The 111118-nt window shown below is 62.9% G+C and carries 121 protein-coding genes, 1 tRNA gene and 3 pseudogenes (1 of these 125 cut by a window edge); 47 read left to right on the top strand and 78 right to left on the bottom strand.

Going from position 1 to position 111118, the window contains the following annotated elements; all coding sequences use genetic code 11:
• Positions 1-608 carry the 5' end (the start) of an autotransporter assembly complex protein TamA gene (locus tag ACWUKX_RS21710; protein WP_065006756.1) on the bottom strand. It extends 1321 nt beyond the left edge of the window, so the window shows 608 of its 1929 coding nt (coding positions 1-608); its start codon is at positions 606-608; the stop codon falls past the left edge of the window.
• A 278-nt stretch (positions 609-886) separates the two neighbouring features.
• On the opposite strand from ACWUKX_RS21710, the gene ACWUKX_RS21705 reads away from it, so the two are divergent.
• The 10 genes from ACWUKX_RS21705 to ACWUKX_RS21660 all read left to right on the top strand — a co-directional run bounded on the left by ACWUKX_RS21705 (position 887) and on the right by ACWUKX_RS21660 (position 15429).
• Complete coding sequence (locus tag ACWUKX_RS21705; protein ID WP_456008877.1) at positions 887-6367, top strand: alpha-2-macroglobulin family protein; 5481 nt, start codon at positions 887-889, stop codon at positions 6365-6367.
• Between the two features lie 195 nt (positions 6368-6562).
• Complete coding sequence (pbpC, locus tag ACWUKX_RS21700) at positions 6563-8668, top strand: penicillin-binding protein 1C (RefSeq protein WP_456008875.1); 2106 nt, start codon at positions 6563-6565, stop codon at positions 8666-8668.
• Between the two features lies 1 nt (position 8669).
• Entirely contained in the window at positions 8670-9392 is a 723-nt protein-coding gene (locus ACWUKX_RS21695; RefSeq protein ID WP_456008873.1) for a M15 family metallopeptidase, read from the top strand.
• Positions 9393-9629: 237 nt separating this feature from the next.
• Complete coding sequence (locus tag ACWUKX_RS21690; RefSeq protein WP_456008872.1) at positions 9630-10658, top strand: sulfate ABC transporter substrate-binding protein; 1029 nt, start codon at positions 9630-9632, stop codon at positions 10656-10658.
• 32 nt (positions 10659-10690) lie between these two features.
• Positions 10691-11542, top strand: coding sequence for a sulfate ABC transporter permease subunit CysT (gene cysT / locus ACWUKX_RS21685; RefSeq protein WP_456008870.1), 852 nt, complete (start codon positions 10691-10693; stop codon positions 11540-11542).
• Complete coding sequence (cysW, locus tag ACWUKX_RS21680) at positions 11535-12419, top strand: sulfate ABC transporter permease subunit CysW (RefSeq protein WP_029351598.1); 885 nt, start codon at positions 11535-11537, stop codon at positions 12417-12419. Before cysT ends, cysW begins: the two co-directional genes overlap by 8 nt.
• A gap of 81 nt (positions 12420-12500) precedes the next feature.
• Positions 12501-13541 carry a sulfate/molybdate ABC transporter ATP-binding protein gene (locus ACWUKX_RS21675; RefSeq protein WP_455847252.1) on the top strand — a complete coding sequence of 347 codons (1041 nt, stop codon included), beginning with the start codon at positions 12501-12503 and terminating at the stop codon, positions 13539-13541.
• Positions 13542-13741: 200 nt separating this feature from the next.
• Positions 13742-14728, top strand: coding sequence for a sulfate ABC transporter substrate-binding protein (locus ACWUKX_RS21670; RefSeq protein ID WP_456008869.1), 987 nt, complete (start codon positions 13742-13744; stop codon positions 14726-14728).
• Complete coding sequence (locus tag ACWUKX_RS21665) at positions 14715-14972, top strand: hypothetical protein (RefSeq protein WP_287335843.1); 258 nt, start codon at positions 14715-14717, stop codon at positions 14970-14972. The genes ACWUKX_RS21670 and ACWUKX_RS21665 overlap by 14 nt, the downstream gene beginning before the upstream one ends.
• A 7-nt stretch (positions 14973-14979) precedes the next feature.
• Positions 14980-15429: an RrF2 family transcriptional regulator gene (locus ACWUKX_RS21660; protein WP_456008867.1), complete on the top strand. Its 450-nt coding sequence runs from the start codon at positions 14980-14982 to the stop codon at positions 15427-15429.
• Between the two features lie 39 nt (positions 15430-15468).
• Here ACWUKX_RS21660 and ACWUKX_RS21655 read toward each other — a convergent pair whose 3' ends face one another.
• The 10 genes from ACWUKX_RS21655 to ACWUKX_RS21610 form a co-directional block, all read right to left on the bottom strand.
• Positions 15469-16017, bottom strand: coding sequence for a gluconokinase (locus ACWUKX_RS21655; RefSeq protein ID WP_456008864.1), 549 nt, complete (start codon positions 16015-16017; stop codon positions 15469-15471).
• Positions 16018-16025: 8 nt separating this feature from the next.
• Complete coding sequence (locus ACWUKX_RS21650) at positions 16026-17012, bottom strand: ABC transporter permease (protein WP_456008862.1); 987 nt, start codon at positions 17010-17012, stop codon at positions 16026-16028.
• A complete protein-coding gene (locus tag ACWUKX_RS21645; RefSeq protein WP_456008861.1) occupies positions 17009-17989 on the bottom strand; it encodes an ABC transporter permease in 981 nt (326 codons plus the stop codon). The genes ACWUKX_RS21650 and ACWUKX_RS21645 overlap by 4 nt, the downstream gene beginning before the upstream one ends.
• Positions 17986-19533, bottom strand: a complete 1548-nt coding sequence (locus ACWUKX_RS21640; RefSeq protein ID WP_455847248.1) for a sugar ABC transporter ATP-binding protein — start codon at positions 19531-19533, stop codon at positions 17986-17988. The genes ACWUKX_RS21645 and ACWUKX_RS21640 overlap by 4 nt, the downstream gene beginning before the upstream one ends.
• 66 nt (positions 19534-19599) lie before the next feature.
• On the bottom strand, positions 19600-20724 hold the full coding sequence (locus ACWUKX_RS21635) for a sugar ABC transporter substrate-binding protein (protein ID WP_065006774.1): 1125 nt from the start codon (positions 20722-20724) through the stop codon (positions 19600-19602).
• Positions 20725-21021: 297 nt separating this feature from the next.
• Positions 21022-22050, bottom strand: coding sequence for an HTH-type transcriptional regulator GntR (gntR, locus tag ACWUKX_RS21630; RefSeq protein WP_456008860.1), 1029 nt, complete (start codon positions 22048-22050; stop codon positions 21022-21024).
• 234 nt (positions 22051-22284) lie between these two features.
• Entirely contained in the window at positions 22285-22506 is a 222-nt protein-coding gene (locus ACWUKX_RS21625) for a hypothetical protein (RefSeq protein ID WP_456008884.1), read from the bottom strand.
• A gap of 121 nt (positions 22507-22627) precedes the next feature.
• Positions 22628-23038 carry an SRPBCC family protein gene (locus tag ACWUKX_RS21620; RefSeq protein ID WP_065006745.1) on the bottom strand — a complete coding sequence of 137 codons (411 nt, stop codon included), beginning with the start codon at positions 23036-23038 and terminating at the stop codon, positions 22628-22630.
• Entirely contained in the window at positions 23035-23358 is a 324-nt protein-coding gene (locus ACWUKX_RS21615) for an ArsR/SmtB family transcription factor (protein WP_029351622.1), read from the bottom strand. The genes ACWUKX_RS21620 and ACWUKX_RS21615 overlap by 4 nt, the downstream gene beginning before the upstream one ends.
• Positions 23359-23511: 153 nt before the next feature.
• Positions 23512-24744, bottom strand: coding sequence for an MFS transporter (locus ACWUKX_RS21610; RefSeq protein WP_456008858.1), 1233 nt, complete (start codon positions 24742-24744; stop codon positions 23512-23514).
• Positions 24745-24921: 177 nt separating this feature from the next.
• Here ACWUKX_RS21610 and ACWUKX_RS21605 point away from each other — a divergent pair, with 177 nt between their 5' ends.
• A complete protein-coding gene (locus ACWUKX_RS21605; protein WP_456008857.1) occupies positions 24922-25209 on the top strand; it encodes a DUF3175 domain-containing protein in 288 nt (95 codons plus the stop codon).
• A gap of 9 nt (positions 25210-25218) precedes the next feature.
• Here ACWUKX_RS21605 and ACWUKX_RS21600 read toward each other — a convergent pair whose 3' ends face one another.
• Positions 25219-25995 carry a FadR/GntR family transcriptional regulator gene (locus ACWUKX_RS21600; RefSeq protein WP_095518718.1) on the bottom strand — a complete coding sequence of 259 codons (777 nt, stop codon included), beginning with the start codon at positions 25993-25995 and terminating at the stop codon, positions 25219-25221.
• A 101-nt stretch (positions 25996-26096) separates the two neighbouring features.
• A complete protein-coding gene (locus ACWUKX_RS21595) occupies positions 26097-26993 on the bottom strand; it encodes an NAD-dependent epimerase/dehydratase family protein (RefSeq protein WP_065006740.1) in 897 nt (298 codons plus the stop codon).
• A 155-nt stretch (positions 26994-27148) separates the two neighbouring features.
• On the opposite strand from ACWUKX_RS21595, the gene ACWUKX_RS21590 reads away from it, so the two are divergent.
• Positions 27149-28087 carry an NAD(P)-dependent oxidoreductase gene (locus tag ACWUKX_RS21590; RefSeq protein ID WP_456008856.1) on the top strand — a complete coding sequence of 313 codons (939 nt, stop codon included), beginning with the start codon at positions 27149-27151 and terminating at the stop codon, positions 28085-28087.
• A gap of 169 nt (positions 28088-28256) precedes the next feature.
• On the opposite strand, the gene ACWUKX_RS21585 is transcribed toward ACWUKX_RS21590, so the two are convergent.
• Together ACWUKX_RS21585 and ACWUKX_RS21580 are read right to left on the bottom strand one after the other, a co-directional pair.
• Entirely contained in the window at positions 28257-29054 is a 798-nt protein-coding gene (locus ACWUKX_RS21585) for a FadR/GntR family transcriptional regulator (protein ID WP_065006738.1), read from the bottom strand.
• A gap of 134 nt (positions 29055-29188) precedes the next feature.
• Positions 29189-30178, bottom strand: a complete 990-nt coding sequence (locus tag ACWUKX_RS21580) for a sugar-binding protein (RefSeq protein ID WP_065006737.1) — start codon at positions 30176-30178, stop codon at positions 29189-29191.
• 426 nt (positions 30179-30604) lie between these two features.
• Between ACWUKX_RS21580 and ACWUKX_RS21575 the strand changes: the two genes are divergently transcribed.
• The 11 genes from ACWUKX_RS21575 (at position 30605) to ACWUKX_RS21525 (ending at position 40677) form a co-directional block, all read left to right on the top strand.
• The gene (locus ACWUKX_RS21575) at positions 30605-31345 is read left to right on the top strand and encodes an ATP-binding cassette domain-containing protein (protein WP_029351636.1); all 741 of its coding nucleotides are present in this window, start codon (positions 30605-30607) and stop codon (positions 31343-31345) included.
• Positions 31346-31385: 40 nt separating this feature from the next.
• Positions 31386-32384 carry an ABC transporter permease gene (locus ACWUKX_RS21570; RefSeq protein WP_029351638.1) on the top strand — a complete coding sequence of 333 codons (999 nt, stop codon included), beginning with the start codon at positions 31386-31388 and terminating at the stop codon, positions 32382-32384.
• A gap of 175 nt (positions 32385-32559) precedes the next feature.
• A complete protein-coding gene (locus ACWUKX_RS21565; RefSeq protein WP_029351641.1) occupies positions 32560-33387 on the top strand; it encodes an AraC family transcriptional regulator in 828 nt (275 codons plus the stop codon).
• A 115-nt stretch (positions 33388-33502) separates the two neighbouring features.
• Positions 33503-33946, top strand: coding sequence for an SRPBCC family protein (locus tag ACWUKX_RS21560; RefSeq protein WP_029351643.1), 444 nt, complete (start codon positions 33503-33505; stop codon positions 33944-33946).
• A 16-nt stretch (positions 33947-33962) separates the two neighbouring features.
• On the top strand, positions 33963-34754 hold the full coding sequence (locus ACWUKX_RS21555; protein WP_456008855.1) for an FAD binding domain-containing protein: 792 nt from the start codon (positions 33963-33965) through the stop codon (positions 34752-34754).
• 48 nt (positions 34755-34802) lie between these two features.
• Positions 34803-35285, top strand: coding sequence for a (2Fe-2S)-binding protein (locus ACWUKX_RS21550; protein ID WP_287100104.1), 483 nt, complete (start codon positions 34803-34805; stop codon positions 35283-35285).
• Positions 35286-35299: 14 nt separating this feature from the next.
• Positions 35300-36667 (top strand): xanthine dehydrogenase family protein molybdopterin-binding subunit, encoded by a 1368-nt coding sequence (locus tag ACWUKX_RS21545; protein WP_456008854.1) that lies wholly within the window; start codon positions 35300-35302, stop codon positions 36665-36667.
• A gap of 1 nt (position 36668) precedes the next feature.
• On the top strand, positions 36669-37673 hold the full coding sequence (locus ACWUKX_RS21540) for a xanthine dehydrogenase family protein molybdopterin-binding subunit (RefSeq protein WP_456008853.1): 1005 nt from the start codon (positions 36669-36671) through the stop codon (positions 37671-37673).
• Between the two features lie 9 nt (positions 37674-37682).
• Positions 37683-38564 carry an AAA family ATPase gene (locus tag ACWUKX_RS21535; RefSeq protein WP_456008852.1) on the top strand — a complete coding sequence of 294 codons (882 nt, stop codon included), beginning with the start codon at positions 37683-37685 and terminating at the stop codon, positions 38562-38564.
• 89 nt (positions 38565-38653) lie between these two features.
• Positions 38654-39790 carry a vWA domain-containing protein gene (locus tag ACWUKX_RS21530; RefSeq protein ID WP_456008882.1) on the top strand — a complete coding sequence of 379 codons (1137 nt, stop codon included), beginning with the start codon at positions 38654-38656 and terminating at the stop codon, positions 39788-39790.
• Positions 39790-40677 carry an amidohydrolase family protein gene (locus ACWUKX_RS21525; RefSeq protein WP_456008881.1) on the top strand — a complete coding sequence of 296 codons (888 nt, stop codon included), beginning with the start codon at positions 39790-39792 and terminating at the stop codon, positions 40675-40677. The genes ACWUKX_RS21530 and ACWUKX_RS21525 overlap by 1 nt, the downstream gene beginning before the upstream one ends.
• A gap of 295 nt (positions 40678-40972) precedes the next feature.
• On the opposite strand, the pseudogene ACWUKX_RS21520 reads toward ACWUKX_RS21525, so the two are convergent.
• Positions 40973-41779, bottom strand: a pseudogene (locus ACWUKX_RS21520) (MFS transporter); the annotation flags it as partial.
• A 246-nt stretch (positions 41780-42025) separates the two neighbouring features.
• Here ACWUKX_RS21520 and ACWUKX_RS21515 point away from each other — a divergent pair.
• Both ACWUKX_RS21515 and ACWUKX_RS21510 read left to right on the top strand, forming a co-directional pair.
• Positions 42026-43027 carry an ornithine cyclodeaminase family protein gene (locus tag ACWUKX_RS21515; RefSeq protein ID WP_456008850.1) on the top strand — a complete coding sequence of 334 codons (1002 nt, stop codon included), beginning with the start codon at positions 42026-42028 and terminating at the stop codon, positions 43025-43027.
• A complete protein-coding gene (locus ACWUKX_RS21510) occupies positions 43024-44505 on the top strand; it encodes an HAL/PAL/TAL family ammonia-lyase (protein WP_456008848.1) in 1482 nt (493 codons plus the stop codon). Before ACWUKX_RS21515 ends, ACWUKX_RS21510 begins: the two co-directional genes overlap by 4 nt.
• Positions 44506-44564: 59 nt before the next feature.
• Here the strand turns inward: ACWUKX_RS21510 and ACWUKX_RS21505 are convergent, their stop codons facing one another.
• From ACWUKX_RS21505 to ACWUKX_RS21440, 14 genes are all read right to left on the bottom strand, one after another.
• Positions 44565-45365 carry a 3-methyl-2-oxobutanoate hydroxymethyltransferase gene (locus tag ACWUKX_RS21505; protein WP_456008847.1) on the bottom strand — a complete coding sequence of 267 codons (801 nt, stop codon included), beginning with the start codon at positions 45363-45365 and terminating at the stop codon, positions 44565-44567.
• 137 nt (positions 45366-45502) lie between these two features.
• Complete coding sequence (locus ACWUKX_RS21500; protein ID WP_287335829.1) at positions 45503-45814, bottom strand: MocE family 2Fe-2S type ferredoxin; 312 nt, start codon at positions 45812-45814, stop codon at positions 45503-45505.
• Positions 45815-45858: 44 nt separating this feature from the next.
• The gene (locus tag ACWUKX_RS21495) at positions 45859-46947 is read right to left on the bottom strand and encodes a fatty acid desaturase family protein (protein ID WP_456008846.1); all 1089 of its coding nucleotides are present in this window, start codon (positions 46945-46947) and stop codon (positions 45859-45861) included.
• A gap of 88 nt (positions 46948-47035) precedes the next feature.
• Positions 47036-48220, bottom strand: coding sequence for an aldose 1-epimerase family protein (locus tag ACWUKX_RS21490; RefSeq protein ID WP_456008844.1), 1185 nt, complete (start codon positions 48218-48220; stop codon positions 47036-47038).
• A gap of 16 nt (positions 48221-48236) precedes the next feature.
• Positions 48237-49013 (bottom strand): ATP-binding cassette domain-containing protein, encoded by a 777-nt coding sequence (locus ACWUKX_RS21485; protein ID WP_029351672.1) that lies wholly within the window; start codon positions 49011-49013, stop codon positions 48237-48239.
• 1 nt (position 49014) lies between these two features.
• Positions 49015-50019: an ABC transporter permease gene (locus ACWUKX_RS21480; protein WP_240992770.1), complete on the bottom strand. Its 1005-nt coding sequence runs from the start codon at positions 50017-50019 to the stop codon at positions 49015-49017.
• A 61-nt stretch (positions 50020-50080) separates the two neighbouring features.
• Positions 50081-51019 carry a sugar ABC transporter substrate-binding protein gene (locus ACWUKX_RS21475; protein ID WP_456008843.1) on the bottom strand — a complete coding sequence of 313 codons (939 nt, stop codon included), beginning with the start codon at positions 51017-51019 and terminating at the stop codon, positions 50081-50083.
• 37 nt (positions 51020-51056) lie between these two features.
• Entirely contained in the window at positions 51057-51971 is a 915-nt protein-coding gene (locus ACWUKX_RS21470) for a sugar phosphate isomerase/epimerase family protein (RefSeq protein WP_456008842.1), read from the bottom strand.
• 26 nt (positions 51972-51997) lie between these two features.
• Complete coding sequence (locus tag ACWUKX_RS21465; protein ID WP_456008841.1) at positions 51998-53095, bottom strand: Gfo/Idh/MocA family protein; 1098 nt, start codon at positions 53093-53095, stop codon at positions 51998-52000.
• Positions 53096-53130: 35 nt separating this feature from the next.
• On the bottom strand, positions 53131-54222 hold the full coding sequence (locus tag ACWUKX_RS21460; protein ID WP_456008840.1) for an ABC transporter ATP-binding protein: 1092 nt from the start codon (positions 54220-54222) through the stop codon (positions 53131-53133).
• Between the two features lie 4 nt (positions 54223-54226).
• Entirely contained in the window at positions 54227-55318 is a 1092-nt protein-coding gene (locus ACWUKX_RS21455) for an ABC transporter ATP-binding protein (protein ID WP_456008839.1), read from the bottom strand.
• Positions 55315-56268 carry a carbohydrate ABC transporter permease gene (locus ACWUKX_RS21450; protein WP_456008838.1) on the bottom strand — a complete coding sequence of 318 codons (954 nt, stop codon included), beginning with the start codon at positions 56266-56268 and terminating at the stop codon, positions 55315-55317. Before ACWUKX_RS21450 ends, ACWUKX_RS21455 begins: the two co-directional genes overlap by 4 nt.
• Positions 56265-57125, bottom strand: a complete 861-nt coding sequence (locus tag ACWUKX_RS21445) for a carbohydrate ABC transporter permease (RefSeq protein ID WP_456008837.1) — start codon at positions 57123-57125, stop codon at positions 56265-56267. Before ACWUKX_RS21445 ends, ACWUKX_RS21450 begins: the two co-directional genes overlap by 4 nt.
• 80 nt (positions 57126-57205) lie before the next feature.
• Positions 57206-58819: an extracellular solute-binding protein gene (locus tag ACWUKX_RS21440; RefSeq protein WP_456008836.1), complete on the bottom strand. Its 1614-nt coding sequence runs from the start codon at positions 58817-58819 to the stop codon at positions 57206-57208.
• A 370-nt stretch (positions 58820-59189) separates the two neighbouring features.
• Here ACWUKX_RS21440 and ACWUKX_RS21435 point away from each other — a divergent pair, with 370 nt between their 5' ends.
• Positions 59190-60221: a LacI family DNA-binding transcriptional regulator gene (locus tag ACWUKX_RS21435; RefSeq protein ID WP_029351687.1), complete on the top strand. Its 1032-nt coding sequence runs from the start codon at positions 59190-59192 to the stop codon at positions 60219-60221.
• A 241-nt stretch (positions 60222-60462) separates the two neighbouring features.
• On the opposite strand, the gene ACWUKX_RS21430 is transcribed toward ACWUKX_RS21435, so the two are convergent.
• The 9 genes from ACWUKX_RS21430 to ACWUKX_RS21390 all read right to left on the bottom strand — a co-directional run bounded on the left by ACWUKX_RS21430 (position 60463) and on the right by ACWUKX_RS21390 (position 68842).
• Positions 60463-60951 carry an aconitase X swivel domain-containing protein gene (locus ACWUKX_RS21430; protein ID WP_456008835.1) on the bottom strand — a complete coding sequence of 163 codons (489 nt, stop codon included), beginning with the start codon at positions 60949-60951 and terminating at the stop codon, positions 60463-60465.
• Positions 60948-62195 carry an aconitase X gene (locus ACWUKX_RS21425; protein ID WP_456008834.1) on the bottom strand — a complete coding sequence of 416 codons (1248 nt, stop codon included), beginning with the start codon at positions 62193-62195 and terminating at the stop codon, positions 60948-60950. Before ACWUKX_RS21425 ends, ACWUKX_RS21430 begins: the two co-directional genes overlap by 4 nt.
• Before the next feature lie 65 nt (positions 62196-62260).
• On the bottom strand, positions 62261-63328 hold the full coding sequence (locus tag ACWUKX_RS21420; protein WP_029351692.1) for an ABC transporter ATP-binding protein: 1068 nt from the start codon (positions 63326-63328) through the stop codon (positions 62261-62263).
• On the bottom strand, positions 63328-64116 hold the full coding sequence (locus ACWUKX_RS21415) for an ABC transporter permease (protein WP_095518747.1): 789 nt from the start codon (positions 64114-64116) through the stop codon (positions 63328-63330). Before ACWUKX_RS21415 ends, ACWUKX_RS21420 begins: the two co-directional genes overlap by 1 nt.
• Positions 64116-64985, bottom strand: coding sequence for an ABC transporter permease (locus ACWUKX_RS21410; RefSeq protein ID WP_456008833.1), 870 nt, complete (start codon positions 64983-64985; stop codon positions 64116-64118). The genes ACWUKX_RS21415 and ACWUKX_RS21410 overlap by 1 nt, the downstream gene beginning before the upstream one ends.
• 25 nt (positions 64986-65010) lie before the next feature.
• Positions 65011-66072 carry an ABC transporter substrate-binding protein gene (locus tag ACWUKX_RS21405; RefSeq protein ID WP_456008832.1) on the bottom strand — a complete coding sequence of 354 codons (1062 nt, stop codon included), beginning with the start codon at positions 66070-66072 and terminating at the stop codon, positions 65011-65013.
• Between the two features lie 48 nt (positions 66073-66120).
• A complete protein-coding gene (locus ACWUKX_RS21400) occupies positions 66121-67083 on the bottom strand; it encodes a PfkB family carbohydrate kinase (protein ID WP_456008830.1) in 963 nt (320 codons plus the stop codon).
• Entirely contained in the window at positions 67080-68114 is a 1035-nt protein-coding gene (locus ACWUKX_RS21395) for an ADP-ribosylglycohydrolase family protein (protein ID WP_456008829.1), read from the bottom strand. The genes ACWUKX_RS21400 and ACWUKX_RS21395 overlap by 4 nt, the downstream gene beginning before the upstream one ends.
• Before the next feature lie 2 nt (positions 68115-68116).
• Complete coding sequence (locus ACWUKX_RS21390; protein ID WP_029351701.1) at positions 68117-68842, bottom strand: GntR family transcriptional regulator; 726 nt, start codon at positions 68840-68842, stop codon at positions 68117-68119.
• Positions 68843-69084: 242 nt separating this feature from the next.
• On the opposite strand from ACWUKX_RS21390, the gene ACWUKX_RS21385 reads away from it, so the two are divergent.
• Positions 69085-69432 (top strand): hypothetical protein, encoded by a 348-nt coding sequence (locus ACWUKX_RS21385; protein WP_456008828.1) that lies wholly within the window; start codon positions 69085-69087, stop codon positions 69430-69432.
• A 92-nt stretch (positions 69433-69524) separates the two neighbouring features.
• Here ACWUKX_RS21385 and ACWUKX_RS21380 read toward each other — a convergent pair whose 3' ends face one another.
• The 4 genes from ACWUKX_RS21380 to ACWUKX_RS21365 all read right to left on the bottom strand — a co-directional run bounded on the left by ACWUKX_RS21380 (position 69525) and on the right by ACWUKX_RS21365 (position 71093).
• On the bottom strand, positions 69525-69746 hold the full coding sequence (locus ACWUKX_RS21380; protein ID WP_456008827.1) for a DUF2934 domain-containing protein: 222 nt from the start codon (positions 69744-69746) through the stop codon (positions 69525-69527).
• Positions 69747-69824: 78 nt separating this feature from the next.
• Positions 69825-70025: a hypothetical protein gene (locus tag ACWUKX_RS21375; protein ID WP_456008826.1), complete on the bottom strand. Its 201-nt coding sequence runs from the start codon at positions 70023-70025 to the stop codon at positions 69825-69827.
• A 100-nt stretch (positions 70026-70125) separates the two neighbouring features.
• The gene (locus ACWUKX_RS21370) at positions 70126-70428 is read right to left on the bottom strand and encodes a DUF1236 domain-containing protein (RefSeq protein WP_456008825.1); all 303 of its coding nucleotides are present in this window, start codon (positions 70426-70428) and stop codon (positions 70126-70128) included.
• A 323-nt stretch (positions 70429-70751) separates the two neighbouring features.
• Positions 70752-71093, bottom strand: a complete 342-nt coding sequence (locus ACWUKX_RS21365; protein WP_456008824.1) for a hypothetical protein — start codon at positions 71091-71093, stop codon at positions 70752-70754.
• 136 nt (positions 71094-71229) lie between these two features.
• On the opposite strand from ACWUKX_RS21365, the gene ACWUKX_RS21360 reads away from it, so the two are divergent.
• Positions 71230-71460, top strand: coding sequence for a hypothetical protein (locus tag ACWUKX_RS21360; RefSeq protein ID WP_456008823.1), 231 nt, complete (start codon positions 71230-71232; stop codon positions 71458-71460).
• Positions 71461-71531: 71 nt separating this feature from the next.
• Here ACWUKX_RS21360 and ACWUKX_RS21355 read toward each other — a convergent pair whose 3' ends face one another.
• The 6 genes from ACWUKX_RS21355 to ACWUKX_RS21330 all read right to left on the bottom strand — a co-directional run bounded on the left by ACWUKX_RS21355 (position 71532) and on the right by ACWUKX_RS21330 (position 73739).
• Positions 71532-71825 carry a hypothetical protein gene (locus ACWUKX_RS21355; RefSeq protein ID WP_456008822.1) on the bottom strand — a complete coding sequence of 98 codons (294 nt, stop codon included), beginning with the start codon at positions 71823-71825 and terminating at the stop codon, positions 71532-71534.
• Between the two features lie 113 nt (positions 71826-71938).
• Complete coding sequence (locus ACWUKX_RS21350; RefSeq protein ID WP_287335813.1) at positions 71939-72283, bottom strand: hypothetical protein; 345 nt, start codon at positions 72281-72283, stop codon at positions 71939-71941.
• The gene (locus tag ACWUKX_RS21345; protein WP_456008821.1) at positions 72262-72474 is read right to left on the bottom strand and encodes a hypothetical protein; all 213 of its coding nucleotides are present in this window, start codon (positions 72472-72474) and stop codon (positions 72262-72264) included. Before ACWUKX_RS21345 ends, ACWUKX_RS21350 begins: the two co-directional genes overlap by 22 nt.
• Complete coding sequence (locus tag ACWUKX_RS21340; RefSeq protein WP_456008820.1) at positions 72459-72725, bottom strand: hypothetical protein; 267 nt, start codon at positions 72723-72725, stop codon at positions 72459-72461. The genes ACWUKX_RS21345 and ACWUKX_RS21340 overlap by 16 nt, the downstream gene beginning before the upstream one ends.
• Position 72726: 1 nt before the next feature.
• Complete coding sequence (locus ACWUKX_RS21335; RefSeq protein ID WP_029351719.1) at positions 72727-72945, bottom strand: hypothetical protein; 219 nt, start codon at positions 72943-72945, stop codon at positions 72727-72729.
• Entirely contained in the window at positions 72942-73739 is a 798-nt protein-coding gene (locus tag ACWUKX_RS21330; RefSeq protein ID WP_456008819.1) for an N-acetylmuramidase family protein, read from the bottom strand. The genes ACWUKX_RS21335 and ACWUKX_RS21330 overlap by 4 nt, the downstream gene beginning before the upstream one ends.
• A gap of 99 nt (positions 73740-73838) precedes the next feature.
• On the opposite strand from ACWUKX_RS21330, the gene ACWUKX_RS21325 reads away from it, so the two are divergent.
• The 5 genes from ACWUKX_RS21325 to ACWUKX_RS21305 all read left to right on the top strand — a co-directional run bounded on the left by ACWUKX_RS21325 (position 73839) and on the right by ACWUKX_RS21305 (position 75988).
• Positions 73839-74018: a hypothetical protein gene (locus ACWUKX_RS21325; RefSeq protein WP_029351723.1), complete on the top strand. Its 180-nt coding sequence runs from the start codon at positions 73839-73841 to the stop codon at positions 74016-74018.
• A gap of 421 nt (positions 74019-74439) precedes the next feature.
• Positions 74440-74634, top strand: coding sequence for a hypothetical protein (locus ACWUKX_RS21320; protein WP_456008818.1), 195 nt, complete (start codon positions 74440-74442; stop codon positions 74632-74634).
• A gap of 142 nt (positions 74635-74776) precedes the next feature.
• Positions 74777-74947 carry a hypothetical protein gene (locus ACWUKX_RS21315; protein WP_456008816.1) on the top strand — a complete coding sequence of 57 codons (171 nt, stop codon included), beginning with the start codon at positions 74777-74779 and terminating at the stop codon, positions 74945-74947.
• Positions 74948-75198: 251 nt separating this feature from the next.
• Complete coding sequence (locus tag ACWUKX_RS21310) at positions 75199-75438, top strand: hypothetical protein (RefSeq protein WP_456008815.1); 240 nt, start codon at positions 75199-75201, stop codon at positions 75436-75438.
• Position 75439: 1 nt separating this feature from the next.
• On the top strand, positions 75440-75988 hold the full coding sequence (locus tag ACWUKX_RS21305; RefSeq protein WP_456008814.1) for an acyltransferase: 549 nt from the start codon (positions 75440-75442) through the stop codon (positions 75986-75988).
• Here ACWUKX_RS21305 and ACWUKX_RS21300 read toward each other — a convergent pair.
• Both ACWUKX_RS21300 and ACWUKX_RS21295 read right to left on the bottom strand, forming a co-directional pair.
• Complete coding sequence (locus ACWUKX_RS21300) at positions 75981-76349, bottom strand: hypothetical protein (protein WP_456008813.1); 369 nt, start codon at positions 76347-76349, stop codon at positions 75981-75983. The genes ACWUKX_RS21305 and ACWUKX_RS21300 overlap by 8 nt on opposite strands.
• A 584-nt stretch (positions 76350-76933) precedes the next feature.
• Entirely contained in the window at positions 76934-80116 is a 3183-nt protein-coding gene (locus ACWUKX_RS21295) for a hypothetical protein (RefSeq protein ID WP_456008812.1), read from the bottom strand.
• A 250-nt stretch (positions 80117-80366) separates the two neighbouring features.
• Here ACWUKX_RS21295 and ACWUKX_RS21290 point away from each other — a divergent pair, with 250 nt between their 5' ends.
• Positions 80367-82307 (top strand): acyltransferase family protein, encoded by a 1941-nt coding sequence (locus ACWUKX_RS21290; protein ID WP_456008811.1) that lies wholly within the window; start codon positions 80367-80369, stop codon positions 82305-82307.
• Positions 82308-82324: 17 nt separating this feature from the next.
• Here the strand turns inward: ACWUKX_RS21290 and ACWUKX_RS21285 are convergent, their stop codons facing one another.
• The 11 genes from ACWUKX_RS21285 to ACWUKX_RS21235 form a co-directional block, all read right to left on the bottom strand.
• Positions 82325-82681 (bottom strand): hypothetical protein, encoded by a 357-nt coding sequence (locus ACWUKX_RS21285; RefSeq protein WP_456008810.1) that lies wholly within the window; start codon positions 82679-82681, stop codon positions 82325-82327.
• 306 nt (positions 82682-82987) lie between these two features.
• A complete protein-coding gene (locus ACWUKX_RS21280) occupies positions 82988-83359 on the bottom strand; it encodes a hypothetical protein (RefSeq protein WP_456008808.1) in 372 nt (123 codons plus the stop codon).
• A 222-nt stretch (positions 83360-83581) separates the two neighbouring features.
• Entirely contained in the window at positions 83582-83896 is a 315-nt protein-coding gene (locus tag ACWUKX_RS21275; RefSeq protein ID WP_456008807.1) for a hypothetical protein, read from the bottom strand.
• A gap of 55 nt (positions 83897-83951) precedes the next feature.
• Positions 83952-84092 carry a hypothetical protein gene (locus ACWUKX_RS21270; RefSeq protein WP_456008880.1) on the bottom strand — a complete coding sequence of 47 codons (141 nt, stop codon included), beginning with the start codon at positions 84090-84092 and terminating at the stop codon, positions 83952-83954.
• A 166-nt stretch (positions 84093-84258) separates the two neighbouring features.
• On the bottom strand, positions 84259-84558 hold the full coding sequence (locus tag ACWUKX_RS21265) for a hypothetical protein (RefSeq protein ID WP_456008806.1): 300 nt from the start codon (positions 84556-84558) through the stop codon (positions 84259-84261).
• Between the two features lie 44 nt (positions 84559-84602).
• The gene (locus ACWUKX_RS21260) at positions 84603-84857 is read right to left on the bottom strand and encodes a hypothetical protein (RefSeq protein WP_456008805.1); all 255 of its coding nucleotides are present in this window, start codon (positions 84855-84857) and stop codon (positions 84603-84605) included.
• Between the two features lie 157 nt (positions 84858-85014).
• Entirely contained in the window at positions 85015-87513 is a 2499-nt protein-coding gene (locus ACWUKX_RS21255) for a hypothetical protein (RefSeq protein ID WP_456008804.1), read from the bottom strand.
• Positions 87513-88004, bottom strand: coding sequence for a hypothetical protein (locus ACWUKX_RS21250; RefSeq protein WP_456008803.1), 492 nt, complete (start codon positions 88002-88004; stop codon positions 87513-87515). Before ACWUKX_RS21250 ends, ACWUKX_RS21255 begins: the two co-directional genes overlap by 1 nt.
• A 2-nt stretch (positions 88005-88006) precedes the next feature.
• A complete protein-coding gene (locus ACWUKX_RS21245; RefSeq protein WP_456008802.1) occupies positions 88007-88666 on the bottom strand; it encodes a hypothetical protein in 660 nt (219 codons plus the stop codon).
• A gap of 220 nt (positions 88667-88886) precedes the next feature.
• A complete protein-coding gene (locus ACWUKX_RS21240; RefSeq protein WP_456008801.1) occupies positions 88887-91340 on the bottom strand; it encodes a hypothetical protein in 2454 nt (817 codons plus the stop codon).
• Complete coding sequence (locus ACWUKX_RS21235; protein ID WP_029351743.1) at positions 91340-91933, bottom strand: hypothetical protein; 594 nt, start codon at positions 91931-91933, stop codon at positions 91340-91342. The genes ACWUKX_RS21240 and ACWUKX_RS21235 overlap by 1 nt, the downstream gene beginning before the upstream one ends.
• 117 nt (positions 91934-92050) lie before the next feature.
• Here ACWUKX_RS21235 and ACWUKX_RS21230 point away from each other — a divergent pair, with 117 nt between their 5' ends.
• Entirely contained in the window at positions 92051-92527 is a 477-nt protein-coding gene (locus tag ACWUKX_RS21230) for a hypothetical protein (protein ID WP_456008800.1), read from the top strand.
• A gap of 211 nt (positions 92528-92738) precedes the next feature.
• On the opposite strand, the gene ACWUKX_RS21225 is transcribed toward ACWUKX_RS21230, so the two are convergent.
• The 4 genes from ACWUKX_RS21225 to ACWUKX_RS21210 all read right to left on the bottom strand — a co-directional run bounded on the left by ACWUKX_RS21225 (position 92739) and on the right by ACWUKX_RS21210 (position 96079).
• A complete protein-coding gene (locus ACWUKX_RS21225) occupies positions 92739-93014 on the bottom strand; it encodes a hypothetical protein (protein ID WP_456008799.1) in 276 nt (91 codons plus the stop codon).
• 87 nt (positions 93015-93101) lie between these two features.
• Positions 93102-94091 carry a Coat protein gene (locus tag ACWUKX_RS21220; RefSeq protein WP_456008798.1) on the bottom strand — a complete coding sequence of 330 codons (990 nt, stop codon included), beginning with the start codon at positions 94089-94091 and terminating at the stop codon, positions 93102-93104.
• Between the two features lie 303 nt (positions 94092-94394).
• A complete protein-coding gene (locus ACWUKX_RS21215; RefSeq protein ID WP_456008796.1) occupies positions 94395-95303 on the bottom strand; it encodes a hypothetical protein in 909 nt (302 codons plus the stop codon).
• Between the two features lie 203 nt (positions 95304-95506).
• Positions 95507-96079, bottom strand: coding sequence for a hypothetical protein (locus ACWUKX_RS21210; RefSeq protein WP_456008794.1), 573 nt, complete (start codon positions 96077-96079; stop codon positions 95507-95509).
• Between the two features lie 307 nt (positions 96080-96386).
• Between ACWUKX_RS21210 and ACWUKX_RS21205 the strand changes: the two genes are divergently transcribed.
• Both ACWUKX_RS21205 and ACWUKX_RS21200 read left to right on the top strand, forming a co-directional pair.
• The gene (locus tag ACWUKX_RS21205) at positions 96387-96701 is read left to right on the top strand and encodes a YMGG-like glycine zipper-containing protein (RefSeq protein ID WP_456008792.1); all 315 of its coding nucleotides are present in this window, start codon (positions 96387-96389) and stop codon (positions 96699-96701) included.
• A 242-nt stretch (positions 96702-96943) separates the two neighbouring features.
• Positions 96944-97252 (top strand): hypothetical protein, encoded by a 309-nt coding sequence (locus ACWUKX_RS21200; protein ID WP_456008789.1) that lies wholly within the window; start codon positions 96944-96946, stop codon positions 97250-97252.
• 17 nt (positions 97253-97269) lie between these two features.
• Here the strand turns inward: ACWUKX_RS21200 and ACWUKX_RS21195 are convergent, their stop codons facing one another.
• Both ACWUKX_RS21195 and ACWUKX_RS21190 read right to left on the bottom strand, forming a co-directional pair.
• A complete protein-coding gene (locus ACWUKX_RS21195) occupies positions 97270-97593 on the bottom strand; it encodes a Bbp19 family protein (protein ID WP_456008787.1) in 324 nt (107 codons plus the stop codon).
• Entirely contained in the window at positions 97590-99323 is a 1734-nt protein-coding gene (locus ACWUKX_RS21190; protein WP_456008785.1) for a portal protein, read from the bottom strand. The genes ACWUKX_RS21195 and ACWUKX_RS21190 overlap by 4 nt, the downstream gene beginning before the upstream one ends.
• Before the next feature lie 92 nt (positions 99324-99415).
• Between ACWUKX_RS21190 and ACWUKX_RS21185 the strand changes: the two are divergent.
• A pseudogene (locus ACWUKX_RS21185) lies at positions 99416-99550 on the top strand (SAM-dependent methyltransferase); the annotation flags it as partial.
• A gap of 301 nt (positions 99551-99851) precedes the next feature.
• Here ACWUKX_RS21185 and ACWUKX_RS21180 read toward each other — a convergent pair.
• The 7 genes from ACWUKX_RS21180 to ACWUKX_RS21150 all read right to left on the bottom strand — a co-directional run bounded on the left by ACWUKX_RS21180 (position 99852) and on the right by ACWUKX_RS21150 (position 103976).
• Positions 99852-99977, bottom strand: coding sequence for a hypothetical protein (locus ACWUKX_RS21180; protein WP_280950361.1), 126 nt, complete (start codon positions 99975-99977; stop codon positions 99852-99854).
• On the bottom strand, positions 99946-100515 hold the full coding sequence (locus ACWUKX_RS21175) for a hypothetical protein (protein WP_456008783.1): 570 nt from the start codon (positions 100513-100515) through the stop codon (positions 99946-99948). Before ACWUKX_RS21175 ends, ACWUKX_RS21180 begins: the two co-directional genes overlap by 32 nt.
• A 31-nt stretch (positions 100516-100546) precedes the next feature.
• Positions 100547-101302, bottom strand: a complete 756-nt coding sequence (locus tag ACWUKX_RS21170) for a phage terminase large subunit family protein (RefSeq protein ID WP_456008781.1) — start codon at positions 101300-101302, stop codon at positions 100547-100549.
• A 120-nt stretch (positions 101303-101422) separates the two neighbouring features.
• Positions 101423-101962: a hypothetical protein gene (locus ACWUKX_RS21165; RefSeq protein WP_456008777.1), complete on the bottom strand. Its 540-nt coding sequence runs from the start codon at positions 101960-101962 to the stop codon at positions 101423-101425.
• Positions 101963-102468: 506 nt separating this feature from the next.
• Positions 102469-103167 carry a terminase large subunit domain-containing protein gene (locus tag ACWUKX_RS21160; protein WP_456008776.1) on the bottom strand — a complete coding sequence of 233 codons (699 nt, stop codon included), beginning with the start codon at positions 103165-103167 and terminating at the stop codon, positions 102469-102471.
• A complete protein-coding gene (locus ACWUKX_RS21155) occupies positions 103109-103540 on the bottom strand; it encodes a hypothetical protein (RefSeq protein ID WP_456008775.1) in 432 nt (143 codons plus the stop codon). The genes ACWUKX_RS21160 and ACWUKX_RS21155 overlap by 59 nt, the downstream gene beginning before the upstream one ends.
• Positions 103533-103976 carry a hypothetical protein gene (locus ACWUKX_RS21150; protein WP_456008774.1) on the bottom strand — a complete coding sequence of 148 codons (444 nt, stop codon included), beginning with the start codon at positions 103974-103976 and terminating at the stop codon, positions 103533-103535. The genes ACWUKX_RS21155 and ACWUKX_RS21150 overlap by 8 nt, the downstream gene beginning before the upstream one ends.
• 344 nt (positions 103977-104320) lie before the next feature.
• On the opposite strand from ACWUKX_RS21150, the gene ACWUKX_RS21145 reads away from it, so the two are divergent.
• A complete protein-coding gene (locus tag ACWUKX_RS21145) occupies positions 104321-104626 on the top strand; it encodes a hypothetical protein (protein ID WP_023803842.1) in 306 nt (101 codons plus the stop codon).
• Positions 104627-104679: 53 nt separating this feature from the next.
• Here ACWUKX_RS21145 and ACWUKX_RS21140 read toward each other — a convergent pair whose 3' ends face one another.
• Positions 104680-105102: a DoxX family protein gene (locus ACWUKX_RS21140; protein ID WP_456008773.1), complete on the bottom strand. Its 423-nt coding sequence runs from the start codon at positions 105100-105102 to the stop codon at positions 104680-104682.
• Between the two features lie 237 nt (positions 105103-105339).
• Here ACWUKX_RS21140 and ACWUKX_RS21135 point away from each other — a divergent pair, with 237 nt between their 5' ends.
• Complete coding sequence (locus tag ACWUKX_RS21135; protein WP_456008772.1) at positions 105340-105933, top strand: TetR/AcrR family transcriptional regulator; 594 nt, start codon at positions 105340-105342, stop codon at positions 105931-105933.
• Entirely contained in the window at positions 105930-106766 is an 837-nt protein-coding gene (locus ACWUKX_RS21130) for an EamA family transporter (RefSeq protein WP_456008771.1), read from the top strand. Before ACWUKX_RS21135 ends, ACWUKX_RS21130 begins: the two co-directional genes overlap by 4 nt.
• Before the next feature lie 24 nt (positions 106767-106790).
• Here ACWUKX_RS21130 and ACWUKX_RS21125 read toward each other — a convergent pair whose 3' ends face one another.
• Positions 106791-107543, bottom strand: a complete 753-nt coding sequence (locus tag ACWUKX_RS21125) for a tryptophan 2,3-dioxygenase family protein (RefSeq protein ID WP_456008770.1) — start codon at positions 107541-107543, stop codon at positions 106791-106793.
• A 151-nt stretch (positions 107544-107694) separates the two neighbouring features.
• Here ACWUKX_RS21125 and ACWUKX_RS21120 point away from each other — a divergent pair, with 151 nt between their 5' ends.
• Both ACWUKX_RS21120 and ACWUKX_RS21115 read left to right on the top strand, forming a co-directional pair.
• A complete protein-coding gene (locus ACWUKX_RS21120; protein ID WP_456008769.1) occupies positions 107695-108168 on the top strand; it encodes an Lrp/AsnC family transcriptional regulator in 474 nt (157 codons plus the stop codon).
• 558 nt (positions 108169-108726) lie between these two features.
• Complete coding sequence (locus tag ACWUKX_RS21115; protein ID WP_095520879.1) at positions 108727-109242, top strand: hypothetical protein; 516 nt, start codon at positions 108727-108729, stop codon at positions 109240-109242.
• Positions 109243-109308: 66 nt separating this feature from the next.
• Here ACWUKX_RS21115 and ACWUKX_RS21110 read toward each other — a convergent pair whose 3' ends face one another.
• Positions 109309-109695, bottom strand: a complete 387-nt coding sequence (locus ACWUKX_RS21110; RefSeq protein WP_456008767.1) for an ester cyclase — start codon at positions 109693-109695, stop codon at positions 109309-109311.
• A gap of 125 nt (positions 109696-109820) precedes the next feature.
• Between ACWUKX_RS21110 and ACWUKX_RS21105 the strand changes: the two genes are divergently transcribed.
• From ACWUKX_RS21105 to ACWUKX_RS21090, 4 genes and pseudogenes are all read left to right on the top strand, one after another.
• Positions 109821-109894 (top strand) — tRNA-Gln (locus ACWUKX_RS21105).
• 157 nt (positions 109895-110051) lie between these two features.
• Complete coding sequence (locus tag ACWUKX_RS21100; RefSeq protein ID WP_065009113.1) at positions 110052-110234, top strand: DUF3606 domain-containing protein; 183 nt, start codon at positions 110052-110054, stop codon at positions 110232-110234.
• Between the two features lie 199 nt (positions 110235-110433).
• On the top strand, positions 110434-110643 hold the full coding sequence (locus ACWUKX_RS21095; RefSeq protein WP_456008766.1) for a hypothetical protein: 210 nt from the start codon (positions 110434-110436) through the stop codon (positions 110641-110643).
• Between the two features lie 402 nt (positions 110644-111045).
• A pseudogene (locus tag ACWUKX_RS21090) lies at positions 111046-111118 on the top strand (GYD domain-containing protein); the annotation flags it as partial.

Below are 111118 nucleotides of genomic sequence, written 5' to 3'. Positions count from 1 at the left end.
ATCGACGCCTCGGCCTTGAGCACGGCACCGGAACCGGCATCGCCGCCGGCGATCAGGCCGAAATCGGCCCCCGCCAGCCCCGCCGCATCGCCCGCCAGCCTGATGTCGCCAAGCGTGAATTTCGGCCCGGTCGCAATGTTGATCACCACCGGAATCGGCTGCGGACCCGAAAATTCGGCGTCGGGCGGCAAATCGTCGAGCGGCTTGCCTTCGATGGTGATGGTGACGACGCCCTCGTAACGGGCGTCCGCATAAAGTGCGGCGACAAGCTGATCGCGGTCGCCACGCGCCTTGGCCAGCAGGCCGAGCGAACCAGAGACTGGACGTTCTTCGTCGTCCTTCAGCGCCGAGGCGTTTTCGAGCTTCTCGGCGAGATCCTCGTCGGCGTCGGGCGCCTCGATGGTCACCGCATAGCGCAACGGATCGACGATGTCGGCATCTTCATCCTCCGACGATCCCCACAGCTTGATGCCGAAGATCTCGAAAGCGGCCGCATTTCCGCTCGCGGCAACCAGTGCAGTCGAACATAGCAAGGAGAAAAGCAAAGCGAGCGAAAACACGCGCCGTGGCGCGGTTCCTCCCGACATCTGCTTTTCATACGCCGACATTACAACTCTACCCTAGCGTCCAAAGCTAAAATTGGAATGAAGTTCTGAATTGCTCGTAAAGGGGCCACAATCCAATTGTCTGAAATGGACAGGGCTTGGAATTCACACCTTCTGCGTCGCCGCAAGAATGCGTGATCCCTGTCCTATGGAGGTACTACCGGTCATCGGCCGGAAAGGAAACCGTTGGCAGGCGGAACCTGCCGCGTCCTCGTGTTGACAAGGCTGACTGAAGCTTGAACATGTCCGGACGTAACGTAAAGCAGTGTCTGGAGGGGTTTATGGCAATGCGCGCGGCTCGTGGTCTGTCGATTCTTTTCTTTCTCTTTTTCACCTGGAGCGGTGTCGCGCAAGCGGCCGAAGCGCGCCGGGTGGTGACGTCAGACAATTCCGATTATTTCGGCTTCGATCTCAGATCCGACCAGAATGTCAGCCTAGACCAGTGCAAGACGACATGCCTCGGCGATCCGGCCTGCCGCGCCTTCACCTACAACCCCAAAGCCAAATGGTGTTTTCTCAAATCCGACTACAACACGCTGAAACCCTTCAAGGGCGCCGTCGCCGGCAAGGTCGTTAACATCGATGGCGACCTCGATATCGGCGCCCCGCCGGATCTCGCCTTCTTCCCCACCTGGATGGCCGACCAGGCCCAGCAATACCGCAACAGGCTCACAGGCCCTGCCTACACCAAGCCCACCGAAGGGCTGACGGCACTGAGGGAGGCGGCCGAACAGGCGTCGCTGACCGGCGACCACCGCTCGGCCATGCAGAAATACGAGGCTTTGGTTTCCGTATTGCCCGATGATGGCCAGCTCTGGTTCGAACTGGCGCAGGAAACGCTCGCCGTGCAGCCGACCGCCAACAGCGCGGAGGCGTCTACCCTGCCTGCGAACGCCACCTCCGCCGGCTTCAACGCCTACAAATTGCTGCGTACCACCAAGACGCGCGCCGACGTTCTGGCGCTGCTCGGCGCCGCGCTCGATCGCCGCGACCTCGCCCGGCCCGCCCTGCAGGCTTACGAAGCGAGCCTCGCGCTGGTCAATTCTCCGGCGGTCAAGGCCGATTATGAAGACTTGAAAGCGCGCAAGGGCTTTCGCGTAATCGATCACACGGTCGAAGCCGACACCAGTGCGCCGCGCATCTGCGCGGAGTTTTCCGAGGATCTGGTCAAGACCGGCGTCGACTATTCGCAATTCGTCACCGTCGACAACGCCGCTCCCAGGGGCGTCGAGGCCAAGGACAAGCAGATCTGCGTCGAAGGGCTCGAGCACGGCCAGCATTACGACGTGACCTTCCGCCCCGGCCTGCCGGCCGCCATCGGCGAGGTGATCACCGCACCGGTGGTGCTGTCCATCTATGTGCAGGACCGCGCGCCGTCCGCCCGTTTCACCGGCGACAGCTTCGTGCTGCCTGCCGGCGCGCGCCGCGGTATTCCGGTCGTCACCGTCAACATGAACGCCGCCGAAATGAAGCTCTATCGCATCGGCGACCGCTCGCTGACCCAGCTTCTGTCCGGCTACCAGTTCCTGCGCCAGCTTGACGGCTATGACATCTCCAACATTTCCGATCAGATGGGCGAGCCGGTCTGGCAAGGCCAGCTCGACATCGCCAACGACCTGAACAAGGAAGTCACCACCTCCTTCCCGGTCGACGAAGCACTGCCGCAGCGCAAGCCCGGCGTCTATGTGCTGACCGCGCAACCGGTCGACGAGAATGACAACGACTATGATTCGCGCGCTACGCAATGGTTCGTCGTCTCCGATATCGGCCTGTCGACCTATACCGGACAGGATGGGCTGAACGTCTTTGCCCGTTCGCTCGGAACCGCCAAGCCGATATCAGGTGCTGAACTGACGCTGCTCGCCAGGAACAACGAAATCCTCGGCACCGCAACCACGGACGCGGAAGGCCGCGCCGTCTTCAACCCCGGACTGACGCGCGGCGACGGCGGCATGGTCCCGGCCGTGCTGACAGCCAAGCAAGGTGACAGCGACTTCGTCTTCCTCGACATGGGCCGCGCCGGCTTCGATCTTTCCGATCGTGGCGTCACCGGGCGTCCGGCGCCGGGCGCACTCGACGTCTATGCCTGGACCGAACGCGGCATCTACCGCGCCGGCGAGGACGTCCACGTCGCGGCGCTTGCCCGCGACGGCGCCGCCAAGGCCGTCGAGAACCTGCCGCTGACCTTCATCTTCACCCGTCCCGACGGCGTCGAGAACCGCCGCATCGTCAGCGACGGCGCATCGGCCGGCGGCCATGCCGTCGACCTGCCGCTCGAACCCAACGCCATGCGCGGCACCTGGACGGTGGCGATCCACACAGACCCCAAGCAGGCGGCGGTCGCCAGCCAGATGTTCCTGGTCGAGGATTTCGTGCCGGATCGCATCGAGTTGGACCTGTCCTCCGACAAGCAGGAGATCGCGCAGGGCGAAACTGCCAACGTCACCGTCGACGGCCGCTTCCTTTATGGCGCGCCGGCCGCCGGGCTGGCGCTCGAAGGCGAACTGACGCTGTCGACCACCCGTGACTGGGACCGTTTCAAGGGCTATTCCTTCGGCCTCGCCGACGAGCAGTCGGCGGAACCGTCAGTCACGCCGTTCACCGATCTGCCGGTGGTCGGTGAGGACGGCAAGGCGACCTTCCCGGTTTCCGTCGACCAGTTGCCCTCGACCACCAAGCTCGTCGATGCCAAGGTTACGGTCAGGATGCGCGAGACCGGCGGCCGCGCCGTCGAGCGCTCGCTCAACATCGGCATCCGGCCGCAGGGCCACATGATCGGCATCCGCCCGGATTTCGACGGTGACGAGGTGCCGCAAGGCGGCACGGCGAAGTTCAGCCTGATTGCGGTCGACCCCGACGGCAGGCGCGAGGCGCTGCAGGGCGCGCAATGGTCGCTGGTCAAGGTCGAACGCAATTACCAATGGTACCGCTCAAGCAATTCCTGGAACTATGAGCCGGTCACCTTCACCAAGTCGGTGGCCAACGGCCAGGTCGACCTGACCGCCGACGGCGAGGCCACCGTCTCGCTGCCGGTCGACTGGGGCCGCTATCGGCTCGAGATCGAGACATCGGACCCGGAAGGCCCGGCGACCAGCTACGAATTCGACGCCGGCTGGTATGTCAGCTCCACCACCACCGAAACGCCTGACGGCCTCGAAATCGCCCTCGACAAGGACAACTACGCGGCGGGCGAAGTGGCCAAACTCAAAGTGTCGCCGCATTTTGCCGGCGAGCTGCTCGTCACCATCGGCGCCGACAAACTCTTGAAAACCGTCACCGCCAGCGTGCCGGCAGATGGCAGCACCATCGACATCCCGGTCGGCGACGACTGGGGCGCCGGCGCCTATGTCACGGCAACGCTGTTCAGGCCGGGCGATGCGCAGGAAACGCGCATGCCGGCGCGCGCCATCGGCGTCAAATGGCTGAAGGTCGATCCGGGCTCCAAGAAGCTCGCCGTCACCCTGACGCCGCCGGACAAGACCATGCCGCGCCAGCAGCTGTCGATCCCGGTCTCCGTGGCCGGCGTGCAGCCGGGTGCCAACGCCTATGTCATGGTCGCGGCCGTCGATGTCGGCATCCTCAACCTGACCAATTACAAGGTGCCGGATCCTGAGACCTGGTTCTTCGGCCAGCGCATGCTCGGCCTTGAGGTACGCGACCTCTACGGCCGTCTGATCGACGGCTCGCTGGGCACATCAGGCAAGCTTCGCACCGGCGGCGACGGCGCCAACATACAATCGCAAGGCAGCCCGCCGACCGAAAAGCTGGTCGCCTTCTTCTCCGGTCCGGTCCCGCTCGACGCCGACGGCAAGGCGCGGATCGACTTCGACATCCCGCAATTCAACGGCACCGTGCGCGTCATGGCCGTCGCCTGGACTAAGGACGGGGTCGGCCATGCCCAGTCCGACGTGATCGTGCGCGATCCGGTGGTGATCACCGCCGGCCTGCCGCGCTTCCTGGCGCCTGAAGACTCGGCCGTCATGCGGCTCGACGTCACCGACGCCGACGGCCCGGAGGGCGACTATGCACTGTCGATAAACACCACCGCCAATCTTTCGACCGGCAGTGCCGCCCTGCCCGAAAAGCTGACGCTCGCCAAGGGTAAGCGGCAGACGCTAACCGTGCCGCTGATCGCTGAAACGCCGGGCAACGCCTCGATCACCATCAAGCTCGCCCATGCCGACGGCACCGCTGTCGAGCAGACGCTGTATGTTCCGGTGCGCCCGGCGCAATTGCCGGTGACCACCCGCATGGTGGTCGACCTCAAGGGCAATGGCGGGTCGCTGCGCGTCGACAAGGAGCTCCTGGCGGCAAGCGTGCTCGACGGCGCTTCGGTTAGCGTCGGCGTTTCGCAGGCGGCGGCCTTCGACGTGCCGTCGCTCCTGATGACGCTCGACCGCTACCCCTATGGCTGCGCCGAGCAGACCACCAGCCGCGCCATGCCGCTTCTCTATGTCAACGAAATGGCCTCGGGCGTCGGCATGGCCAGCGACGCCGACCTGCACGGCCGCATCCAGGACGCCATCTACAAGGTGCTGAGCTACCAAGCCTCGGCCGGCAGCTTCGGCCTGTGGGGCCCGGCCTCCGGCGACCTGTGGCTCGACGCCTATGTCACCGACTTCCTGACCCGGGCGCGCGAGCAGAAATACGACGTGCCGACCCAGGCGATGAACCAGGCGCTGAGCAATCTGCAAAACGCGATCGGCTACGACCAGGACGTCAAGGATCGGGGCAGCCAGATCGCCTATGCGCTCTATGTACTGGCCCGCAACAAGAAGGCCTCGATCGGCGATCTGCGCTACTATGCCGACACCCAGATCGAAGCCTTTACCAGCCCGATGGCCGTTGCCCAATTGGCGGCGGGCCTGGCGCTCTATGGCGACACGCAGCGCTCGGAAGCCACCTTCCAGGCCGCCCTGCAACTGGCCAATTCAAGCTCGGCATACGACTACTATAGGTCCGATTATGGCTCGCCGCTGCGCGACGGCGCGGCGATGCTGGCGCTTGCCGCCGAATCGAAGCCGGTGCCGACGATCGTGCCGGCGCTGATCAAGCGGGTGACGCAGGAACGCGCCGCCGTCAGATGGACCAGCACGCAGGACGAGTCCTGGATGCTGCTGGCGGCCCGTGCACTGAAGGCCGGCAACGATTCGATCGCGCTGACCATCAACGGCGCGCCGCATGCCGGCGCCTATTCGGACCAGATCGCCGGCAGCGACATTGCCAACAGCCCGCTGACCGTCGCCAACACCGGCAGCAACCCGCTGCAGGCGGTCGTCACCACGGTGGCCTCGCCGAGCCAGCCGCTGGCGGCCGGCGGCAACGGCTTCACCATCGGCCGCACCTACTACAAGCTCGACGGCACCGAAGCCAATGTCACGGAGGCGACCCAGAACGAACGCTATGTCGTCGTGCTCAATATCTACGAGCAGAACAAGTGGCCGTCGCGGCTCGTGATCACCGATCTGCTGCCGGCCGGCTTCGAAATCGACAATCCGGGCCTGGTTTCCAGCGCCCAGTTGTCGAACTTCTCGTGGCTGGCTCAGACCGACGCCGCCCATCTCGAATTCCGCGACGACCGTTTCGTCGCGGCCTTCAATCCGAACGATGGCGACGGCGACCGCAACATTACGCTCGCCTATGTCGTGCGCGCGGTGACACCGGGCACCTATGCCCATCCGGCTGCAACGGTCGAGGACATGTACCGGCCGCAATATTCGGCCCGCACCGCGACCGGGATGATGGAGGTCAAGGCGCCGTAAGGCGCCGATGGTGGCGAATATGGCGATGGCGCTGCCCCTCATTGCCCTGCCGGGCATTTCTCCCCGTACAGAGACGGGGAGAAAGAAGTTTGCGCCGAAGTTTTCGCCAACCTCGAACGTCGCAGAAAAGGCGCCAAGGGTCGTGACAGCCCCCTTCTCCCCGTCCCTATACGGGGAGAAGGTGCCGGCAGGCGGATGAGGGGCAGCGCCGTGCTTTACCGAAAAATCCTGCGCCGTTCGGCCATCGCCGCCGCCTCCCTCGCCGGCTTTGCAGCAATCGCCGCGGGCGGGCTTTGGCAGCTCGACCGCGCCTTTCCGCCGCCGCTGCCGGCCGAACTCACCGTGTCGACCGAAGTGCAGGACCGCGACGGCCAGCTGTTGCGCGCCTTCGCCACGCCGGACGGCTATTGGCGGCTCGCCACCCGCCTCGACCAGGTCGACAAGCAGCTCGTCGACATGCTGGTGATTTACGAGGACAAGCGCTTCTGGGACCATGGAGGCGTCGACGTGCTGGCGCTGGCCCGCGCCGTCGGCCAGTTCGTGGCCAATGACCGTATCGTCTCCGGCGGCTCGACACTGTCGATGCAGCTCGCCAGGCTGACCGAACCCCGCGACAGCCGCAGCCTCAGCTCGAAGATCAAGCAGCTGCTGCGCGCCCTACAGATCGAGCGGCGGCTTACCAAGCGTGAGATCCTCGAACGCTATTTGACGCTGGCGCCCTATGGCGGCAACCTCGAAGGCGTGCGCGCCGCCTCGCTGGCTTATTTCGGCAAGGAGCCGAAGCGGCTGACGGTCTCGGAGGCGGCCCTGCTTGTTGCCCTGCCGCAGTTGCCGGAAAAGCGCCGGCCCGACCGCAATCTCGCAGTCGCTCATGCCGCCCGCGACCGGGTGCTGGCGCGCATGGTTTCATCGGGCCTGCTCGGCGAGCGCGAGGCCGCACGTGCCGCGCTCGACGACGTTTCAGGCGTCCGCCGCACGCTGCCGGCGCTCGCCGCTCACGCCGCCTACGCGGCGCTTTCCAAGGCCGGCCCCGGCCAGAAGCTCCAACTGACGATCCGCAAAAGCGTCCAGGAAGGGCTGGAAGAGGTGGCCAGGGATGCCGCAACCAGGCTCGGCCCCCGCCTGTCCGTCGCCATGGTGCTGGCCGACGCCCGCACCGGCGAGATCCTCGGCGAAGTCGGGGCTGCCAACTATTTCGACGCGAGCCGCTCCGGCTGGATCGACATGACCAGAATCGTCCGCTCGCCCGGTTCGACGTTGAAACCGTTCATCTACGGGCTCGCCTTCGAACAGGGATTGGTCGCGCAGGAAACGCTGATCGAGGACAGTCCGACGGATTTTTCTGGCTACCGGCCGAAGAATTTCGACATGGGCTACCAAGGCGACGTCAGCATCCGGCAGGCGCTGCAACTGTCTCTCAACGTGCCGGCGATCAGTGTGCTCGACGCGGTCGGGCCGGCGCGGCTGCTCGCGCGCTTCCGGCAGGCCGGCGTCACGCCGATCCTGCCCGTCAACAAGGCGCCGGGTCTCGCCATCGGCCTTGGCGGCGTCGGCGTGACGCTGCGCGACCTCGTCCAGCTCTATGCCGGGCTTGCCAATGGCGGCAAGGCCCACACGCTGCATGACGGCACCGAGCCGGCTAATGCCGAACGCTCCACAGCTACCATCCTTGACGATCAGGCGAACTGGCAGATCACCGACATATTGTCGGGCGTCAAGCCGCCCGAGGGTGCCGCCCGGCGCGGCATCGCCTACAAGACCGGCACCTCCTACGGCTACCGCGATGCCTGGTCGGTCGGCTTCGATGGGCGCTACGTGCTGGGCGTCTGGGTCGGCCGTCCCGATGCCGGCGCGGTGCCTGGCCTGTCCGGCTATGTCTCGGCCGCACCGATCCTGTTCGAGGGCTTTGTCCGCTCCGGCCTGGCTCCCGTGCCGCTGCCAGGCCAGCCGGCCGGCGTCACCAAACCCAGGCGCGACGATCTGCCGGTGACATTGGAGCGTTTCGGTTCTGGCGCCGACGGGCTGGTCCAGGCGACGCCGACCGAGCCTGCGCCGACGATCATCTTTCCGCCCGACGGCGCCCGCGTCGATCTCGGCACTACCGCCGCCAGGGCCTCGCCGCTGGTGCTGAAGCTGCAAGGCGGCCGCGCCCCGTTCCGCTGGCTGGCCAATGGCAAGCCGCTGGTCGGCATCGACCGGCGGCGCAGTGCGACCTGGCAGCCGGACGGCGCCGGCTATTCGACCCTGACCGTGATCGACGCGGTCGGGCGCGCGGCCAGCGTGAAAGTGTTCGTTGAATAGAATGCGCCAAGCGATTCAGCGCATTGCGTTTTGCGCCCTGCTGTCGGCTGCCGATACCGCCCCTGTCCTTTCCGCGGACCTCCCCGCCGGCTTCGTTCGGCTGGCCGACATAGATCCCACCATCCGGCAGGACGTCCGCTATGCCCGCACAGACAATTTCCTGCGCCGCAAGGCGGCCGGCTACGACGCGCCAGTATGCATCCTCACCGGGCGGGCGGCGGAAGCGCTCTCCAGCGTCCAGAAAGCGATTGCCGCCAAAGGCCTGACGCTGATCGTCTTTGACTGCTACCGCCCTGCGCGCGCCGTCTCCGACATGGGCGAATGGACGAGGGAAGGCGGACCACCCGACCCGCAATGGTATCCGGCGGTCAAGCGAAAGGACCTCATCGCCAAAGGCTATGTCGGTGAACTGTCGACGCATTCGCGCGGCTCGACCGTCGATGTCGCCATCGCGCGAGTCGACCGCAACACCGCTCCGAAACAGGCCTGTGGCGCGCCCGATGCCGACACGCTCGATTTCGGCACCGGCTTCGACTGTTTCGACCCGATGAGCGAAACGGCGCACCGTCCGCTCGCCGGGGAAGCAACCGCAAATCGCAAGAGGCTTGTCGAGGCCATGCGCGCCGGCGGCTTCAGAAATTATGCCCGCGAATGGTGGCATTTCACGCTGGAAAACGAGCCGTTTCCAAAGCAGCGCTTCGATTTTCCCCTCACCGCCGACTAAATCACTGATCGCTGCGAAGCATATCGCGTCCAGACCAGCCATTGCCGAGGCGCGACCTGTCTCCAGATAGATCGCTGCATGAGCCCGGATTCGGCACCCCGCCGTCGAGAGGAAAGAATTTCTTCATAAGGCGAAAGATCGGCGGAAAATTGCTTCGAACGGACAAAAAAAGCAACATTGAGTGCATCTAATTTCTACCAATTCAGTAGATTTGAAGCGATCTCAACGGAGGCGTAAATGACCAATCCTCATTTCAGGAAACTGCTCGGCGCCCTGGTCGCTGCATCGGTCCAATTCGGAACACTCGGTTTCGCGTTTGCCGATACCACCATCCTCAACGTGTCCTATGATCCGACGCGTGAGCTGTACAAGCAATTCGACGAGGCCTTTGTCGCCCACTGGAAGGCCGAGACCGGTGAGACGGTAACCGTCCAGCAATCGCATGGCGGGTCGGGCGCACAGGCCCGCGCCGTGATCGACGGCCTCGACGCCGACGTGGTGACGCTGGCGCTCGAAGGCGACATCAACGCCATCGTCTCGAAATCGAAGAAGATCAATCCCGACTGGCGGACCAAGTTCGAGAACAATTCGGCGCCCTACACCTCGACCATCGTCTTCCTCGTCCGCAAGGGCAACCCGAAGGGCATCCACGACTGGGGCGATCTGGTCAAGGACGACGTCCAAGTGATCACGCCAAACCCCAAGACCTCGGGCGGCGCACGCTGGAACTATCTCGCCGCCTGGGCCTATGCCAACGCCAAGGATGGCGGCGACGAAGCCAAGACCAAGGAATTCGTCGGCAATCTCTACGCCCATGTTCCGGTGCTCGACACCGGTGCGCGCGGCGCGACCGTAACCTTCGCGCAAAAAGGCTTGGGCGACGTGCTGCTGGCCTGGGAGAACGAGGCCTATCTGGCGCTCGACGAGTTCGGCGCCGACAATTTCGACATAGTCTACCCGCCGACCTCGATCCTGGCCGAGCCGCCGGTCGCTGTAGTCGACGCCAATGTCGATGCCAAGGGCACGCGAAAAGTTGCCGAAGCCTATCTGAGCTACCTCTACTCCAAGGAAGGCCAGACGCTGATCGCCAAGAATCATTATCGCCCGTCGAAGCCCGACCTGGTGCCGGCGGAGGACCTCGCCAAACTGCCGGAGATCAAGCTGATCACCATTGACGATCCACTTTTTGGCGGTTGGAAGAAGGCGCAGCCTTACCATTTCGGCGATGGTGGTATATTCGACCAGATCTATAAGCCGGCCCAGTAGACCCAGTAAGCTAGACTCTAGATCAGGACGACATGACCACAGCACCCGCAAAGGCGGGGTGGCGGTTCAGACAGCCGAGCGTCATTCCGGGTTTCGGATTGACGCTCGGCTTCTCTCTTGCCTACCTCACGCTCATCATCCTCATTCCCCTTTCGGGGCTGGTCTGGCGATCGGCCGCGCTCGGCTGGGCCGATTTCTGGGCGATCGCCACCGACCGCCGCACCATCAATGCGCTTGAAATCAGCTTCGGCACCGCCTTCATTGCCGCCGCGGTCAATGTCGTCTTCGGCACGATCGTCGCCTGGGTACTGGTGCGCTACAACTTTCCTGGCCGCCGCATCGTCGATGCCATGGTCGACCTGCCCTTCGCCTTGCCGACGGCGGTGGCCGGTATCGCGCTGACCACGCTCTACGCGCCGAATGGCTGGCTCGGGAGCCTGCTGGCACCGCTCGGCATCAAGGTCGCCTACACGCCGCTCGGCATCGTCATAGCGCTGATCTTCATCGGGCTGCCTTTTGTCGTGCGCACCGTTCAGCCGATCATGGAGGAGATCGACAGGGAGGTGGAGGAAGTGGCCGCGACGCTCGGCGCCAATCGCTTCCAGACCATCGCCCGGGTTCTGCTTCCGGGCCTGGCGCCGGCCATCGTCACCGGTTTCGCGCTGGCTTTCGCACGCGGCGTCGGCGAGTACGGCTCCGTCATCTTCATCGCCGGCAATCTGCCCTACAAATCCGAGATCGCGCCGCTTCTGATCGTCATCCGGCTGGAGGAATACAATTATGCGGCGGCGACCGCGATCGCGGCGATCATGCTCGCTTTGTCGTTCGTGATGCTGCTGGTCATCAATCTGGTGCAGACGTGGAGCCGCAAGCGCTATGGCTGATCCGGAGATCAAATCCTACGCACCGCACCACGAAAGCCAGTCGGCGGCAGTGACCGAAAGCCGCCCGGCGAAAGCCGTGCTGATGATCGTGACCTTTGCCTTCCTCGGCATTTTCCTGCTCTTGCCGCTGATCGTCGTCTTTAACGAAGCCTTCGCAAAGGGCCTCAGTGCTTATACGGAGGCGCTGACCAACCCAGACACGCGCTCGGCGATCCACCTGACACTGCTGGTGGCGGCGATCTCGGTGCCACTCAACGTCGTCTTCGGCATCTCCGCCGCTTGGGCGATCGCCAAGTTCGAGTTCAAGGGCAAAGCCTTCCTCACCACGCTCATCGACCTGCCGTTTTCGGTCTCGCCGGTCATTTCCGGCCTGGTCTATGTGCTTTTGTTCGGAGCACAGGGCCTGCTCGGCGCCTGGCTGAAGGCGCATGGCATCGTCATCCTGTTTGCCGTGCCGGGCATCGTGCTCGCCACCATCTTCGTCACCTTCCCCTTCGTCGCCCGCGAACTGATTCCCTTGATGCAGGAACAGGGCAATGGCGACGAGGAGGCAGCGCTGTCGCTCGGCGCCAATGGCTGGCAGGCGTTCTGGTACGTGACGCTGCCCAACGTCAAATGGGGGCTGCTCTACGGCGTCTTGTTGTGCAATGCCCGCGCCATGGGCGAGTTCGGCGCGGTCTCCGTCGTGTCGGGCCACATACGCGGATTGACCAACACCATGCCGCTGCATGTCGAAATCCTTTATAACGAGTACAATGCCGCAGCCGCCTTCGCCGTCGCTTCACTACTTGCGGGCCTGGCGCTCGTCACGCTGGTCTTGAAAACACTTCTCGAAATGCGCTACGGCGCCGAGCTCGCCGCGACGCGCGGACACTAGATGAAATAAAGAGTTTGATGTCGCCCAAAGTGCGTAGCAGTTTCGGGATAACGACATGCATCGACAAAAAAGGGACGGTTGATGGAAGTTCGCGTTGCCAACGTGCGCAAGGAGTTTGAGCGGTTTCCGGCCCTCCACGACGTTTCGCTCGACATCAAGTCCGGCGAGCTGATCGCGTTGCTCGGACCCTCCGGCTCCGGCAAGACGACGCTGCTCAGGCTGATCGCCGGGCTGGAGCGGCCGACGAAAGGAACGATCTTCTTCGGCGAGGAGGATGCGTCGCAAAAGTCGATCCAGGAGCGCAATGTCGGCTTTGTCTTCCAGCATTATGCGTTGTTTCGCCATATGACGGTCGCCGACAATATCGGCTTCGGCCTCAAGGTCCGGCACGGGCCGACACGTCCGTCGGCGCAGGAAATCCGTCGCCGTGCCTCCGAGCTTCTCGATCTCGTCCAGCTTTCCGGCTTGGAAAAGCGCTATCCGGCGCAGCTTTCGGGCGGCCAGCGCCAACGCGTGGCGCTTGCCCGCGCCATGGCGATCGAACCGGCCGTGCTTTTGCTCGACGAGCCGTTCGGAGCGCTCGACGCCCAGGTCCGCCGCGAGCTGCGCCGCTGGCTGCGCGACATCCACGACGCTACCGGCTACACCACGGTCTTTGTCACCCATGACCAGGAAGAAGCGCTTGAGCTTGCCGACCGCGTCGTGGTGATGAGCCAGGGCAGCATCGAGCAGGTCGGCACCGCCGATGAAATCTACGACACGCCGAATTCGCCCTTCGTCTACGGCTTCATCGGTGAATCGAGCTCGCTTCCCGTCAAGGTCGAGGACGGCCAGGTCTGGATCGCCGATCGCCCGATCGGGCTGTCCGCGCCGCAGGCACCGCAAGGCGAAGCGACGCTGTTCTTCCGTCCGCACGATGTCGAACTGGTAGACGAATGCAACGGCTGCATCGCCGGCACGGTCGCCGCCAGCCGCCGCGTCGCCGGCACCAGACGGGTGGAGCTCGAAATTGGCGGCGAGCGTCAGCGGGTCGAGGTCGAGCTGCCCGTCGACCATCCGGCGGCGCAGAAAAGCCGGGTGGCGTTCAGGCCGCGGCGCTGGAAGCTTTTTCCGGCTGTGTAGAAGGCTGTATCTAAGCGGGCTACCTCGGCGTGCTGAGAACACGCCGAAATGCATCTGCTTGGAAGAAAATCCTATCAACGCGCCGTTTCGGCAATGCTTTTTCTCACAGCAACACCATAGATCCGGGTTGCATGCCTCGTCGCGTCGGGCATCGCCCGATTATCCTTCTGCGATAAACGGCATTTCAGGAGCCTGTTTTCATGAAGCGATTTTTGCTTGGCGTCGCCACATTGGCCGGCCTGTTCCTGGCATCCTCCCAAGCGTGGTCGGCCGACAAATTGCTGAACGCGTCCTATGATGTCGGCCGCGAACTGTTTGCGCAGGTGAACAAGGCCTTCGTCGCCGAGCACCCCGGCGTGACCATAGATCAGTCGCATGCCGGGACGTCGGCGCAGGCACGTGCCATCGCCGAGGGCCTCGGCGCCGATGTCGTCACCTTCAACCAGGTCATCGACATCGACTTCCTGGTCTCGAAGGCTCTTATCTCCGCCGACTGGCAGAAGGACTTCCCCGACAACGCCTCGCCTTTCTATTCGCTGCCGTCCTTCCTGGTGCGCGCCGGCAACCCGAAGAACATCAAGGATTGGGACGATCTCGTGCGCGACGACGTGCAGGTGATCTTCCCCAATCCGAAAACGTCGGGTAATGCGCGCTACACCTATCTTGCGGCCACCGCCTACGCAAAGGAAGCCTTCAAGGGCGACGATGCCAAGGTGAAGGAATTCGTCACCAAACTGTTCAACAATGTCCCGATCTTCGACTCCGGCGGGCGCGCCGCGACCACCACCTTCGTGCAGCGCGAGATCGGTGACGTGCTGATCACCTTCGAGTCGGAAACGCGCGGCGTCCGCAGGGAGTATGGCGATGACAAGTTCGAGCAGGTGACGCCTTCGGTCAGCCTGCTGGCGGAGTTTCCGGTGGCGATTGTCGACACGGTCGCCGACGAGCATGGCACGCGTGACCTCGCCAGGACTTATCTCGACTTCCTCTACACGCCGCAGGGCCAGGACATCGCCGCCCGCAACGGACTGAGGGCTCGCGACGCGGCGGTCGCCGCCAAATACAAGGCTGAGTTTCCCGATGTCCGCCTGCTGACGGTGGAGGACGTCTTCGGCGGCTGGGCCAAGATCCAGGCCGAGCATTTCGCCGCGGGCGGATTGCTCGACCAGACTTATGGCAGCCGCTGAGCAAGCGATCTTCGAACTTGAAGCGAAAGCCGGCTTTTGCCGGCTTTCTTCGTTTTCGCGGTCCGGAAAGGTGATTTCGCGCATTTCCGGCCGCACCATCCAAAACGTCACGAAGAATCAACGTGTTTGTGCCTACTGTGCCATCAGACGGCTTGTTTTCGCGAAACTGCGTCGTGCGACCAAACGTCATGATTTACACACAAACAACCGCCAGATGCGGGCGGTTGGGGTTTTCATGAACTGAATCGAGCATGCTTACCAAAAAAGGCAAATACGGCCTCAAGGCCCTCGTGCATCTGCCAGGCTTGCCGGTCGGTCAGCTCGCATTCGTCAACGACATTGCCGTCGCCAACAACATCCCGAAGAAATTCCTGGATGCCATTCTGGGCGAATTGCGCAATGCCGGCTTCGTCCAGAGCCGCAAGGGCAAGGAAGGCGGCTACCGCCTCGCCCGGCCGGCCTCCGAGATCAAGATCGGCCATGTCGTGCGTGTCCTCGACGGGCCGCTGGCGCCAATCCCTTGCGCCAGCCGCACCCAATATCAGCGCTGCGAGGATTGCGACGAGGCGACATGCCAGGTCCGGAACATGATGCTGGAGGTGCGCCAGGCGATCGCCGAGGTGCTGGACAATCGCAGCCTCGCCGCGATGCGCGACGCCGACAATGACGATTTTCCAGTCGAACTGACGTCGCAGATCTGATCAGCCGCCGCTAAAGCGGGATCCGCGCCGGCGACCCGCTCAGGAATTCGCCTCGAACAGGCTCACGACGTCGCCGACAATGTCGGCGATCGGGCGCGTCGCATCGAGCGTCAATGCGTTCTCGTCGGCTGCCGGCGCTTCTAGCGTGGCGAACTGGCTGTCGACCAGGCTTGCCGGCATGAAATGGCCCTGGCGGGAGCCGACACGCTGCTTCGCGGTCGCGGGATCGATTTCCAGATAGAGGAAAACGATATCCTGGCAAAAGCCGCGCAGACGCTCGCGGTAGCTGCGCTTTAGCGCCGAACAGGCGGCCACCACGCCCTGCCCATCGCCGACCGATCCCGCAATGCGCCGGCCGATCGCGTCGAGCCAGCCTTCGCGCAATGCGTCGGTCAGCGGCTCGCCGCTTGCCATGCGCGCGACGTTTTCCGGCGGATGCAGCCGGTCGCCCTCGACGAAGAAGGCGCCCAACGCTGCGGCCAACGCTTCGCCGACGGCCGACTTGCCACAACCGGCGACGCCCATCACCACGACGGCCGGTGCGGGCCGAACGCGATGCCCCTGCGTTTGTGCTGCCTTTTCGTCCACGATGCGGGTCAGCGGCTGGCCGGCGCGCGGCCGTAAAGCAGGAGCATGGCGACGATGACGACGCCGTAGATGATCTGCCGCCCCGCCTCCGGCATCTGCATGACCGAAAGAATGGATTGCAAAAGCGTGATCAGGATGACGCCAGCGACCGTGCCGAGATACGAGCCGCGGCCGCCGAGGATCGAGGTGCCGCCAAGCACGACCGCTGCGATCGACGGCAGGAGATAGGCGTCGCCCATAGACTGCGCCGCCTTGGAGGCATAGCCGGCCAGAAGCACGCCGCCGAAGGCGGAGAGCCCGCCGGACACGGCGAAGGCGATCAGCACGACGCGCCGCGTGTCGATGCCGGAGAGGTAGGCGGCGCGCTCGCGGTTGCCGATACCGTAGACGGTACGGCCGAAGCCGGTGCGGGTCAGCACGAAAACCATCGCAGCACCGATCAGCGCCCAGATGACGACCGCGTTGGGCACGCCCGGAATGGCAAAGCCGGTCGCCAGATAGCGCATCGCCCGGGTCGCCGAATCCTGCGGCGAGAACCCGCCCGTATAGACCACCATCAGCCCTTGCGCGACGGCATTGGTGGCGAGCGTGATGATCATCGAGGGAATGCGCAGATAAGCGACGCCGATGCCGTTGACGACGCCGATCGCGACACCGCAGGAGATGCCGAACGGGATCGCCAGCGCCACGCCGACCGGGCCGTAGGCGGCGGCCGCACATGCCATCATTGCGCCCGCCGCCACCGACCACGGCACCGATAGGTCGATCTGGCCGAGCAGGATGACTAGCATCATGCCGGTGGCGATGACGCCGAGAAACGAGGCCACCTTGAGCTGCTGCAGCAGATATTCCGGGGACAGGAAGCTGCGCGAATAGAGGCTGCCGACAAACAGCAGCAGCACGATGCAAGCAAAGGCGGTCAGCACCGCGGGATCAGCGCGGCGGATGAATTTCGGCATGCGGCCGGCGATGCCGCCGATGGTCGTTTCGCTCACAGGAACCACTCCAGCCGGTTGCGGACCCTGAACAGGGCGAAGGCGCCGAGGCTGACGGCGATCAGCAGGATGACGCCCTGGAACAGCGGCTGCCAGAGCGGATCGAAATCGAAGACGAAGAGCAGGTCGCCGATGGTGCGGAATGCGAGCGCGCCGAAGATCGCGCCGATGGCGCTGCCCTTGCCGCCGAACAATGAGACGCCGCCAAGCACCACGGCGGCGATCGAGAACAACGTATAGGCATTGCCGCTGGCATAGGCCGCCTCGCCCGTATAGGTGAAGAAGGTCAGGAACAGCCCACCGATCGCGGCCAGCAGGCCGGCGAGCGCATAAGCGGCGAACTTGCCGCGGCGGATCGGCACGCCGGACATGTAGGCCGCCGTCTCCGACGATCCCGCGGCATAGGCCGCGCGGCCGAGCACCGATCGGCTGAACGGCACCCAGACCATGAGCACGACGGCCAGCAGCGCCACCAGGCTCGCCGGCACCGCGCCGAACAGCCGCCCGGTCAGCGCGTCGGCGAGATCCTCGTTGACCGAGCCGCCCGGGAACGGCCGAAGCAGCAGCGCGATGCCGAAATAGACCGCGCCGGTGGCGATGGTAGTGACGATCGGCTGCAGCCTTCCGTAGATGACGATGGCGCCGTTGATCGCCCCGCACAGCAGCCCGGTGCCGAGCACCGCGACGACGCCGAACGCGGTTTCGATGCCGGTGCCGATGACCAGCCATGAGGCCAGGCAGTTGGTCAGCAGAAAGATCATGCCGACGGATAGGTCGATGCCGGCGGTGATCACCACCAGCGTCTGCGCCATGGCGACGAAGGCGAGCAGCACGCCCTTGTTGGAAGCCGTCTGCACGACATTGGCGGTAAAGCCCGCCGGATGGTTCGAGGTGTAGATCGCAAACATCACGATGAAGATGCCGAACGCCAGCAGCGTTCCGCGTTGTTCGGCAAGCCAGTAGCGCCAGTCCTTCACGCGTCCGCTCCTTGGCCAACAGGCATCTCTTCGCCATGGATGTTGAGCGCGCTGGCGATCAGCGCCCGCTCGGTGATCTCGGCGCCGACCAGCTCGCGCTTTACTGCTCCGTCATAGAGCACCAGAACCCGGTCGCAGCAGCCGATCAGCTCGTCATAGTCGGTCGAGTAAAACAGGATCGCCGCGCCTTGGTCGGCAAGCTTGCGCATCAGCTGATACAGTTCCTGCTTGGTGCCGACATCGATGCCCCGCGTCGGGTCGTTGAGCAGGATGATGCGCGGCTGCCGCATCAGCCATTTGGCGATGACGACCTTCTGCTGGTTGCCGCCGGACAGTGCGCCGACCGGGATGTCGAGGCCTGCCGTCTTGATCGCCAGCAGAGCTACCATGTCGTCGATCAGTCGCTGCTCGGCGGCACGGTCGATGATGCCGGCCCTGGACAGCCGGTCGAGTGCGGCGAAGGAGAGGTTTTCGCGCACCGTCATCGGCAGCATCAGGCCTTCCGTCTTGCGGTCTTCCGGGATCAGCGCCATGCCGATCCGGTCACCGCGCGCCTTGGCCGGGCTGGCGATCGCCACCGGTTTGCCGTCGATCAATATCTGCCCGCTGAGGCCGCGCAGCACGCCGAAGAAGGCGAGCAGCAATTCGCGCTGGCCCTGGCCGTCGAGACCGCCGAGGCCGACGACCTCGCCTGCGCCGACCGACAGCGAGATATTGTCCAGCCGGTCGGTCCAGGAAAGCTTGCGCGCCTCCAGCACGGGAGCGGCGGTGGCCGGCGCGCGCATCGGCCTCGGTGGGAAAATATGGCTGTATTCGCGGCCGATCATCAGCTCGACGACTTCATTGTCGCTCTTGGTGCCTGCTGCGTAGCTGGCGACATTGCGGCCGTTGCGGAAGACCGTGCACTGGTCGGCAAGCTCAGCGATCTCGTTCATGCGATGCGAGATGTAGAGCAGCGCCAGCCCTTCCGAGCGCAGCCGCTTCAGCACGCCGAAAATCTTGGCGACGTCGGCCGCGGTCAGCGCCGAGGTCGCCTCGTCGAGGATCAGGATGCGCGGCTTCCTGGCAAGTGCTTTGGCGATCTCGACCATCTGCCTTCTTGAAAGCGGAAGGTCCTTGACAAGCGCCAGCGGGTGGATGTCGGCAGCGCCCGCGCGCGCCAGGGCTTCTTCCGCGATGCGTCGCTGCGCCTTGCGGTCGATCATGCCGAAGCGTTTCGGCGGATCGGAAATGACGATGTTGTCGGCAACGCTGAGTTCGGGGACGAGCGACAGTTCCTGGAAAATGCAGACGATGCCGGCCTGGTTGGCCGCGGCCGGCGAAGCGAAGCTCACCTCGCTTCCGTCCAGCATCATGCGGCCTTCGTCAGGCGCGACGACGCCGGCCATGACCTTGATCAGCGTCGATTTGCCGGCGCCGTTTTCGCCGAGGATGGCGTGAATGCTGCCTGGTGTTACCGAAAGCTCGGCCTTTTCCAGCGCCCGCACACCGCCATAGCGCTTGGATATGCCCTCCATGCGGAAGAGCGGAACCGCACCGTCCATCGGCCCCTCCCAAGGCGCTTGTTCTTCGGGACCGGCGCCGCGGGCCCGCGGCGCCGAGCGATCAGTCTATTGGTTTTCCTTGCTCTGGCCCATGATTTCCTGCGCCGTGAAATTGATGCCGCAGGTCGGGAAAGAGTTGCCAACGAAGAAATTGTCGGACTGGTCGGGGAAATAGTCCTCGCCTTCTTTGAAGTTCGGATGCTCGACGATCGCCAGCGGCAGCTTCACCGCTTGCGGGACGACCTGGCCTTCGAGCGCTGCGATTGCCGTCTTGATGGCGACCGCCACCTGTGCGGGGCCGGTTCCGGCCGACGAACATTTCAGCCCGTCTGCGGCAAACTTGGCGCAGAATTTGCGGAAGCCGTTCTCCGTTTCGCCGCCGAACGGCACGAACGGATGCTTGGCGTCGATCATCGCCTGGACGATGCCGGTGTCGCCGCCCTGCCCGGTGACGCCGTCGAAGGGGCCGTTGGTGGCGATCGCGTCGGCCGAGGCCTTTTGCGCCACGCCATCGTCCCATTTGCCGATGACTTCGGTGACCTCCCACTTCTTACCCGAAGCGTTGAGAACTTCATGGATGCCGTTGTGGCGGTCGGTGTCGACCGACGTGCCGGCAACGCCGCGCACTTCGAGGATCTTGCCACCATTGGGAATATGCTTGATCAGCCAGTTGGCCCACAACTCGCCAAGGCCTTTCTGATCGACATTGACGTTGATGGCGTCCTTGGTGTCGAGAATGTTGTCGAAGGCGACCAGCACGACGCCGGCTTCCTTGGCGCGCTTGATGACCGGTCCGAACGCCGTCGGATTCTGCGCGTTGACGACGATCGCGTCATAGCCGGAATCGATGAAGTTGTTGATCGCCGAAATCTGCGCCGGCACGTCTTCGCCGGTTGAGACGACCTTGAATTCCTTCAGTTTCGCCGCGACCTCCGGCTGCGCCGCATAGGCTTTTGCCGTCTGCACCATCTGAATGCGCCAGGTGTTGGCGATGTAGCCATTGGCGAGCGCGATGCGGTACGGGCCTTCTTTCTTGGGAAACTTGAAGAACTGCGTGTCGGCCGCCCATGGCGCGAAGCATTCCGGCTCGGCAGAGGGGCCCTTGACGATTTCGGCTTCGGCGAGCGCCGACGAACTCAGCATAACCAATGCAGTGGCGGCAATGATGCCACCAACGAGTGACTTGATCATCGATATTCCTCCCAGTTGCAGTTCTGATTGTTCTTACGCGTCTCGCGCGTCTGGCCCGGCACCTCCCGCCTTGCTCGTCGCGCCTTTCAGGCGGCCGAATGCCGACCCGATCTCCTCCCTTGCCGATTGGTAAACCAAAGTAAAAACTATCATATTATACATAATAAACAAGTGTGAGCTGTCGCTTATATATAATAAACAGACTTCGGTCTTTGCTGCGACTTCCGCCTAGTGGCATATGGTAGCGCTACCATCGCTCGTTGTAAAGGGCATTTCGCAATGCCTGCAAAGTGCTTTTCAGCGGGCAGTGCTCTCGCGGCGCTTAAGCTCGAAGCCAAGGTCGACGACCGGCTCTTGCGGCCGCTTGCCTGCAATCGCCGCGAGCGCCATAGCGACCGAGCGCCGGCCGATCTCGTAGCGAGGCGTCCGGATGCTGGTGACCGATGGAAAAGCCACTTCCATCATGTCGAGATCGTTGAAGCCTGTGATGCCGATCGTCTTCGGCACGGCGATCGAGGCGCGGTGGCACTCGAACAGTACGCCGAGCGCGATGTCGTCGTTGTTGCAGAAAACCCCGTCAAGCATCGGCACCCTGGCCAGTGCGTCACGAAACAGTTCGCGGCCGAGCGTCACGCTGGACGGCACCGGCGTGGTGGTGATCAGCCGCGGGTCGAACAGACCGGCCGCCTCCATCGCCCCGCGATAGCCTGCCAAACGACGCTGCGAGCGCGGGTCCATGCGCGCGCCGATGAAGCCGATGCGGCAATAGCCCATTTCGATCATGTGCTCCGTCGCCGCCTTGCCGCCGTCGAAATGCGAGAAGCCGACCATCATGTCAACCGGATCGGGCCCGGTCTCCATGACCTGTACCACCGGGCAGCCGGCCGTCTCGAGCAGTCTTCGCGACGTTGGCGTCTGGTCGATGCCCGCCACGATCAGCGCCGCCGGGCGCTGCGGGCCGAACACCTGCAGCAGCCGTTCCTCCTCGAGGCCGGAATAATGGGTATTGCCGAGCTGGATACGGTAGGAACTGTCGGACAGGCTGTCATAGATGCCGCGCAGCACTTCGGCAAAGACGCTGTTGGTGAGCGACGGCACCAGCACGCCAAAGACCTCGGCGCGCGCCGAAGCCAGCGCCCGCGCATTCGGGTCGGGCAGATAGCCGAGCTCATCGACAGCCGCCTGGATCTGGCGGCGCAGATCTTCCGAAACACGCCCCGGCTCGCGCAAGGCGCGGGAAACCGTGATGGCGCCGACACCGGCCTTACGCGCGACATCGGCGATCGTCGGACGGCCGCCGCCGCGGCGCGAGCGCGGTTTGGTCACAGCCTTGTCCCGAACGCGGCGCCTTCGCCGAAGCGCGGCCACGAAATGCTGTTCAGCGTCTTTGCCACTATCACCATGCCAACCCGACTTGCCGCACCCGTCTGGCGTCGCGCAGCCTTACCCCATTGTCAAGCTAACCGGCCAGGACAGCTACCCGAACTCGGGTAGCGCCACAGTTTGAATTTCGGCTGTGGGTGGTGAGCGGGCGTCTTGTCGTCCACCGTGCTCAGGCTTCTACGCCGTGCCTCGTCCGCTGCGCCACCTCGTGGCGTACGGCAATGCGAACAAGTAGAGACCGCTGAGCATGAGCAAGGCGAGCGGGATCAGAGGCATGAGGTATACCCAGTAGGAGGGCTCGACACCTGCGCCCAAGGTGATGAAGATGGCAGCGACCACCGCCGTAAAAATGATCGACAGCCAGCGGTGGAGTTGCCGAATCCACGTGTTCCAGTTCATGAGCACCTCCTCTGAAGACGAGCTGAAGCGGATCGGGCGACCCGCTTGGCGCCAGCCTTCTTGCAAGCTTGTTTGATTTGATGCCGTCTTGTTGGCCATTGCCCGTTGGCGCCGGCACGCCTTACTCTATGCGCGCCAGGACCTGCTCCAGGTTCGCAAAGAACCGCTGCCACCCATATTTGGCACCCTGGTAATACTGCTGCTGATCAGGCCGGAAGCCCAACTGCTCCATGCGCAGATGGGTCCCCGTGCTCGTAGGGGTGAGCGTCCACGTGACGACACTCCGGAGATCCTTGGTATCCCACGTGTAAGACAGCGTCTTGTTGGGCTCGACTGCCTGGACCTGACAGTCGACCGCCCCCCAGTCCGCGCTAAGATTGAAACGGTGCCCCTCGTCTGGCTTGAAATCGTTCTTCATCAGCCACTCCTCGATCAGGTGTGATTGCGTAAGTGCGCGCCAGATCTTTTCCGGCGGAAAAGCTACCTCCCGTTCGACAACGACGGCGCGCGTTTCGGTCTCAGTATTGGTCATTGGTCCATCCTTTTGAGCAAATCTTCGAGGTTGTCGAACCGGCTTTGCCAGAACCCAGCCATCTGGTTCGTCCAGTCGATCAGCGGCGCCAAGGCGCCGAGCTCCGCGCTATAGTGCGTGTTGCGGCCTTCGTGGCGGTCGCGCACCAACCCGGCCTGCTTCAGAACCCCAAGGTGCTTTGACACTGCCGGTTGCGAGACCCCAGCCCGAGCGGTCAGAGCCGCGACGGTCTGGTCTCCGTCGCGACACAGCCGCTCGAAAATGGCCCGTCGCGTCGGATCGGCAAGCGTTCTGAAAAGGATCTCATGGGGCTGTGACATGGTAATCGATAACTCGCTGGCTATTCGATCAATCAATAACCGCCGAGATATGTGTAAGTCAAGCAGGAACGTGGCCCGGTGATAGCGGACTGTCAGCCATTAGTCAGCGAACTTCCGCTGGGGGTCGTGAGCCGAAATTCAAAGGGTCAGTGCTCAGCCCATTGCCGCGGCGCGGCGCCGCGCTTTCCACAGCAGCAGCACCATGGCCGCTATGTTCAGCAGGTTCCAGGCGATGCCGTTGAGGAATGCGGCGGCGTAGGAGCCGGTCAGATCGTAGATCCAGCCTGACATCCAGCCGCCGATCGCCATGCCGAAGATCGTCGCCATGATTACGATGCCGACGCGCTGGCCGGCCTCTCTGGCCGGCATGTATTCCCGTACGATGATCGCATAGCAAGGCACGATGCCGCCTTGCGACAGGCCGAAAACCAGCGAGACGACGTAAAGCGAGGCGAGCCCGTCGAAGGGGATGTAGAACAACAGCGACAAGCCTTGCAGTGCCGAGCCGATCAGCAGGGTTTTCACGCCGCCGATGCGATCGGCAAGAAAACCGGATGCCAGCCGGCTGATGACGCCCGCCACCATCATGATCGACAGCATGTCGGCGCCACGCGCCATGCCATAGCCGAGGTCCATGCAATAGGCGACGATATGGACCTGCGGCATCGACATCGCCACGCAGCAGCCCAGGCCGGCGACGACGAGCAGCATCTGCAGGGCTGCCGGCGACAGCGATATCGGCTGGACGGGCCGGCTGCCGGGCGACCCGGGAGCGGCGGCACGTGGCGCGCCGCGCCTGAGCAGCAGGATCAGCGGCACCATGGTCGCGACGCAGACGACGCCGATCGCGCCATAGGTGAAGCGCCAGCCTTCGCTCTTCATGACATAGGGCATCGCCATCGGCCAGACCGCCCCGGCGAGATAGCTGCCGGCGGCGGCAGCCGTGACCGCGACGCCGCGCCGGCGGTTGAACCAGTGCGAGATGTCGGCGATCAGCGGCCCGAAGATCGCCGACGTGCCGACGCCGATCAAAAGCCCCTGGGCAAGAGTAAACTGCAGGATCGAAGTAGTCAGCGACGCCAGCAGGAAACCAGTGCCGAGCGCCACCGAGGCAATGAGCGCCGGTATCCAGTAGCCCACGCGGTCGATGGCGCGGCCGACCACAACATTACCGACGGCGAAGCCGACCATGGTCGCGGTATAGGGCATCGACGCGGCGGCGCGATCGACGCCGAATTCGGCCTGCACCGCCGGCAGCACCACGACGACCGCCCACATGCCGACGCCGCCGATCGTCGCCAGCAGCATCGAGATGCCGAGCCGCATCCAGGCATAGGCGCTGTCGATGCCGGGGCTGCTTGGCTGGCTGGAGAAGGTTGTGGTCAAGGCGTTTCCTGTCCGCGATTCTGCAAAATCGACCGGTTCGACACCACTATCGGCACATTGGCGGCGCCGTGCAGCGCCACATCACGCAAATCCGTGGCTCCAGGGATTCGAGCTGAAGTGGAACAGTGGCCGCCGTCCCGGAGTTTTCCATCAACGCACCAATGGAAGGAGTTTGTCATGACCGCGAAAAGGAAATGGTCGGCCGAGGTGACGGAGCACAGCGATGCGCTGGACCTCGAGGAGCACGTCTTCGAATCCCACGACCCTAAAAAGATCGCGGCCTCGCTGAAGCGATCGGCCGAACATAGTGACCGGCGCAAGGCCGAGCCGTTCCAATCCGCCATGTCGATGCTGAATTTCTACATCAACCGTGCCGGCAAGAACCTGCCGGCCAAGCAGAAGAAAGTCCTGGAGAACGCCAAGGACGAACTGCGCGCGCTGTTTGGGCGCCCGAGAGAAGATTAGAGGGTCGGCCTACCTCGACTTGATGACGCTATCTGTATTGGCCAACAGCTTGCGCACCGCGTTGCGCGCCGCATCCGGCCGCTGCAGGCGAATGTTCTTTTCGATCGCCTCGTGCAGCTTCTGCGCGTGCTGCAAATCGTCCAGTTCCCGCGTCGTATAGGCGAACAGATGATCGAAGGCCGATTCGATCAGCACACCGAGCGGCACCAGAAGGTCGTTGCCCGAGGCGCGCAGGATGGCCAGATGAAAACGCGTGTCCGCGCGGGTGCGCTCCTGCAGCGTCGTCGCTTGGCCCATCTCCCGGCAGGCCTGGCTGATCTCGGCCATCTGCTCGTCTGTGCGGCGCATCGCGGCAAAGGCGGTCGCTTCCGGCTCGATGATGTGGCGGAACTCCTGCACCGTTTTCAGGAACACCTCGCGGTCGGGCGAGGTCGCGTACCAAGCCAGCACGTCGCGGTCGAGCAGGTTCCAGCGCTCTTTCGGCTCGACCCAGCTGCCGATCTTCGGACGCGACGCCAAAAGGCTCTTGGCCATCAGCATCTTGATCGCTTCGCGCACCGCCGAGCGGCTGACGTCGAAAGTCTCGGACCATTTGGCCTCGTTGGGCAGGATGGTTCCCGGCGGATAGTCGCCGCGCACGATCCTGAGACCGATCTCGTTGGCTAGCGACGCATGCACGCTCGACCCAGGCATACGCGCCGCATCGGCACGGCGGACGACAGCCGGGCGCTCGGCGGACGCCGCCTTGGCCGGTGTTTTTCCCCTATTCGGCTTGCCGTCCCGCATGCGTTCACAAAGTCCGGATTCCGAAAGCTGTCAAGCACAGGAAAGCCTCGGGCTGCAAAGCCTGCTTCTGTGCACAGATCAGCCCGGGTGCATCGACCCCGTCATGCCGACTTGACGTATTTCCGCCAGCTGTGTTCAGGGCGGAACCCGAGCACATCCCGCGCCTTGCGGTTCGAAAGCAGCGTCTCGTATTCGCCAAGCTCAGCGTTGACCGGCACGCCGGGATAAAACCGCTTCAAGAGTTCAGCCGTCGGCAGATCGGACGAGGTGTCGTCATTGGCTGCGTTGAACACCTGATAGCCGAGCCCATCCTTTTCGATGGCGCGAAGCGTGATCTGGCCAAGGTCGCGCGCGTCGATATAGCTCCAGGCGATCCGCTTGCGGAAACCCGGATCGGCGAACCATTTCGGGAACAGCGAATATTCATGCGGCTCGATGACGTTGCCGATGCGCAAGGCGTAGATGTCGATGCCGCTGCGCAGCGCGAAGGCGCGCGCCGTCTTCTCGTTGACGATCTTGGACAGCGCGTAGCTGTCCATCGGGTCGACATCGTACTCCTCGTCGAGCGGAAAATGCGTCGGGTCGCGCGGCTCGTTGGCGAAGACCAGCCCATAGGTCGTCTCGCTGGAGGCGATCACCACCTTGCGGATGCCGAGCTTCACCGCCGCCTCGATTACATTATAGGTGCCGAGCGCATTGATACGGAACACCTCGTTATCGGGCGTGATCATGATGCGCGGGATCGCCGCGAAATGCACCACGGCGTCGACCGGCTGCGCGCGCAGCGACGGGTCGAATTCATGCAGGCCCATATAGCTCGACAGCGCGTTGAACACCTGCCCGCTGTCGGTGATGTCGGTGATCAGCGTGCGCACCTTGGGATTGTCGAGCGGCTTGGTATCGATGTTGAGCAGCTGGCACCCCTGCTCGACCAGATACTGCACGACATGACGCCCGGCCTTGCCGCTGCCGCCGGTGAACATGATCCGCTTCGTCATTTTGCTCTCCACATTCCCTGGAATTCATGTGTATTGTCAGACAATATCGAACTCTGCAATCGTCTACCAACCGCTTGCGGCAAAAACCCGCTTCAACAATTCGCCTGCCAAAGTGCAGCGCCGTCATCGAGACCGCAACACAGGATTACACGGACATGAACACCACCGCCGCGAGCGAAAAGATCGGCTTCATCGGACTGGGCTTGATGGGACACGGGATCGCGAAGAACATCGTCGATAAGGGCTATTCGCTGACATTCCTCGGCCGCAAGAACCGCGCTCCGGCGGAAGACCTGCTCGGCCGGGGTGCGGAGGAAGCCGCGACCTCGCGCGACGTCGCAGTGGCATCCGATATCGTCTTCATCTGCGTCACCGGCTCGCGCGAGGTCGAAGCCATCATCCGCGGGCCCAGCGGCCTCAAGGAAGGCCTGAAGAAGGGTTCGGTGGTCGTTGATTGCTCGACCTCGGACCCGACCTCGACCGTAGCGCTTGCCGCCGAACTCAAGGCGCTCGGCGTCGACTATGTCGATGCCCCGCTCAGCCGCACGCCGAAGGAGGCTTGGGAAGGCACGCTCGACGCCATGGTCGGCGCGTCCGACGCGGTCTTTGCCCGACTGAAGCCGGTGCTCGACACCTGGGCCGGACGCATCGTCCACATCGGAGACACCGGCGATGGCCACCGCATGAAGCTGCTCAACAATTTTATTTCGCTGGGTTATGCGGCGATCTATTCCGAGGCGCTGGCGCTGGCTGAGAAGGTCGGCATCTCGCCGCCGCGCTTCGACAGCGTTATCCGCAACGGCCGCATGGATTGCGGCTTCTATCAGACCTTTATGCGCTGGACGCTGGAAGGCGACCGCGATGCGCACAAATTCACCATCGCCAACGCCTTCAAGGACCTCACCTATCTCGAATCGATGGCGGGTGCTGCCGGCATCGCCAACCCGCTTGGCAATGCCACGAAGAACGCATTCGCCGGCGCATTCGCCGCTGGGCCGGCCGATCAATATGTGCCGATGCTGGCGACGCATATCGGCAAGGTCAACGGCGTCGACCTGATACCGACGAAGGATGGGAAGAAGCAGACGATTTGAGGCTGCCCCCGCCGTTTTTTTGATCAAGCCTGGCACCGCCCCTCATCGCCCTACCGGGCACTTCTCCCGGTATAGTGACGGGGAGAAGGACGCCTTCGCCGACTGTTTGCGGCCAGACCCTCTCCCCGGCGGCAGCCGGATGAGGGGCAGCGCCAACGTTGGGCATGAATCAGCGCCGCGACCGCCCGATAACGTCGTCGGTATTGGCGAGCAGTCTGTGCACTGCGGTGCGGGCTGCAGCCGGCCGCTGGAGCCGGATGTTCTTCTCGATCGCCTCATGCAGCGCCTGCGCTCGAGGCTGGTCGCTGGTTTCGCGGGTGACGAAAACGAAGAGGTGGTCGAGCGCGGATTCGATCAGCACGCCAAGCGGTACCAGGAGGTCGTTGCCCGACGCCCGCAGGATGGCCAGATGAAAACGCGTGTCCGCGCGGGTGCGCTCCTGCAGCGTCGTCGCTTGGCCCATCTCCCGGCAGGCCTGGCTGATCTCGGCCATCTGCTCGTCGCTACGCCGGATCGCGGCAAAGGCGCTGGCTTCCGGTTCGATAATATGACGGAACTCCTGCACGGTTCTGAGGAACACTTCGCGGTCGGGCGACGTCGCGTACCAGGCCAGCACGTCGCGATCGAGCAGGTTCCAGCGCTCCTTCGGCTCGACCCAGCTGCCGATCTTGGGGCGTGAAGCCAGCAGGCTCTTGGCCATCAGCATCTTGATCGCTTCGCGAACCGCCGAGCGGCTGACGTTGAAAGTCTCGGACCATTTGGCCTCGTTGGGCAGGATGGCTCCCGGCGGATAGTCGCCGCGAACGATCCTGAGGCCGATCTCGTTGGCCAGCGACGCATGCACGCTCGATCCGGGGATCAGCGCCGCATCGGTACGGCGCGCGCCGGGCGGACGGGCAGCCTGTGCCTTGACCTTGGCCCGTGCATTAACCGTGGTAAGTCGCTTTTTCGATCTTGCGTCCGACATCCATGTTCCCCGGCACATGCTGAACTCAAGGCGCGGCAAAGCAGGAGCGGTTCGCCCCAGCAATCTCACCTCGTAGGTTTTCGTGAACCGGTGTGACGGGGCGCCCGTCGATCGGACGCCCCGAAACTGCGAACCTACTTCTGGATGCAGGTGTCGGCCGTATCCTTGGTGCACTCGTCGAGACCGGTGAAGACCGGATCGGCGACCGGCTTGCCTTCGATCAGGTCAATCATCACCGAGGGCGCCTTGTAGCCCATCTCGAACGGCCGTTGGCCGACCAGCGCGGTGACCAGACCCTCCTTGGCGATCGCCACTTCCTCACCGATCGTATCGGCAGCGCCGATGACGAACTCGTTCTTGGCGATCTTATCGGCCATCGGCTTGAACAGGTCGCGATAGGGCTGCGGCGCACCGAACAGCGGCCAGCCGCCCATGATGCCGAAAGCGTCGAGATCGGGATTGGCGGCGAGAATATCGGTCATCGCCTGCACGCCCTTGGCACCGTCGTCATTGGTGAACACCGGGCAGCCGGCGACCTCGGTCCAGCCGCCCTCGCCGGCGAGCGCCGGGAGATCCTTCTGGCCTGTAAGCGCGTCGCGCATGCCCTGAGCGCGGCGCAGGATGTTGTCGGCCGCCGGATTGCCTTGGATGGTGCAGATCTTGCCGCCATCCGGCTTGGCCTTCTTGATATACTCGCCGATCTTGTAGCCCATCAGGTAGTTGTCGGTGCCGAGATAGGTCTTGCGCAGCGCCGCATCTTCCTTGCTGAGGTCGGCGTCGAGCGTCATGATCGGGATCGACGGATTGGCGCTTTTGATCGTCTGCGCGATCAGCGGCGCGTTGGACGGCGAAATGGCCATCGCCACCGTGTCTGGCTTGCTCAGCATGTCCTGAACGATCTGGGCTTCGCCGGCCTCGTCCGAGGTCGACGCCGGACCTGTGTAGAAGCATTCATATTCCGAGTTGGCGTTTTCCGAGTTCCATTTCTGGCAACCCTGGTTGATGGCCTCGAAGAACGGATTGTCGAGCCCCTTCACCACGATGACGAGCTGTTTCTTGGCCATAGCCGGCCCGGCGCCCAACGCCAGCATGGCGACGGCAGCGAGCAATAGTGATTTCCTCATTTCAGTCCTCCCTTGAAACAGACGGACACGGCGTGCCCGCCACACAGACCGGCCCGGATGCGCGATGACAGAGGTTCGTTTCGCGAGCACTCGTGTCGCCAAGCCGGGCCGATAAGTATTTCCAGATGCGGCCGCAGACCAGCGCGGTACGGACGCTGCCAGATCCTCGACCGATAAACCTCCGCCGATTCCGCCGGCGCGCCGGAACAGGAGATCGGCATAATCTCCTCCGACGCTTAGCTAATATCGGCTTGCGACCAACGTCAATTGCTATTTGTCCTACAAAACGGATTTTTCGAAAGAAGCCGCTGTTGACGGCAAGGGGGCATGTGCGTAAATGGGCGAAAGCGCTGTTCCCGGGAGGGGCTGGGGAGAGCGAGGCCGCGGCAGAACCGCTGGCCGGAACCACGGGGAGGAAGCAGTCTGGTGTCGGTTCTCGAACTCGCCAACATCTCGAAACATTTCGGCGCCATCCAGGCCGTCAACGACGTTTCGCTGTCGATCGAGGCCGGACAGGTGGTCGGCCTGATGGGCGATAACGGCGCCGGCAAGTCGACACTGGTCAAGATGATCGCCGGCAATTTCCGCCCGAGCCACGGCACGATGCAGATGGACGGCAAGGAACTGATCCTGCACAAGCCGGTGGAGGCGCGCCAGCACGGCATCGAGATCGTCCATCAGGATCTGGCGCTGTGCAACAATCTGACGGCCGCCGCCAACGTCTATCTCGGCCGCGAGCTGCGCCGCGGCGTCGGGCCGTTTCGCATCCTCGACTACGCCGCGATGTACAAGCGCGCCGGCCAGATCTTTGCCGTGCTGAAATCCGAAACCCGCCCGCGCGACTTGGTCAAGCAGATGTCGGGCGGCCAGCGGCAAGCGGTGGCGATTGCCCGCACCATGCTTTCGCAGGCTAAGATCGTGCTGATGGACGAGCCGACGGCGGCGATTTCGGTCCGACAGGTCGCCGAGGTGCTGAACCTGATCCGCCATTTGCGCGACCAGGGCATTGCGGTCGTGCTGATCAGTCACCGCATGCCCGACGTCTTTGACGTTGCCGACCGCGTCATCGTCATGCGGCGCGGCCGCAAGGTCGCCGACAAGACGATCGCGTCGAGTTCGCCCGAGGAAGTCACCGGGCTCATCACCGGCGCCATCGAACAGGTTTGATGTCAGCGGGTTTCACCACGCAAGCAGATAAAGGTCGACGATGGCAGTAACTCTTGACCAGACGATCGCGCAGAAGCAGCACACTTTGCTGACCAGGGTGTTTGCCAGCCAGACCTTCTGGGTGGTGATCGCGGTCATCCTCGCCTGCCTGTTCCTGTCTGTCGCCACGGATTCGTTCGCCACGACGAAGAACCTCTACAACATCACCCGTAACGTCACCTTCGTCGCCATCGTCGCTCTGGGCATGACCTTCGTCATCATCACCGGCGGCATCGACCTTTCGGTCGGTTCGGTGCTTTGCCTGTGTTCGATGGTGCTGGCGGTGACCATGCATGCCGGCTACGGCATCGAGATCGGCATTGCCGCTGCAATCGCGACAGCGCTGATCATCGGCGCCTTCAACGGTATCTTGATCGCCTATCTCGGCTTTCCGCCGTTCGTGGTGACGCTCGGCATGCTGTCGATTGCGCGCAGCCTTGCCATGGTCGCCTCCAACAACACCGTCGTCTTCCAGTTCGGGCCGGATCACGACAAGCTTCTGGCGCTGGGCGGCGGCGCCTTTGTGTTCGGCATCGCCAATCCGGTGCTCTACACGATCGTGCTGGCACTGATCACCGGCTTCGTCCTGCGCTGGACGAAATTCGGCCGGCACATCTTCGCCATCGGCGGCAACGAGCATGCGGCGACGCTGACCGGCGTTCCGGTGCGCCAGATCAAGGTCGCGGTCTATATGATCTCGGCGCTGGCGGCCGGTATTGCCGGCATCATCCAGACCGGCTGGCTTGGCGCCGTCACCACCAATCTCGGCAACGGCATGGAGCTTCAGGTCATCGCCGCGACCGTCATCGGTGGCGCTAACCTGGCCGGCGGCATGGGCACGGCCTTTGGCGCCGTCGTTGGCGCGGCGCTGATCGAAGTGATCCGCAACAGTCTCGGCCTGCTCGGCATCAATGCCTTCTGGCAAGGCGTGTTCATCGGCGGCGCCATTCTGCTGGCGGTCCTGTTCGACCGGATCCGCAATTTCAGGCGCAACGAATAGACCGCAGGTGACGGACGCTATTCGTTTCCCTTGCTATCGCTCAGTCTGATAATCGGCCGGTATGGCCCATGACGGGCCCCAGGCGTGCGCATGTGCCTTGACGCAGGCCCGCACTGAGCCGCACTATCCCCATTGCAGGCGAAGGGAGGCCAGTCGCCTGCGGGAGGATATACCCATGACGGAAGCGATCAGGCTCTACTGGGGCCGGTTCGGACATGTTTCTGTCCTGAACGTCGCCAGCGACTTCGTCACCCATGCCCATGTCGAGGCGCATATCATCATCTGGCTGGAAGGCACGGCCGGCGAGATGACCATCGGTCGCGAAACGGTGCGGCTTGGGCCCGGCACCGCCGCCGGCATCAATTCCTTCCAGCCGCACAGCCACGCTTTGTCCAGCGACGGCCGGCCCGGCCTGTTCCTCGCCTTCTACATCGATCCGGACTGGGCGCGCCGGCGTCGCGACCTGCCGTCGTCCGCGCCGCTATTTTCAGCACCGGCGATCACGCTGGAGCCCTGGCTGCACAAGGCGGCAGCCAACCTTCTCGACCATCTCAGCGACAATGAGAGCATCGACGACATCGCCAATTACGAGATCGAGCGCTTCATCGACAGCGTGCTCGACGCCGCCGACGCCTCGGCACCGCAAGTAGCACGCGCCCGCGTCCACACCATGCAGGATTTCCGTGTCCGCAAGGCGATCCAGCTGATGAAGGCCAATGTCTGCGAGCGTATCTGCTTCGACGATGTGGCACGCAGCGTCGGCCTGTCGCGGCCGCATTTCTTCGCGCTGTTCAAGGAGCAGACCAATCTGACGCCCAACGTCTACTGGAACACGTTGCGCATGGAGGAAGCCGTGCGGCAGTTGCAATGGTCGCAGGAGCCGCTGATCTCGGTCGCCTGCAATCTTGGCTTCACCACCCAGGGCAATTTCTCGCGCTTCTTCCGCGATCATGTCGGCGTTCCGCCGACACTCTATCGCGAGGCGGCGCGGGCCATTTCCTGAGCCGCCTGGCAGCCGTTTTTCAGACTATTTGATAGGCGGTCAAGACGCATTGATAAGCGCCGCCGGGCCCGCCGCCCTACCCTCGCGACATACATGCTTGCAAGGGAACGACCATATGGCGAAAGTTACCATCTCCAGCGTCATCGACGCGCCGGTCGAAAAGGTTTGGGCGCGCATACGCGACTTCAACGGCCTGCCGAGCTGGCATCCGCGTATGGTCGAAAGCCATATCGAGGACGGCAAGGATCCCGGCACGATCGGCTGCGTGCGCAACTTTCAGCTCGCCAGCGGCGCCCGCATTCGCGAAAAGCTGCTCGACTTCTCCGACGGCAATTTCCTAGTCAGCTACTCCATCCTGGAGACACCGCAGCCGCTGACCAACCACAAGGCGACGCTGCAGCTGCGGCGGGTGACCGATGGCGACCGCACCTATGCCGAATGGACCGCCAGCTTCGACGCGCCCCCCGAAGAAGCCGACAAACTGGCCGAGGGCATGGGCGCCAACGTCTTCCAGGGCGGTTTCAACGCTTTGAAAAGTCATTTCGCCGGCCAAAGTTGAGCAAAAGGAGCCTTCCATGGCGCTCGCCCTGCAGACTTTCTCGACGGTCAAGGACGCCAATGCGGGGCTGAAAGCCGCCGGTACCCGATATCTCGGCGGCGGCACGCTGGTCGTGCGCGCCGCCAATGAAGGCGATGTATCGGTCTCCAGCCTCATCAGGTCGACCGAGCCGGCGCTGTCGGCGATCACCGTTTCCGGCGGCAAGGTCCGCATTGGCGCTTCGGTGACCATGGCGGCGATCGCCCGTCATCCGGATCTCGCGTCGCTTGCCCACGCGGCGCGCGCCGTCGGCGGCCCGGCGATCCGCAACATGGCGACCGTCGGCGGCAATCTCTTCGCCCCGGCGCCCTATGGCGACTTCACCGTGGCGCTGCTGGCACTGGACGCAACCGTCAATATCGACGACGGCGAGCTACCGATCGAAACCTTCCTGGCAAAACGCGAAAGCAACCACGCCATCATCACCGCAGTTGGATTTACGTTTCCGGCTGAAGGCTTTCGCTTCCTGAAAGTGTCGAGGATCAAGCCGAAGGGCGTCTCGGTGCTGAGCATCGCCGCCGTGCTGGAACAGGCACCGGACGGAACCGTGTCTTCGGCACGGATAGCGCTTGGCTGCATGGCCGACCGGCCGATGCGTGCGACGGCGGCGGAGAAAGCGCTGCTCGGCAGGACGCTCACCAGCGATGGCATCGCGCCGGCGCTTGCTGCGGCCGGCGACGGCACCTCGCCTGTTACCGATCCGATCGCCAGTGCCTGGTATCGCAACGAAGTCCTGCCGGTCCATCTCGGCCGGCTGCTACTCGGCTGAAATATCCAGGGGAGCGCGCTTGCCCACGCGCAGGCGCAAGGAGGAAACATGGCAAAGGTCCCGGTTCAGCTCACGCTCAACGGCGCGGAGAAGGCCGAATTCATCGACAGCGGTACGACGCTGCTCAACGCACTGCGCGACAAGATCGGCGACACCTCACCGAAAGGCGGCTGCCATCAAGGCACATGCGGCGCCTGCTCGGTCATCATCGACGGTGAGCTCCGGCTCTCCTGCCTGACGCTGGCCGAAACCTGCAACGGTGCGGCCATCACCACGACATCGGGGCTTTCGGAAGGCGGCGTTCTGCATCCGCTGCAGCGGGCCTTCCTCGACGCCTTCGCCACCCAATGCGGCTTCTGCACGCCGGGCATGATCATGGCCGCCAAGGTGCTGCTCGACCACACGCCGAACCCCAGCCGCGACGAGGTGGTCGAGGCGCTGTCGGGCAATATCTGCCGCTGCACCGGCTACGAGCCGATCATCCAGGCGGTGCTGACCGCCGCGCGATCCAATTCGCAGAACGCGGCTTGAGGGGAGTCAAAAAGATGGAACTCCGCAAGAACTACTTCGCCGACCAGCGCAAGGATGATCTGCACGAGATCGGCCAACCACGGCCGCGCTCCGATTCACCCGGCCATGTCACCGGCAAAACCGCCTATTTCGCCGACCGCAATTTTCCCGGCATGCTGTATCTGAAGATGGTGCGCAGCCCGCATCATCACGCCCGCATCCGCAGCATCGACACTTCAGAGGCCGAGAAACATCCGGGCGTCGTCAAGCTGCTGACCGCCAAGGATGTGCCGCACAATGTCTACACCATCCTGATCCTGATCCAGATCGGGCCGGAGGACGAGACGGTGCTGGCCGATGGCAAGGTGCGCTGGAAGGGCGAGGCGGTGGTGGCGGTGCTGGCCGAGACCGAGCGTGCCGCCCAGGAAGCGGCGGCCAAGGTCAAGATCGATTACGAAGTGCTGCCGGCCGTCTTCGACATGGAGGAAGCGCTGAAGCCCGGCGCGCCGATAGTGAACGAATATCACGGCCGGAACTATTATCTCTATGACAGCGGCGAATGCCGCAAGGTGCGCTTCGGCGATGTCGAGGCCGGCTTCGCCGGGGCCGATCACGTGCTCGAACAGACCTACCAATCCTCGCCGATTGAACACGCACCGACCGAGACGACCGGCTGTATCGTCGCGCCGGAGGGCAATGACCGCTTCACCTGCTACACCAACACGCAGGCGATGTTCTTCACCCTCGACAATGCCTCGATCATCCTGCAGATGCCCGGCAACAAGCTGCATTTCGTCGGCGGCACCGTCGGCGGCGGCTTTGGCGGCAAGGTCGACGTCATCGTCGAGCCGATCGCCATCCTCGGCGCCAAGCTGACCGGGCGGCCGGTCTCCTTCATCTACAGCCGCGAGGAGGAGATGCAGATCTCCTCGCCGCGCGCCGCCGAAAAGGTCGTCATCAAGGACGGCGTCATGAAGGACGGCCGTATCGTCGCCCGCAAGGTCACCGGCTACACCGATGCCGGCGCCTATTCGCGCCACTCGCCCTATGGCGCGCAGAAAGGCGCTGGCCACTATCCCGGCCCCTATACGATCCCGAATGTCTGGATCGACACCTACTGCGTCTACACCAACCGCACGCCCTCCTCCGCCATGCGCGGCTTCGGCGTCACCATCGGCGATTTCGCGCTGGAGGTGCAGATGGACAAGCTCGCCCGGCTGATCGGCATGGATCCGCTCGAAATCCGCTTCATCAATGCCTACCGGGACGGCGACATGAAGGCGCATCGCCAGCCGACCGAGGGCGCTGCGCTGATCGAGTGCATGCAGGAAGCCTCGCGCGCCGCCAACTGGCCGGTGGCGGAGAAGTTCATGGCGATGTCGTCCTACGCGAAGGGAGCTTGAGATGGCGATCAGGCGTGGACGCGGCGTCGCCGCAATCAACTATCCGACCGGCATGAACCTCGGCGGTGACCCGACCCAGGCGCTGGTGCATTCGACGCCGACCGGCAATTTCATGGTGACGCTGTCGAGCGTCGATCTCGGCCAGGGCATGAAGCAGATCATGGCGCAGATCTGCGCCGAGACGATCGGCGTGCCGACCGACCGCGTCGTCGTCGACACCGCCGACACCGATACCGGCCCGCACTGCATGGGGACCTTCGCCTCGCGCGGCACCCACCGCGCCGGCAACGCCGTCATCCAGGCGGCCAGGGAAGCCCGCCAAGTGATGCTGGAAGTGGCGGCCGAGGAACTGGAAGTGAATGCGTCGGACCTCGAGACCGACGGCCAAGGCAACATCCTGGTCAAGGGCGCGCCGCAAAGATCGATTTCGATCTTCGATGTCGCGCTGTCGGCTCACTTCAAGCGCGGCCGCTCGATTTCCGGCCGCGGCATGTTTTTGATCCCCCGCTCCTATCCCGAGAAAGAAACCGGCGCGATGAAGCCGTCGACCTGCTACGCCCACGCCTGCACGGTGGCCGAGGTCGAGGTCGATGACGAGACCGGCGAGGTCACCGTGCTGACGGTCAAGAACATTTTTGAGATCGGCCGCGCGCTCAACCCGAAAATGGTTGAGCAGCAGCTCATCGGCGGCTCATGGATGGGCATCAGCCACGCTCTCTACGAGACGACGGAACCCTATTATCCCAATCGCGATCATGGCGGCTCCGACTTCAACCAGTATCTGATGCCGGGACCGGGTGATCTTGCGCAAACCGAGATCATCGTGCTGGAACGACCCTCGGCCGACGGCCCGTACGGCGCCAAGGGGCCAGGCGAAATGTGCGCCAACCCGCAGATCCCGGCGGTCGCCAATGCCGTCTTCGACGCCGTCGGCGTGCGCATCGACACGCTGCCGATCACGCCGGAGCGCATCCTGCGCGCGTTGAAGGCGCAAGCCCCGAACTGAGTGTTGGAAATGCCTAGAAGAAGCGCCGAGACTGTCGCGACCTCGCCGGAGGCGGTGGCGTCGCACCTCGCCGCCTCGCGCTATCTGGCCGATGAAAGCCTGGCGACTGCCGTCTTCCTGGCGATCCGGCTGGGCAAGCCGCTGCTGCTCGAAGGCTCGCCGGGCGTCGGCAAGACGGAAGCGGCCAAGGCGATAGCTGAAGTGCTCGGGCGCGACCTCGTGCGGCTGCAATGCTATGAAGGCATCGACGCCGCGCATGCGCTCTACGAATGGAACTACCAGCGCCAGCTGCTCGCCATCCGTCATGCCGGCGAGCATGAGGTCGACATCTATGACGACCGTTTCCTGATCGCGCGGCCGCTGCTGCAGGTGCTGAAAGCGCCGGAAAAGCGCGTGCTGCTGGTCGACGAGATCGACCGTTCCGATCATGAGTTCGAAGCGCTGCTGCTGGAGTTTCTTTCCGATTTCCAGATCAGCATTCCTGAGAGAGGCACCATCCGCGCGACGGCGCAGCCGATCGTCATCCTGACCTCGAACCGTACGCGCGAGCTGGCGGAAGCGCTGCGGCGGCGCTGCGTCTATCACTGGATTACCTATCCCGACGCCGAGCGCGAAGCCGAGATCATCATGCTGCGCGCCGGCGACGTCGCCGAGGCCACGGCGCGTGCGGTGGCTGCTGCCGTGCACGATATTCGCGCCCGTCCGCTGGCCAAGCCGCCGGGCATCGCCGAAGCGGTCGAATGGGCGAACGCCGCGACCATCCTCGAACAGGGCGGCAGCCCGTGGCCGGAAGCTTTTCGCCGCGCCATCGGCGTGCTGATTAAGGACGAGGAAGACCTGTCCTATATCGCCCCCGAGCTTGGCCAGATCGTCGAGGAGGCACTGGCGTGACACGCGACGTCAACGACCCCTTCGCCCCGTTCGCAGCGCGGCCGAATACGGATCGACCTCACCGCTGGCGGGACAGCACCCACGAAGGAATGATGCGGGGAGAAAACTTACCCCTGGCGGCAGCACCCTTGCTCGGCTTTGGCCGGCTGCTGCGCCGCTATGGCTTCCCGGTGGCGCCCGAGCAGGTATCGGGCTTCATGCAGGCGGTGACGCTACTTGGACCGCGCTCGATGATTGACATCCACGAGGCAGCGCTTGCCACGCTGGCGCCGCCGCCCGACCGCCGCGACGAATTCGAGGCGCATTTCCAAAGCTATTTCTACGGCAACGCCACGGCCGTGGTCGAAGGCGAGGCCGACGACGAAACCCGCATCAAGGATGACGGCGGCGCCGGCGACGAGGAGAACGAGGTGGCGCGCCAGGAAAAAGGCGGCGAGCTATCGTCCGGCGCCGAACAGTTGAGCGCTCGCGACTTCCGGCGCGACGGCGACGGGCTTGCCGCCTTCCGCCGGAAGCTCGCTACCGCCTTGCCCGCCCGCCGCTCCTTCCGCACCGTGCGCACGCACGCGCGCGGCAAGCTCGATCTGCGCCGTTCGCTGCGCGAAATTGTCAGTGCCGACGGCGATGTGCCGTCGCCGCTGCTGCGCCGCCGGCAGACCGTGCCGCGCAAGCTGCTGATCCTGATCGATGTGTCAGGCTCGATGAAGCTCTACACATCGGATTATCTCAAGCTGGCGCATGCGGCGGTGCAAGGTGCGGGCCGGGCTGAAATCTTCACCTTCGGCACGCGGCTGACCCGCATCACAGCGGCGCTGCGCATTCGCGACCGAGACCAGGCTCTGGCCCACGTGGCAGCACTGGTCGACGACTGGGACGGCGGCACCCGCATGGGACCGACGCTGCTCGCCTTCCTGTCTGTGCCGCGCTTTTCCGCTTTCGCGCGCGGGGCGGCGGTGGTCATCCTGTCCGACGCGCTGGAGCGCGGCGATCACGCCGAACTGGAAATGGCGATACGCCGGCTGAGCGCACGCGCCTTCCGTCTTTCGCTGGCGACGCCGCTGGCCGGCGATCCGCGTTTCCAGCCGGCAACGGCAGCGCTTCGCGCCATCCTGCCGGTGCTCGACGATCTGATCGATGGTTCGTCCATCGCTGGTCTCACCGATTTCATCCTGTCGCTCGCCCGCCCTGCCCCAGCGGCCGCAGCCATCTGGAAAAGGGTCTCATGATGCAGAAGGCGATCGAGGCCCACTTCCACATCTGGCGCCAAAAGGATCAGCCATGGCTGGTCGGCCCGATGGTGCCGCGCATCTTCGGACCCTATGAACCGATCCGCCGCGACTATCCGATCGAGGAATTCCTGGCCGATCAGCAAGGCTCAGGCGTCGAGAAGGCGGTCTATGTCCAGACCAACTGGGCCAAGGAAGATTTCGAGACCGAGGTCGCCTTCCTGCAGAAGACAGCCGACGAGACCGGCTGGCCGCATGCCATCGTCGGCTATGCCGACATGACGGTGGACGATATCAGGCCCCAGATCGACCGGCTGATCAAGTACCCCCTGCTGCGCGGCGTGCGAATGCAGCTGCACTGGCATGAAACGCCCGCCTTCCGCTTCGCCGCCTCGGCCGATCAGGTGATCGACCCGAAAGTGCGGGCCAATGTGGCGCGGCTGAAAGACTACGGCCTGTCCTTCGATCTGCAGCTTTTCCCCGCCCAGATGAAGGACGGGCTGACGCTTGTCGGCGAGAATCCTGAGACCAAATTCATCCTGACCCATGCCGGCATGCTGACCGGCATGGAGCCGGAGACCACCGAGGCGTGGAAGGCCGGGCTGCGCACGCTTTCAGCAGCGCCCAACCTCTATGCCAAGCTCTCCGGCCTCGGCACTTTCGTCCACCGCAACGACCCGGCGCTCATCGCCTATATCGTCGACAACGCTATCGACATCCTCGGCAGCGACCGTCTGATGTTCGGTTCGAACTTCCCGATCGAGAAACTGTGGACCAGCCACGCCGAGCTGATCAAGGCGCACCGGGAGGCGGTGGCCAAACACGGCGCGGCGGCAGAGGCCGACATCTTCTGGAGTACGGCGGAGAAGGTATATCGGCCGGTGTAGCGCAGCGTTTTCCTTCTCCCCTTGTGGGAGAAGGTGGCCGAGCGAAGCTCGGTCGGATGAGGGGTGCTGGAAGGATCGTTGCGTAGAAGATGTAAGCGCTTCAAACCATTTTATATTTTCTCGCTGCGTTTCTCCCAGCACCCCTCATCCGTCTCGGCGCCACGCGCCGATCCACCTTCTCCCAGAAGGGGAGAAGGTCAAGCCCGACTTCAGTTCCGCGGAAGATGGCCCGAGACCTCGGCGCCCACTGCCGCGACAACGCCAGGAAGCGGAATGAGGCCGCGAGCCGATTGCGCGAGAGGTCGAGCAGCGGATTTTTTGCGCGCGCCAGATGCCGCACGGCCAGCCAGCCGACCAGGGTGCCGGCGGCAAGCAGCGCCACGGTCGGCATGGCGCCGTCTTCCGGATGCGCGATCCGCTCGAGGCCGTAGAGCATTGAGGCGAGCCCGGCCGAGGTCAGAAGAAGGCCCGGCCAGTCGAGCGGCCTGGTTTCGGAATCGCGGTCGCCGGGAATGAAGCGGGCGACCAGCGCCAGACCGGCCAGCCCGAGCGGAATGTTGATGAAAGAAATTCCAGTGCCAGGAGAGATAGGTGGTAATGAAGCCGCCAAGCACCTGCCCGATCACCGGCGCGAACAGCGCCGGATAGGTGATCGGTGCGGTGGCGTTGAGAAGCTTGGACTTCGAGGCGTTAGGCAGCACCAGGATGCGGCCGACCGGCGTCATCAGGGCACTGCCCAGGCCCTGCACGGCACGCGCGGCGACGAACTGGGTCAGGCTTTGCGAGATTCCGCAGGCGATCGAGGCCAGCGTGAACAGCGCGATGCCATGACGAAGATGTTGCGCGCGCCGAAGCGGTCGGCGGCCAGCCTGACAGCGGCACGAACACCGCCATGGTCAGCATATAGACGGTGAATGCCGATGCTCATCGCCACCGCCGGCACGCCGACGGATTCTCCCATCTGCGGCAGCGATGTCGAGATGATCGCCGCATCCAGAAGCTGCATGAAGAAGGCGACGGCGACGATCAGCGCCACGCGCCGCGCCTGCCGCGCCGCCGTCGCGGTCTCGGCCAAGGCTTTGTTTTCGGGAATGGCGGTCATGCGCAGAACTGTATGAAAGTTTTTCCCGCGCCACTGGGAATCAGGCAATTGTCTGGCAAATCGATGACGCACCGGTTTGAACAGCATTTGGGTGGCGCCGTCCAGACATGGTCCAACAAACTTTCGTGTCGTATCGCGACCTGTTATGCGATGACTGAACCTAGCCACCGAACTAGCCTTCGACACTTCGCGATTTCGTTTCGCCTCTTCTGACTAGGACCCCTCTTCATTAGGACCAATCTGCGCATGAAGGCCATCTACATCGATTATCTCAACGCCCTCGACATCGAAGCCCTTGATATGGTCGATGCGGAAATCATCGATGCGGTCGAGGGCGGGCTGGTGGCGCAGGGCAACGGCCAGACGGTGATCGAGCCGCGCGTCCATCTCGAGCCGGACCCCTCCTTCAACGGCCATTTCAATGTCCTGCGCGGCTACGTCGCGCCGCTCGATGCGGCGGGCGTCAAGATCGTCGGCGACTATGTCGACAATTACCTGCACGGCCTGCCATCGGAATTCGGCATCCTCAACCTGTTCGATCCGCGCACCGGCACGCCGCGCGCCATCCTCGACGCCACCGTCATCACCGACATGCGCACCGGTGCCGTCACCGCCATTGGCGCAAAACATCTGGCGAAAAGGACGTCGAAGATCCTCGGCCATATCGGTGCGCGCGGCACCGCTTACTGGAACGTGCGCCTGCTCGACCACCTCTTCGACTTTGACGAGATCCGCGTGCATTCGCGCCGGCCGGAAAGCCGCGACGGCTTTGCCGCCAAGCTGTCCGCCGATCTCGGCAAGCCGGTCATGGCGGTCGCCGACTGGCGCGCCTGCGTCGAGGGCGCCGACATCGTCGTCGAGGCCTCGCGGCTGCCGGAACCGCAGCCGCTGCTGAAAACCGCATGGATCAAGCCCGGCGGGCTGGTGATGCCCTACGGCACGATGAGCGCGGTGGAGCTGACGTTGACCGACATCATGGCAAAGATCGTCGTCGACGACTGGGGCCAGTGCAAGGGCGGCAAATTCGGCTCGCTGCGCGCCCATGTCGAGACCGGACGCCTGAGCGAGCAGACGCTGCACGCCGAACTTGGCCAGATCGCCGCCGGCCTCAAGCCGGGGCGCCAGAGCGACGACGAGACGATCCTGTTCTGGCATCGCGGCCTGTCGCTCTCAGATATCGCGCTGGGTAAGGCGATGCTGGCCAAGGCGCAGGCGCAAGGCATCGGCCAGCGGCTGCGTTTCGCATGAGCGCGCTTGTCCTCACCGGAACGGGCGTCAGCATCGAGGACGTCGCGGCGGTTGCCCGCGCCGGACGTAAGGTGGAGGTAGCCCCCGCGGTCATGGAGAGGCTGGACAGAGCGCGAAAAGTGCTCGACCGCGCCGCCGCTTCTGGCCAGCCGATCTATGGGCTCAATACCGGTCTCGGCGCCAATCTCGGCACGTCGGTCAGCGGCGACGCCAGCGCCTTCCAGCACCAGTTGCTGGAAGGACGCAGCGGCGCCGTGGGTGACGCGCTGCCACAAGACATCGTGCGGGCGACGATGCTTGCCCGCACCGCGATGTTTTCGGCCGGCGGCTCGGGCATTTCATCAGAGGTTTTCCTCGCACTCATCGGCGCGCTCAATGCCGGCGTGCATCCGGTGATGCCGTCGCTGGGCTCGATCGGCGACAGCGACCTGGTGCTGATGGCAACGCTCGGTCGCATGCTGACCGGCGACGGCGAAGCCGACTTTCAGGGCCGGCGCATGCCGGCGGCCAAGGCGCTTGCGATGGCCCGCCTCGCCCCCGTCAGCCTCGCCCCCAAGGACGGGCTGTCGCTGATAAGCGCCTCGGCGGTGTCTGCCGGCAGCGGTGCGCTGGCAGCGGCTGACGCATTGTCCGCCTTCGCACAACAACAGCAGGCGGGCGCGCTGACCATTGAAGGCATCGGCGCCAACCAGACGATCCTCGATCCGCGCCTGCAGGCGGCGCGACCGGCCGCTGGCCAGCAGCAGGCCGCGCAAGGCTTGCGCGATCTGCTGGCACGCGACAAGGCGCCGACGCCGGCGACCTTACAAGACCCGCTGTCGATCCGTTGCATGCCGTCGATCCATGGCGCGCTGTTGCAGGCAATCGATCAGGCCAGGCAAGCTGTCGAGATCGAGCTCAACGCCGCCGCCGACAACCCGCTGGTGCTGGGCGACGACGACACGGTGCTGTCGACCGGCAATTTTCACACCCCGTCGCTGTCGCTTGCCTTCGAGACGCTCAGTCTTGCCATCGCTCAATGTGCGGCCGCCTGTGCTGCCCGCTTCATCCAGCTTACCGGCTCAGGCCGCAACGGCCTGCCCAAATATCTGTCGCCGGTCGGCGGCGCTTCGGCCGGCTTCGTGCCGCTGCAAAAGACAGTAAGTGCTATTCTCGCCGCCATCCGCCACAAGGCCAACCCGGTGATGCTCGACTTCCTGCAGGTCTCGGAGGGCGTTGAGGACCATGCGACGCAAGCACCGCTGGCCGTTTCGAAATGCGCCGACATGATCGTGCTGTGGCGGCGGCTGATCGCCTTCGAGCTGATGGCCGCCGCGCAGGCCGTCGACCTGCGCGACGGGCTGACGCTGGCGCCGGGCACAGCGGGAATTCACGCAGCCGTGCGTGCCCTCGTCGCGCCGCTTAGGGAAGACAGAGCGCTCGGTATTGACGCGGAGGCGCTTTACGCTGCGCTGGCTACCGGAACATGGCTGCCATAGCGCCGGCCGTCGCATATGCCGGCTGACGATATTGTCGAGCAGGTCCTAGCCGACGCGTTTCATCCGGCGTCGATTTTCTCCATGAACAGACCGAGTTGGTCCGGGTCCATATGCACCACATGCTTGTCTTCGGGATAGGCCAGGCTGTTCACGTCGGCGACATATTCGGAAAATGCGGCGATGCGTTCCGCCTGCAGGCGGTCATATTCGGCGGCGAAATTGCGGTAGACTTTGGAGTGGCGCGGCATGTGGCCACGGTTCTGGCCAAGGATATCGTCGGCGAACAAATATTGCGCGTCGCAGCCGGTGCCCGCCCCCATCGACAGCATGATCAGCGAGGTCCGCTCCGAAATCGCATTGGCCACCTCGACCGGCACCACTTCGATCTCGGCGCCGACCGCGCCTGCGGCCTCGTACTGCTTGACTGCCTCGAAAATCTGCATGGCGCTGTCGGCGGTCTTGCCGACAGCCTTGAAGCCGCCGGTCCAGGTGGCGCGCGACGGGATCAGTCCGACATGGCCGATCACCGGGATATTGTCACCGGCCAGCCGTTTGACAGTTGCAAAGCCGGCGCTGCAATAGACCGCGTCGGCGCTCGCCTTGTAGAGCCGGAACGCCCAGCGGACGAAGTCGTCGGCTGTGCCGATCTCGTAGAAATTGTCGCCCGGCATGGTGAACAGGCTGGGTGCGGCATCGCGGTATTGCGGGTTGAGCACCAGCTCCGGCGGCACCGAGACGATGTCGACCCCGGCTCTTTCGGCTGCCTCGGCCTCGTCCATCGTCAACACGCGCAGCATGGTCAATTGCCGCTTGCCCTTCATGGCGCGCAGATCGGCGATCGTGGGTCTTTTACGGCTCATCGATTTTGGTCCCCTTGTTGCGTGTATTGAAGGTCGGTCAGGCTTCAATTTGCATGATCTTTTCCGAACCGAAGGTCAGCGCAGCAAAAGCCGGTCCCCCTTTTCGCTGACGCGGACCTCCGGTTCGGAATCATACCCTATATCTGGATCATCACTTTGCCAGCCTCGACCTTGACCGGATAGGTCTGCAGATTGACACAGACGGGAGCCCCCTTGGCCTGGCCGGTTTTGTAATTGAAGCGGCCATTGTGCTTGGGGCATTCGATGATGTCGTCCATGACAAGCCCGTCGGCCAGATGGGCCTTCTCATGCGTACAAAACCCGTCGGTGGCGAAGAATTCGTCATCAGGGGAACGGTAGATCGCGAAGGTGCGGCCGCTATGGTCGAAGCGGATGACATCCTCTTCTTCGACATCGTCCACGGCGCACGCTTCGACCCAATCGGCCATCTCTGTTTCTCCTGAAATTTCTGTATTGCGGCGGTGCCCAGTGTCTATTCCGCGGCCGCCGACATGTTCACCTCGTGGAACTCGCCACGATAGGGCCGCGCCGTCGGCGGCAGTTCGCGCTTGAGGAAATACTCCTCGTACTTGAGCTGCCTGAGCAGGACCGGCCAGACCTCGCGATAGGCATGCCACATCGACGGGTTCGGCTCAGGCAAATCGTGCTTGATCAATTCGTGCAGCCTGGGCAGCGCGTGATAGGGCACCATCGGGAACATGTGATGCTCCACATGGTAGTTCATGTTCCAGTAGATGAACCGGCTGATCGGGTTCATGTACACGGTACGGGTGTTGAGCCGGTGGTCGACCACATTGTCGGCCAGGCCGATGTGCTGCAGCAGGCCGGTCAGCACCATGTGCCAGGTGCCGTACAGGCGCGGCACGCCGATCAGCACCAGCGGCAGCCACGACCACGTGTAAAGAGCGACCGCGATGGTCGCGATGTAGATCGCGATATGCCAGCGCGCGGCGATGACGGCCTTGTGCTGTTCCATCTCGGGAACGTAGCTTTTCTCGTCGGGCGTCAGTTTGCCGAACGCTTGGCGTACCAGCGCCGGAAGCGAGTAGCGAAAATCGAGGATACCGGTGAAAGCGAGTGCGGTGCGCAGCAGGTCCGGCGGGCGCATCACGGCGATCTCGGCATCGCGTCCGACAATGATGGTGTCGGTGTGGTGGCGGGCATGGCTCCAGCGCCAGGTCACCGGATTGCGCATCAGCATGAAGCTGGCGATCTGGTAGACCATATCATTCATCCAGCGCGTTCGGAAGGCAGTGCCATGACCACATTCGTGCCAGCGCGAGTCGCTGGAGGAGCCGTAGAGCACGCCATAGACGAAGAAGAACGGCACGCACCACCAGGTGCCCCAGAAATAAATGCCGCCGGCAGCTGAACCCAGGATGGCGACGATCCAGATGATCGTGTCGCGGATCGCCGGGCCATCCGACCGTTGCATCAACTCCTTGATCGCCTTGCGGGAGACGTCGGTGTGATACCACTCGGCCGAAGCCAGCCCCGTCTCGATCGCCCTGCGTGTGCTCTCGCCGACCAGGCTGTAGTCGCGCTTCACTGTGCCAGCCATTGTGACCTCCAAATCCTGATGGCCCGAGAGCCCTCCCCGCTCCGACCGGACTCAGCCTCCCAACTGGTATTTCGCATCCTCTTCGCCATCATCGCGACCTGCCTCCGAGCACCGGAAAATTGCCCGACGGCAGCGGATAATCCTGTTGCGGCTGCCGGGCGATCGCTGCGATCCGGCTTTCAGCGGCAGCGATGTCGCCGGTGCCATCGAGAACCCGGAACACCGCATTGTATGAGCGGCTCTCGCCATGCTCCAGCCAGATCATCTCGCCGCGTTCTCGGGCCGCCAGATTGCCGAGCACATGATGCGTCGACGGCTCGATGCCCAGCGCATAGTGCCCTGCCTGGAAATTCTGCCACTCATAGGCACAAGGCAACTGATCCTTGCGGGTCACGACTTCCAGCCCAAGGCCAAGACGGTCGTTGACCACCGCCACCGGCACTTCCCCGGCGCCGTTAGCGCCAAGCTCGTGCTGCCAGACCTGCTCTTTGAAACCCAATTGCGGCGCCGGCACTGTGCGGTAGCCGACCTTCTGCGCCTCGTAGCGCTCGCCGGCATGCCCGGCCCACACAACGTCACGGATCGGCGCCAGATAGCGAGACCCCTCGTCGAGCACCGGATGGCTGACATTGATGTGGTAGAAATACATATGCGGCGTCCGGCTGAACCCGTGATTGACGACCCGGTCCGAAAGCCGGATCTCGTTGCCGCCGACATCGGCTTCGATCCGCCGCAGCAGATGCAAATCCTCGCCGAACACAGTCGATTGCTGGACGATGCCTTCGGCCCACAGCACGCAGCGGTCGCCGTCCCAGGTCTCGCCGTAACCGGTCAGGCGCGCCGGAATGGTGCTGATGCGGCCATGCAGCGAATGGCGCACCGTTTTCTTCGGCGGATAATTGTAGCTGTCGGCGGGAACCTCGTTCATGAACAATATATGGTCGAGACCGCAGGTCAGCAGCAGGCCCGAGAAGGAACGCGCCCAGGCCAGCCCCTCCTCGCCTTCGTACTCATGCAGACCGGGATGGCGAAAGCCGCTCGGCGAATGCCAGCCGATCGCCTGGCCCTTGAAGTCGCAATCGGCGATATCGAGCGCCCGATCGACCAGCGCGGTGAAACGCAGGCCGGAGCCGGTGCGGAATTCGAGCATGCGGATGCCGCGCTCCACGCCGTCGCCAAGCGTCATCAGCCGCACGCCGGCGAATTGCGACAGCATGCCGGACCGTTCCGAAACCTGCCGGCGCGACAGCGTCTTGCCGTAAAGCTCTACCATGTGACGGCCAGTTCCTTCACTTCGCTCTCGTCTCCTTGAGCAGGGCCGACATATCGGCGCCGGTAATGATGCTTTCCACCGTCAACAGATCGGTATCGGCGACCGTCTGCTCGGCGACGATCTCGCCGCGGCGCATTACGATGATGCGGTCGGCGACCTGAAAGACGTGATGGATGTTGTGGGTGATCAAAAGCACCGAATGGCCGGCCGCGCGCACCTCCTTGACGAAGCGCAGCACGCCGTGTGTTTCCTCGACGCCGAGATTATTGGTCGGCTCATCGAGGATGATGACCTTGGCGGCGAACTGCATCGCCCGCGAAATGGCGATCGACTGGCGCTCGCCGCCCGAAAGCGTACTGACCAGCGCATCGGCGTCGAGCTTTTTCGAAATGCCGACGCGCTTCAGCAGCGCCGCGGCGGCGTCGCGCAGCTTGGCGAGATCGAGCGGCGCGAACACGCCCAGCCATTTCAGATTGACCGGCTCGCGACCGAGAAAGAGATTGCGCGCGATGCTCAGGTCGGGCGCCAGCGACGTGTCCTGGTGGATGGTCTCGATGCCGAGATCCATCGCGTCGCGCGTCGAGCGGATCGAGACTTTCTGGCCGCGCACATAGATGTCGCCGCGGTCGACAGGAAACACGCCGGAGATCGCCTTGATGAGGGTGGATTTGCCGGCGCCGTTGTCGCCGAGCAAGGCTACCACTTCACCTTCATTGAGTGCGAACGATGCGCTCTTCAGGGCGCGGACGCTGCCGAAGGACTTTTGCAGGTTCTGCAACCGAAGCACTTCCATGTCAGCTCCTGGCGGCGTTCTTCTGCAGCAAAGCGTGCAGGATGAGCATGGCAAGGATGATGACGCCGACGAAGATGTTGTAGGCGAGCCCCGGCACGCCGATCAGCACGATGCCGTTGCGGATGCTGCGCAGCATCAGCGCGCCGACGATCGTGCCCAGGATCGTGCCGCGCCCGCCGGTCAGCGCCGTGCCGCCGACCACCACCATGGCGATCACTTCGAGTTCATAGCCGGTGCCGGCCACCGGCGAGGCGGCAGAGATGCGGAACGCGCTGATCATGCCGGCGAGACCGGCCAGCGCGGACGTCAGGATGAACAGCCAGACCTTGACCGCATCGGCCGGCACGCCGCGCGCCACGGCAGCGTTACGGTTCGAGCCGATGGCGCTTATCCAGTTGCCGAGCTTGGCGTAGTGCAGGACATAGATCGCCAGCAGCGACAGGCCGATGAACCACCACAAGGATGTATAGAAACGGAACGTTCCGATATTGAAGCTGCCGGCCAGCAGCGTCACGAAAAAGCCTGGCTGGTCCCAGGATTTCAGCGGAAAGCCTTGCGTGATGTAGAGCGCAGCCCCGCGCACCACGAGCAGCATCGACAGCGTGACCAGGAAGGAGGAGATGCCGATCTTGGTGACGATCAGCCCGTTGACCGCACCGATCGCTATGCAGAGCAGCAGGCCGACAAGCAGGGCGATGCCGATGTCAAACCCGCCGTTCTGCACCAGAAGCATGACCACGACCGGTGCCAACCCGAACACGGCTCCGACCGAAAGGTCGAACTCGCCCGCAGTGAGAAGCAGCGTCATGCCGAGCGCGATGATGCCGAGTTCGGGCAGGAACGCCATCATGTTGGAGATGTTGAGCGGCGACAGGAAGTTGGCATCGGCAACGGCGAACACCGCCAGCAGGACAATCAGGATGACGAGCGAAGAGAATTGCGGCGAGCGGATCAGGCTCGACCTGCGTTTGGAGCGCGGCATTTCCTCTTCTGCGGCGATTGTCATGACTGCTTGGACCATATCTCAGGGTGACGCCCGCCGCCTGCGCGGCGGACGTCAGTTTCCATCACTTGTTGTAGAGTTTCAGGATCGGTTCGACGCTCGAGGCGTCGTAGAGGCTGAACGTGTGGATGTCGTAGCCGATCGGCTCACCCGAGGCGGCGAGCCCGAGCAAAGCAACCGGCATGAAGCCCTGTGCCGAAGGGAACTGCCAGGCCGCTGCGTTGACGAAGCCGGCCTTGACGGATTCGGCTGTTTCCTTCGAATTGCCCCAGCCGACGACCGGGATTTTGCCAGCCGGAATGCTAGCGCCGTCGAACACCCGCTTGATGCTGGCCGCCACGGAATCGCCGAGCGCGATGATCGCCGGCGGATTGTTGGCCACCATATAGTCGGTCATCTTGGCGATGATACCGGCCGGATCGGTGCCGCAATCGACGACGTCGTATTTGATGCCGAGCGGATCGAACACGCTGGCGATGCCTTCGGTCTCGAGCTGCTGGTAGCTGGCTCCCGGCACTTCGACCGGCAGGAACACCTTGTCGCCCTGCTTCACCATCTTGTGGTCGACCAGGTATTTTGCCCAGATGGCGCCGGCCTCCTTGAGGTCAGCGCCGATATAGGCCTGCCGTCCGGTCGCCGGATCGTCGGTGTTGAAGAACACGATCGGGATGCCGGCGGCCTTGGCCGCCTTGACCTCCTCGGTCCACAGGCCTGGCTGCGCCGAGGTGGTGGCGATGCCGTCGGGCTTGGCGGCGAGCGCCGAGTTGAACGCTTCCTTCTGCGCCGCCATGTCGCCGCCGCTGAAGGAGATATTGCAGGTCACCTTGAGCTGGTCGCAGGCCTTGGTGGCGCCGGCATTCCAGTCGAGCCAGAAGGCATCCGATGGGCCGCCATGCGACAGCAGGTAGAACGTCTTTTGAGCATCCTGCGCCAGCGCCGAGTCCATGGTCACGCCGGCGAGCACGGTCGCGGCAACGGCGATTTTCGACACGAATTTCAACATTTCTCTTCCTCCCTTTTTTGGTGGCCGAACCGTGCCGTCACAGTCCGTTGGCGCGGAATTTGCCGTCGAGGAATTTCTTGGCGCGCGGCACGTCATCTTCCGAAAGATGCTCGATGATAACCGGGATGTTCGGGTGCTTTTCGGCCAGCCGCCTGAGATAGAGGTCGTAGTTCAGCGAACCGAGGCCTGGCGCCGGCAGCTCGATTTCGCCAACACCGCGGAAAGTGTGGCTCTCCAGCGCGTCCTCGTCGCCGATGTCGGCGTGCTTCTCCGACTTGTCACCGCCCGAGCGCTTGACGTCCTTGGCATGGGCTATTCTGATCTTGTCGGTCAGCGTGTCGAATACCTGGTTCAGAATCTGGTCCATCCTGTCGATGTTGTGCGTCTCGAAATAGTTGGTCGGGTCCATCAAAAGGCCGAGACCGGGATGGTCGACCTGCGCGAACATCTTCACCGTCTCCTCGACCGAGCCGACGACATTGTTGACATAGGTTTCGAGCAGGAAGACCGCGCCGTGGTCGTATGCGGTCTGGGCAAGATCTGATATGACCTTGCGGCATTCCTCGAACCCTTCCTCGGTCTTGTTCTTGGGATGATGCACCCAATCGGACTCGCTGTTGTAGGTGCCGGTTTCCGAGATAACGTAAGGCGAGCCGAAATTGCGCGCATTGCGGATGATCTCCTTGAGATAGCCGACACGCCTATCACGCTCGCCTATGTCCGGATGGATGATGTTGGTGTAGCCTGACACGCAGCACACCGGCAGATTGTGGTCGCGGAAGGTGTCGCGAACAGTCCGGGCCTTTTCCTTGGTGATCTGCCCGGCCGACAGGTCAACATCCTTAAAATGGAGGTCGAGCTGCACCGTGTTGAAATCGAGCGCGCGGATCTTCTGCGCGGTTTCCTTGAGGCTGTACGGGAAATAGCCCGTGAAAATACCTGCCTGCATCATGATGTGAAGTCCTCCCTGTAAGCGATTCAGTTGATTGAGTTTGTCGAGATTTCGGAAAGCTTGACCGTGCGGCCCTCGTCGATCGAGCGATAGCCGGCTTCGATCAGCGCCATGGTCTTGACGTTGTCGGCGACGGACAGCGCCGGCGGCGTGCCGGTCTTCACCGCGTGCTGGAGCTGCTCCATCACGCCGATGAAGGCATGCGGGAACCACATCGTGTCCCAGTTGGGCGTCATCCATTCGCCCCCGGTGGTCTCGGTCGAAGCATAGGTCAGCGTCGAGGCAGCGCCCGTCGGCCAGCCGATCGTGCCCTTGGCGACGCCCTTTGTGCCGTCGACGCGCCAGTTGATGTGCTGGTCGTCCTTGTAGCCCTCCTGGCGCGGACCGGACCAGACATCCTCAAGCGAAACGGCGAGCACGCCGGACGGGAACCGCAGCGTCGAAACGGTGATGCCGTCCGAATGGTCGAAGCGCGTGCGCGGATCTTTGCGGGTCAGCGTCGTGATCTCGTCGGGATCGCCGAACAGAAAACGCAGCACGTCGAGATGGTGGACGCTCATATTGGCAAGCGTCAGCCGGTCGTAGTCCTTGAGGAAGGTCTGCCAGTGGGGGATCGCATGCATGTCGATCTGGGCGAAGACGATGTCGCCGAGCGCGCCGCTGTCCATGATCTGCTTCAGCACGCGCATCGACTGATCGTAGCGCATGTTCTGGTTGACCGAGAGGATCTTGCCGGCCTTGGCCGCCTCGTCGCGCAACTCGATCGCATCCTTGAGCGACAGCGCCAGCGGCTTCTGCGCCAGGACCGCCTTGATGTGCTTCTGCTTCAGCGCATGGCGGATCAGCGCCGGCTGCTGGTCCGGCGGAAAGGCAAGGTCGATGATCTCGACGTTTTCGTCCTCGATCAATTGTTCCGGCGTGTCGTGGACGGTCGGGATCTCCCAGCGCTTGGCGACCTTCTCGGCACTGGCCTTGGTCCGCGAGGCGATCGCCACCACCGGAAAGCCGGCGTCCTTGTAGGCGGCAAGATGGCATTCGGCCATGATCATGCCGGCGCCGACACAGCCGATTTTGTACTCCCTGGTGCGGACTTTAACGTCCGGCTCGAAGTCTTTGCTCGTCATGTCTTTCTCCCGAAGCTCGTTTCTTGCGGCCGCTGTCATCGTCCCAGCGCTGCCCCGCTTTGCCCGAAATAATGCACGCGGCCGGGCTCGCAGGATATCGCCACCATCGCGTCCGGCCTGATATCCGGCTGGCCGCGCAGCAGTGCCCTGAGGCGCGCCTGCCCGGCAGCGAGTGTCACCACGGTATAGCCGCCGAGCGGCTCGACCTCGAACACTCGCGCCGGGCGGCCCGCGCGCCCGTCTGAGACTCCACCCTCCGATATTTCCCCATCCGACCAGGACCGCACCTTGATGTCTTCCGGCCTGAGCCCGATTTCGACGGCATCGGCCGGAGCAGCCTTGTCCGCGATACGGATCGCGCCTTCAGCCGCCTCGACGCCGCCGTCGCCGCGCAGCGACTTCAAGATATTCATCATCGGCGAACCGAGCAGCCGCGCCACATAAGTGCTCGCCGGCCGGTCATAGATCTCGGCCGGCGCGCCGATCTGTCTGATCCTGCCGTTCTCCAGGATGGCGATGCGGTCGGCAACCGACATCGCCTCTTCCTGGTCGTGGGTGACATAGATCAACGTCTTACCGAGCTCGCGCTGGATGCGCTTCAACTCGACGCGCGTCTCCTCGCGCAGCCTGGCGTCGAGCGCCGAGATCGGATCGTCCATCAGATAGGCATTGGGATCGCGCACCAGCGCGCGGGCGATCGCAACGCGCTGCCGCTCGCCACCGGAAAGCTGCGCCGGCGGCTTGTGCAGGATGTGGCCGATATGCAGCTTGGCCGCGACGTCGGCGACACGCTTTTCGATTTCGGCCTCGGCGACCCGGCGTTCGACCAAGGGGAAGCGGACATTGTCGCGCGCGCTCATATGCGGAAACAGCGCTAGGTTCTGGAACACCATGGCGACGTTGCGCTCGGCTGGCGACATTGTATTGACCGGACTGCCGCCGATCAGGATCTCGCCTGAGTCAGGCGTTTCCAAGCCGAGCACCAGACGCAGCATCGTCGACTTGCCCGACAGCGGCGGACCGAAGAAGCAGAAGAACTCATTGTCGTTGACCGTGAACGAGGCATCGTCGACGGCGATCGTGGCGCCATAGCGTTTCGTCACATTGCGGAAAACGATATCGGCCATGGTCTCAGCCCGCTTTCATGGCAAGGCCGGTGGCGGCGTCGAAGACGCGTACCGACTGCGCGGCCGGTGCGATCACAGCTGTTTGCCCGACCGACAGTCCCACATCATTGTCGAGCACCGCCTTCACCGCAGCCTCGCCGTCGCCGAGATGGATAATGGTACGCGCGCCGATCCGCTCGACGAAATTCACCGGCATCGACAGGCCGCGGCCGCTTTCGGCCAATGTCACCTGCTCCGGTCGGAAGCCGTAGAGCACCTCACTCCGCACGCCCCGCACAGCGGCGGTAAATTCGACCGGCAGCGGCTGCGTGACACCGAGCGGCCCGAGATCGACGACCAGCCCACGGTCGCTTTCCGCCGGCCTGCCTCTGAGCAGGTTCATCCCCGGCGCACCGATGAAGCGGGCGACGAAGACATTGGCCGGATCGTTGTAGACCTTGAGCGGCGTGCCGACCTGCTGCAGCACGCCGTGGTCCATCACCGCGATGCGGTCGGCCATGGTCATCGCTTCGAGCTGGTCGTGGGTGACATAGACCATGGTTTGCCGGAACTGCCGCTGCAACTGCTTCAGTTCGGTCCGCATCACCGCCCGGAAGGCCGCATCGACATTGGACAGCGGCTCGTCGAGCAGGAAGATCGCCGGCTCCATGATCGCCGAACGGCCGATCGCCACGCGCTGCAATATGTTGACCGACAGCCTGTCGGCCTTGCGGTCGAGCAGCGGCGTCAATTGCAGCATCTCGGCAATGGCTCCGACGCGACGGTCGATCTCGGCCTTTGGCGCGCCGCGCATTTTCGGGCCGTAGGCGAGGTTCTGCCGCACGCTCATATGGGTGAAGATCGCGTAGTTCTGGAAGACGAAGCCGACGCCGCGCCGTCCCATCGGCACGCCGGTCATGTCGCGCTCGCCGAACAGGATCTTCCCTCTGGTCGGCTCCTCCATGCCGGCGATCATGTTCATGGTCGTCGACTTGCCGCAGCCTGACGGCCCGAGCAGCGCCATGAACTCGCCGTCGGCGATGGCCAGATCCATCGTCTTCAGCGCGGTGAAGTCGCCGAACTTCTTGACCAGATTCTGCAGATGGATGGCGCTCATGCCAGCACCTCCCGCGCCATGCGCTTCATGGCAAACACCGCTGCGATGGACAGCACGATCAGGATGGCCAGCGCGATCGCCGCGACATAGCCCCAGATCAGGTCCTGGGTGGTGAGCTTGTAGATGTAGACGGAGATCGTCTCGGTTGCGACGCCGGGACCGCCGCCGGTCATGATGTAGAGCGTGTCGAATATCTTGAAGTTCTCGATCACCCGGATCGCCAGCGCGATGATGATGATCGTCTTCATCTTCGGCAGCACGATGGTGACGAAGCGCTGCCAGGGATTGGCGCCGAGCAGCGTCGCCGCCTTGATCTGGTCCTCGGGCACGCCGACCAGGCCGGCAAGCAGGATGAGGAACATCAGTGGTGTCCACTGCCAGATGTCGGCGACCATGACGGCGATGAGCGCCAGCGTCGGGTCCGAAAGCCAGGCGATCGTGACGGGAAAGCCTGATAGCGCCGACAGGATGTCGTTGACCGGGCCGCCCGACTGGAACAGCATGAAGAACATGTAGCCGGCCACCGCCGGCACCACCATCATCGGCATCAGCAGGATCGAATAGAATACCCGCCTGCCCGGAAACTCGTCGGCAAACAGCGTGGCGAGCGCGAGGCCGAGCAGGAATTCCGCAGGCACGCAGATGATCATGACGATGGCCGTGCGCTTTAGCGCGCTCCAGAAGCGCGCGTCGGCGGCAAGGTCGGTGTAGTTGGCGAAATTGTTCCACAGCGACCAGGCGTTCCACCAGCCGAGGCCGGACAGCGGCGACCAGTCGGTCAGGCTAATATAGAGCTGCATGAGCAGCGGGAAGACGGCGATGAACAGCACCAGGATCTGCGCCGGCAGCGTCAGCCGGAAGCCGAGCTTTGCCCCTTCGTCCCGCAAGGCCGGCTTTGCCTGGACGGCCTTCATCACGTCCTCCGAAATCGTCGCAGTCACCGCGCTCATTGCTTGAGCGCCCCAAAGGTCAGCCCGCGCACCAGATGGCGCTGGATGGCGATGCCCATGATCACAGGCGGCACTGCGGCGATGAGACCGAGCGCCGCCTTGGCGCCGTAGAGCTGTCCCGTCATCGAGGAGGACAGCGAGGCCATGTAGACGGGGACCGTCACCCATTCGCGCGTCGTCAGAAGCAGCGCGATCAGATAGTCCGACCAGTTGAGAATGAAGACGAACAGCGCGGCGCTGGCCAGCGGTGCGCGCATCATCGGCAGCGTGATGCGGGTGAAGACGCGCCACCGCGAACAGCCCTCAACCAGCGCCGCTTCCTCGATCTCGCGCGGCATGTCGTCGAAGAAGGTCTTCATCAGCCAGAAGGCGAAAGGCAGCGTGACGATGCCGTAGATCAGCGACAGTCCCCACCAGCTGTCGGTGAAGTTGAGGAAAGCCCACATGATCATGACCGGGGTCATCACCGCCATCGGCGGAAACAGGCGAAGCTGGATCAGCGCCAGCGGCAGATTCTGGCCCGAGCCGAAGCGCGACAGTCCGTAGGCGGCTGCCGTGCCGGCCGACATGGCGATTGCCGTGCCGAAGGTGGCCGACAGCAGCGACGACAGGATCGGTTTCAGCGCGGTGCGGTCGAGCGCGACGATCAGATTGTTGGTCGACTCCCCGAAGACGAACCGGAAATTGCTGAGCGTCGGGTTCTTCGGCCACCAGGTCAGGTGGGCGCCGGTCGCCGACCATTCGGCGATCGGCTTGAAGGCCATCGACACCATCCACAGGATCGGCACCAGCGTCACCGCCATGGCCGCAAGGATCGCTGCATAGCGGAATATTTCGAAAGGAACGGAACGCTTCATCTTGCCGCTTTGCTGGGGTCATCGTTTGCAGAGGGGAAGAGCAATCACTCCTCCCCTCCATTCGGATTCAGGGAGCAGGATCAGCTGACCGGATCGAGAACAGTAGGCCAAGCTTCCTTGTTGGTCTTGATGGCTTCGAGAAGCTTCTCCTCGCCGGTGCGGCGGGCGATCTTCTTCCATTCGGCCTCGGTGTCGGCCATCGCCTGCTCGGCGGTCTTGGCCTTGGTAAGTGCTGCGACGAGGTTCTCGTCCAGCGCATTGTGGAAGGCGGTGGCGCCGGGATAGTTGATGGTCGGCACGGTGCGGGCGACCGTCTCGCGCACCACATCCATGTGGTAGGCGTGATAGGTCTGGCGGACCAGCGGGTCGGAGAAATCCGACAGCCGGAACGGATCGAAATAGCCGCCAGGATTGGCGGTCATCCAGGCATAGATCCGGCTCGATCCCAACCACTGCAGGAACAGGTAACAGGCCTCCGGATTCTTGGCCTGCGAGGAGACCGAAGCCGAGAGGTTCAGCCACAGCACCGAACGGCTGATCAGCTTCCCGTCGATCTCGCGGCCGGGCGGCAGCATCGAGCCGATCTTGTCGGTGACCTGCGAATCCTTGTTACCGGCATTGTCGAGGAATTTCGGCAGGTTGGAGAAGGCGCAGGTCATGGCGGCGCCGCCCTTGGCGAAATTGCCGTACTGCTCCGGCCAGCCCCAGGAGATCGCGTCCGGCGAATGATGGGCCAGCGAGGCGATGTACTCGTTGGTCGCAGCGATGCCTTGCTCCGAATTGATCAGCGGCTTGCCGGTGTCGTCGAACAGGAACTGATTGGGCGAAGCCATTGAGACATAACGCTGATACCAATTGGTATAGCCCCAGCCCTGGTTGCGCAGATCGGTTGAGCCGAACAAGCCCTTGTCCGGGCGCTGGAAGAAGGCCGCGATCTCGTCATGCTGCTTCCAGGTCTTCGGCGGCGCCAATTCGTAGCCATGCTTGTCGGAGAACGCTTTCTTTTCGGCCGCGTCGCCGAACAGATCGGTGCGGTAGACCCAGGTCTGGAAATCGCCATCCAGCGACACGCCATAGGTCGAGCCGCGATACTGGCTGAGCAGCGAGACGCCCTTGGCGCCGTTGACATAGCCGCGCTCGGGATCGTCCCATTCCGGCTTGTACTGGGCGACGAAGTCGTCGAGCTTCAGGATGCCGCCGGTTTCGGCGAGATCGCCGAGACGGTTCCATTCCACCGCGTAGATATCATAGGCTCCACTCTTGGTGGAGATGTCCTGCATCGTCTTGGTGAACTCCTGGCCATTCGGCACGCCGACGATCTCGAGCGGAATGCCGGTTTCCTTCTCCCACAGGTCCTTGATCGAGGGCGCGCCGGCAGGAAATGGCTGCGTCAACTGGCCGATCGAGCCGTCGGACAGGCCGAGCACGATTTTGGCAGGCGCCTTGCCGGCGCCCTTCATCGCCTTTGCCGCCTCGATGGCGCGGCCTTCCGGCGTATCAGGCCCATACTGATAACGCTCTGAGCCGTCGAAGCCCGTCGGGCCGCCGATCATGCCCGGCGCGAGCGCATCGGCCGCATAGGCGCGGCTGGGACGAATGAATTTCGGTGCGATACCTGCGGCGGCAACAAGCACTGCCGCCTTTCCACCGGACGCCAGCAAACGGCGCCGCGACATGCCGATCATATCAGACATTGGAAGTCCTCCCTCGGGGCCTTGTTCCTCCACGGCCCTCATGATGGATATTGACGACACTATGGGAAGGCTGTCAACATCATAGATACTCAAAACACGTCATAACATCGCAAATGAGGGGAGAGAATGCAGTCCAACGAGGTCACTCTACGGTACCCGGTGCTTGAATTTGAGGGAACCGTGCGCCGCGCCTACCCTTTTCGATCCGGCTCGACGATTTGGTGTAGCGCGCCGGCTTGCGCATCGGCTAAGGCCGGATACATCATTTCCCATCAGAATCGCGGATGGCAATGAAGTCGTCGTCCGACGTACATCCGTTAATCCGCGGTTTTGATGCGCCTGTAGCGCACTAGCAGTAAGGTGATCGACTATGCGGTCCACCCTGACAGACATAGCCCGGGAAGCCGGCGTTTCAGCCGCCACGGTCGATCGTGTGCTCAACAACCGCGCCGGGGTCAGGGCGCGCACCCGCGAAGTCGTACTCGAAACGGCGCAGCGGCTTGGCTACATCGCGGAAAATTCGAACAGCCCGACCCCGCGCAACGCGCTGCGCGGCGATGTCATACGGCTCGATTTCGCCCTGCCCGCCGGCACCAATTCCTTCATCAAGATGCTGCACCGGCATATCGAGGCGCAGGCGCAGTCGCGGCCGGACCTCGATGTGCGCGTCGCCACGATCGAAGGCTTCAATCCCGACCGGCTTGCCCGCCTGCTGCAGGAATTGCGCGGCCAGACGCAAGGTGTCGGCGTCATTGCGCTCGACCATCCGACCGTCCGTGAGGCAATCCGCTCGCTGTCGGCCAGCGGCGTCAAGGTCGTCACCATCGCGTCCGACATCCTGCATGTGCCGAGGGTCGCCTATATCGGCATCGACAACCGCGCCGCCGGGCGCCTCGCCGGCTATTTGCTCAATCGCTTCATGGGCGCTGATCGTCCGGGCAAGGTCGCACTGTTCGCCGGCTCGCTCTCCTATCGCGGCCATGAGGAACGCGAGATGGGGTTCCGCCACATCCTCACGGAAGAATCGCCCAATCTGCAGATCGTCGAGATGCGCGAGATGCTCGACGACCGGGAAAAGGCCTATGCGGAGGCCTCCGCCCTGCTGGACCGGCATCCGGACCTGGCCGCGATCTACAATGTCGGTGCCGGCAACACCGGCATCGCTCGCGCGCTTAAGGAGCGTGGGCGCGCACTGTCGACGGTGTTCCTTGGCCACGAGGTGACGGAAGGCACCAAGGAGCTTCTGCTCGACGGCACGCTCGACGCGGTCATCGACCAGAACCCGCGCGTCGAAGCCCGCGAAGCGCTCAATACCTTGACCCATGCGGTCAGGGGCTTGCCTTACGAGTTGCACCAGCCGAGGCTGCAGGTGATCTTTAGGGAAAGCATCCCGGAGATCTGAACGGAAGTTCCTGGATAAGAAAGGCCGCGCCAGCAAGTGGGGTTGTGGCGCTGCGGCGATCAGGGTAATCTTGAGCTCGATGCCGTGCGGGCTGTTGTCTTCGGGACGAGGAGGACCGGGATCTCCTCCGCATGCAAACGGTTCGGCGTTCGGCTGGGTTCGCGGCGGAAGCGGCTGCCGCGAGGATCGTTCGCGAACACTGGCGCGGCACGCTCGGCCGCGACGAGACGCTGGCTGCGGCCTATTGGCGACGTGGCGCGGCGGGACCGATGGCCGGCTGGATCCTGCTCACGATCGCTTGCGCATCCTCGCCAAGGCCGATCGCGATCCGGTCGCCGGAAACAATGCCTGATATGTCGCAGACGACCAGCGGCATGCTGACATCGTAGAGAAACTCGGCGACGATGGCGCCGACGGCCAGGATCGGGTCGGGCCGCTGCAGGATAATGCCGGCCGGCGCCGTGCCCCTGCGGATCGCCTCGGCCAGAACCGAGGACGAGGACGAAGATCCCCGCCCGGAACCCATCACCAGGATCTTGGCAGCGACATTTTGGCCAAGACCAGGATGCGAACGGTCGATGATGTCGCCCGTCTCGATGTCCAGGCCGCCCCAGAAACTGAGCGCTTGCGACAGCACCAGCGCCGAGCCTTGTGCCTCGCCGGCAAGCTGGAAACTGCCAACTCTGTTCAGGGCTCGACTTTTCAGGGCTCGACTTGCCTGTTCACTCATGGCGCACCCCTCACGACGTGCCCGACCGCTGCCGAGCGGATGCAGTCCTCCATCTCGCCGAACGCCACCGAGACGCCGATATTGCCGGGGGCGTAATGCGCCCATTTGCCGGAGTTGGTCATCACCACGCCGTCGAGGCGCTCGATGATGGTGGTGACATAGGTGCAGGTATCGGTCACTGGAATGAGGTTGAACGCCTTCACACTCTCCAGCTCGCCCTCGTCCTGAAGCCGCGTCAGCGTCGCGCGCCCGGTGTTGACATAGATCGGGATGCCCCTGCCCGGCGCGATATGGCGCAGCATCGGCAGCAGGCGCATCCACTCGTGATGGGAAAAATGCGGCGTGCCGAGCGATACGGCCGCAAGCGGCGCACCGTCGGGGACGCTGGACAGCCTGGCCAGCGCATGGTCGATGTCGGCGCGAGAGATCCGGATCGTCTCCTCCGGCGCCTTGCCGCGAAACGCCTCGTCGAGCGTCTTTGCTTCCGGCGTGATGCCGACCGCATGAAACAGTGCCACCGCGCCCGTCGTTGCCGCCGCCGCACCCAGCGCCTTCAGCTGGTCCTCGTCGCGCGGCTGCGGCAGGCCCGATATCACCGGGATGTGGTCGCCACTCGCCTGCCCGATGATCAGCCCGACGCCAACGAACAGGGCGTCGGTGGGCTCGAAAGAACCGGTCAGCTCGAACAGGATCTGGCCGCGCCGGTTTTCGCTCAAATGCAGCCCCCAGGCCGGCGCCCGACCGGTCATCGCGCAGCACAAATCGATGAAATCACCATAGCGATTGGTCCGCGCTCCAATCACCGAATTGGCAAAGACGATGGCGTTGGACTCGCCCCAGGCGATCTGCTCGCCGAAAGCCGGCCGGAACCGCGTCTGATAGGGCGCGCAGGTGAAGGTCGCCTGACAGCCGAGCTCCAGATGCGCCTTCATCAGCCGCCGCGCCGGCACTTCTTCGGCGGCCGGCATCTTCACCAGGCCGGGATGGATGAGGTCGAACGAACCGACATTCAATGTGGTGGGCACCCGAACGCTGCCACCGCCCTCGACCAGCCTCTCGACGAAATCGAGACCGGCCTGGCCGTGATAGAGGCAGCCGTCGATATGGGCACCGGCAATATCCAGCAGCTTGCGCGCGCCGACCGCCTTCGAAAAGGCGACCAGGATCTTCATCGCTGCGGCCACGGCCGGGCCGTGCTCGCCCTGCAGCATCGACTGGTCGCCCGCCATCAATTCAAGCGTCATCGGGTGTTCCGCTTTCCTCACTATGCCCGACCATGCTCTCACTGATTGCAGTCCGCCTGGCAAGATCAGTTCGCGGCGATCAGCACCGTACTCTTCGGCGACCAGCGCAGCAGCACCTCCTGGCCTTCCGCCAGCCTGTCAGCGCCGGTATTCTGCACGATGACCTTGAGCGTCTGGCCGTCGCGTTCGACGAAATAGGTACTGTTGTTGCCGGCGAAGATACGCTTGGAAACTTGGCCACGGAGCACATTGCCATCGGCCTGGTCCGCGCTTCCGGAATCGATGGCGATGCGGATGCGTTCGGGCCGCACCGCGCAGCTGGCCTTGGCGCCGGCGGCAAGCGTCGCCCCTGCCCGGGCGGCGATCGCCGTGCCGTCGGGCAGCCGGATACCGACGCCTGTGGTCTCGCCGCGAAAGATGTTGGCATCGCCGAGGAAGGTGGCGGCGAATTCGCTTTTCGGGCTGTCGTAGATCTCCTCCGGCGGCCCTTCCTGCACCAGCCGGCCATCGCGCAGGATACCGATGCGGTCGCTCATCGTGAGCGCTTCTTCCTGGTCGTGGGTGACGAAGATGGTGGTGATGCCGATCTCGCGCTGGATACGCTTCAGTTCGATCTGCATGTCGACCCGCAGCGCCTTGTCGAGCGCGCCGAGTGGTTCGTCGAGCAAAAGCACACGCGGCTTGGTGACGATGGCGCGGGCCAGCGCAACCCGCTGGCGCTGACCGCCGGACAGCTGGTGCGGCCGGCGGCCGCCGAGCTTGCTGAGTTGTACCAGATCGAGCGCGCGCTGCACCTCGCTTGCAATAGTTGCTTTGGCTTCGCCACGCACCGACAGGCCGAAGGCAACATTGTCGGCCACGCTCATATTGGGAAACAGCGCATAGTTTTGAAACACCATGCCGATACGCCGCCTCTCGACCGGCACCCGCTCGACGCTCTCGCCGCCGATCGCAATGCGGCCCGAGTCGGGGAAATCGAAGCCCGCGATTTGCCGCAGCAGCGTGGTCTTGCCGCTGCCCGAGGGCCCAAGCAGTGCATAGAAACCACCGTCGGCAAAATCGATGGAGACGTCATCCAGTGCCTTGTGCGCCCCGAAATTGCGCGACAAATTCGATACCTGAACGCCGGCCATTATTTCTCTCCGCCGAATTTGAAGAAACGTGCCGTAAGCAGCATCAGCGCCATCGAGACGACGATGATGATGGTCGAGACCGCGTTGATCTCGGGCGTGAAACCCTTGCGGATCGCGGCGTAGATCTCGACCGGCAAGGTTGTCTGACCCGGCGTCGACAGGAAGTAGGACACCACGAACTGGTCGAACGATACGGCAAAGGCGAACAGCCCGCCGGCGATGACGCCCGGCATGATCCAGGGCAACGTCACGCGCCGCGTCACCTGCCACTGGTTGGCGCCGAGCGATCGCGCCGCCTCTTCCAGTTCCGGCGCAAAGGTCTGCAGCCGTGCCGAGACGACGACGATGACATAGGGCAGCGCCAGCGCCACATGGCCGAGCAGGATTGCGAACAGACCACGCCCGATGCCGACGCCGAAGAAGAAGATCAGCATCGCCGTGCCGGTGATCAGCCACGGAATGGCGATCGGCGGAAACAGCAGCGCTTGCAGGAATTTCTTGCCGCGAAATTCGTAGCGATAGAACGCCAGCGACGCCGCCGTGCCGAGCGCGGTGCAAAGGATGGTGGTGATGACGGCGATCTCTATGCTGTTCGAGGTTGCGGAGATCAGCTGGTCGTTCTGCCACAGCGACGCGTACCATTCAGTCGTCCATTCGAACGGCAATTGGTAGAAGGGCGAGACGTTGAACGACATCAGCGCCATGATGACGATCGGGAGATAGAGGAAGGCGAGCAGCAGCCAGATGTAGAGCCGGCCAAGCCATTCGAGGATACGGGTCGTCGCCATCAGGCGGCCCTCCTGAGCACCGGCGATGTCAGCGCAAGAATGACCAGGACGACGGCCAGCAGGATGAAGGACAGCGCTGCGCCCAGCGGCCAGTTGAAGACGGCGACGAACTGATCCTCGATGACCGTTCCGTAGAAGGTACCGGTGCGCCCGCCGAGGATACGCGGCTCCATGAAGGAGCCGACGACGGGCACGAAGATCAGCGCTGCGCCCGCCACCAGCCCCGGCATGGACAGCGGGATGATCACCCGCCTCAGCATCTGCAGCCTTGAGGCGCCGAGCGAGCGCCCTGCCTCGATCAGCGAGTCGTCGATGGCCTGCAGCGTGAGGTAACAGGTCAGCACCATGTAGGGCACGTAGGAATGCACCAGCCCGATGACGACGGCCGGATACGAATACATCAGGTCGATGTTGATCTTGAACGGCAGCACGGCGTTGAGCGCGGTGTCGAGAATGCCGCCCTCGCGCAGCACCATCGCCCAGGAGAAGATGCGCACCAGCCCGTTCGACCAGAACGGCAGGATGACGAGCAGGAAGATCGCCTCGCGGCTGCGCCCTTTCAGCACCTTGGCCAGCACATAGGCTGCGGGAAAGCCGATGACGACGCACCACAGGGTCACCTCAAGCCCGAGCCTGAGCGACGCCAGCAGCAGCGTCAAATACAGCCGCTCTGAGAAGAAGGTGGCGTAGTTCTCCAGCGTGAACGACCACGCCTTCCCCGACAGCGGCAGCTCGGTCATGGAGGAGAAGAAGACCATGGCCGCCAGCGGCAGGAAGATCGCCACCGTCAGCCACAGATAAGCGGGCAGAAGCAGGGGCAAAGCCGATCGCAATCCGCTCCTCGAACCGGTCGCGACCTGTTCCGCCATATGCCTCTCCCCGAAAGCCCGCCCGCTACTTCACGTTGACCTTGAGTTCTTGCCACAGCGCCAGATAGGCCTCGCGCTGCGCATCGGTGATGGGCGCCTGGAACTGGATGCGCTTGGCCACATCGGGATCGCCCATCACCTTGCGGTTGAACGCATCTTCGGGAAGCGCTGCAACCGCCTTGGTGTTGGCCGAGACCGGCGCGCCGACCTTGGTGACCCATTCAACGTAGAAGCCGGGATCGATCATGTAGTTGATGAACGCCTCGGCGCCGGCGACATTCTTGGAGCCGACCGGAATGGAAAAGGCGTCGAGCCAGGCGACGGCGCCTTCCCTTGGGATGACCAGCGAGACCGGCAGCTTGAAATGTGTCTTGGCGCGGTCGGCCGAACCGCTCCAGTAGGTGCCGATGTCGATCTGGTTGGAGGCGACCATCTGGTTCCAATCGTTCTCCGAGCTCCAGAATGTCTTGATCTGCGGCATCAGCGAGGTCAGCTTCGCCTTGACGGCTTCCATGTCCTTGATGTCGTTGATGTTCTGGCCGGTGGCGATGGCGCCGAACTGAACCGCTTCGACCGCGTCGTCGCGAATGACCACGCGGCCCTTATGGGCCTCGTTCCACATTTCGCTGATGCTGGTCGGCGGCGTCTCGAAGGACTTCTCGTTGATGGCGAGCGCGGTCAAGCCCCACACCCATGGCACGCCATAGACCTTGCCGTCACGAACGAGCATCGGCGATCCCGCCTTGTCCGGGCTGATGTCGGCGTAATTGGGAATATTGGCGACGTCGATCGGCTGGATCAGCTTTTCCGCCATCGCCTGGTCGTTGAAGGCTGCGTTGATCATGACGACGTCGTAGAGGCCGGGATTGGTCCTCAGCTTGGTCAGCATTTCCTGTTCGGAATTGAAGAAGTCGTTGACGACCTTGTTGCCGGTCGCCTTCTCGAAGGCCGCGATGGCCCAGGGCTCGTCGGCCCCGTAGCCCTTCCAGTTGAGCACATGCACTTCGGCGGCAGTGGCGGCCAGCGTCAGCGCGGAGGTGAAGACGGCAGTCGCCGTCAGAAAAGCAGTCAGTTTTGGCATGCGCATGTTCGTTCCTCTCATTGTTCTGCCCGGTTGGCGGGCTTGTTGCGTCATTTAGGCCTCTTGCTTCCGGCCGTGCACGGATCGATCGTCATCGCTGAGGAATGTCTGGATCTCCTGGTCGGTCGGCGCCGACGACCCGCCATGGCGGGTGACCGAGAGCGCCGCCGCCGCATTGGCGTAGCGCGCCGCTTCGAGGGGTGGCACGCCGCGCGACAGCGCGCTGACGAAGGCGCCGATATGGGTGTCGCCGGCGCCGTTGGTATCGATGGCGGCGACCTTAAAACCGGGCACGGCCTGCGCGGTGCCGTCAGCCAGCCGCACAAAGCAGCCTTTTGCCCCGGCGCGTATGACGACCCCCTCGGCGCTCGGACAGTGATTGGAAAGAAGCCCGGCAGCAATAGCCTCGACATCGCCGGGGCCGGCGATCTCGCCCGCTTCTACGATGTTGCAGCTCAGCCAGCTCGTGCGCGCCAGCACCCGGTCGAGAATGGTGCGCGGGATGTCTGATATAACAGGCGTCGGATCGAAGACGAAGGGAATTTCCGCCGGCAGCGCCTCGATCCAGTCGGCCAGCGCATCGCGGCTGCCGACATAGCTCAGCGTGTAGCCGGAGGCGAACACCCAATCCCCCGGCGCAACCCGGACGGGCGCCATCATGCCGAGGCTGAGCACGCTCTCGGCACCAGGCCATGACACGAAGGTGCGCTCGGCGTCGCCGCTGATCATGGCGACGCAATTGCCGCTGTCCATCATGGTGGATGCCGGGGTCAGCGTTGCGATGCCTTCCGCCGCGAGGGCGGCACGCAGGAAGTCACCATTCGGTCCGCTGCCGAGTTGGCCGCCGAACGCCACTTTCATACCGGTGCGGCTGGCCGCGACCATCATGTTGAAGCCGCCGCCGGCGACCTGGGCAAAGCTCGATGCGGTTTTCTCGCTGCCGGGCGCCGGCAAGGCGTCGATGCGGTAGACATAGTCGACCACCGCGCTGCCGATATGGACGAGACGCCCGCTCATGCCGCCGCGTCCTTGCCTGAACTGCTTTTCGCCATCCGCGCCGCGACCAGGTCGGCGGCGAGCGCGCGCACCTGCGCAATGTCGAGGCCTTTGAGCCGGTTGATGTGTTCCCGTGGCAATCGGGAAAAGCCGGCGCAGGCGCCTGCCATGCCGGCGGCAATGGCGCCGATCGTGTCGGTGTCGCCGCCGAGATTGGCGCTGATGACGGCCGCCAGCCAGGGATCGCCGCCGGCTATTTCCAGCACCGCGAAGGCCGCCGGAACCGATTCCTGGCTGGCGACGCCGGTGCCGACCAGGTCGACGATCAGCCGGATGCCGTCAGTGACAGCCTTGCCGCGAACGAGGCTCCTCGCCCAGTCGATACGCGCGGCAATGTCGCCGCCGGTGATCCAGTGACCGAGTTCTGCGCCGCGCTTGGCCGCCACGACGGCACGATCTGCGGCGGCGCGCCAGTCGCCGCCGGCAACGCCGCGGCTGACGGCGGCAGCGACGGCTGCGGCCGAAGCAATGGCGATCGAGGTGTTGTGCGTGGCGCGGCAGGTTTCGGCGACCTTGGCGACCAGCGCGTCGAGCGGCTCCGGCGGCATCATGATGCCGACCGGCGCGATGCGCATGGCGGCGCCATTGGTGTCGCCGCCACTTCCCGCTTCCTCGGCCGGCACGCCGCCATTGATGGCGTCGATGGCGCGCTTGGTCGACGGTCCGAGCAGATCGTAGCTGCCACGCGCCTTGACCTCGCGCTCCCAGTCGAGCAGCGCATTGACCCAGCGCGTATGATCGAAGCCATCGCCTGAAACAACCAGGATACGGCCGAGCAGCAGCGCCTGTTCGGTGTCGTCGGTAACAGTGCCGGCGGCCAGGCCTTTCGAGACGGGATGGTCGGCGACGGGCGCGACGAAATCCTCGACACGGCCGTAGAGCTCGGCGATGCGGGCCGGCGACAACAACTGCGTCGGCATGCCAAGCGCATCGCCCAGCGCACCGCCGATAAGCGCACCCATCGCCCGGTCGATCGCCTCGGCCGTGTCCATACTCAGAACTCCAGGTGAAGTGCAAAATGCGCCGGATTGAGAAGGCTGGTGACAAATTCGATGGCGCGGCCATCGGCCGCGCGCGTCAACCGCCGCGTGCGCAGGAACGGCGCGCCGGGCGCGCAATCGAGAATGGCCGCGTCCTCGGCGCTCAGCATCTCGATATCGACCCACTCCTCGCCGTGATCGGGGACGAGCCCCGCCCCTCGCAGCGTCTGGTGCAGCGAGCCCTCGCGCAGGCCGCGCAGCGGCACGTCCTCCAGCTCGGGCGACAGCGGCAAACGGCTGCGCTCGATCGAGATGGCGTGGCCGTCATCGGCGTTGCTGCGCACCCGGTCAACGGCGATGAAGAACGGGCTTTCGACGCCCAGTCTAGCAGCGAGCTCGGCATCCTGCATGACTTCGAGCCTGAGCGTGCGCGTGTCGGCATTGGCGCCGGCATTGGCCAGCGCCCGCGACCAGCCGACGGCGTCGTCGACCGGCATGCCGTCGAAGGTGACGAACGAGCCGATGCCGACTTTGGTGGTGATCAGCCCGCGGCTCGACAGTTCCTCGAGACCCTTGCGGATGGTGTTGCGGCTGACGGAAAAGCGCTGGACGAGCTCGTTCTCGCTCTGCAGGCGGTCGCCGAAGCCGAGCACGCCGGAGCGGATCTCGTGTTCCAGGACGGTGGCGATCCGTTCGGGCTTGCCCGTGCCGGGAGACGACAGAGCCGTGCGACGCGTCATGGAATACCTGTTCAGTAGACCTGTATAGTCCTGTTCAATACCGTGACATGGCGGTCATGTCAACGGCTCGTGGCCAGCACGCTTTTGAGTTCCCCATACTTGGGCAAGGATTGCTCTGATGATCACGAACGGTTCGTCGCAGGCTGGAATTTTATGGGAACTTTCACCACCGCCGAGCGGTTTTTTCTGTAGTCGCAGATGCGGCAACAACCGAGAAAATGGAGACAAATGGAGAAAAAATCATGCTCACGAAGATTCTCGCAGCGTCCGTACTTGCCGCCGGTCTGGCCACCTCTGCGGTGGCCCAGAATACCAGCGACCCGGACGCTGACATGGGTCCCGGCAGCGACAGAAGCGTCGTCACCGACCCTGCCCCGGTCGATCCGAACCTCGCCGAGCCGAATGCCGTCGATCCCGGGATTACGGGTAGCATTATTGCGGGCCCTGATGACTTGAATTCAAATGCCGACTTGAATTCCAATGCCGATCGTAACTGCCCTATAGGCCCGCAGGGCGCGATGCCGGATGCAATGAACAAGGCTCCCGGCACGGTTTCACCGACCGTCAACGACAACCACTGCGGCAAGTAGCCGAGATCGGTTTCAGGACTCACGCTTTCGGCCGCGGCACGGACAGAGTTTCGTCCCGCGGCCGAAACGCTGAGTTTCCGAAGCGCTATGTTCTAGCTTCCTGAACTCTTGCGCGATCGGACAGCTTTTGGCTTGGTGGCCTTTCCGGTCGCGGGACCCTTCGCTTTCGGCCTGCTCTCCTCAGCGTCGATCTCGGCTGTGGCCTGATCCCAGTGCTGCTGGTGCGCGCCGGCGGGCCGGCCGGCCTGCTCCCAGATCGCGTGGGCCCGTTGGCGAATGCGTTGCTGCCTGTCGTCCGTCACTGTTGCCTCCATCGGCTCAAATCCGTGAGCGACAACTTTTAGCTGAAATTTCGATCGGCGTCTTCGTCGGTGTCTTGGGCGGCTTCAGCCCTAGTCGGATAGAACCGCGACACCGAGAAGTGCCGCCTTTTTGGTGATCAGCCCCGCCAGATCCGCGTCCGAGCGCTCCGTTCCAGTTCGCTCACGCACCTCTGCAATCAACTCCTTCATCGACAACAGGGCAGTGCCCCGTTCAGCAAGCAGCTTGTCGACAGATGCGGCCACATTGCGTGACTGGACATGGGGCAACATGGAAATGGCTCCTTCCCGCGACAAGACGATCAAGAGCCGGCTGCCTGCCGGCGAGCCGCCGCTCCCTCTTGCGTCTTTCCGAGAGAGCGGCGGGTGTAGGTCAGTCGATGACCTGCACGATCCTGCGGGTGCCGGGATCGACCAGCACGGTGCGACCGTCGACGACCACGTATCTGTATTGCACGTCGGGAACCTCGATCGGGTGAAGTTCAACCGTTTCAGGCAGGGTGGAACCGATGTTGAGCTCCACTCCCAGGAGGCTGATCGACGCCAGCGGGTGCTTCTGCACATATTCGCGGACGACTGTCTGCTGCTCGGGCGTGATAATCACCTGGTCTGCGGTGGCCACGCCGATACCGGCGAGCAGAACCAGCCCGGCGGCAGGAACAAGGTGGATTTTCATCGTCTTCTCCTGTCTGGTTTGCGGGCTCCGCCTTCCACAGTCGGGAACGGCGCGCCCAGATTGTAAAACGCAGACGTAACCTTCTTTGTTCCGTGAGCGGCGGCCAATCGATCGCCGCATTGGTGCCGCCTTGGTGGAACCGCAGTGGCCCGCGTTCCTGTCGCAGGCACGCGGGCCGATCGGATTGCCCGATCAGCAGCGATACCGGAGGGGGTGATATCGACTGCTTCGAGAGGAACATTTAGCAAGAGCTAATGTTCCGGGCCGAAGGCGAAAAAGCCTGCCGGGGCACCCGTCAGGCGCGAGGCGGCAAAAGCCCGAATCTATTGTTTCGGCGGCTGTGCCGGCACCTCGCCGGGCTTGAGCACCGGTGTCTTCCCTTGGTCCGGCGGCGGTGCGGCCATGCCTTGATCGCCGGTCGGCGGCGGTAGCAGCACGCCGTTGCAGGGATCAAGCGTGTCGGTCAGGCTGTCGCTGGCACCGTTGCTGACGGGCGGCTTCTGCTGCTGGCCGTTCTGCGGCTGGGCCTGGCAGGGGCCGGCAGGCGCCTGGTCTTGTGTCTCCGTCTGGGCGGCAACCGGCGCCGCCAACGCCAGTGCACCCAGCACGCCCATCATCAGCGTGCCCGTCATCAGCGTACTTGGCAAGAATTCGAAAGATTTCATGTCGAACTCCTTTCCCGCGAAGGATCACCTCCTTGCCAAAGCAGGTGGGCGGCGATTGGTTCCCGTATGCTGCGACGCGCCCGGTTCCATGCTATCGACTGACAGGATAGTTTTTGAGCGGCAAGCGACGAGTTCCATGGAAAACGCGAAAAACCGCCCCGTTCCGGGGCGGGCGCAGCATGTTGCGGAATCGTTAATCAGCGATTGCTACTATTGGACCATGACCAAGAATCTCGGAAACGCCGTCAGGAATGCCCCGAAGGAACCGGCAAGGAGCTCCGCCCTCAGCCGGCTGGCGCCCGCCTTGTTTCCCCTGGCGGTCGTCGCGCTTGGATATCTGATTGGCTGGCAGTTCTTCGGCTTCTAGGGCATCGGCCCCTCGATGTCGCGCGAAGAGACGTCGCGCGAACAGACCTTGCATTAGAGGCCGGCTGCTTCTCAGTCCGGGAAATCGAAAACCGGTTCCTCGCATCGATGGACCCGACATTGACCGTCAAGCGTCCGGACATAGGAGGCGACTGGCACGTCGGGCCAGTCGCACTCATTGCCGTATTGGCGGACATATCGATCATAGGTGTTGCGGCCGGTGGTCAGGACGATCGCGCGCTCGGTCTGGATCAGCTGCTGCGTCTGTTCGCATGTCATGGTGCGCGCATCCGGCCGGGCGTAAGCCGCGCTTGTGGCGCCGAGCAGAATCGCTGCGGCTGTCGAGACGATTGGGCGAGCTGGCATGGTACATCCTCACGAGGGTCGTGCCTAACGCGCACTGTCGCCCGTGGTTCCGCACCTTCACCCGGGTCTCCCGCAAGAGGCTGTTACTGCGGCGCAATAAGACAGGCGCGATCTCACTCCTCCTTCTCCGGCTTGAACCGCCTCACCACCACCTCGAAGACGATGTCCGAAATCCACATCGCCGAGACGCCGATGAGGAACGCCGCGGCCAGCGTCGTGGTGTCGTCGTCAGGCGAAGGAACAGGCAGGCCGGCGCGGATGTAGTGCACCACGGGAAGCGTCAGGTAGGCCGCCGCCAGCGCGCCGCAGATCGGCGACGCCACCATCTCGCGAACCTTGTAGCGGTGGCGCGACAAGGCTCGCAAAATGCCGCCGGAAAGGCCGGCGACCACCACCGGCGCCTTGATGCCGAGAGCGTCGAGAAACTCCTGTATCATCACGGCCTCCACCCGCACCATCTGGCGCCCTTCCCGTTGTAGGCATTCACCTCGTCGAGCTCGGGCCGCGACATGGCGGCGACGACGAGGGCGGACGGACGCCGCGCCTGATTGTGGTCGCACCAGACCTGACGCGCGGGCGAAGCCGGCGTTGTGCATCCGGCGAGCAACAGGCCCCCGAGCAGCAGACCGATCATCAGTGCCTTGCCCATCGCATCGCCTCCCGCCGTGCGGCTTCGTCCGGCAGGTCGCGCGCCGCGCGTTCGGCATCGGTGGCCTCGCGGTCCATTTCGAGGCGATCCTGCGCGACGGCGAGTTTTTCCGCCGCTCGCCTGGCCGTATCCTTCCTGGCCCGGCTGATGCCGCCGGCGACAAAGAGGCCGATGCCGCCGACGAGTGCTGCGAAGATCGCCATGATCGCCTTGTTGCCGGCGAGCGCGCTCAGCATGGAAAGCACCCACATCTCAATTGCCCTCCACGGCGGGCTGTCTTCTGACGAGGCCGGCGACGCCGTCGCGGACGACATTCATCAGGATCTTGAGCAGGGTCAGCACCCCGGTGATCTTGAGCGCCAGGGCCGCGTCGATGCCGAACATCGTCCAGTCGAAGCCGACCAGGCCGGTAAGCAGCAGGATCAGCACATTGATCAGATTGTGCGCGGCATTGGTATTGAACCACGTCATGGCTTTGCCTTTCGAAACAAGGAGAGGATTGCGGCAACCAACGGAGCCAGGACCGCGGCCCAGAATCCGGGCAACGGTCCGGGCCGGACTCCAGCCCTGCCCGGCTCTGCCTCCGAAGTCGGGGAACCGTTCAGCTGCGGAGCCTGCGGGATCGGAACAGGCGCTGGAGGCTGTGCTGGGGCAGCGGGCGGCCACTGCGTGTCCCTGATCCCAGACCATTTGCGGAACGCGTCGGCAAGCCTGATATCGTAGGCGTTTTTCCCAAAGGATGCGCCGTTGTAGCCCTTGGCAAAGCCGGCCCAATCATGATTGCGCAATTTGCCGTCGAGCCGGTTGGCGGCGATGAAATTGACCGCCGCCGCCAGCTGCAGCGCCTCGTCCTCCATCATGGCTTCGACCATGGCCTGCACGGTGGGGAAGCCGGCCGCCTTGAAATTCTCGCCGAGAACCTGGCCGAGCCCCCATGACGCCGATCTGAGCGCCGCCGTCTCGTCGATCGCGATAGCCGCTTTCAGGCGCGGATAGCTGTCCCGGGGATAAGGCTTTTCGCCCCACCTGACATAGGCAAGTCCGGCCGCGACTGCTTGCGCCCGCTTCGCCCCCGACAGGTTGCGGAAAAAGACATGCGGCTCGAACAGGATGATCGGCCGGCCATGGGCGTCGAAGCCATGCCCGCTGGTCTCGACGTCGAGAAACGCGTGGATCTCATCCTCGCCGACGCCGATCCTGGCGCCAAGTTTTGGCAGATCGAGGTCGACCAGGCGCCTGGCGGCGCCCTTGAACGTGGTATCCATGGTCTTGTCCTTTCCGCCCAGGTCGCGGGCAGGTTGATGTTTGCAGCCGACTGTGTGAAATGAGCCCAAGAGGAGCGGAGATCGGGAGGACAGCGGCCCATGTCGCAGGATGAAGGAACGGCGCGCTGGACGGTGAAGGCCGAGCTATGCGCGGTCGGCCGCGACAAGCCCTTGCTTGTGGCGCTGGCAGCGATCCTGTGCCTCTATTGCGGGCTGGTCGCCGGGCCGATCCTCTATGCGTTCCTGGCTATCCAGGGCATGGCGGATTTTTTCAAGTAACGGTGTTGACCATTTGAAAACAGCTCGATCCGTCTTGCTGCCTGATCCGAAATTGCTTAGCCGGGATGAAACTGCTCCCATGAACCGTTCGTACCGTGTGGGACACAGGGTGCGGGAGGGCACGTGACAATAAGGATTAGGCTTCCGGGCGGGACCTTGAAGATCAAGACGAGGGACGAGCTGCGCCGCCGCGAACAGAAGCGCGAAGTTCCGGTCTGGCAGGTCGGAAATTACTTCATCGTCTGGTGGCCGAGCAGCATATCGGATCGTCCGTCCAGGCCCCCGCCAAAACGATGAGCCTGCGCCCGGACCCTTCTGAAGACAGTCCTGGAAATAGTCCCAGAAATAGACAATGACCGGCTGTTGACTCTTCCGCCGCGGAAGCTCTCTAATTGCTGCGCTGCACAATGGGGGTTGGCTGATGGCGGTTCGTATCGAGTTGCCGGGCGGCACCTTGAAGATGAAGGTGTATCGGGAATTGCGCGCGCGCACCCGCCGCATCCCCGTCGCCAAGATCGGTCCGGTCTATTTCACCTGGTGGTCGAACCGCCAGCGTCCTCTAGATGACCCGCCGGGTGCACCGGACGATCCTGACCAATCCCGGGCAACGCCTTGACGCCCTGAACCGTCATCGGGCGCCTGCGCTCAATCCTTCCGGAACAGTCAAAAACGCGCCTATTGGCGTTGACTCTTCCCCGGGGAAGTTCTCTACTTGCTGCATACACATCATCGTAGCGTTGCACGGCGGGGTTGAACCGATGGCAGTGCGTATCAAATTGCCGGGCGGCACCCTGAAGCTGAAAGTCTATCGCGAATTGCGGGAGCGCGAACGCGAGCGTCGCGTGCCGGTGATGAAGATTGGTTCGCTCTATTTTGTCTGGTGGTCGAACAGCCAGCCTCACGACAAGCCGCAAGACAGCCGTCATTAGTCTTTGCAGTCTTTGCGGCATTCGCCTGCGCGGGCTACGGCGTGTCTTTTGGACGCGCAAGCCAGCCAGCCGCCGCCGAAATTCTCGACTCACAAGATCGCTCGGTACAAACCTATCTAGGGTCGACGAAATGCTACCTGCACTGGCTCGTTGCCAGAGGCCATGTCGAGCCAAACGAATTACCGCGTGAACACCTCACGATCACGCTTGCAAAGCGGAGATGCTTGCCGCAAATGGTGGGAGCCCAACGGATGCTGCCCCTGACAATGCGAACTAACCTGCCGGTGGCACAAGCTCTCAAGCGCTTTTCGGTCCAAGCAATCGCTGGCCGACACATCCCTGCGCCAATGATGGAAGCCGACGACGAGCACGATGCGCGGGCAGCATTGAAAGAGCTTAGTAAGCAAATGCCACAACGGCACCTCATGCTCTGCGACGGTTTGCAGGTTATCGCCGAGAGGCAGCAACAAACACGATACGGAAGACACTGACATGCCTTTTGTGCCGCCCTTTCTGCAACGCCTAGCGGGCGTCAATGTTGGCGCCCGCACGAAGATGGCCATTCAGAGCGTCCGCACTGCCCGCCGTGGCCATCATTCGATCGGCGAGGACGGGATCATCAACTGCTACTTCTCGTTTGATCGACCAGAAGCGCGGATCACGATCGGACGGCGCTGCTACATCGGCAAGAGCCACCTAGTCGCTGCAGAACACATCACTCTTGGCGATGATGTCGTTATCTCATGGGGTACGACGATCGTTGACCATAACTCGCACTCGCTGGATTGGAAGCAGCGAACAAGCGATGTCGCCGAGTGGCATCAAGGCAAAAAGAACTGGTCGGTTGTCGGCATCGCGCCGGTCACAATCGATGAGAATGTCTGGATCGGCTTTGGCGTGACAATCCTGAAAGGTGTCACGATCGGCAAGGGCGCGGTCGTCGGCGCGGCGTCTGTCGTCACGAAGGACGTAGAGCCCTTCACGGTCGTTGCCGGAGTTCCGGCTAAAAAGGTCCGCGACCTTTCAGAATCAACTACTTAGTGCTGCAGAGCGCTCCGGCCATGTACGCCATGCTCCGCACCGCAGTCTTGGGCGCGACCTTGAGAAATTCGGTCCGCAACTTGTTTTTCACCCATCCTTTGGACCGCCCGGCCAGGTGCTGTTCATAAGCGAGATCGTGAGCAAACGTCATCAGCCTATCGACCTTGAGCCCGGAAGTATTGAGCAGATTTTCGAACGTCAGCGGCGTGTAGAAATTGACATGCCCATACGGCCCGGACATCCGAATGGCGCGATTGAGGTTTCTCGTATGCTCCAGCGCCACCTCGATGTTGAGCTTCTTGCAGACGCTCGCCGCCTCCATCAAAAACATCCGTTCGTGCTCGACGACGTGGATGGCCAATCCAGGTCGAACGACTTGTCGGAGTGCGGAATGTGGAAGCCATCAAAAACATCGAGCTCTTCCGACTAGGGATTTTCCGTGCCTTGATGGCCTCAATACCCGAGGTGGAAATCTCGTCGGCCCCGAGTGTCTTTGCCAGATTTCGTTTGAGCTTGTCCAGCACAGCCCCTTCACCGGCCCCGATATCAAGGACCTTTTCGAAGGTCTCCCCGGGAGGATCGCTTCTATATGGCCGACTGATTGCTGCGAAGCAATTTCGCGTTTCGCGGCTACTTTGCCATCTGCGTAGTAATCATCATAGATCGCTATAATGCTGCCGGCGTCCGCCATAGAGAAATCCTCCTAAGGATCACCCCCGCCAAGCCAACCGTGCCATAGTGCGCGAACCGCGTCCAGTGCGGACTAGGCGCCTCCCAGCCACACTTCGACGAGCCTTCGGCATCGTCCTTAGGCACTGTGATTCCTCGACTATAAGTTCGGGTCATTGAACTGTTAGGATCTTCTTTCCGACGATCACCCATTCCTCGCCCTCTTCAAGCGTCGCGATCACTTTACCCTTGCACTGAATTGCGAATGGCGTGGCTTTATCCCCTTTCCGCGACGTATTCGATGAAGCGCAACGCATTGCCGTCGTGGCCGGCGTCGTTGAAGTGCAGGCCTTCTTGATAGGCCCCCGAGTTGATGTAATCGAACCCGTCGATCGGGATCGTCAGCACATTGCGCGACCGGTAGGTTTGGCGGATCGCGCCAAGCGCTGCGTCGTATGTTCGGCCGCCCGTATAGCTGCCATCCCAAGACGAGGACGGGCGCGTTGGCGGCATTACGATGATGCGGGGCGCCAGGGCCGCTTCCAGCGTGTTGATGATCGACGTGATGTTCGTTGAAATCGTCGCCGGCGGCGTGCCAAAGCTGTCGTTGATGCCCAGGGCGAGGACCGGCACGATCTTGCCGCCAGCATAGCCGCATTGTGCGACCGCAGAAGCAAGGCGCGGCGCGTTGAAGGACGCGAATGTATAGCTTCCGTGCGCGGCGCGCAGCGTCCGCAGACGCGGGCGCGAGCCGGCCGCCTTTATGCCGAGACGGATAAGCCCGGTGATCTCCACAGGTCCGCCTGCGACCGTGAGGGTATAGTTTCCGCTCGCCGCCTGCCCTGTCAGGGACGGGCCGGAATATTGATCGAGTGCCAGAGCACCGGCAGCGTTCACAGTCTTGTAGGCCGCGCCGCCGTTGAAGGCGAAGGCGAGCGAGCCTTGACCGGCGTCCTGGGTGTAGTGGACGTCGACCTGTTCATAGGCGCCCGTGAACGCCAGGGACGCACCATCCGCAAGGATGATGCTTTCGCCGAGCGGCCCGCGCGTTCCCGTCGAGACGGTTCCGCTGGTCGTGACGCCATAGAAGGCGGGCGTGTATGTAGAGCTTGGCCGCAGCGCCGTCATCCCCGGTTCATCGTCAGCAATACCGACATTTGCGAACTGCGTGACGCGATTGAACCAGTGTGCGGGGCCGTTGCTGGCCAGTGCCCAATGACCGATGCTATCAGCGATCAGGCAGAGCACGTCGTTGTTCGCGATATGCTCTGCCATCTTGGCCCGGAAGCCATCATAAAGATTGAACAGCGACGGGCGAGCCGGAACGAAAAACCTCCGGCCGCCGACGAACGGCTTTCCGGGCCCCCAAAAGCCGTCACCCGACTTGGGCATCGCCGTCAGCGCGAAGCTGCCGGGCGGCACATAAGGATATGAGTGAGCGGCCCCGGCCGAAGCAAAGATTGCGGTCGCGTCAACGACGCCATTCGGGTCGGCGTCCGCCAGCAGGTTCATGCCGGTGTTTTGCGCACCGCCGGCCAAAGCCCGCGTAGCATCGGCGATGAGGCCAGTTTTGATCGTGAACGCGACCTCATAGCGGTGCTGGGTCGATGATGCCACAGTGGCGCCGTTCGACAACACGCCGGCCTTGATCCATGCGGGAATGCCCTGCGGATTGACGCTGTTCTGAAATTTGTAGCCGCCGCTGCTTATCGCCGGATATTGCCCCGCTGCAATCGGGATGCTTAGGGGAATTTCGGTCACACCATTGGCCAGCGTGATCCGATGTGTGCTGATCACGTTGACGGTCAGGTCGCCGTTGTACTGGATAACGTGAATGTTGGCCGCGCCGGAACCGCTTGCCCCGGCATTAACTTCGGTAATGTACCCATCGGACGGCGCTGGCGTTTGCATGACAACGCTGTAGTTCGACGGGGTATTCGTGCCTGTGTTGACCAATGACGGCCAGCCAACAACCTGCTCTGATCCGACAATATCAGCCAGTTCGTTTGCGGTAGCATAGGCAGCACGCGCCTTGACGCCGATTTCGCCCGTGAAAGTTGCCTTCCATTGCGGGCCATTGGTAAAGCCAATGGTCTTGGCGGTGTTCGACGTAGGAACCGCCGCCGTGAACCACTCGGCTTCGCCGTTCGGAATGGCCCCCGCCGTATAGTACCAGGTGCCGGAGCCGGTGCGCTGGAGGCCCATGACACTGCCGGCCGGTTTCAGGATCGAGAGCCCCGAGTTGACGGAGGACGGGCCGGCAACGGCAAGGATGGTTTGTTCAGAGACGAGACTCAGCGTGCCGTCGCCCTCGACGTGGGCAAAGACGACATGAATGGTCCCGGCTGTCACACCGAAGCCGAGCTCTACGCTCGACAGATATTCATCTATCGCGGACAGAGACCCCGGCCAGTAATAGACAGAAGTGTTAGTGATAGCCGTGCCGCCGACCGAGCCGGTAATGGCAACCGGACCCACCGTTCGCGATCCGATCAAGGCGATGACTTCCGCCGCTGACGCGCGAACGCCCGTGTCGATGGCAACCGGCCCCGCCACTACGTTGTACATTCCGAGGATACCGGCGCCGGTTTCGGTCCAAAAGTATTCACCAACCTCAACATTCCGGGCAAGAACCGGTGGGGCGCTGGCACCAGCGAGGCCGGCTGACGCGCCAAAGCTAAAAGCAGGCGCGGTGGTATAAGAACCCGACGCCGTGATGAGGATCATAGTGACTACGCCGCCAGCGACGATGAACCGACCGGCAGCGCCAGAGCCAACACCGCCAGTAATGGCGAGATCGAATGTCCCATCAGTCCCGCCAGCACCGCCCACGAGCGCACCGCTACCAACGATACCAAAGCCGACCGCCGCCGCGATCGTCGGGAAGATGCCCTTGCCGTACAAAGACGCGTCGCGCGCCGCCTGGGCGCTGGCCAGATTGGCCGCGGTCTTGACGACATCGGCGGCGGTCAGCCCGGCATTGGCGGCGGAGGTGGCGGCGCTGGCGGCTGCCTGGCCGGCACTGGCGCCAGTGGCATCCTTCAGCACCTGCGTTTCATCGCGCAGCGCCTTGACCTCATCGACAACGTCTGAAATGTCGGGCGACACAAACGGGATAATGGCGATGGCGTCGGTGCCCACGACCGGCTCGTCGGCCGTAAACTGAAACACCCGGTCGGCATTGACTGTCCCTACCTGGGTGTGGACCGTCGTTCCCTTCTGCAAGGTTCGGGCGGTGCGGGCATCGGCGGCGCGAAACCATTCGCCTTCGCTCACCGTGTAGATCCCGTTCTGCGTCGGGTCGGACTGGTCCTTGACCAGCACGCGGTCGCCAACCTCGCATGGCACACCATCGATGGTCTGCAGGCCATGCCGAATGATGTTGGTAGCGGTCGCCAGACGCACGGGTTCGCGTTCGCCGGTCAGAATTCGAACGGCGGCAGTTGCAGGTCGGGCCATCAGGCTTGCTCCATGATAAAAGCCCCGCAAAGCGAGGCTTGAAAGTGTTTTGGTGTTCGGATTTCAGTGCGTGGCGCTGGAGCGCGGTCTGAAATACAAAATCAGCGATCGTTGCTGCAGGTTTGTGCAATCCTTTTCGACCGCACTGTCGATCGAGGAAAAACCGGTGACATCGTGGCACCCTGAGGTGGCACGGTGGCTCTGGTTCTATTATAGACGGATACTGCCGTCGGGGACCTGAACCTTCAACATGCACACCAGAGTCGGAAGCGCGGCTTCGCACCTCATTGGCTATCGGGCGGACATTGACGGCCTGCGCGCGATCGCCGTCATTTCGGTGATAGCATTCCACCTGTCGAGATCGGTGCTGCCGGGAGGATATCTGGGGGTCGACATCTTTTTCGTGCTCTCGGGCTACCTGATCACGCTGATTTTGTGGCGCGAGGCGGTCAAAGGGCAGTTCTCGATCATGCGCTTCTATGAGCGGCGGATTCGCCGGATCATGCCGGCACTTCTTCTGCTGCTGTTTTTTGCCACGGTTGCAGCGGTCGTTCTGCTGTTGCCTGCCGACCTGATCGGGTACGGCAAGAGCGTTCTGGCCACCCTGACTTTCGTGGCCAACATCTATTTCTGGCGGGATACTGACTATTTTTCGAGGGCGGCAGAAGCGAAGCCGCTCCTGCATGTCTGGTCGCTCGGCGTCGAGGAGCAGTTCTACATCGCCTTTCCGCTACTGATCGCCGTCTTCGCCCGCTTCTGGCCTCGAGCGACACTACCCGCCATCGCTATACTCACCCTCGCCTCACTGGCGGCCAATGTACTGGCGCTCAGGATTGGCGGCGCGTCACCTGCGTTTTTCCTGCTGCCGACCCGGGCTTGGGAACTCGGAGGGGGCGCTCTGATCGCACTCCTGCCGCGCGATCGGGCACCATATGGGTTGGCCGCTGGCATTCTCGGGGCGGCCGGCTCGGTCGCAGTCCTTGTCGGCATCGCCAGCCCGGTTCAGTGGTTTGGGTCGGTCCCGGTTGCCCTGCCTGCGGTGATTGGAACAATGCTTCTGATTTTTGCCGGCCAAGACAAGCAGTCGCCGATCAACCAGATGCTAGCGATCCGGCCCCTGGTGTTCGTCGGGCTGATCTCCTACTCGCTCTATCTCTGGCACTGGCCGGTGATCGTCTTTTCGCAGTATTACCTCGTCCGAGACCTTCATCCCGGCGAAATGGTCGTTGCCATTGTGGTGATGACGAGCTGCGCCGTTCTTTCGTGGCGGTATGTCGAACGCCCCTTCCGCAGCAAGTCCATCCCGGCTCGATCCGTGTGCACCGCAGCTGGCTCAGGTGCCGCTATGCTGGCGGCTGTTGCCGGGGCGCTGATCTGGTCGAATGGGCTGCCCAGCCGCATGAGCGGTGAAGCCGCAGCCATCAACGCGGCGGTCGGGACCAATTATCGTTGCCCTGTTCCTAACTATATCCGCATGGGTCAGTCGCGCGCCTGCGTGCTCAACCTTCCGTCTCGCAACCCCGCTGACGCGAACGTCGTCCTGCTGGGAAATTCCCATGCGCAGATGTATGCCCCCTTATGGGAAACCATCCTCACCGAAAGAGAGTTGGCTGGTCTCTTAGTCCCTGCGAACGGCTGTCTGCCGACCGTATCAGTCAACATCTCCCGTTCCTGCATTGGCGTGGCCAGCAGCAACCTCGCGGAGATTGGCAACCTTTCAAACTTCGAGACCGTCATCCTTGGTTTGACGTGGGCGCATGACGGTCTTGTCGATGCAGCAGGAAAGAAGATCGACAATCGAGACGGCGTGGAACTCGCTCGCGGGCTTGACGATCTGATCGGTCGTCTACGTGGGTTTGGCAAAAACGTCGTGCTAGTCGGCCCGATCGCCTACCCTGGTTGGGACATGCCTTCCGAGCTAAGCCGAAGCCTCGCCTTTGGTCGACCCCTAGAAAAACCGACTTACCTTCCGGCCGAGGAGTTTCAACGACAATACGGGGCTGCTCTTCAACATTTCGAGACTCGTGACAATATCGGCTTTGCGCGCCCGGACAAAGCGCTGTGTGATACAAGCCGGTGCAATTATGTTCTTGAGGGACGATCCATGTTCGCGGACGCTAGCCATATTGCCCAAGCGGAATTGTTCCGTTTTCGGTCGATCTTTGCTGAAGCGCTGGCCACGCAGCGCTGAGCTTGTAACGCTACGGCCTATGGCAGTCCGCCAACGCGCCGCTTTGTCCAGCCGGCGATTGTCAGCCCCAACGCCATGCCGGCGCAGTCGGCAACCCAGTCGAACCCATCCAGATCGCGCCCTATCAGTTGGGTGCCCTGAAGAACCTCGATCGCCGCGCCGGTAAAGGCGAGAAGAACAACCAGCCTTGCCTTGTGTCCCGGCCAGCCGAGGCTTCCCAGGGCCGCCAGCACCGCGAATGCGATGGCGTGTTGGAGCTTGTCATCGTGAAGCGTGACGGCCATGCCGAGATCCGGCAAGAACCGCACCGGCAGAAGAGTAAGCAGGAGAACGCCGGCCAACGTGACTAGGAAAACGATTCTTGCCAGCATCATCGGGTATGATTCTAAGCGCAAAAAGATACAGTCAGTCCTTCATCTGAAAAAGTCTGGCATCTGAAAGTCTGGCGAGCCTGACACGGCCCCGACAGGACCTCGCGCGACATTGGAGGCTGCGGTACGCCATAGGTTACTATCATGACCAAAATCAGACCGCCGGCCGGTGCTCGCACGATTGGCCGCGTTTGTCGGCGAGCCCAGTACATTACTCTCGAAGTTCCCGCAAAATCTTTTCGTCGAGGAATTTGAGACGGCTGCCCAACATTTCAGCGTTAGCGGGATTTGCCGGCACATTGACAGGGATCAGCTTCGCGACCGACTTCCCCTGGCGCGCGGCTCGACCCAGTCTTCCATTGCGCCAATGTATCCGTCCAGCGCCTCATACGAAGTCTTGACGTCGTCGCCGGGCATATATGCGGGAGGTACATCACCCACGATTACCCATATCCATTGGGGCACATCTGGTCTGCCGGGTGAAATCTCGAAAAGAAAAATGTATATTATCCCCTCGGCACCATATCCAAGATATTCGCCTTTGATGGCCGATACCCAGTCATAGAATTCGAGATATTGGCGCGCTTCGATACGGGCAGAGTCAAGCTCGTCCTCGCCTGTGCTGATATCGGCAGGAGGCAGGCGCGTGACGCTGCTTAGATCTGGGATGGCATCGTTCAATTTTTCCTCCAAAGCATCACCATGGCCCGACAACTCCAAACAGAGCATGTCTATCATTGCTCTCGCGAGGTTATGAGAAAATCGAGAACGCGTCTCGAGATGACAAGGCGATAATCTGACGCGATTCCGAAGTCGTCGCGGCCTGCTTGCCCGTTCACCTTGAGCCACATCAATGGGGGACACCCACCTCAGGCTCCATTTCTTGAAAGTAGTCGGAGGTGGTCACTTCAGCATCGGCGAATGTCTCACCCGAAAACCCATCTCCAACAGTGCGCGTTTGGCCTCTTCGGTAACAAGAAGACAGGGAAAGGTCGTCACCAACGCAGAATCAAACCAGCCTTCTATCTGGTAGTGAAGCTTGCTTACGATTGGCGGATGAACGCTGGTGTCCAGAACGGTGTTTTCGCCTAGGCCACCAGCCACGTGCCGCTTTATGTAGAAATATGGCCCCGTTGAATTGTCAGCAAGGCTGCGCAGGTGGCCGTCCAGCAACATAGACCCAATGGCGGCAATCCACCGCCTCAGCGTCGCAACCACCTCTCACCCCTTTCGAACCGGCAGGCCACACCGCTGCACCACATGGCCTGTGTGTCTAGGAAAAGTTCCGGATGTTGACAGGCGTTCCCGGTGGCATGCCTTTTAGCTTGGCTATGAGCTGACCCATGATGTGCCAGTAGACTTCCAGGTCCGACAATTCCTGGTTTGAGATATCGTCCTCTCCGCCGAGAAACAGCGGTTTCTTATAGCCGATGCACTGGTCATAGGCGGGTTCGGCCCCGCCGGAATCGCGCCAGTCTGCGTAGCCAACGCCGCATCTTCGTCCTCCCTGACATCGATCTCATGGAACGTCCTGACATTGGCGGGAACCTGCAGAGCCTCCCCGGTGCCTGGCTCGAACATCACGATCTGGCTCCCCTTGCTCGAGCTCTGAGAGTCGACGGCAAATGCGTCCCCTGCCAATCGTAGCCAAAGCAGGTGATCCGCCCGGCGAACTCGGGAAAACCCAAGGTGACCCTCGCGTTCCACTGCGCCACGTCCTGCGAACGAATGATTCGGTACAGGCCATGTTTGAACGAGGCACCACCGAAACTGGTCAGCAGTTCATTCAAACCGGGAATTTTTGTCTCAAAGGATTCGCTGCCGGAAACCACCACCAGCCTGCTTTCAACGGGAAAGTGTTTTTGGAATGTCTCGAACACTGCGATTTCCATCTACCAGCCGATTAAATCTGACGGTGCCCAACCTACTCCTGCCGGCCGTCGAACGGTTTGATGGTAGCGGAAGGGAGACCTCGCTCATCAAACACATCGAAGACGCGCTCTGATAGGACGAGGTTCAGGTTCTTGGCGATGCCGAAGTCATCGTGACCCGCCTTCCCGTTCACCTTCAGCCACACAAAAGATGGAAGCTCTACCTCGGGCTGAAGTTCGCGGAAATCTTCGGACGTTATGACTTCAACAGGGGCGAATGTCGCTCCGGTGAAGCCGATTTTGGACAATGCGTGCGCGGAATCCTCCGTCACGAGGTAACACGGAAATCTCGTTATAAGAACGTCACCGACCATCCCTCCATCTGATACACAAGCTTGCTTACGATAGGGGGGTGGACACTGGTGTCCATGACGGTGCCCCTACCCAGAATGTCATAGTATCTCATCATTCACCTATTGGAGGATCGAACAAATGCCCGTACTTCTTGTCGATTTCGGCAACATAGTCAAGGATCTGCTGACGGGTAGCATGAGGGTTTTCATTATAAAAACCTTCCCACTCGTTCCGAATAACTTTATGGTGCAAATTTATGTCGAATTCCTTTCGAATTCCTCGAAGATTCTCGATTGAATGCAGCTCTTTCTCCGCAAAGAGCCCAGGATACCTTTCAAAAACTCGCTGCTCGACGCCATGGTGCACTACATAGTCGCTTTTGTTGAGACGAGGATTCGCGTCGAAGAAGGTTTTTCGATAATCGTTTGATTTCGCCCACCCAACTTTCGCCCCGGCGTGTTTGATAGTTGACAGGTCCCTGGCAAGCATCGCAGCAAGCAGCGCGGTGTCAAATGCACCATCGGATATTTCACCGGCTCGCGTCCTCCGGCGTGGAACTCGTGGCGAGACCGAGCGCGCAAGCGCTTGCTGGAATTGCAGAGTTTCGGCGTTGACAGCCCAACCAACTGCCTCGCCCGCTTCGGTAAATTCAGATGGCCGCTTCGAAAACCTGGAGAAAGTCTCTTCTCCAGGCTTGACAAACTTGCCAGCCCGCCTGAGCGCCGCGGCCGCAACACTTTGGGTCGGAATGGCGCCCGCGAACTTTAGCGCGGCTTCGCCGTAGTTGCCGTGCAGCGCAGCGACCGCCGATTCCTCTAACGCAAACGAAACCCCGAGAGGCGTGAAATCCGATAGAGAAATGCCGCCGGTCTCGCCAAGCCCTGTGGAACCAACCAGCCCCGCCGCGAGACGGCCCCGAAGACTGGCTGCCCGATTCTCGCCAGTTATCAATCCTCCAAGCCACTCACGGTTCGTCTGGATACGATTAGTAACCTCGGCATTTGCTCCCGATCGTCCTGGTTCGACAGTGTTGGTTAAATCGAGCAGCATCATCGGGTCGACTACAGCTGCCCGGACCGACCTGTCCGCGATGCTGTTGTCCGTTTGGGACGCACCGGTCTGAAGCAGATGGCCAAGCACCGCTTCGCGTGCGGCTTGAGTGGGAAGCGCCGCGAACACATTGCGCAGCTCTCCGCTCTGGTCTTGCGGCTGGGCCTTGAGTTCGCCGACAATGTCCTCTGCGACGGAGTTGGGCAGCGGCTGAATGGTCTCGAAGCCCAACTGCTGCTGAGCGGCGATAGAGCCGATGATTGCCGCCTGATAATCTTCCGGCCTCGTCAGATTGTTCCAGGTGGCATCCAGGTTCGCGAATGCCTTTCGGGCATAGCCGCCCGGATCGGCCTGCCTGGCCTTTAACGTCAGGTCCGCGGCGGTGGTGATGGCGTCGTGGCGCGCACTGTCTGCCGTCGGGTCGGCGTCCTTGACCATGGCCAGCACGGCGTTATTCGACAGGTCGCGCATGCTGTGGAATTGACGACTGACCTCGATGGTCCTGTTGAACGCTTCGAAGCGCCTGGCGCCTTCGGTGGCGCCATAGAGAGCGACGAACTGTTCCGGCGTTGGGATAGGGCCGGAATAGGTTCCAGTGTCCCTGATGGCGGCCGGTGCATTCTGCTTGGCCAAGCTAATGTTAGTGCGTGTTTCGACTTGCCGCATCGCGTCGGCGGCTCGAGCTTGCTTGACCAACGCTGGCCGGTCTTCGGGCGCAATGTCATCCCGAAAGGACTGCGCCACCCTTTCATCCGGCGTCAACTTGCTGACGCGATCGCCTTTCGCGGCCGCTTGCTTCCCTTGCGAACCCGCGCCCAGCTGCATGCGCACCGTTTCGCCCATGCCATCGGGCGCGGCCTGCGCACCACCCAGCATCTCGGCGGCGCGCTTCGGGTCCTGGGCGATCATCGCCAGGACGAGCGCCTTGGCCGCGTTGCTGCGCCACGCGGTTTCGGCCGCTTGCCTGGCCACCGGGTTGCCTATCTTGCCGATGAAATCGAGCCCGTCTTGCCGGATCGCTTCGAACGTTGCGGTATCGTTGGGATCGCTCTGCGCGATCGAGCCGGTGTAGATGTTTTCAACCTTGGTCCACTCGGCCTGCTCGTAACCATCGCGTCGCGCCTGCTGCCTGGCGGCCATCCGCGCCGAGCCGGCCGAGCGCAGGACTTCCTTCTGTCTGGTGAAATTGGCGCGCTGGCCCTCGGGCACTTTCGGCAGGGTGCCGTCGAAGAGCGTGTCGAACAGGCCTGATTTGATCACCTGGCCGGTGCGTGGATCGACCTGGCCATACATGCTGTCATGCAGGCCGCTGCCATCGGCCGGCGCATTCTGGATTGCATCGTTTTCGGCCTGCGCGATCTGTCCATTGAACTGCCGGCTGACGATCTCGGCGTCGAACACTTCCTGCTGCTGCTTCCGCTGCTGGAAGCGCTCGGCTATCGCCGAGAGTTCATCACCAAAACCTTGCATGGCAGCGCCGACAGGCGAGCCGCCGGGATAGGAAACCACGCTGCCGGTATCGAGCCGGCGCTGGGCAAGCTGGAGCGGGATGGTCGCCATCAGTAAAGCCCTCCGTCAGGCGCCGGCGGGAAGGCGCTCTTGCCGAACGTCACGGCCTTGCTCGGGTCGTAGATGCCGGAAAGACCGGACACGAGATTGCCGCCGGCCTTGAAGATCGAGGCCGTCAGCGCCTGCTTGCCCGAAAAGCGCGAGATGGCAGCCTGCGTGGTGAGATTGTTCTGGCGCAGCTGCAAGCCGTACTGGATCGCCTTGATCTCGAGCTGGCCCTGCCTTGCATTGGCGGCCAGCACCTCGGTCGGCGAGCCCGATATGCCGACGCCGGAGGCGCCGGCCTGGGCGCGCGCCTGCGACAGCAAGAGATCCTGCTTGTGGCGTTCCTGGCCCTGTTCGAAGGCGGCGGCTTGCGCATCGGCTCGCGCCTGCTGCTCATAGGCCTTGGCCCGATAGTCGGCCATCTGCCTCGACTGCTGGCCCTCGACCAGCGCGCCGCCGACCGAAAGAGCCGTGCCGATAAGGGCAAGTGTGCACATGGTCAGCCTCGTTCGCTGGCGACGGGAATGAATTTGCTTCTGACGCCTTCGACTGGCGCGCCGAGCGCGGCGCGCGGGTCGAGCGCGCCGCCGGGGCTGAGGAAAGAGAGAAGCAGTCTGTCGGCCTGGATCGCCGGCCGGCTGAGACGGGCGGGTACCGCCGCGCGCGGACCAGCCATGGCAGCGCGCCGGGTGGTAGTCAGGTTGATCTTCAGGTCGGCAACGCCGGCGGCGTCGAACAGGCCGTTGGCGGTGGTGATGGCGCGGTTCAAGGCATCGGCCTCGAACAGATCCTGGCGCAGCTGTTCGATCAGCCGGTGGACGGTGCGCCAGCGCTCGCCGAGGGAAGCGGCCTTGGACTTGATCTCGTCCCCCAGGGCGACGATGTCGGCCCGAGCTTCGCCTTGCGCAGCGGCGGCGCGGCGGCTGTCCGCCGCCTCGATGGTTTTCTCCAGCAGCGCGATTGCCGTATTGCAGTCTGTGAGCGCGGCGCGCACTTCGCCCAAGTCGCCGTCGCCGAAGATCGCACTGTCCTCGGCCTGTTCCAGTTCCTGTTTGCGGGCGGCAGCATTGTTGAGGTCGGTGTCGAGCAAGGCGATGAGGGCAGCAAAATCGGCAGCCGTCCGCGCCCTGCCGAGATCTTCGGCATGGGGGGATGTCATTGCGGTGGATTCCTCTGGTGGCGGGTGAGGTGGAGGAGCAGGCGAACGGGGAGCCGCTATCTCCCCCCTTGAGGGGGAGATAGCCGGCAGGCCAGAGGGGGTCGTGCCGCGTGAAGCGCCGGCATCCTCTGACCGCGATAGGAGGCTGCGTCAGGACGTGCCGCCCCCCTCTGTCGCCTTCGGCGACATCTCCCCCTCAAGGGGAGATCGGCAGTTTCAACTACGGCTCGGCATCGAACACCGGCGTGAACGCCCGGATGGTGCAGGGTGTCGGGTTGGTGTGGCGGATCTTCACTCTGCCCTGGCCTTCCCAGCTGTCCTCGATCGGCACCTCGACATTGCCGGTGAACAGATTGGCCATACCGTTGGGCGAAACGATCGAGGGGATACGAACCGGCTCCCACCGGCCGCGCATCGACGACGTGATTTCCAGCCCGGTCGTGTCGGTCTCCAGCAAGGACAGGATCACCGCCGCCACCTTCTTTCGGCGTCCGACAACCGACCCGTCCTTGCCGCCGACATCAAGCTCAAGCGTATCGGCGCCGGCCTCGTATGGAAGCCCGACCTGCCATTTAGCAGCGGCGGGCGAACCAACCGGGAGTGTGACATTGCCAGCACCGCTGACTGTCAGGCGGCGGTAGACCTTCCCGTCCGCAAGCACGTCCACAATCAGGCCGATGAGATGTATTGCGCCGCCTACTGTTGTAACTGCTGCGCCGGTATAGGTCAGGCCGCAATCGACTTCGAACGCGTCGGCGATCTCGCCATATTCGAACGGAATGGTCTTGATTTCGATATAGCGCTTGGTGACTCCGCCGATGGTGCGCTTGACGAACAGCCAGAGATCATCATTGCCATCCTGTCCCGGCGTGACCACGGCGCTTTCAACGATGCCCCATGCCGAACCTGAGAACGAGCCGGCGATGCGATGCCGGTGCATGCCGCGGACTTCCTGCGAAGGCTGGTGCGTGTAGCCGCCAAGTTCTCCGTTATCCAGCGGGAACCACAGCAGCGGATCGGGATCGGTCTGGAACGCCAGTTCAACGACACCCTTTTTTGGAATGTGCTCGGAAATCTGCCCGACATCATCCGACGTGAAGCGGCCGGTGGCGCTCTGGGCAAGTTCGGCGATCGATTTGCGGGAGCGCGTCACGTAAAGGAACGACTGCCCGGCATCCACCGGACGGACCTTGGCGCAGCCAAACGTGCGGGACCGGCGGTTCTTGAAGGAAGAAGGGGTCAGCGCTTCGTCGATGCCGGAACCCGATAGGGCGCGGACCCCGCCAAGCGTTCCGATCAGCAGGGCACCATCCGAATCGGAGATCCACGTAATGTCATTGGCCTGCCCGCCGCCGGCCTGGATAAATTCAAGAGCATCGTCGTCCTTTTCCCCGAGTGCGAAATTGTCGAAGTCGCCGGTTGCGGATGCGTAGACGGAGAATTTTCGGCTGAAGGCTAACCGCTCCTCGTACAGCGAACCGCTTTCGACGTACTTGCCGGGAACGAAGGTGCCGAGACGCCAGCGGGCGATCGGGCTGAGATCGGGAAGCGCATGCCCATACAACCTGACTTTGACCACAGTAGCGCTGGTGCGGCTCGTGATATGCGCCCAGCGCCAGACAGCATCCGAGCCGAGCAAACGAATGGTACGGCCAACATCGCTGGTCTGAAAACCGGTGCCGTCATTGATGCCGACGATCGAGGACGCCGCGAGATCGAATGGCGTCTGTGTATCGCCATCCTCATGCCATCCCATTTCCGCGATCGTAAGATTGGCGTCGTCCTCCGAGCCTGAGATATTCAACCGATAGGACTGGTAGGCAGTCTCATTCTGAAACTCGAAGAAGCGCACTTCGCTGCGCGACCACCCGGTTTCCGCTGTCCGGCTGTCAAGCGAGATCCAGTTCGTGCCGTCGAAGCCCTGGAAATCCCACGCGATGGGTGCCTTTGTACCACCAGTGGAGTTTGCCCGAAGCCAGTAGCCGTCACAAACCTTGGTCGCTGTACCGGCGAAGTCATAGGACAAGAAGCCGATCGTCGTGCCGAACGAAAGGTTTGACCCATTGTCCCGGTCAAACACCTTGTAGGCGTCGGCGGACCCGTTGCTGTCGGCAGCAGTGCCGCTTGGAGCGGTGTTGTTGGTCATAAGGGGATGGACGGCGCCGGTCTCGGCAGGCGCCATGGTGGTCGCAGTTGTGTTGATGTCGTCATAGGGGCCGTCGAGAAAGGCGAACTCGGCCAGCGTCCATATGGTGTGCGCCGTGCGGGTGAGAATCTGCGGAAGGTAGTCCCTGTGGGTGATCCACATCTGGTCGGCGGATTGGACGAATTGCAGGTCGAACAGATCGGCTTCGAGATAGGGTGTCGCCACTTCCACCGTGCCGACCCGCGCGCCATAGGCATAGACGCGGACGTAGAGATCGCCGAATTCAAGCATGTAGGCCTGATCTGCCGAGAAGATGAACGGTATGCCGCGCGTCTTCTTGGCCGAAGTCTTCACCTCGCCAACGAAGTATGTCCCGCCGCGCTTGCGGATGCCGCCATGCGGCAACGTGACGAAGTTTTCGCATTTGGAAAGCGCCGCCCGATAAAGATCGAGAGACGCGCGGGCGTGTAGCCGCGGCGAGATCTCGCCACGCACGAATGTGTCCTGGACTGGATAGAGCGTCGTCATCAGCGCACAAACCCGCCGCGCTGGATCGCCCAGGACGACGTTGAAAGCCTGCCGCCACGCTGGATGGCGTTGGACTGGAATGCCGCGTCGAGCGCCCGGTCATAAGCACCGCGGGCGATGTCGATCATGCCCGCCTTGTGGGTCAGCGGATGCGCGATCTTGATGGCGAGCGCTGCAACCAGCACTTCGGTGAACAGCGCGTCCCAGTCGTTCGGATCGGTGAGGTTGGCGACGTAGCGAATGAGACGCGGCCCCGACCGGTCGCAATAGATCAGCCCGGCCTCCTGGCGCCACGCGATCGGCACGCCATCCGGCTCGCCATTATCGGTCAGCGGCAAAGGCCGCAGGCAGTCCACCGGCAATTCATAGGCAAAGTTCAGCGTGCCCGCGCCACTGCCGGTATCGGACCCGGCGACGGCGGCCGCCAGGATTGCGAACACCCAGGCGTGTTTCGTCAGCTCTGCCTCGCGGGTCAGGTCGAAATGCAGATTGAGCAGGCGGGCCGGTTTCACGTCCTGATCAAGGCTGTCGATCGGCGCCTCGTCCAGGACGCCAAGCGCCATGTTGGCGATGTCGAGCGGGGTGATGGCCATGATTTTAGGCTCCGTCTGTGTGGATCGGAAAAAGCAGGCATGGGCCCACGGCAAAAAGCCGCTTCGTAGCGGCTGAGGATTTGGTGATTTTTTGCGAAACGTTCGCACGTCTCGCGCGTGGAACCCGTCACGCCAACCACCACCCGTCAGGAAGCGGGTAGCGTCGCGGCGTTATCGGTCCCCTGTGCCCATTCGAGCGAGGAAAAGACGATAATATTGTGGCTATTGCAGTTTCACGATATCGCCGCGCAACGCGGCGATGAGTTGTGGCCTGAATTACTGCGGCATCAGCCGAAGCGTGCGCTTGTCGAGCCGCCGCCCTGTTTCGGCCGACTTGGCAACGGCGCTTGCTTGCAGCCTTCCGGCACCTCTCGCCATCGCCAAACCCCGGTCCAGGGCTTCCTGAAGACTTGTCGTATAGTAGGCGGTGTTTTCCAGACCGCTGAAGAAGTTTATGCGGTGAACTTCGCCCTTTTTGCTTATGACAATGCCCGCTTTTCGGAGCACTCTCTGAACTGCCTTGTATGTCATGTTCATGGTTACCTTCCTTGCCAAGACAAAGCAGCATCGCCCGTTTCTGTAACCATTTGGTGACGGCGATTGATTAAAGTGCAACATGAATAGGTTGCGAACCCCAAGTCTTGTTTCACTCTGGTGCAGCGCAGCGGGTGAACTTGGGATTCGCGACACTGGCCGACCTAAGCCCATCGAGCTAATTTAAGAAAACACGAAGGCGGTCCATCGCCCCCGTGGTCGGCCTTCTCTGCGGTTCAGAGCGGCGGCTTGCGATCCCGCACGGACCACATCATTCGGCTCGGCATTTTTCGGCGGGGTCAAGCATATTCCCAAATGTTTCGAGGACACCAAACCCGAAAGCCCGATAGCAACAGAGCTGCACGAAAACGAGCCAACTCAAGGCAAACACAATCATGACCGGGACAATCACGAACTCCGGCACCTTCGGAAAGCCGACAGTTGCCAACCATATCCCTAGCGCCATTGAGTAGAGGAGAGATACAAACCAAACACCGACGGTGAGCTTGATCTCGAATGGCAAGGATTGAATTGTGGCTTTGCTCAACATAATCACAACACTGGCACAGGCTTGGTGTTCGCGCCAGTGAACCGCGCTAGGGCGGGCGCTAATGCCCCGCCCCTTCCGGTCCGATCAGGCCTCGGTCGTCTTCAGCGCGATGAAAGTCATGTTCTTGACGCTCGACGCGGTGCGGTCCCAGTTCGCCGCCAGCGCCAGCTCGGCGTCGGTGGCGAATTCGCCGGCCGAGGAGGCGTCGAGGAACCGGGTGCCGGGCACATGCGGGACGAAATGCCTGCGGCCGACCATTTCGGTGACGCCGCCGCCATGGCCCTGGCGCGGCTTGCGGTCGAACTCCAGCGGCCCGCCTTCGGTGTTGACCGGCAGCTCGTTCCACAGGATTGCCTTGTCCTTGAACATGAACGCCGTGTAGACGCCCGCCGCCACCGGGATGTCGTCGTCGACGACGGCCCTGAGCCCCATGTAATAGGGGATCAGCGGCCCGCCCTGCTCGGACGGCGGCACATAGTCGATGAGGTCGGCGAGCTTCAACGCCTTCATCTGCTTGGAGTGCATCCAGATCGTCTTGAACTTGTCGGCGCGGTCGCCCATCAGATAGGCGGCCTCGATGATGTCGGTGTCGACGATGGAGGCGCCGGTGACGCGCACCAGGTCGCCCGCATCATTGGCGAGGTTGTCGGCCAGCACCCCTTTCAGGATACCGAGCAGCGTCAGCTTGTTGGCGCGCTGCCAGTAGTCGGTCTGGCGCCGCACGATCAGCTTCTGCGGGTCGTCGCCGGCGAGGATGCTGGTCAGGTCCGGAATGCCCCAGGCCTGGGCGCGGACATTGCGGGCGGCGACCTCGCGGCGCGAGCCGATCTTCTTCAACTCGATCGAATCGGCCGGATCGTCATTGACCGGCTCGGACGGATCGTTGCCGAGATCCTTCCAGCCGGGCATGTCGACGGAACGCCCGCCCATGGAGAGCTTCGAAGCGATGGCCGGGTCGGAAAACAGGATCCCGGCCTGGTAGATCTCGAGCGACTGGACATGCTCCTCGAACGAGTATTGTGCATAGACGGACGGAACGATCGCGTCCGCGACACGGGTATAGGCGTCTGCCATTTTGGTCTTCCTTCAGGTTTGGTTGGCGGAGAAGGTGTGTTGAGATTCAGGTCAGGCCGAGCCGGAGTCGAAGACGGGCGCGAAGCGACCAAACAGATGGCTTTCGAGAACCGGAGCGGAGCGGACATTAGTGCGCCGCGCGTCCTATTGGACGCGCAAAAGGACGCTCTAACACTTTGCATTTGCGCATGATCCTTTCCGGAAACCGAAATCGGTTTCCGGGGTCATGCGCTGGTCCGTGAGCACCGGAAGCGCAGAAAGCCGTCGTTTGCAGGCCGGCATCACCTGAATATCGACACAGCTTTAGAGAGGGTTGTTGGGTATCCACAGGTCAGGGTTTTCGCCGGCCTCGCGTGCCAGCCGGCGGGCGCGAACGGGATCGCTTCTGACGAGGGCCGAGATGTCAGTCAGGTTGCGTTCGCCGGCGGCGTTGCGCTTGAACGGATTGCCTCCGATCGAAGCCGCGCCGCCGTCGATCGTGTCTTCCCTGAACATCGCCTCGCCGATGGCGTGGAACGCCTTGGCGATCTGCGGATCGGTCAAGGCGCCGTCAGGCAGAAGGATGCCCTTCGCCTTGTAGGCATCGACCAGGCCGAGCTTCTTCATCGCCCGGTTGGCGACCTCCAGCCTCTGGCGAAAGCCGTCGCTGTCGGTCGGTCCCCAATCCCTGACCAAGTCATCGTGAGTAGCCTCGACCGAACGGGCAAGGGCGATCTGCTGCACCTTGGCCTGCTCGGCCATGTAGCCGACGAAGCGGTCGTGATAGGCCTGCGCCACCTTCGGGGTGGCGCCGGCCTCGACCGCCCAGGCCTTGGACGCGTTGGCGAGCTCGTCCGAATAGGCGAAGTCTTCGGGGAGCCCGTCGGGGCGCCTGTACTCGACCTTGTCGGGCGATGTCAGCGGACGCATCGCCTCAGGCAACCGGGCATGGAACTTGTCCCAGTCTTCCCCAGGTGCGTCCGCTGCGGGAACGCGCAGGCTCTCGCCCTGCTGCCGCTCCAGCTCCGCATAGGATGTGAAAACCCGATCGAGACTATCAGGCTGGGTCCAGCCCTTGGTTTCAGCGAGCTTGCGGTTGCCTTCGGAAAGACCGTCATACCAACTCTTGCCGGCCGGCGGGGCGGACCCGTTGTCCCCGTTGGCCGGTGGCCGTGCAAGGTTGCCCGCCGGTGGCGAAGCCACCACGGACCCGGCGTCTGCCAGATCTGTCATGAGATGTTCCTTTTGTTGAGGTTAAAGGCTGATGATAGGAGCCGGGTGGGGCCCAGTATCTCCCCCTTGTGGGGGAGATGGCCGGCAAGCCATAGGGGGGTACCAACGCGTGTAGCGCAAACCTCCATCTGTCGCTGAGGTCGGGCCCTGGTCGCACCTCTGTCGCCTTTGGCGACATCTCCCCTCAAGCGGGGAGATTAACGCTAGGCGTTATCGCCCCAATTCTCCCACAGCAGCGTGATCGTTCCGGTAACGGCCAGCATGCCGTCGGCGTCGATATCGGTGCCGGCGGCGAGGGCAAAGTTGAGATAGAGGTCGGCCGGCGTCACTGTGCCATCGAGCGTCAAAGCCGCCGCTACATCGGCGGTCGAAGCGGTCGACAGTACAGCACCGGCACCGTCCAGCGTACGTCCGGTCGAAGCCAGCACATTGACCATGGTGCCGGCGAGCGCAGCGCTTGACGCCGCCGCCGACCCGAGCGACCAGGTCAGTGCCGCATTGTCGTTGATGGTCGAGGCGCGGGTGGTCAGCACGGCGAATTGCAGCCTTGCGGTGCCGCCCTTGATGCGCACCTTGCCGCCGAGGAAATCGAAAAGCTTATGGCTGGCATAGGCAAGCGCATCGGTGACCGGCACCTGCATGGCGTTGAGCGAAAAGACGGTGCGGAAGGAACCGCCCTGCCCGCTCGTGCTGGCGGCAAGCCCGGCCTTGGGCGGGGCAAGCCCGGCCTCTCGGGCGGCGGCACGGGAAAGCGTCCGGGGGAGACCTCGGGTCATTGCATTCTCCATTCTTGGGGGATTTGAGGGATCGGCTGGACCCGCCGCGAGCGGAATCGTTGCGGCCGAAGCCTGATCATTTCGATAGAGCCTGACCCTATCGTCTTGTTTGACCCTGATCTTTATGATCTTTTTGTTTGACCATGAGCTTTCCGAGCCGGAGGCCTTGGCCGTCAAGACGAAAGAAACCATGTCTTATTTCGTGAGGCATGGTGCCGCTGTTCCGCCGCAATGCGACCGCACTTGGCAAACACTTGGCAAAACCAGCCGGTGTATTAGTTCATAGGCCTCAACGGAGTATCAAACGATGACCATGTACAAAGCCATTGCCGCCCTGCTTGTGACTGCCTCGCTGGCAGGCTGTGCGCAGACCGAAGGCCAGCAGAGGGCGACCACGGGCGCTCTGGTCGGCGGCGCGGGCGGCGCTCTCGTCGGCCAGGCCCTGGGCCGCGACACCAAGAGCACGGTTATCGGTGCAGCCAGCGGCGCCTTGCTGGGCGCGGTCGTGGGCAGCGCGACAACGCCGCAGCGGCGCGGCGAACAGCTTTGCCGCTATCAGGATCGCTACGGCCGCATCTACACGGCGCCTTGCGACGACCGCTATTACAGCGGCAACTATTGAGCCGATAGGCCCCTTCTCCCCGTTTACGGGGAGAAGGTCCCGGCAGGGGGATGAGGGGCAGTGCAGAATTCTGAGATGCTGGCGCCGCCCCTCACCTGCCTGCCGGCATCCTCTCCCCGTGAACGGGGCGAGGGAACACAGTTTCAGCATCGGCGCGGTCAACCCGATGGTTTTGATCCTTACCCTCAGCGCGGTTAGACGCTATTGTCTGCTATTCAAAGGGGGCGACGATGCGATTTTTGATGACGTCGCTGCTGGTTGTTTGTTCGGTTTCCGCACACGCCAGACAGGCTGTCAGTGTTGAGCGGATCGGCGATTGCCTGGTCTTGCCGGTGGCCGCTGTCGACAATCACGTCAAAGCCACTTTCGAGGTGACATTGGACAAGGCCGGCAAGGTCAAGTCGATTACCGTTGTGTCCTATGATCCACATTCAGAGGCGGCTGCGGAAGCAGCCCAGCAACTTTCGAAATCGGTCCAGAAGTGTTGGCCGGCAGGCGTCAAAACCAGCCCGATGCGGATCACCGTAGATTTGAGCAAGACTTATCCATAAGGCAGCTTCATCACCTCCTATATCCCCTCCAGCCTCGCCGCCTTCTCCAGCGCCGCCAGCTGCGCCTCGTCCAGCGTCAGGAACCCCATGATGTGCTGCACCACTTCGGCGCGTGCATTGCTCAGTGCGCTGTGCAGTTCGAAGCCGTTCGGCGTCTTCGTCTTGGCCAGCCACTCGCCATAGGACGGGCGGCGGTAATAGCCGGTCGCCGCCGTCAGGTCGGCAAGCACCATCTCGCCGTCCTGGCCTGAGAACACCCTGAGATAGGCCTTGGTCAGCGCATCCTGCGCCTTGGCCGGGCCGCCGGCCCGGCTCGAATGGGCGAAGCGTTTGCCGCTCATGCGCCGCCCTCGCCGCCCTGCAACATCAGCCCGCCGAGACTGTCGAGCAAACCGCTGTCGCGCGCCTGCACGGCGGCGGGCACGGCATCCTTGGCCACCTTGCCAGCGTTGGCGATCGCGGCCATGCCGGCCTGCGCAGCTTGCGCATTGGCTCTGGCATCGCGGATACCGGCAACCTCGTCCTGGCGGCGAAAGATGCGCTGCGGACTGCGGCCGGCGCTCTGCACGATCTTGAGCGCCTCGTCGCCGTCGATATTGTCCATCACGCTCGCGTCGAACTGCGCCATCTGCATGGCCGTGGTCACCACCTGGATTGTATCGCGCGCCTCGGCCGAGCGGCGCAGCACGTCGAGCGGGCCGGTGAAGGTCGGCCGCACCGCCTTGCCGGCAAGGCTCGCCGGCGGCAGGAAGCGGCTGTCTTCCTCGTACAATCCTTTGTCCTCGAGGATGCCGAGCTCGCGGTCGAGATTCGAGGCAAAACCGGCCTGGATGATCGAGCCGGAGGGCCCGAGCAGCGCGCCCTTTTCCTCCTGCCGGATCAGCGCTTCGGTCGCCGTCATCTGCGGGTTCTGCACCAGCGTCTGGAACAGATTGACGAACATCATGTCGCGGATCTCCTCGGCCCGGCTTTCCGCGTAGCTGAACGCATAGGTCGGGTTCTGCCCCGTAGCGATCGGCGCAATCAGCGGCCGTCCCTGATCGTCGATCAGGCCGGGATAGTTCTCGCCGGGATTGAGCACCGGCACATAGTCGAGCCGCGCCTTCGAAGCGGTCGCCGGATCGGTGACCTGCTGCAGCGCCCTGAGGCCGGAGCGGCGCACGGCGTTTTCCTCGCGCACCGTGGTCAACGCCTCGATGGTCGGCGAAATGCCGTAGGGGTCGCCCTCGTAACGGCGCCAGTTGAAGCACGACACCGGGAAGGAACGGAAACCGCTTTCCCTGACGATGACCTCCTCGTCCTCGAGAACGTGACAGGAGGCGAAGGCCGTGTCGAGATACTGGTAGGATCCGCCCAGCCGATACATCTTGCGCTCGTCGCGCGGCTGGATGCACTGGATCAGCGAAATCTTGGTCTCGCATTTGGCGGGATCATCGACCAGCATTTTGATCCGCGCCGGCAGCTTCCCATAGCCGAGCAGCTGTGCGGCCTGGCGCGCCGTGCGCTCGTAGCGGCGGTGGAAAATATCGACTTGACCCCAGCGGTTGCGGCAGAGATAGCCCTCGACCACGGGGATCGAGGCATAGCGGATCAGCGTGTGGGGCGCAAAGCCCTCCTCGGCATAGAGATAGGCCGGGCCGTAGCGCACGACGTTGCGCAGGCAGGCCTGCGTTGCCGGCACGAAGTTCGAATTGGCGGAATAGCGCAGCGAGAACAGGAAATCGCGAAGCGCCTCCGCCCATTCCTTTTCCTCGTCGCTCTCTTCGTCGTTCAAGGCGGCGGTCGACAGCCCGTGCCATTTTTCCGACTGCGGGATGATCAGGCTTTCCAGCCCAGCGGCCAGCCGGTTGGCTGCCGAGTTGATGGTGTTGGCGTAGACACGCGCACCCCGCCGCTCCTGCCGCTGAGCCTGCGAGTCAGGTCCGGATTGCCGGCGCCCGCTCCAGACATCGGGCGCGTCGGGGTCGCAGAATTCCGACACCGCCTCCCAGACAGCCTCATACTGGCTGCGCTCGCTCTCGAGTTCGGCCTGTCGCGACAAGATCTCGTGGGCGCGGGAATCGCTCGTCATGGCATTCTTTCTTCGGTGGTCTGAGCTTATTTTAGGGCGGTCGAATTTTGTCCGCTTTTGCGATGTTCAAGGAGGCGCGGCCCGAGATAGAAGTGTTCGGCTGGGGCAACAAAGCCTGCGCAAAAGCCCACCCCGGCGGCCCAGTGCGCGCCTTCGGCCTATGGCGCGACCTCAGCAACGACGAGGAATACCCGCTGATGGTGTGGGCGTTTGCGCGGAGGGCGTAATCTCCCCCCTCGAGGGGGTTGAGGAGCGGTCCGCGAAGCGGACGGAAAGCCAATTGCTTGGCTTTCCGAACGACGAACGGCCGGCAGGCCAGAGGGGGTCGGCGCGACCGGACGCGGCCTCCTGCGGCAGATCAAAGTTGGCGCTTTACGCGTGGCGACCCCCTCTGTAGCCTTCGGCGACATCTCCCCCTCAAGGGGGGAGATCACCCCTGTCACCTCTTCGCCAACCGCGCCAGCCGCCGCCAATACCACCAGGGCCAACCGCCCCGGTTCCTGAACACCCGCTTCATCGCGCTCATGATCACACCCCCAGCAGCACGCGGCGCTGGCCGGTGAGGTCGCTGGGCGACAGATCGGTCTTGACCGTGCCGGCGGTGCCCTGGCGCTGTTCGAGCTCAGCCCTGAGTGCCGCCTCGCGCGCCTGCACGTCTTTGTCGGCGATGGTCGGTGTCGGTGGCAGCGGCTTCAGCGCGGGCGGCTTTTGGAAGAGGCACATGGTTCCAGCTTTCTCTTGTCCAGTCATAGAGTAAAAAATCTTCGCCATTCCGGCCGTAACCCGGCAAGCGGCAGCGTTTCGTCGCGCCAAGCCGACCGAGCCAGCGCAGCGCCAATTCATTGGCTGCGAGCGCCCGCGCCTCGACCCGCCAGGCGCCGCGCGCGGCAACCTTCGGCCCGAGCACGGCGTGAAAGAACTCGGTGATACCAGGCACGCAGCGCTTCATGCGGCGCGTGCCCCAGCTCCAGGCGATCCATAAGCCGCCGCGCTGTTCGGCGGCGCCAAAGCCGGCTTCCGGATTGCCGTCCAGCTCGGCGACATAGGCAAACCCCTGCAGCGCAGCCATCGCCAGCAGCGCCGGCGACCACGCGTCGAACTGGCAGTCGATCTCGGCCCGGTCTTCGGGCCGCAGATTGGCGGCGATGTAGGAGAGGTCGCGCAACGTGGCGGGAATGATGCGGAGGGTCATGAGGCGATCATGGTATATAGTTGCCTTCGAGTCACCTGAACGCCCCCAGCGGATCACTCTGCCCGGCCTTTCGCCGCGCCGCCTTGAACTCCGCCGGGTCGACCACCGCTTCCCTCAGCATCATCACGCCGTAACGCGTCGCCGCCATCAAATCGTCGCGCAGCTTCACCACCTGGCCATCCCTACGATGGTAGAGCCGGAACTCGTCGAACCAGGGCAGAAGCGTCGAAAATACCTTGAAGCGGCCGCTCTGCATGCGATCCAGCATCTCCATCAGCCCGGCCTCGACCGAGACGGAACCGTCTGGGAATTGCGCATGGCGGGTCAGCATGTTCAGCCCATGCGCGGCGTATTGTTTGGCGAGTGCCAGGCCCGCACCTTCCAGCGTCTCGCGCCGGCCGTCGCGCGGCCATGCCCAGGGCAGCCATTCGCCCCACGGTTTCAGCGTCAGCGCCTGCATGGCCGGCGTCTGCTGCGACGCCCGGCAGGCTTTGGTGACATAGACGACATCGGCCTCCGTATCCCAGGCGAGCTCGACCGCGGCCGACGGATGATCCCAGCCGAAATCCAGCGCGCCGAGCCGCGGCCAATAGCGCGGCAGCCGGAACGGCTCGCAGGCGATCAGCTCCTCGGCCACCGGAAAGATGCGGCCGGAGCCCAGCACCGGAATACCTTTCGCGCGCGCCTCGCGCTCATGCGCGGGATAAGCGGCGACGATCTCGGCTCGCTGCTGCGGCGTATAATGCTCGGCATCGTCGATGGTCATGAAGGTGACGTGACGGGACATAGTTCGCTTCCCCGGCTTGAATCATTTTGGCAGGAGCGGGTTCCAACGCGCTGCCTTGCATCTCAATTTTGCATCGCTCGGGGGCAGCCAGCCACGGAGCCCGGGCCCAAAAAGTCGGGGTCAGATCGCCCGACGTTTGATGCGCACGACTTTCGGCGCCTGCGCATCCATGAACATGTAGCACCTGCCGAGCAGCGCCTTTTTGCCAAAATCATCGAACACATTTTGCCCGAGCGGCGTGATCAGCACCTCGTCGGTCGTCAGTCCGTCCTGGTGGCGAGCCTCGATCTCTGGCCAATGCGCCTTGGCAATGTCGGTCAGCACGACATTGAAGGCCGGATGATTGTAACTGACCAGCAAATTGCCATCGTCCATGTCGGACGGTTTCATGTCCGGGTGGTAGTTGTAGATCATGGCAAGCGTCTGGATGGCTGCCAAGGATGCAGCGCCATCGGAAAGGTGAGGCTCCGTCAGCACACAGGTGCCGTTTTCAAAGATGGCAAAGTCACGCTCCTGGTTGAAGTAGTAGCCAAAGCGCTCCTCGATACGATCGATGGGCTGCGAAAAGGATGGCCGCCATTTCGGAACGGGAGGAAAGCTCGCTGACATCCCGGCGCTGCCCGCTGAAGATAGGACAATTGAAGACAGACCGCCGATCAACATCATCCGCCTATTCATAGTCCTGATCCAACCCGCCCCGCGTCGCCAGTCTAGTTTCGGAACGCGGCTTGGCAACCGCAATGATTTCGGTGCGGCGGCATCGTCGTTGGGTCATGAAGGTGACGGCGGTTCATATTAGCTTGCCGTAATTAGTTGCCGATACGAGCAACTGCCATTGATAATACTGTCCATCAGTGCAAAGCTGCTGGCAACTTGGGGGAAATACATGATCCGCATAGCAATCGTCGTGGCCATCGCCGCCAGTGCGTCAGCATGCCAGTCGAACGTGCCTTATGACACGAGCAAGCAGACCTGCAGGATGTACATGCTCAGGGGATTCAAACACGAAGTTTGTACTCCGGACACACCAAATAAAGTATGCAATGTCTGGTACAATCAGATTACAGGTGACGAAAGAATATGGTGTCAACCGCTTACCCGGAAAGCAACCGATCCCAAGGCTCGCGCCAGACAGCTCGCGGGCAGCAAATACCCTTGATTCGACTTCATCCGCTGGCTTTCGCCATCCTATCCACCTCCCCCGCCGACAGGAACAACAACACAACCTCCGACATGCCGAGCAGCGGCGTGAAGGTGACTATTGCGATGCCGCCGGTGGCGTTGGTGCGGGTCAGGCCTTCGGAATAGATGTCGAGCGGTGGTTCCTCGTCGAACCAGACGCCGTGCAGCGTTTCGCCCTGCCATTTCTCGCGGCCCTTCTCGAAACTCTTGAACGACAGCACCGATTCATCGGCCTGCACATCGCCGCCGCCGCCATGGCGGACCACGACGCTGTCCAGCCCATGCGGCGCGCCGCGCCCCATGATGGTGCTGACAATAGCGTCGGCCGGGATCATGCCCGTGCCCCACGCCGCCGGCTGCTGCGGCGGGCCAAGCAGGATGCGCTGCGGGTTGTCGCGCGTGCCTTCGCCGGTAACGCCGGCCGCCCACAGCCGCACGGCGGTATCGAAGACCTTGCCTTGCCACCAGTCGGGATAGCGGCCGGTGAGGTGCATCGCCCATTCGGCGCCGCCGGCCCTGGTCTTGCCGAGCTGATTGCCGGCCATGAACAGCCGCTCGCGATTGGTCGCGCCGGCGGCGTGGAACTCGGCCTGCCTGAGGTAAGGCCGATAGGCGGCAAGCTGGTTAGTGCGGCGCCTCCGGTCCAGCTCCGCCAGCAGGCTGAGATATTCCTTCTTCGCCACGGCCGGGCTTTTCGAGGCCAGGCTTTTCCTGAAGGAACGGCCTGAGGACGGCTTCGAGGCCGCGGATGCGCTGCCTGATTTCGTCATCGCTCAATGCATCCAGACTGTTGATGTTGACAAGCAGGTCCCTTGGCAAATCCTTGGGCAGCACCGACAGCACGATCTTCAGATACTGGTCGGGCTTTTCGGTGCGAACCTCGGCGATGACGCCGGCGCCATGCGCCCGGAAATCGGCGCGGATGGCTTCGAGGAAACCATCGCCCAACGTCTTCTTCGCCCGCTTCGGGCGCGGCGCCGGCAGCTGCGCCGGTGTGCCGGGCGGCTCGCGCCTGGCGCGGCCGGGCGACTTGGCGGCGGAAGCTTTGTCAGTCATTGGCTGCGGCCCCGAAGGGCTCGGCTGGCGCGATCCCGGCCGCAGCGCTCCCGGCTGTGTCAGGCTTCGCCGCTTTGCTCGCCGCCGGCCGTGCAGCCCTTCGGGCCTTGCGCGGCTTCTTGCGGGGTTTGGCGCGCGGCGCTCTGGCCGCGCCGGTCTCCCCGTTGGTTGCCTCGGCGGCCGGTCGTGACACTTGTTTCAGCCTGGCGCGGGCGATGCCGAGCGCGCCGGCGTCGATGCCAGGTGCTCCCACGGCAAAGCCGAAGCCGCCGGCCGCATCGACCGCACCGCCTCGCACCATGCCGATCCGCACGCCGTCCGGCACCTCTTCAATCCGGCCGGCGCGCAATTGCGGCACGCCCTCGAACTGGCCGATGGCGCTGACCACCTCGCGGCCGTCATCGTCGGTGATGATGGTGGCATAACGGTTGGACATTGGGGGTCTCTGGGAGGTGCAGTATTCGTTACGGGAAGCGTCGCGATCCTTCGCGCCCCCTCTGTCCGGCAGGACAGGACAGAGGGGGTGCCGTCCCGCCGACATTTGATATCGGCAACACAGGCACAAACGTTCGAGAAGGCTAAAAACAAAAACCCGCCTCGGCGGGCGGGTCGTTGGCGCAACTCAGCACCATGACTATATTCCTAGCATAGCTGCCGTCACAAAGCAAGCGAAATCTCGTGGGCCGGCCTAAAATTCGGGCCCGCGCCGCGATATGGTGCAGCTGTCCGGATCGGAACCGGCGTTCGCGCGTTTGCAATTTTGCCAATGGGAGCAAAGCCATGAATGTCGCCAATCTGCAACTCGAAGGCCTGCTGATGGCCGTCGCATCGATCAATCAGGTCCTGGTCCGCAAGGGCGTGCTGACGGTCGAGGAGATAGACATCGCCTTGCGCAAGGCCGAAGCCAGCGAGACCAGCGAGGAGCGGTCCGAAGGCATGTCGGCGTCGAGCCGCGATGCCGTCAACTTCCCGATCCGGCTGCTGGAACTGGCCAATCAGTGTCAGCCGGAGGCGGACATGCCGTCGTTCTCGAAACTGGCGCGCATGGTCGGCCAGATGAAGGAACCCTACAACGACCAGATGTGACGTCGCGATCGCCTCCCCATCCGTATCGGACCCTGCTTGCCGCCGAGGTACGATCAGCTGACCGATACAGGCTTCCAGGTCAGCGCGCGGCCCGGCCCGTGCACTGCGGCAAACAGCAGCCCGGCCAGGAAAGTAAAATGATCGACGAAGAAGCCGAATTCGGCCTGGTTGCCGGCCCAGTGCGACGGCCCGTGGAAGGCAAAACCGAGGAACAGCACATAGGCGCCGGCGACAAGAGCGGCCTGCGAGAAGAAAGCGCCGGTCAGGAAGCACAGCACGAGGACGATTTCGAGCAGCGCCGCGCACCAGGCCAGAAACAACGGGAACGGAAATCCGGCGGCGGCGATGTAGCCCGCGGTGGCGCCCATATCCATGAACTTGAAGGCCACCGCCATCAGGAAGACAGCCGCGAAGATCAGGCGGCCAATGAGTATTGCGGCGGTCTGCCATGGCGTTTGAAGGACTTCGGACGGCATGTCTCTCTCTCCCAGCTGTTGCGACGGTTTCGACCCAAGGACGATCGGTCGGCCGCAAGTCCGACATCGGCCGAAGCTTTCTATGCCCTATCTCCTCATGAATAAACCGCCCGGCTGCGATCGATGCAGCGCCGCTGCTTTTTTGCGTTCACCACCAGGATCCGGCGACGGCCTTGACCGACGGGAGTTCCTCGCCTAGTGAATAGACAGACCTGTCTCACTGCTTGGGGCCAACCCATGATCTCATCATCGCCGCTCGGCTCCGACAAGCGCAGGCACGTCGTCGAAACCGCTTATGCACTGTTCAAGCGCGACGGCTTCCATGCCACCGGCATCGACCGGATCATCGCCGAGGCGGAGGTCGCCAAGATGACGATGTATCGTCACTTCCCCAGCAAGGACGATCTGATCGTCCAGGTGCTCGACTATCGCGCCCGGCGTTTCGACCGTCAGCTCGATCGCCTTGCGGAAGAAGCCGTCACGCCCGAGCAGAAGATCGCGACCATCTTCGACTGGTACGAGCGCTGGTTTCGCAGCGCCGATTTCCACGGCTGCCTGTTTGCGCATGCGCTGGCAGAGTTTGGCAACCCAGAGCACCCGGTGTTCAAGGCCGTCGCCGGGCAGAAGAACGGCCTCAGGCGCAGGATGCAGTCCATCCTCGAGGACATGATGCCGCCCGACCGAGCCGCAAGCACGGCGGCGGCGCTGCTGATGCTCATCGAGGGGGCAACTCTCATGGCTGAGATGGGACAGGCCGACACAGCCATTTGCGATGCCCGCAAGGCTGCCTTCAGCATCATCGCCGCTCCCAGCGCCATGACCGCGCCATGAGCGCGACGGTCATCGGGCTGGCACTGCTTGCCGCAATCCTGCATGCAAGCTGGAACGCCTTTCTGCGAACAGGAGCCGACAGGCTGTGGACCGTCACCGTGATGAGCTTTTCGAGCACGGTGGTCGCCATTCCGTTGGCGATCTCCAGCGCGTTTCCGGCACCCCATGCCTGGCCCTACGTCGTGCTCTCAGCCTGCCTGCAGGTCGGCTACACCATGTTTCTGGTGGCTGCCTACAGGAACGGCGAACTGGGCCAGGTCTATCCGATCGTCCGCGGCAGCGTGCCGCTGCTGGTCACACTTGGCGGATTTCTCCTGGCCAACCAGCATCTCGCCCTGCCGCAAATCCTCGGCGTCGGGCTCGTCGCCGGCGGCATCATGAGCCTTGCCTTGGGAAAGGGACGGACAGACATCACATCGATCCTCCATTCGCTGGCGGCGGGTGCGATCATCGCCGCCTATGCGACGGTCGATGCGATCGGCGTTCGTCAGGCGGGAAGCGCCACTGCCTACACCGCATGGGTTCTGCTGATCTACGGTGCCCTGCTGCCGGCAGCCTTCATTGCCTTCCGTGGCCGGCTCGTCGTCGATGTTCGCTCTGCCGAAACGCTTAAGGCGCTCGGCGGCGGCGTGTTCGCGCTGCTGGCCTACGGCCTCGTGGTCGCCGCTTTCGCGCTCGGGCCGGCCGGCCCGATCACGGCGATCCGGGAGACCAGCGTCATCTTCGCGGCGTTGATCGGTTGGCTGTTTCTCGGCGAGGTGCTGACGCCCCGGCGCATCGCCGCCTGCGCCATCGTCGCACTCGGCGCCATCTGCCTCGGCTATCAGCCGTGAGACTCCGGCGGGGCTCGAAGCGGCCTACTCGGCTGCCGCCTCCGGATGGCTGATCGGTGCCCGCACCGTCCCGTACTGGCTGCCCCAGCGGTCGGTCATCTCGCAGCGTATGTCCCACAGCTCCGGGAAGAAGCGATGAAGGGCGCCGGCCTGCAGCAGTTCGACCGGCCGGCCCTTGAGCGATTTCGAGCCTAGCCCGATCGAACGGTGGATGAGGTAGAGATGATTGGCGCGGAATTTCTGGAACAGCTCGTCGAATTCGATCAGCGCCTCGGCGACGACATAGCTGTCGCCGTGATCATACCTGATATCGTAGACATCCTCGACCGAGAGCCCGCGACCATCGAGATAGGACGCCTTGAAGGCCCGCCACAGGTCCGGCGGCATGCGCAAGAGCAGCTTGAAGCCCGGCGATTCCTGGCCGCTGCCATTGCCGAGTTGCAGGCGAATCTCCTGGTATTCCTTGGGCGACATGGTTTCGAGCAGGTCGAACTGCGCCGTCATCATGCGCATCAGCCGATGCACGCGCCCCATCAGCGTAACGACGCGATGCGTGTTCTGCTGTTCGAGGAAGTCGACGACATCGACCAGCGTGTAGGTGATGAGCTTCATCCACAGCTCCTCGACCTGATGGACGATCTGGAACTGCAGCTCGTCGGCATTCACCATCTCGGCCAGCGGCTTCTGGCAGGCGAGAAGCTTGTCGCACCTGAGATAGACGCCGTAGTCGCGCATCTCGGGCGCTTCGATGCGGGCATAATAGTCCGGCTTGTGCATGGCAGCTGCTCCTTTGCCCGGCCCGTCGGTTGAGGGCATCCGAGCCTGAAGAATAAGCGCTTTTGGCTTGAACATTGTTCCGTTCTGTTATTCAAATAGCGAGAATTGAAGGACGAACTCCCATTCATGGAGCCGTCTTGGAGAACGTTTGATGCTGGATGCCCTTGACCGGAAGATCGTCGCAGCGCTGGAACGCGACGCGCGTACCTCCTTCGCTGTGCTCGCCGACGAGGTCGGTTTAAGCAAGACGCCGTGCTGGAAGCGGGTCAAGGCGCTGGAGGACGCCGGCATCATCCGCGGCTACTCGACACGGATCGACCCGGCAAAACTCGGCTTCGGCATCGAAGCCTTCATCCAGGTGTCGATCGATTTCGAGCTTTCCGAAGCCTTCGAGGCCGCCGTCCAGGCGCACCCACTGATCCGGCGCTGCCACGCCACGACAGGCGAGGCCGACTATCTCCTGCAGATCGTGACGGTCGACATGATGGCGCTGGACAGAATGCTGCGCGTCGAGCTCAGCCGCCTGCCCGGCGTGCGCCGGACGATCACCTCGATGGCCATGCGCGAGATCAAGGGCGACATTTCTTTCGCCAATGCCGTTGGTTATACGCAGCAGAAGCGATAGGCGCTCGGCAGCGGCCGGGTTCGTCCGATTGGATCCAGTCAACGGGATGGTTCAGGCTGCGGTTTGTCGGGCTTTTCTATCCCCGATGCCGGGCTTGGGGCTGGATCGACATCCGGCTCCTTCTGCTGTTCGGCCTCAGCTTTCCGCTTCGGGCAGTCTTCGTAGCCGTGGTCGCGCCCGCCGCAATAAGCGCAGCATTTTGCAGGGATATCGGGACGAAACATCGTCATGCATTGAAATGCACGTGGCGCCGGTCTGGTTGCGTCGCACCGTTGCTTTTCGCTTACATTAGGGATTTGGCGCTGAATCCGAGGCTTAAGGCGTGTAGCCCAGCGCGGCCAAGGCCGACAGCCCTGCAACCAGGCCAATTGCGATAACAATGCCGAAATGCCGTTCCAGGAATTTGCGCCCCTGCCAGTCGAATCGCATAGCTGAAACTCCGCCGCGTAATCTGGGGCAATGTGTTCAGGCGTCAAGGCCGGGGTCCTTGACATGCGGTAGACAGGCAGCTGCCATTGTTCATATCGTGGTTCATATCGGAACGCGGAACGACACCTCATGGCCGAGCATTCTTCATCGGCGGGAGAAAACCACTCCCAGCCCGCTGCGGCATCTGACCCCCGCCTGGCCTTTGTTTATGCGGAAGCGGTACGGGGTCTCCTGCATCAGCAGAACGTGGTGGAGAGCCTCAATACGCGAGCGGGCAATCTGATCTTTGCAACCGCGTTCGTGAGTTCTCTCCTCGGCGGCAGGGCTCTCCTGGACGGACTGGGGCTGTGGGACTGGCTGGCGCTGGCGTTGCTTTTCCTGATCGGGCTGCTGGTCGTGATTATGTTGTGGCCCTACTACGCCTATACGTTCCGCTTCGATCCAGAGCAGCTGCTCCAGGACTTTGTCGATAAAGACCCTTCCGGCACCATGGATGTGATGCACCGCGCGCTTGCGCTGCGCATTAAAACCGACATGGCCAGCAATTGGCGGATCATTCAGCGCTTGCGCATGTCGCTACAGCTTGCCTTGTTTCTATTGTTGCTGGAACTTCTGGCGTGGCTGTTGGCCATAACGCGAGTCTAGGCTCATGGCACATTGTCCAGCATGGTAAAGACTGCTTTGAGGCAAGATACGCGACAATCTATCGTCCTAAAGCTGAGCTTCGATAGCCGCCTTGTCTATAACCGACCAAGCTTGTACAATTTTTTTGTCACGAAATTCGTAGATAATATTCTCGGCAAAGGAAACTTTCCTCCCGTTTACAGGGAGACCAAGGAACATTTCTTTCGGCGTACAGTCGAACGCTAGCCGGCTCGCTATATAGGGCGGATCGGAAATCAGCATCTGAACGTTGAAATGAAGGTCCGGAATTTCAGCAAAGTCTCCCTCCAGCATTTCGAGATAACCTGATAACCCCAGCCGCCGGCCGTTGTGGATCACCTCATCATGAACGAATTGTCCCAGCTTCGGCCAGTCCTGCTTATTCAGGCAGGCAATGTAGTGTCGGTAGACGTCGGAGAGGTCGGTTTTAATCACGGCGATTGCTCCTATCTTCTACAAGGCCCTGCTGAAAAGGGCGTGTCTCGTGCTCAAGCAGATGACGGCATGAAGCGGCTTCATGCGCGGATGAGAAAGTGTTAGACAGCGTTCACTTCCTCTACTCCCGCTTCGTCTAATGGTAGGACAGCGCCCTTTGAAGGCGTGAATCGTGGTTCGAGCCCATGAGCGGGAACCAGCAGCTCCCCAGCCGGTAAACCGATCGGTCTTGATCCGATCAGACTGCTGCAACGCGCAGCAATGCCCGGGGACCGGTATGCCTGCCTTTTCGGAATGGTAAGGATGGTCGGCCGGACCAGGGCACCCTATATCGACCGGATGTGACGGAGGACGACATGGCCGACGACAAATCCAAGAGCAAGCAGGACCGCAAACCGGCCTCCGGCGAGGAGCCTTACGACGTTGCGGCTTTTGCAAGAAAATACGGCATACCGCCGAGCGAGGCAGCGACCATCATCAAGCGGTACGGGCCTTCGAGAAAGAAGCTCGATGCGCATATGGCGAGCCGCAACGCCTGATCCGCATCCGGCGGCGTCGACCCGGACCATCACCGCGGCCGGATCATCATCGCGGCCGGATCCATCACTGCGACTTGACCATACCGCGTGTTTCCGGCCTGTTGGCGCTATTGGCCGGATTCAACGCCAGGTTTCAGGAACGCAATAACTCTTTTACTTTGACGCGATACCACCTAGCGGACAATCGTTGGGGGGTCGAATGTCGGACGGTGCATTGCGTTTTGAATGTGTCATGGAGCCAAACGGCAGATGGATGGTGTGGGACGTCAGGCTCGATCTGCCGGCCCAGTTTTCGGCACTTGCGCTGATCGGCCTGTGTCACGATGAGGCCGTTTCGCTCTGCAGCCTCTTGAACGAGACAGGCTCCGAGACAGGCTCGAAGGAGGCCTGGCAGAGCCGGGCCTCCTGATGATTGCGCCGACTGCCGGATAATTTCCCACTCGCTTGTAGTGCTGCTTTGGCTGCGGATATTGGCACGGCAGGCAAATGTCGCGCGCCTGCCCGCTCGCCATTTGCGCTAAGACCGGATCTTGCCTTGATAAACAAGATACTAAATTAGCTGACTAATCGGTTCACATTGGCGAACCGGTATGGCCAAAAAAGTCGAACTGGAACCATCCAGCATTCTGCGGCCTCTTCGGCGAAGCCTGTGAGGCGACCTATGGAGCGCGGATTTATAGCTGTTGCTCTTATATTAGCTTAAGAGCATATTTCGTCAGCCGGCGAACTGCCCAAGCCGGTCAGGCTCGGCGCCATTCCCCTCGATCCCTTGACGCCGAGCCGCGGGGATCGGCAGCGCTGGAGGCGAACCATGCCCATGTATCTCACGCAATTCAGCTATACGCCCGAAACCTGGGCGCGCTTGATCGAAAACCCTGAGGATA

This window comes from Mesorhizobium sp. f-mel, assembly GCF_053850215.1.
Note: the sequence above shows the minus strand (reverse complement) of the source record. Positions and strands in the feature narration are given on the sequence as shown.

Coding starts and splice junctions, on each gene's coding strand:
- ACWUKX_RS21705 (WP_456008877.1), top strand. CDS start 887: ATGGCAATGCGCGCGGCTCGTGGTCTGTCGATTCTTTTCTTTCTCTTT.
- pbpC (WP_456008875.1), top strand. CDS start 6,563: ATGAGGGGCAGCGCCGTGCTTTACCGAAAAATCCTGCGCCGTTCGGCC.
- ACWUKX_RS21695 (WP_456008873.1), top strand. CDS start 8,670: ATGCGCCAAGCGATTCAGCGCATTGCGTTTTGCGCCCTGCTGTCGGCT.
- ACWUKX_RS21690 (WP_456008872.1), top strand. CDS start 9,630: ATGACCAATCCTCATTTCAGGAAACTGCTCGGCGCCCTGGTCGCTGCA.
- cysT (WP_456008870.1), top strand. CDS start 10,691: ATGACCACAGCACCCGCAAAGGCGGGGTGGCGGTTCAGACAGCCGAGC.
- cysW (WP_029351598.1), top strand. CDS start 11,535: ATGGCTGATCCGGAGATCAAATCCTACGCACCGCACCACGAAAGCCAG.
- ACWUKX_RS21675 (WP_455847252.1), top strand. CDS start 12,501: ATGGAAGTTCGCGTTGCCAACGTGCGCAAGGAGTTTGAGCGGTTTCCG.
- ACWUKX_RS21670 (WP_456008869.1), top strand. CDS start 13,742: ATGAAGCGATTTTTGCTTGGCGTCGCCACATTGGCCGGCCTGTTCCTG.
- ACWUKX_RS21665 (WP_287335843.1), top strand. CDS start 14,715: ATGGCAGCCGCTGAGCAAGCGATCTTCGAACTTGAAGCGAAAGCCGGC.
- ACWUKX_RS21660 (WP_456008867.1), top strand. CDS start 14,980: ATGCTTACCAAAAAAGGCAAATACGGCCTCAAGGCCCTCGTGCATCTG.
- ACWUKX_RS21640 (WP_455847248.1), bottom strand. CDS start 19,533: ATGGACGGTGCGGTTCCGCTCTTCCGCATGGAGGGCATATCCAAGCGC.
- ACWUKX_RS21635 (WP_065006774.1), bottom strand. CDS start 20,724: ATGATCAAGTCACTCGTTGGTGGCATCATTGCCGCCACTGCATTGGTT.
- ACWUKX_RS21625 (WP_456008884.1), bottom strand. CDS start 22,506: ATGAACTGGAACACGTGGATTCGGCAACTCCACCGCTGGCTGTCGATC.
- ACWUKX_RS21620 (WP_065006745.1), bottom strand. CDS start 23,038: ATGACCAATACTGAGACCGAAACGCGCGCCGTCGTTGTCGAACGGGAG.
- ACWUKX_RS21615 (WP_029351622.1), bottom strand. CDS start 23,358: ATGTCACAGCCCCATGAGATCCTTTTCAGAACGCTTGCCGATCCGACG.
- ACWUKX_RS21605 (WP_456008857.1), top strand. CDS start 24,922: ATGACCGCGAAAAGGAAATGGTCGGCCGAGGTGACGGAGCACAGCGAT.
- ACWUKX_RS21600 (WP_095518718.1), bottom strand. CDS start 25,995: ATGCGGGACGGCAAGCCGAATAGGGGAAAAACACCGGCCAAGGCGGCG.
- ACWUKX_RS21595 (WP_065006740.1), bottom strand. CDS start 26,993: ATGACGAAGCGGATCATGTTCACCGGCGGCAGCGGCAAGGCCGGGCGT.
- ACWUKX_RS21590 (WP_456008856.1), top strand. CDS start 27,149: ATGAACACCACCGCCGCGAGCGAAAAGATCGGCTTCATCGGACTGGGC.
- ACWUKX_RS21585 (WP_065006738.1), bottom strand. CDS start 29,054: ATGTCGGACGCAAGATCGAAAAAGCGACTTACCACGGTTAATGCACGG.
- ACWUKX_RS21580 (WP_065006737.1), bottom strand. CDS start 30,178: ATGAGGAAATCACTATTGCTCGCTGCCGTCGCCATGCTGGCGTTGGGC.
- ACWUKX_RS21570 (WP_029351638.1), top strand. CDS start 31,386: ATGGCAGTAACTCTTGACCAGACGATCGCGCAGAAGCAGCACACTTTG.
- ACWUKX_RS21565 (WP_029351641.1), top strand. CDS start 32,560: ATGACGGAAGCGATCAGGCTCTACTGGGGCCGGTTCGGACATGTTTCT.
- ACWUKX_RS21560 (WP_029351643.1), top strand. CDS start 33,503: ATGGCGAAAGTTACCATCTCCAGCGTCATCGACGCGCCGGTCGAAAAG.
- ACWUKX_RS21555 (WP_456008855.1), top strand. CDS start 33,963: ATGGCGCTCGCCCTGCAGACTTTCTCGACGGTCAAGGACGCCAATGCG.
- ACWUKX_RS21550 (WP_287100104.1), top strand. CDS start 34,803: ATGGCAAAGGTCCCGGTTCAGCTCACGCTCAACGGCGCGGAGAAGGCC.
- ACWUKX_RS21545 (WP_456008854.1), top strand. CDS start 35,300: ATGGAACTCCGCAAGAACTACTTCGCCGACCAGCGCAAGGATGATCTG.
- ACWUKX_RS21540 (WP_456008853.1), top strand. CDS start 36,669: ATGGCGATCAGGCGTGGACGCGGCGTCGCCGCAATCAACTATCCGACC.
- ACWUKX_RS21535 (WP_456008852.1), top strand. CDS start 37,683: ATGCCTAGAAGAAGCGCCGAGACTGTCGCGACCTCGCCGGAGGCGGTG.
- ACWUKX_RS21530 (WP_456008882.1), top strand. CDS start 38,654: ATGATGCGGGGAGAAAACTTACCCCTGGCGGCAGCACCCTTGCTCGGC.
- ACWUKX_RS21525 (WP_456008881.1), top strand. CDS start 39,790: ATGCAGAAGGCGATCGAGGCCCACTTCCACATCTGGCGCCAAAAGGAT.
- ACWUKX_RS21515 (WP_456008850.1), top strand. CDS start 42,026: ATGAAGGCCATCTACATCGATTATCTCAACGCCCTCGACATCGAAGCC.
- ACWUKX_RS21510 (WP_456008848.1), top strand. CDS start 43,024: ATGAGCGCGCTTGTCCTCACCGGAACGGGCGTCAGCATCGAGGACGTC.
- ACWUKX_RS21505 (WP_456008847.1), bottom strand. CDS start 45,365: ATGAGCCGTAAAAGACCCACGATCGCCGATCTGCGCGCCATGAAGGGC.
- ACWUKX_RS21500 (WP_287335829.1), bottom strand. CDS start 45,814: ATGGCCGATTGGGTCGAAGCGTGCGCCGTGGACGATGTCGAAGAAGAG.
- ACWUKX_RS21495 (WP_456008846.1), bottom strand. CDS start 46,947: ATGGCTGGCACAGTGAAGCGCGACTACAGCCTGGTCGGCGAGAGCACA.
- ACWUKX_RS21490 (WP_456008844.1), bottom strand. CDS start 48,220: ATGGTAGAGCTTTACGGCAAGACGCTGTCGCGCCGGCAGGTTTCGGAA.
- ACWUKX_RS21485 (WP_029351672.1), bottom strand. CDS start 49,013: ATGGAAGTGCTTCGGTTGCAGAACCTGCAAAAGTCCTTCGGCAGCGTC.
- ACWUKX_RS21480 (WP_240992770.1), bottom strand. CDS start 50,019: ATGACAATCGCCGCAGAAGAGGAAATGCCGCGCTCCAAACGCAGGTCG.
- ACWUKX_RS21475 (WP_456008843.1), bottom strand. CDS start 51,019: ATGTTGAAATTCGTGTCGAAAATCGCCGTTGCCGCGACCGTGCTCGCC.
- ACWUKX_RS21470 (WP_456008842.1), bottom strand. CDS start 51,971: ATGATGCAGGCAGGTATTTTCACGGGCTATTTCCCGTACAGCCTCAAG.
- ACWUKX_RS21465 (WP_456008841.1), bottom strand. CDS start 53,095: ATGACGAGCAAAGACTTCGAGCCGGACGTTAAAGTCCGCACCAGGGAG.
- ACWUKX_RS21460 (WP_456008840.1), bottom strand. CDS start 54,222: ATGGCCGATATCGTTTTCCGCAATGTGACGAAACGCTATGGCGCCACG.
- ACWUKX_RS21455 (WP_456008839.1), bottom strand. CDS start 55,318: ATGAGCGCCATCCATCTGCAGAATCTGGTCAAGAAGTTCGGCGACTTC.
- ACWUKX_RS21450 (WP_456008838.1), bottom strand. CDS start 56,268: ATGAGCGCGGTGACTGCGACGATTTCGGAGGACGTGATGAAGGCCGTC.
- ACWUKX_RS21445 (WP_456008837.1), bottom strand. CDS start 57,125: ATGAAGCGTTCCGTTCCTTTCGAAATATTCCGCTATGCAGCGATCCTT.
- ACWUKX_RS21440 (WP_456008836.1), bottom strand. CDS start 58,819: ATGTCTGATATGATCGGCATGTCGCGGCGCCGTTTGCTGGCGTCCGGT.
- ACWUKX_RS21435 (WP_029351687.1), top strand. CDS start 59,190: ATGCGGTCCACCCTGACAGACATAGCCCGGGAAGCCGGCGTTTCAGCC.
- ACWUKX_RS21430 (WP_456008835.1), bottom strand. CDS start 60,951: ATGAGTGAACAGGCAAGTCGAGCCCTGAAAAGTCGAGCCCTGAACAGA.
- ACWUKX_RS21425 (WP_456008834.1), bottom strand. CDS start 62,195: ATGACGCTTGAATTGATGGCGGGCGACCAGTCGATGCTGCAGGGCGAG.
- ACWUKX_RS21420 (WP_029351692.1), bottom strand. CDS start 63,328: ATGGCCGGCGTTCAGGTATCGAATTTGTCGCGCAATTTCGGGGCGCAC.
- ACWUKX_RS21415 (WP_095518747.1), bottom strand. CDS start 64,116: ATGGCGACGACCCGTATCCTCGAATGGCTTGGCCGGCTCTACATCTGG.
- ACWUKX_RS21410 (WP_456008833.1), bottom strand. CDS start 64,985: ATGGCGGAACAGGTCGCGACCGGTTCGAGGAGCGGATTGCGATCGGCT.
- ACWUKX_RS21405 (WP_456008832.1), bottom strand. CDS start 66,072: ATGCGCATGCCAAAACTGACTGCTTTTCTGACGGCGACTGCCGTCTTC.
- ACWUKX_RS21400 (WP_456008830.1), bottom strand. CDS start 67,083: ATGAGCGGGCGTCTCGTCCATATCGGCAGCGCGGTGGTCGACTATGTC.
- ACWUKX_RS21395 (WP_456008829.1), bottom strand. CDS start 68,114: ATGGACACGGCCGAGGCGATCGACCGGGCGATGGGTGCGCTTATCGGC.
- ACWUKX_RS21390 (WP_029351701.1), bottom strand. CDS start 68,842: ATGACGCGTCGCACGGCTCTGTCGTCTCCCGGCACGGGCAAGCCCGAA.
- ACWUKX_RS21385 (WP_456008828.1), top strand. CDS start 69,085: ATGCTCACGAAGATTCTCGCAGCGTCCGTACTTGCCGCCGGTCTGGCC.
- ACWUKX_RS21380 (WP_456008827.1), bottom strand. CDS start 69,746: ATGGAGGCAACAGTGACGGACGACAGGCAGCAACGCATTCGCCAACGG.
- ACWUKX_RS21375 (WP_456008826.1), bottom strand. CDS start 70,025: ATGTTGCCCCATGTCCAGTCACGCAATGTGGCCGCATCTGTCGACAAG.
- ACWUKX_RS21370 (WP_456008825.1), bottom strand. CDS start 70,428: ATGAAAATCCACCTTGTTCCTGCCGCCGGGCTGGTTCTGCTCGCCGGT.
- ACWUKX_RS21365 (WP_456008824.1), bottom strand. CDS start 71,093: ATGAAATCTTTCGAATTCTTGCCAAGTACGCTGATGACGGGCACGCTG.
- ACWUKX_RS21360 (WP_456008823.1), top strand. CDS start 71,230: ATGGAAAACGCGAAAAACCGCCCCGTTCCGGGGCGGGCGCAGCATGTT.
- ACWUKX_RS21355 (WP_456008822.1), bottom strand. CDS start 71,825: ATGCCAGCTCGCCCAATCGTCTCGACAGCCGCAGCGATTCTGCTCGGC.
- ACWUKX_RS21350 (WP_287335813.1), bottom strand. CDS start 72,283: ATGGTGCGGGTGGAGGCCGTGATGATACAGGAGTTTCTCGACGCTCTC.
- ACWUKX_RS21345 (WP_456008821.1), bottom strand. CDS start 72,474: ATGGGCAAGGCACTGATGATCGGTCTGCTGCTCGGGGGCCTGTTGCTC.
- ACWUKX_RS21340 (WP_456008820.1), bottom strand. CDS start 72,725: ATGTGGGTGCTTTCCATGCTGAGCGCGCTCGCCGGCAACAAGGCGATC.
- ACWUKX_RS21335 (WP_029351719.1), bottom strand. CDS start 72,945: ATGACGTGGTTCAATACCAATGCCGCGCACAATCTGATCAATGTGCTG.
- ACWUKX_RS21330 (WP_456008819.1), bottom strand. CDS start 73,739: ATGGATACCACGTTCAAGGGCGCCGCCAGGCGCCTGGTCGACCTCGAT.
- ACWUKX_RS21325 (WP_029351723.1), top strand. CDS start 73,839: ATGTCGCAGGATGAAGGAACGGCGCGCTGGACGGTGAAGGCCGAGCTA.
- ACWUKX_RS21320 (WP_456008818.1), top strand. CDS start 74,440: ATGGCGGTTCGTATCGAGTTGCCGGGCGGCACCTTGAAGATGAAGGTG.
- ACWUKX_RS21315 (WP_456008816.1), top strand. CDS start 74,777: ATGGCAGTGCGTATCAAATTGCCGGGCGGCACCCTGAAGCTGAAAGTC.
- ACWUKX_RS21310 (WP_456008815.1), top strand. CDS start 75,199: ATGCTGCCCCTGACAATGCGAACTAACCTGCCGGTGGCACAAGCTCTC.
- ACWUKX_RS21305 (WP_456008814.1), top strand. CDS start 75,440: ATGCCTTTTGTGCCGCCCTTTCTGCAACGCCTAGCGGGCGTCAATGTT.
- ACWUKX_RS21295 (WP_456008812.1), bottom strand. CDS start 80,116: ATGGCCCGACCTGCAACTGCCGCCGTTCGAATTCTGACCGGCGAACGC.
- ACWUKX_RS21290 (WP_456008811.1), top strand. CDS start 80,367: ATGCACACCAGAGTCGGAAGCGCGGCTTCGCACCTCATTGGCTATCGG.
- ACWUKX_RS21285 (WP_456008810.1), bottom strand. CDS start 82,681: ATGATGCTGGCAAGAATCGTTTTCCTAGTCACGTTGGCCGGCGTTCTC.
- ACWUKX_RS21255 (WP_456008804.1), bottom strand. CDS start 87,513: ATGGCGACCATCCCGCTCCAGCTTGCCCAGCGCCGGCTCGATACCGGC.
- ACWUKX_RS21250 (WP_456008803.1), bottom strand. CDS start 88,004: ATGTGCACACTTGCCCTTATCGGCACGGCTCTTTCGGTCGGCGGCGCG.
- ACWUKX_RS21245 (WP_456008802.1), bottom strand. CDS start 88,666: ATGACATCCCCCCATGCCGAAGATCTCGGCAGGGCGCGGACGGCTGCC.
- ACWUKX_RS21240 (WP_456008801.1), bottom strand. CDS start 91,340: ATGACGACGCTCTATCCAGTCCAGGACACATTCGTGCGTGGCGAGATC.
- ACWUKX_RS21235 (WP_029351743.1), bottom strand. CDS start 91,933: ATGGCCATCACCCCGCTCGACATCGCCAACATGGCGCTTGGCGTCCTG.
- ACWUKX_RS21220 (WP_456008798.1), bottom strand. CDS start 94,091: ATGGCAGACGCCTATACCCGTGTCGCGGACGCGATCGTTCCGTCCGTC.
- ACWUKX_RS21215 (WP_456008796.1), bottom strand. CDS start 95,303: ATGACAGATCTGGCAGACGCCGGGTCCGTGGTGGCTTCGCCACCGGCG.
- ACWUKX_RS21210 (WP_456008794.1), bottom strand. CDS start 96,079: ATGACCCGAGGTCTCCCCCGGACGCTTTCCCGTGCCGCCGCCCGAGAG.
- ACWUKX_RS21205 (WP_456008792.1), top strand. CDS start 96,387: ATGACCATGTACAAAGCCATTGCCGCCCTGCTTGTGACTGCCTCGCTG.
- ACWUKX_RS21200 (WP_456008789.1), top strand. CDS start 96,944: ATGACGTCGCTGCTGGTTGTTTGTTCGGTTTCCGCACACGCCAGACAG.
- ACWUKX_RS21195 (WP_456008787.1), bottom strand. CDS start 97,593: ATGAGCGGCAAACGCTTCGCCCATTCGAGCCGGGCCGGCGGCCCGGCC.
- ACWUKX_RS21190 (WP_456008785.1), bottom strand. CDS start 99,323: ATGACGAGCGATTCCCGCGCCCACGAGATCTTGTCGCGACAGGCCGAA.
- ACWUKX_RS21175 (WP_456008783.1), bottom strand. CDS start 100,515: ATGACCCTCCGCATCATTCCCGCCACGTTGCGCGACCTCTCCTACATC.
- ACWUKX_RS21170 (WP_456008781.1), bottom strand. CDS start 101,302: ATGTCCCGTCACGTCACCTTCATGACCATCGACGATGCCGAGCATTAT.
- ACWUKX_RS21155 (WP_456008775.1), bottom strand. CDS start 103,540: ATGACTGACAAAGCTTCCGCCGCCAAGTCGCCCGGCCGCGCCAGGCGC.
- ACWUKX_RS21150 (WP_456008774.1), bottom strand. CDS start 103,976: ATGTCCAACCGTTATGCCACCATCATCACCGACGATGACGGCCGCGAG.
- ACWUKX_RS21145 (WP_023803842.1), top strand. CDS start 104,321: ATGAATGTCGCCAATCTGCAACTCGAAGGCCTGCTGATGGCCGTCGCA.
- ACWUKX_RS21140 (WP_456008773.1), bottom strand. CDS start 105,102: ATGCCGTCCGAAGTCCTTCAAACGCCATGGCAGACCGCCGCAATACTC.
- ACWUKX_RS21135 (WP_456008772.1), top strand. CDS start 105,340: ATGATCTCATCATCGCCGCTCGGCTCCGACAAGCGCAGGCACGTCGTC.
- ACWUKX_RS21130 (WP_456008771.1), top strand. CDS start 105,930: ATGAGCGCGACGGTCATCGGGCTGGCACTGCTTGCCGCAATCCTGCAT.
- ACWUKX_RS21125 (WP_456008770.1), bottom strand. CDS start 107,543: ATGCACAAGCCGGACTATTATGCCCGCATCGAAGCGCCCGAGATGCGC.
- ACWUKX_RS21120 (WP_456008769.1), top strand. CDS start 107,695: ATGCTGGATGCCCTTGACCGGAAGATCGTCGCAGCGCTGGAACGCGAC.
- ACWUKX_RS21115 (WP_095520879.1), top strand. CDS start 108,727: ATGGCCGAGCATTCTTCATCGGCGGGAGAAAACCACTCCCAGCCCGCT.
- ACWUKX_RS21100 (WP_065009113.1), top strand. CDS start 110,052: ATGGCCGACGACAAATCCAAGAGCAAGCAGGACCGCAAACCGGCCTCC.
- ACWUKX_RS21095 (WP_456008766.1), top strand. CDS start 110,434: ATGTCGGACGGTGCATTGCGTTTTGAATGTGTCATGGAGCCAAACGGC.